Raw genomic sequence first — 115,343 nt, 5'->3', positions numbered from 1 at the left:
ATCAGCAGATATTTCTTGTGCTGCTTCGACATGAGTAACAGCATCTACAGGAATAAACTCTTCAAGCAGGAAATCATCCGAGCTGCTGCTTGTCGCCGGTGCTTCTACGCTACTCTCGATTTCATCAAAACCAAACAGGCCTTTGTCGTCATTTGGATCAAAAACGATCTGATCACTAGACTGTACTTCCTCAATCGCTGTCTGAATTACTCCCTGTTGAACAGGCTCAGGTGCATGATCATTAGTGGACTTTTCTTCATGGAGAAAATCATCTGAAGATGGTTCAGGCATTGATGGCGTATAAGCTTCCTCATCCGTCTCATCGTCCAGAGAGAAATCATCAAACACTGGTTCCGCTTCAAATGTTTTTGCTGTGACTGTTTCAGACTGCAATTGTGTCTGAACGGGCTGTTGTAGACGTGTAGGAGAAGCTGCTATTGGTTGAGTTGCGGCTTCATGAACGACTGGAACCTCGCTTGGCTGTAAGGGTCGGAATGCCAATAAGCGTAGCACCGTCATCTCAAAACCTTGTTCCTGAGTCACAGCCAACTGTAAATCAGCGCGTCCCTTACAAGCAACTTGATAATACAGTTGTAAATCCTGAGCCGAAATCAGACCGGATAATTGCATGATCTTTTGATTGATTTCAGCACTATATTTCAGACTTAAATCAGGCAGATATTGTAATAAAGCCAGTTCATGCAAAGTCGAAATTAACTGATCTAAAACCAGTGACACATCCAAAGCCTGCTGACGGAATTGCAGCAACAACTGACTGACCTGTGCTTTCTGGTTCTGGTGAATCGCCAGAATCAGATCATAAATAATGGTCCGGTCAATCAAGCCCAGCATGTCTTTGACATCCTGATGCTGAATCGCACCCTGACCATAGGCAATCGCCTGATCGGTCAGAGACAAGGCATCACGCAAAGAACCTTGAGCAGATTCGGCAATTTGCCAGATGGCATCCTGATCCGACTGAATACTTTCTTGGCCTAAAATCTGGGCCAGATGCTCGGTAATTTCATCAACAGCCAATGGGCGCAAAGTAAACTGCAAACAGCGTGAAATTACGGTAATTGGCAGCTTTTGTGGGTCGGTCGTAGCAAACAGGAACTTGACGTGCGCAGGTGGCTCTTCCAGAGTCTTTAATAAAGCATTGAAAGAATGCGTGGACAGCATGTGCACTTCATCAATCAGGTAAACTTTAAAACGACCTTGAGTCGGTGCATAAGGCACATTGTCGAGCAGCTCGCGAGTATCTTCAACCTTGGTGCGTGAGGCCGCATCGATTTCGATCAAATCGATAAAGCGTCCTTCGTTGACGGCGCTACAAGTCGCACAGACTTCACACGGTGTCGAGGTGATACCGGTCTCACAGTTCAAGCACTTCGCCAAAATACGTGCAATCGTGGTTTTTCCGACACCACGCGTTCCTGTAAACAAATAGGCATGGTGCAAACGGCCACGTTCGAGCGCGCTGGTTAAAGCACGTGAAACATGGTTTTGCCCCACCAATTCATTAAAATTACGAGGACGGTATTTTCGCGCAAGTACTTGATACATGTATGCTCCTTTTTACAGGTCTAAGCATACTGTTTTTTTAGTAAATAGTGAAATGAATGCCGGTTTATAAACAATAAAAATCCCTTGATCAAAATCATTGAAAAAGGGATATAAAACATATATTTTCTTAAAATCAGACCGATTCAAACAGGATAAAGTCACTTTGCATCTGGTAGCGTTTGCCTGTTTGATCTTCACGAATTTCCAGAACCTGCTTTTTCAGATCCACATAAACCAGATTGCGGGTATCGACATTCAGCAGTTCAATCTTTTGTTGCGTATCATCCTGAAAACGAATCGGCCCAGTAATGGTTTCAATCGGGTTATGCCCACTCAAGCTTTCACGTGATAACGTAAAAGTCCGATCATCATGCAAGCTCAAAGCAACAGCCATACCCGGACAATCGTCACAACTTGAAAAACATCCCATACAGGGTGTGGTGCCCTGATAATTCCCGACCCAGGCAGGAATCTGAGCTTTAGCCTCAATAGCAGTATTTGCCGTCGATTGGTTTTGATCCTGGCAGCCAAACAAGGCACTGCTTGCGACCAGAGGAATCATCAGCACTTTTTTCATCACTTCATACCACAGACTGGGAGTCACGCCAAAATAACATATTTTAAGGACTTTACTAAACTCCCCAATCAGGGATATTTAGCGCCAACCTTTACGTCCAGTCAGGACGGCATCAGCACAGCGTAAGGTTTCCTGTGTCAAACCCCACAGACGATAATCTCCGGTCAATGAACCTGTCGGGAAATTATGGGTATAGGCAAAACTTAAATTGCGCTCAGGGTCACACCAGGCTCCCGAACCATTAAAGCCCATATGACCAAAACCTTGCGAAGCTTTACCTAAAGTAAGCACCCGATGATAACCCAATCGCCAGTGCATCGGCAAAGGCATGACTCGATCGCGTTTTTTGCATTGAATCTGACTGAGACGCTGAAAAACTTCAGGCGAGATCAATTGCTGTCCTTGCCATTCGCCGCGGTTGGCCAGCATGGCATAAATTTTTGCCAGACTCTCTGCGGTAAATACTCCATTGGCGGATGGAATGATTGCTTGCAGGCCTTGCTCACTAAAGAAACTGAAATTCCTCATTCCTTTGGGAATCATCGCATCCTGAAAATCCTGCGGATCTTGTCCACTCCAAATCAAAGCCCGCTCCATCAGATTCGGTTTTCTTGATCCTGTTTTTTTCGCAGGCTGCGATTGAGACTTGGCTGCTTTAGCTTTAAAAATCGGCAGTGCTACCCGAGCTAATTCATTGGTCGGCACACTGAAATAAGCACCATTCAACATCAAAGGCTGAACCAGATATGCCTGCATCAGTTCAGTTAAAGTTTTAGCTGTCGCTTTTTCTAATGCACCACCGACCTGCCAGCCAAAGGTCAGCGGTTGATAGGCCGCATCTGTTGCAACTTGAAAACGTGGTTCAGCCGCGGCAATTCGGTCTAGCATCTGCGGCCAGTCGGCCATTTCAGTGGCGTCGGCAATGATATTACGGATATCAAACAATCCGCTTTGATGACTCAGCATATGCGCCAGAGTAATATTTTCTTTACCGTTTTGCGCAAATTCAGGCCAATATTCTGCAACAGGCTGGTCATAATCAACCAGGCCCTGACTGGCCAGAATATGTGCCAGTGTCGCCAGCACACCTTTGCCCGTCGAATAACACAGCGACATGGTATCGGTTTGCCAAGCCTCAGATTCCGATTTTTTCCCGGTATAAATATCGACGACTTTTTGTCCCTGAAAATAGACAACAAGTGCCGCACCACCCTGCTCTGTGCGAGCATGCTGTAGGCGACTAAACTGACGGGCAAGGTCACGGAAATTTTCATTTACCGTTCCTTGGTAATGGGCTGTATCCGCAAATAAATAATCTTTGAGTGGCTGCATCATTCTATCCATAGAATATTGATTTCTTAAAAACAAAAAAGCCTAAATCAGGTTCAGGCTTTTATCGTACTTTAAATTGCGGTCACAGTTCCTGTGACATGCGGCTTCTGATTTTTGCTATTACGAATCAGGATTTCCGTATCATTAGCTGCTTTCGCGGTTAAGAATTGCACTTTGGAAGGCAGATATAAGGGCAGTTTAAACCAGACATCTGCTTCATAGGCATCGGGCAATGCCAGGCTGGACAAAGCTTTAGCCTTGGTCCACATACCATGCGCAATCGCCTGTTTAAATCCGAATGCCTTAGCCATTAGGGCATGAATATGAATCAGGTTAAAGTCGCCGGATGTCATGGCATAACGGCGACCCGTATTTTCTAGAATTTCCCATTCAGCATTCAGCTCATAATCGGGTGTCTTGTTTTCGACGATTTTGGCTGCAGCTTTGCCTTTACTCTTTTGACGGGACAGATAAGTGGTCAAGGCTTCCACCACCACTTCATCACCGACTTTTACTGTGGTGATGAAATCAAACTGTACACCTTTATCATGCGGCTGCAATTCACCAAACTTGCAAGACAATGTGAGAGATTCATTGACTCCGATTTTACGATACTGTTTGACCTGATTGCGGATATGCACCAGACCGAGAACCGGAAAAGGAAAAGCTTCAGCCGTCATCATATGCATTTGCAGGCTTTGTGAAAGAACTGTTAGATAAATGGCTGGAATATAGCCATTATTTTTAAAACCACAAACTTCATTATAGGCTTTCAGATGCTTTTGATCGACCTTGAATGAATCCACCACATATTCAACTTGCGGTAGAACTTTTTCAGCTTTTGGCTTTTTTAAAATCAAGCCCTGAATCACTTTTGGATAGGCTAAATAAGGTTTTGGAAGTTGACTAAAATGGCGAGTATTCATACTGAACCTTTGGAATATTTATCTTTATGACGTCCTTCTTTTTAAAAGAAGGAAGAATATCTTTTTAAATAAATCCCTCCCAACCTCCCTTTAACAAAGGGAGGAGTAGTCCCCTCTTTTGCAAAGAGGGATTTAGGGGGATTCTAAATTAAGCCCCTAACAGGCTCTGACCACACACACGCACCACATTGCCATTCAAACCTGAAGAGGCAGTCGAGGCAAACATCGCAATCGCTTCTGCCACATCAACAGGATGACCACCCTGACTCATGGAATTCATACGGCGTCCAGCTTCACGGATGGCAAATGGAATTGCTGCTGTCATTTGCGTTTCAATAAAACCCGGTGCCACAGCATTAATGGTTATACCATTTTTTAATGTCGGTGCTGTGAATTTCACCACACCAATCACACCTGCTTTAGAGGCTGCATAGTTGGTTTGACCCAGATTACCTGCAATACCTGAAATAGAAGATACACAGATAATACGGCCATTTGCATTTAGACCATCGTTGCAGAGCAAGTAATCATTGACGCGTTCAATTGCTGACAGGTTGATGTTAATGACCAGATCCCAAAGCTCAGGCTTCATATTGGCCAAAGTCTTGTCGCGGGTAATCCCGGCATTATGCACGATAATATCCAGACCACCCTGCGCCGCTGCCGCCTGTTTGATTTTCTCACCCGCATCGGCTGCAGTAATGTCAATCGCTAGTGTAGAGCCGCCAATTTCACCAGCGACACGATCCAGATCCGCCTGCTGTTGTGGGACATCCAGACAAATCACATGTGCGCCATCACGTGCCAGCACATGAGCAATCGCCTCACCAATACCACGGCTTGCTCCAGTTACTACTGCCGTTTTTCCTGCCAGTGGCTTACTCCAGTCCAAGTCTACTTGTGCTGCTGCCGATACACGAATAACCTGACCAGACACATAGGCAGAGCGTGGAGAAATTGCAAAACGTAGCACAGACTCAAGATTGGCTTCGGCACCTGCATCGACATAAATCAGGTTGGCTGCAATACCCTTTTTAAATTCTTTGCCCACAGATTTGACAAAACCTTCGAGCGCACGTTGTGCAATGGCCTGACTCACAGATTTTGCAGATTCAGGTGTTGTGCCGATCACGACCACACGACCAGAACTTTGAATCTGACGCGCAATCGGATTAAAGAATTCATAAAGTGATTTCAACTGCTCTGAATTTTCAATACCAGAAGCATCAAAAATAACCACTTTAAACTTGGATTCTTTATCGCCAGTATTAAATGCATTCAGGTTCAGACCCGATTTCGCCGCTGCCTGTTGCAGTTCCGCATTATTGCCTGCATAGCTATTGGCATGAATATTTGCCAGCACCTGAGCAATAGAACCGGTCAATACACTCGCAGGTGCAGCACCGAATAACACAGCGCCTTTTACCACTGGCGTTGCAGACTCGAAACGGTCTAGGGAAATTGGGGATGGCAGGCCCAGATTTTTAATGACAAATTTACCAATAGGAGACTTTGCGAAATTTTGGTACTGATCAGTCATGTTTATTATCTCTCATACAAATTAATTTTTGATCGATCTAAAGTTATCCTTTAACTTCAATATAATGCCAGATACTTATATTGCAATAGATCTACCAGATTCTACCCAATCATACTTGAGATATCTGGCAGATGACTTGACCTGAGCGCAGTCTGCAATGTCATTGTAGTCAATACAGCATATACTCATCTATGCTAATGTAAGCCACAAGAAGACGATCAATTTGCTTGGAAAAGCCTTATGAGCAAAACAACTCAAGAAAATCCAGCAGTCGAGAATTCCGCATCTCCAGCTGTGTCAAAATCATCAACGCGTGCTAAGCGTAGCACTAAAAACACGGATACAGCCGCTGCTGCAGCTAAAAGTCCGGCTAAAACTCCGCGTACCCGTCGTACAGCGAGCAGTAGCAGTCAGACGACATCAACTCAAACAGATTCAGTTTCAAAAACACAGCCTTCTGTTCAACAGGATAATAATATGAGCCAAAACACAGTTCGCCGCGTTGCTATTCTTGGTGGCAACCGTATTCCATTTGCACGTTCGAATGGTGCCTATTTTACTGCCTCTAACTCGGACATGCTGACCGCAGCATTAAATGGTCTGGTAGAGCGCTTTAATCTGCAAGGTCAACGTGTCGGTGAAGTGGTTGCAGGTGCTGTCCTGAAGCATAGCCGTGACTTTAACCTGACTCGTGAATGTGTTCTGGATACGGCACTGGCACCAGAAACCCCAGCTTATGATATCCAGCAGGCGTGTGGTACGGGTTTACAAGCTGCATTTTTAGTGGCAAACAAGATTGCACTGGGCCAAATTGAAGTAGGAATCGCCGGTGGTGTAGATACCACCTCTGATGCGCCCATTGCATTGGGTGACGGCTTGCGTAAAGCGCTGCTTGAATTGAACATTGCCAAAACTGCCAAAGACCGTTTAAAAGCCTTGACCAAAATTAATGTCAAAGAATTGATGGACGCACCTAAAAATGGTGAGCCACGTACTGGCTTGTCTATGGGTGATCATCAGGCGATTACCACACTGGAATGGGGTATTTCCCGTGAAGCGCAAGATGAACTTGCTGCATCTTCACACCAGAAAATGGCAGCAGCTTATGAAGAAGGTTTCTTTGATGATCTGATCACGCCATTCCTGGATTTAGAGCGTGACAATAACCTGCGTGCTGATTCTTCAGTCGAGAAACTAGCGAAGCTTAAACCTGCGTTTGGTAAGGGCGATGCGCGTACCATGACTGCGGGTAACTCTACCCCACTGACAGATGGTGCTTCTTGCGTTCTGCTAGCGTCTGAAGAATGGGCAAAAGCCAATGGTCATGAAGTTTTGGCTTATCTGACTTTTCAGGAAACTGCAGCAGTTGATTTCGTCGAGAAGAAAGAAGGTTTATTGATGGCACCTGCTTATGCTGTTCCTCGCATGCTGGAACGTGCGGGCCTAAAACTTCAGGACTTCGACTATTATGAAATTCATGAAGCATTTGCTTCTCAAGTGCTGTCTACTTTAAAGGCATGGGAAGATCCAGCATTCTGTAAAGAGCGTTTAGGTCTGGATGCGCCACTCGGTTCAATTGACCGTGCAAAACTGAACGTGAAAGGCTCATCACTTGCAGCCGGTCATCCCTTTGCAGCAACTGGTGGTCGTATTATTGCGACGGCAGCCAAACTGATTGCTCAAAAAGGTTCAGGTCGTGTACTGGTATCGATCTGTGCTGCCGGTGGTCAGGGTGTTACAGCGATTATTGAAAAATAAGCTGCTACCTTGATTCAAAAAAGCTCCTCGATTGAGGAGCTTTTTTATACCTTTTACCTACTGTATTGGCATTGGATTATTTTTAAAGTATTCGTCAATTTTATTCCAAGGTGCTGTTGATGCTACACCCCTCACAATGTTTTGATTAACCCCCTGGCACAGCGCTGCATCGGGAGTGAGGTGGAATGCGTTAACATTTGGATCCATATAAGGCAGTGAACCAGGACGGCGCTGGAAGTAGAAGTTCAACCAATCCACCATCGGCTCGAAGCCATGTGATGACATCGCCCATGCGCTATTATGTCCCCCCCAATGATGTCCGAATTCATGCGCAATAATACGAAAACCTGATAAACGATAGTGACCATAGAATAGCCAAGTATCGACACCCAGCACGGTACCGCCACCAAGACCACCACCCATATTGGTAATACCAAGATTAATCTCGTTACGATTTAAAATCTCTTTGTAGATACGAACATAGTCTTCAGGCATATAAATACCGTTTGGCCCATCGACTTGACCTGCATTACCAAAGAAATCATGGCCCATCACTGCTTTATGATTAAACCAGAGGTTTTCAAATTCAGGGGTACTGAGCATGTATGCTAAGTTCGTCATCATGATGACCCATTCACGCGCATAGACAGGCGTTACTCGACACCATTTGCCTGGTTCGTCATATTTACCAAAATAGATTTTCCATTTTGCCTGAATTTTATTGAGCTTTTTCACATGCTCGTCTGTTTCAGAAGTCACATGTAAATCGAAAATATCACTTGGTATCAGCGTGGTCTGACTTAAACCTGCCAACTGAATTGAACCACTGCCATCTGCAAGCGGGAAGCGGGATTGATCATTCAATTTAATATTAAATTTTGCAGTGGAAAATGGCGTAAGCTCATCTAAATCTGCAAGTATAACCCAATCATCTGAATGACGGATTTTGGCGCGAATTTGTAAATTTCGAACAGGAACAGCGCTATAACTTTTAAGCGTTAAAGCGTTGCTACTCAGCTCTGCCGATAAAATCCGATTCATATACACATGACGTTCAGCACTATTGGTCAGCGCCTCCCAAGATTCACCATCTTGCAATACAAGTGTTTGATTTTGTGCTTTAGATTCAGTCAACAATAATGCAGAACTCAGCTGTTTGGTCTTATTTTGCTGTAATGTGACCATTGGCAAGAGCTTAACCCTTTGATTAGACAAATGAATCAACTGTTGGCCATACACCGCAACATCAGCTGCTCTTTCGATATGACTGCTTTCAGCTTGCCCTTTCAGGATATATTTTTTGAATTGGTCGATATTGTGCTTTGGCAGAATTGATTTTAAGCCAAATTCCTGAGTAGGATATGTTGCTATCGAACCATCATTCCTTGCGGTATACACAGTACCGTCATCATGACGGTGTAAAAGGGTCGCAAGATTTGACTCTGTCAAAATAGGTGCAATGTGAGTGTCATTTTCACGAATTTGGTTAATGTCATGCACATAAGTTTTACCGTTTGGATGGCTGGTATACAGATGATCTCGCATGACTTCCATACGTGCATTACAGTTACGACCACAATCAGGAAGACTGAGCCGAGCAAACTTTTTCGCTTTTAAATGGTTCTGTGCAATAGCATCGCTTTGACGCCAGACATTAATACGACCTTCCATATCGGGGACATAGATATAGCGGTCATCTGCGGTAACAGCATTACTGTGAACTAAAGCATGGTTCACTGTATCGCCCCACCAAACGCCAGTTCCTAGCGCCATCACAAAGCTCGGTTGAGGCTGTGAAATATCTAGAATATCGACACGGTTAGAACCATAACTGGCCACATATAAGCGTTCTGCATGGATTTCGATATCTGCAAGACTGTCCCATTTTTTTGCTAAGCCTTCAATTTTTAATGGGTCAATTGCACTCAGCGCACGTTTTTGTTTTAAATCATAACGTAAAATTTTTGATTCTGATTGGCTATTGGCGATATACAATACATCATCAGTTCGTACCAGGGCTGTAGGATTCCATGTACTTAAACCGAAATCTTGAGCAGTAAGTTCCGAACCCACATCCAAGACTTTAAATTCTGAAATTTTGGTAAATTGAGCATTATTTCCTGTTGATGGATTAGAGCCAACCGTACCTGACCCAGGCTTAGATGCATGGCTGTCATTCTCACCACCACCGCCGCCACAAGCAGTCATGAGTAAGGCAATGCTTAAACTCAACAAGCTATATTTTAACTTCATAATTCCCCTTAGATGCAAATGCATAAAAACTTCTGCTCTTATAAAGGGGTTTAAGATGAATACAAAGTCGAATAAGTGTGCTATGTGTCAAAGAAATACTGCTGTTTACTAGATTCCCCACATAAAGCACAAGTAACATTAGCTGTGCTTTATTTTTTTCTATGCTTTTCTTATTATATTTTTCGATGCTCAGGCTGATATCCAAGCATTTCTTCTATCGAATCATAACACCACTGAAAAATGAAGGTATATACCAGAATACACAAGGTCAGGCTAAAATCGAGCACAATCGCCTGCCATAGTCCCATGTTCATCGCATAGGCCACCATTGGAATGGTGGCGAGCATTAAACCACCTTCAAAGCCAATCGCATGTAAAATACGCACTCGAATCGTTCGTTTCAGTTGACGTTTCGCTTCAAATTTTTCGAAATAATGATTAAACAGCATATTCCAGATGACAGAGGTCACGGCCATCACAATTCCCAGTGCACCTGTGACTTCTAGCGGCATATTAAAAATAAGACTCAAAGCTATCGCAATGATCACCAACAGGATGACTTCATAGCTAAGCGCATGCACAAGTCGTCTTTTGGAAATCAACATTTTCATTACTCGGTTTTTTATCAATAATCGCGTATATTATGTTCTTTAAACTGATTAATCGAGTTAGAATATTTCAATAAAATTGATAGATAAGATTACATGAATATTAATCAGGAACAACTCACTGTATTTAAAACTGTGATGGAAACCGGTTCATTCTCTGCAGCTGCACGAAAATTGGGAAAAGTTCCCTCTGCCATTAGCATGTCAATTGCGAATTTAGAAATTGATCTGAATCTGCAACTGTTCCAGCGTATTGGGCGTGAACCTGTGCCAACGGAGCAGGCACAGACACTGTATGAAAGAACAGAACAGCTGTTAATCGAAATGAATCAGTGGAAACAGCATGCGCTTGCCCTAAGTTCAGGCCTGGAGTCTGAACTGAATATCGTCATCGTTTCTGAATTACTGCATACGCGCTGGACTGATTATGTCGTTCTGGTGGAACAGCAATTTCCCGAGCTTCAGATTAATGTCTTTGGTGCACCTCAGGAAGATGCGCAACAGATGCTCTTGGATGGTAGCGCACAACTGGCATTAATGTTTGAGCGGGAACAACTCGATGCACGTGAACAGTTTGTGGAATTAAAGCGTGAAGTCTTGATTCCTGTCGCAGCCAAGCAGCATGTACTGAGTCAATACGATCAGGTCAGCTTTGAACAAATTCTAAATAGCCGTCAAATTGTGGTGGCGAGCCGTGACCGTAATATTAAACCTGAATTATTATATTCCCGTCATTACTGGCGCACTGACAATCATCATTCTGCCTGTAGCATGATTCAACAGGGTTTGGGTTGGGGTGTTCTCCCGCAGGAAATGCTAAAAAAACAGCCGAATTTACAGCAAAATCTGCAAGTGCTGAATCTGCTCGATTTCACCCCAAAGTTTGAATATTTTATCGATCTGGTCTGGAGTCGGGAAAGCAACTTGGGCACAGCTGCTCATTTTTTGATTAATCATCTGCGAAATCAGCGTAAAAGTAGCAAATAATCACAGAAACACCACTTCAGTCTACTTGGTAAATACAGGGTTTATGATATAAAAGTATGCATAAGCAATAACCATAGAACTAGATCGTAATGACATTAACCGCATTAGACCAATTAAAAAACTTGACCACAATTGTGGCGGATAGCAGTGACTTGAGCGCAATTGAAAAATTTCGTCCTCTGGATGCAACCACCAATCCATCACTGATTACAGCAGCGGCCAGTCAAGTTGAGAACAAGGCCCTGATTGAAGCGGCCTATCAGCAGGCGCAGCAGGAAGGCTATGCGGATGATGCCCTAATTGAACGTACCATTGATATTTTGACCGTCAAATTCGGCGTTGAAATCTTGAAATTAATTGAAGGGCGTGTTTCGACTGAAGTCGATGCGTCCCTGTCTTTTGATACTGCTGCCACCATCGCAAAAGCCAAAGAGTTACTGGCACTATATGCGCAGTATGGGATTGACTCCGACCGCATCCTGATCAAGATTGCATCAACCTGGGAAGGCATTCAGGCCGCAAGAACCTTAGAAGAAGAAGGCATTCATACCAACCTGACCCTGTTATTTGGCCAGCATCAGGCCCATGCCTGCGCTGATGCCAAAGTTACTTTAATTTCACCTTTTGTTGGCCGGATTCTGGACTGGTACAAGAAGGCTGAAGGTGTGGATGCTTATCCAATCGAAAAAGATCCTGGCGTGTTATCGGTTAAAAGTATTTATGAGTTTTATAAAGCCCATGGCATTCAAACCGAAATTATGGGCGCCAGCTTCCGCAGTATCGATCAGGTCTTGGGCTTGAGCGGTTGTGACCTTCTTACCGTTGCACCAAATCTACTGGCAGAACTGAACCATGATCAACGTGAAGTTCAGCCGCAACTTTCAGCGACAGCTATTACTGTGCAGGGTGAACTGAGTCCGATCAGTCAGGCAGCATTTCTGGAACAGCTGAAGCAGGATCAAATGGCCAGTGAACTGTTACAAGGCGGTATTCAGGGTTTCATCAAAGCGCGTGAGCAACTGGCTGCGCTATTAGGTCAAACCTTTCTCAATCCCGTTGAAAGCTAAGCTAAAATCTTAGAAATTTTACCAGCCGATGTTGCTATAATGCCGCATCGGCTTTTTCTTGTGCGAATTCTTCGTGTTTGGTATTACAGATCTCAGTACCTTTATCATTGGTACCACCTTAATTGTGCTCTTGCCCGGCCCCAATTCCCTTTATGTCATGTCCATTGCCTCACGTTTTGGTATCAAGACAGGTTATTTAGGTGCTCTGGGAGTGTATACCGGTGACATGATTCTGATTGTATGTACTGCTTTGGGGGCTGCATCTTTATTGCATGCTTTTCCAATCCTGTTTATTACTTTGAAGATTATCGGCGCCATCTACCTGAGTTATCTGGGGATGAAGCTATTAAGTGCCGCCTATAAAACCATTCGTCCAACAGAAAAAGTGACCATTCCGCAGATGAATGCGGCTGATGCTAAAGCTTCGTCTATTCAGCCATTTCGTACTGCATTGACCATCAGTATTTTAAATCCAAAAGCGATTCTGTTTTACCTGTCATTTTTTGTGCAATTTGTCGATCCTCGCTATCCTTATCCGGCATTGACTTTCATTCTGTTGGCTTTGATCTTGCAATTGATTAGCATGACCTATCTGTCCATTCTGATTTTCTCAGGGGTAAAACTGGCCTCCTATTTCAACCAGCATTACAAACTGACAGCCAGTTGTGTGGCCATAGTCGGCATTTTATTCTGTGGTTTTGGGATGAAGCTAGCCAGCTCTACCTTATAAAAGCTTGAAACAGATATTGTCTAAATACGTGAAAAGCGTATGATTTAAACGCTTTTTAAAATTGTGTCATGGACGATGCCAAAACTATTACAAGATCTGTCTCTTACTGCGGTCATTGCCGGCCTGATTACCTGCCTGATTGGCATTAGTGTTTCTGCTGTACTGGTGATTGAAGCTGCACAAAGCTTAGGCGCCAATGCGGCACAAATCAGTTCCTGGTTATGGGCACTGGGAATCGGCATAGGTATCTCTGGTGTGTGGCTGTCCTGGAAATATCAGTATCCTGTTTCTACTGCCTGGTCAACGGCGGGACTAGCTTTGATCATTGCGTCTGCGGGTCATTACAGCCTCGGTGAAGCGATTGGTGCGTTTCTGATTTGTGGACTGTTGACTGCTGCGCTGGGATTCTTAGGAATTTTTGAGCGTATTTTTCATTTTATTCCACAAAGTTTAACCAGTGCCATGCTGGCTGGAGTATTGCTAAAATTTGGTATTTCAGTATTTGGTAGCCTGCAACAGTCCTGGAAATTTGTACTCAGTGTCCTGGCCATTTATCTGATCTCAAAAAAAATCAGCACACGCTATAGCATCGTGATTACCGTATTTACCGCAATTGCGCTCTGCCCTTTCTTTATCGATTTTACAATCCCGAGTTTAAACTGGAGTATGGCCCAGCCGGTCTGGATCCAACCTGAATTTAGTCTACAAGCTGTTCTAGGGCTGGCTTTACCACTGTTGGTGATCAATCTGGCTTCGCAATATCTACCCGGACTGGCAGTAATTAAAAGCTATGGCTATCCACCCAAGGTAAACGGTATTTTAGGCTGGACCGGTATAAGTCAGGCGATACTGGCACCTTTTGGCTGCTTTAGTGTCAATCTTGCTGCGATCAGTGCGGCAGTGAGTCTGGATACTCAAGCTCATCCCGACCCACAGAAACGCTATATTGCAGGCATGAGTTGTGGGCTGTTTTATATTTTGATGGGACTATTTGCAGCGACCTTGACCAGTGTCCTGATGGCATTTCCAGCAATCCTGATTACCATTCTGGCCGGAATTGCCTTATTCGGCACCATTGGGCATAACATCGCGCTGGCTTTTCAGCAAAGCCATGAACGTGAAGCGGCTCTGATGACCTTTTTATTCAGTGCATCCAATATTCAGTTTTTCGGGATTGGTTCAGCCTTTTGGGGCTTACTACTGGGATTAATGGTTTATTTTCTATTTAAGCTCAAGCCTCAAGTCACTTAAAATTGATGACTGATCATTAGAATAAAATGACAAATAAGGGCAGCGATCATGTCTGCCTTTTATGAATGTCCTGCGGTCTGGGAAAAAAGGTTGATGACGAGTACACCGGAAATAATCAGTGCAATGCCAATAAGTGCAGGCACATCGAGCGTCTGCTTGAAAAGTACATAGCCCACAATTGCAGTCAGAACAATTCCCACACCGGCCCAGATGGCATAAGCGATTCCCAATGGAATGACTTTAATCACTTGGGACAATAAATAAAATGCAATACAGAATAAAACCACGACTGCCAAAGACGGCCATAATTTGCTAAAGCCTTCAGATTTTACTAAAAATGTAGAGCCTGTGACTTCGGCGACAATCGCCAGTGCCAGTAACAGGTAGGCCCACGATACAGGATTCATTTTTCCATCTCCAAAATTTCAGTATTCATGCTTTGAATAACAAGCCAATTAAAATAGAAAATTAAACTTTAAATAATGCTTATTTTACAATGAATGCTGGTGCAGAAAATCAAGGGTGCGAATAAAGGTTTGCTGACTCTCTTTTTTGCCCATAAAAAACTGGTATTCATGAATCAGCCAGGCCTTAGATTCCGGATAAAATACCTCGGTCACTGCAATATTCCGGGCCTTGAGTGTCTCTACAAAAGGTAAGGATTGAGTATCGGTCAAAAAATCTTTATTACCGCCACTGATGAACACCGGCGGATAAGCATTTGAAATATGCTGGATCGGGGAAATCTGCTTTAAAAATTCGACATCATCTTTCTGGTCGCCCGTATAAGCCTGTACCAGATTATAAACGCCCCATTCGACCATTTTGATTTCATCCGGTGCTTTTTGCACAAAGGCCTGTAGATCGTAAATACCACAATGCAAAATCAAGCCTTTGAGCTGCATTGGCTGAATATTTGGACTGAAATTGGATTGTTGTGAAAACTCTGGATTGGTCAACAACGCGGCATAATGACTGGCCAGATTGGCACCGGCAGAATCTCCGGCTAAATACAGTTGTGCTGCATCAATGTGATAGTTCTCGGCATGCGTGTTGATAAATGCCAATGCCTGATTAATTTGCTGAAGTTGACTCGGATAAGTCACCTGCGGCGCAAACTGATATTGTACAGAAATCACGTTATAGCCTTGCGCCGCCAATAGCTTAAAATAGCCGCGGGCATGTGCCTTGGAACCTGAAATCCAGCCACCGCCATGAATCCAGACAATGGTCGGTCTCGGGCCTAGATTCTGAATATTTTGCGGTTGATACAGATCGAAGCTTAAATCTTGTAGCGGCTGGTACACAATATTGTTTTGTACCCGAACAGTTTTAGGGGCATAACGATCCATCACTTTTTGTTGTAGGCCCGTAGTCATATTGAAGGCACTGGCAATTAGCCTGCTATTTTGTACGGTATTCTGACAGCCCGCTAACATCATCGAGCTGACCAGCACAAGATTTACCGCGATATATCTCACAATTTCAATTTCCCTATATTGATAAAAATCAAGCGCAGGCAGTTTAACTGAAATGCTCAAAAACCAAAAACTTAATCCAGTTCGTTCTGGCAGCAGAGGTGAAAATCCCCAGTTTTTTGCTCGGATTTATTTGCCCATTTCTTTACAGTTTTATGTGAATAATAGTTGTAATTTAATGAGTTTTTTCATTTTTTTAGGTTTTGCAATTGCACCTGTAGAGTCACTGTGCTATCAATGAATCAGAAGCGAACAATAAACATTTGGAGTAAAAAAATCATGGCCTATCAGCATATTTTAGTTCCGGTAGACGGCTCAGAAATTTCTTTTTCCGCAGTACGACATGCTGCAAAAATTGCCAAAGCATTTGGTGGCCAGCTTTCCCTGATCAGCCTGATTGCAGAAGATCCTTTTACTGAAGCTGATTTCTATTACAGCTCATCTATCATGAAGGAATATTTTGTACAGGCGCATGCCAATGCCAAAAATGCCCTGAAAGAAGCCACTGCGATTGCAGCGACTGAAGGTATTGAAGCTCAGTCACGGATCGTCACAGGTCTGGTCAATGCCGAACACATTGCCAAAACTGCTGATGAAGTAAAAGCAGATCTGATTGTTATGGGTTCTCATGGCCGTAAAGGCTTCCAGAAAATGATTCTGGGCAGCTTTGCACAGGATGTTTTAGGTGCCAGTGAAATTCCGGTTCTGATCGTGAAAAAATAATCAAAGCTTTGCGCATCTTCAAGGTGCGCATTACCCGGTTTTCTATATTTGATTTCAAACCAAACCGTACGTTATGGAGATTCACCCACCTAACCCCTATTCTCCTTACTGCAATAATAAATATCAGGAAGCACCATGAATAATTATGATCATCTTCTCGTAGCACTCGATGAGTCCTCGATTTCCTATGCTGCCGCAGAACATGCCCTCGAACTGGCCAAAGTATTTCATAGCCATGTCACCTTACTCAGTGTCATTGCGGTTGACCCTTTTAAGGGCGTAGATTTTTATAAAGTTGCTCCAGCAGTCACAGATTACTTTATGCATGCAGAACAAAATGCGCTTGATCGCTTAAATGACCTGAAACAGAGCTTTGTTCGTGAAGGCATACAGGTCACGACAAAAATCCTGCATGGTATGGCACCTTCAGAAGGAATCTTACAGGCTGCAAATGAATCACCGACTGATGTCATTATTATGGGTTCACATGGCCGTAAAGGTTTGCAAAAACTCATGCTGGGCAGTGTGGCGCAAAATGTGCTGGCACTTTCTGATATTCCAGTACTGGTGGTCAGACAATAACAGGTATTGATGAAAGCCTGAGCTGAGCAGGCTTTTAGCGAAGCTTTTGATTCAGCTCACTCAAGAAGATTTCTGCATCAAGCTGGCTTTGAAATACTTTCTTGTATTCCCCGACCTGCTGAATGGAATGCGGCGTATATTGAATGGAGATTTCAAGTAAGCCATTTTCAGGATTCTTGCTGACATGTACGGCAATAATATGCTGGCTATTTAAATAAAAACCATCTTCAATTTTCACTAACATATCTTGGACAACCTCTAGTAAGCGAATCTGTAGATCCCTTTACCTAGCTTACAGCTTAATAAATAAATACTCTTTTCCGTATAATCATACTGTAACACCCTTTGGTACTTACCTAAGCCTTTAGAGAAATTCAACTGTATTTAAAGCCAGCGTTTGAAATAAACAGGAAATAAAAAACCGGATCAGGTCGATCCGGTTTTTTATGAATATTGATGTTATACGCTGAGCATACTATTGAGTGTCTCAGACACGTTTTTAGATTTAACCAGTGGTTTTAAGGTTTCAAGCTGTGCTTTCACTTCACTGCGTTGCGGTTCTGCCAAGGTATACCAGCGTGACAATACCTGTAGCAAACGTGAGCCTACAATCGGGTTTTTCTCGTCCAGATATTTCGCCAGACCAATAAAATGCTGTACGCCAAAGCTCCAGGCATTCACCGGGTTGGCATTCAAACCACCACTGACTGCACGAATACGGTTAGGCACCGCCAGATCATAATCTGGATGCTGGGTCAGATACGCAATGGTTTCGTCCGTTGCTTTTGGATGGGCTGCCTGAACCATAAACCATTGGTCTAAAGACAAGGCTTCATCTTCAAAGCGGCTGTAGAAATCGGCTAGAGCTTCTTGTGCTTGTGGTGCATCATTCCAGACCAAGACTTTCAGTGCACCCAAACGTTCAGACATATTCCCCGTGTGATATTGCTCATAGGCTAAATCAAAGGCAAATGCATCTCCCTGACGAGCCATCATCGTGAGCATGATATTTCTTAAAGCACGCACACCCATCGCTTGCGAGAATTCAGATTGCAGATCAGGATCCAGATTGAGATAAGTTTCTTTCGCTGTTTCACCAAAGGCACGTGCCAAAGTATGCAGCAAAGCCTCACGCTTTTCCTGAATCATGACCGGATTATAATCCTGATCAATACGGCTACCTAAATAACCTTCCGACGGTACATCAAACAAACGTGATGCCAACAGCGGATCTTTCTCAATCACATCCGGCAAGGTATTAAGCATGGCCTCGATATAAATTTCTGCAGGCTGATCATCCAGCAAGATACGCTCGAGTAAAGTTTGAGTTGCTTGCCACTGGTTAAAACCATTCGTTTCATATTGCAACAGGAAGGCCAATTCTTGTTCTGAATAGTCAAAGTCCAGATTGACTGGCGCAGAAAAATTACGCAACAAGGACACCACCGGTTTGCTGCTTATGCCGCTAAATTCAATCGTGGCTTGTTCCTGATCAAACAGATACACCCCATCTTTCACGCCATTTTCAAAGAGTGCTTCAGAGTTCAACTTTAACTGCTCACCGGTTTCGGCATCAAACAGCGCCAAAGCCACTGGAATAGGTACCGCTTTCAGATTCGGATATTTGGCATGGGTTTTCAGGCTTTGCTTCAAGCTAAGACGATAAGTTTGCATTTCAATATCATATTCGGCTTTTACTTCAAGTTTCGGTGTACCCGGCTGGTTATACCAGGTCAGGAAGTTGGATAGATCCACCCCTGAACCTGCGGTGAGCGCGGCCACCCAGTCTTCCACCGTTACCGCCTGACCATCATGACGGCGGAAATACTCATCGGTACCTTGGCGGAATTTTTCCTTGCCCAGCAAGGTCGCCATCATGCGGTTAATTTCCGCCCCTTTTTCATACACGGTTGCGGTATAGAAGTTGTTAATTTCGACAAAATGATCCGGGCGTGGTGGATGGGATAGCGGGCCAGAATCTTCCGGGAACTGATGTGCCTTCAGAACCGCCACATCATCAATACGCTGTACCGCAGCCGACTGTAAATCTTCTGAGAAAGACTGGTCACGGAACACGGTCAAGCCTTCTTTCAAGCAGAGCTGGAACCAGTCACGGCAGGTAATCCGGTTACCAGTCCAGTTATGAAAATATTCATGGGCAATCACCGACTGTACCCGCATGATCGCAGCATCAGTGGTAAATTCTTCATCGGCGAGCACACATGAGGTATTGAAGATATTCAGCCCTTTGTTTTCCATGGCACCCATATTAAATGCACTGGTCGCCACGATCATGTAATTGTCGAGGTCATATGGCAGGCCATAATGCTCTTCATCCCAACGCATGGAATGTTTTAGCGCTTCCATGGCAATCTTGCATTTTGGAATATCTTTTTCTTCTGCATAGATTTCCAGTGCCACATTGCGGCCTTCTGACGTAACATAGGAATCTTTCATCACCGCCAGATCACCAATGACACAGGCAAAGAGATAACTTGGCTTTTTGGTCGGGTCCTGCCACACGGCATAGTGACGATTTTCATCCACTTCACCGGTTTCTAGCAGGTTACCATTTGCGAGCAAGACCGGATATTTCTTGTCTGCCTCTACACGTGTGGTAAAGACCGACAACACATCAGGACGGTCTGGATAGAAAGTAATTTTACGGAACCCTTCTGGCTCATTTTGGGTTACAAACAGATCTGAACTGGCCTGATACAGACCTTCCAGCATAGTATTGCTTTCCGGATGAATTTTCACCACGATTTCAAGCAATACCTGATCAGGTGCATTGGCAATCAGCAGTTGCTCAGCATCCAGACTGTAGTCACTGGCATTGAGTATTTGACCATTTAACTGAATCGATTGCAGTTCCAGATCTCGTCCGAGCAAGACCAGATCGCCAGCAGTCTGACGCTGCATCTCCAGCTTGCTGCTGACCAGACTGTGGTCACTGTAGACTTGAATATTCAGGTCGATGGAATCAACAACAAAGGAAGGTTTTTGATAGTCTTTTAAATAAATGGTTTGATCCGCTTCGATCACCGGGTTTGCCGCAATATTCATGTCCTGTCCTAATCTTTTATCGTGTTCGACATTGTTCATGTCAAAATCATACGCCAAGTTTGAAACGCTGTCTGTGCATTTGTATTGTTAGATCTAATATGGGCATTTCGTGCACCACTTTCAATGCATTCTGCCTAATTGAGCAGCACCCGGCTCTACATAAGAAATATCTATGCCATAAAAATAGTCAGGATCATAATTTCTTACATTTTAATAAATTACTGATTTAAAAATATATAATTTTATTTGCAGAGTACCGCATAAATGCTGATTAAAAAATGAGCACACTTCTTGCTACAGTTAAACTGTGTTTTTCCACACTTCCAATGAAAGAATAATGATAACGATGATGAGGTGAGCCATGTATTTAAAACAGCATGTTGTACGGATCGAAAATATCAAAACTTTGCAGACCCTGGATCAGGCCAATATTGACCATAAAGTCATTGCACTGTTGATGAGCTGTGAAGGTATTCCTCTTCAGGCACATGAAGTGACTGCCATTCTCAACAGCTACGATGCCCTCGGTACCAAGAAAGTTCCATCTAAAAAAGTTCAGGCCTTAATTCATGCCAAACATCGCGGACAACAAGACGAAACCTTACCATGCCCAGTCTAAAACCCGTCATTTCATGTTTTTAAGATCAGAGCTACTTCGGTAGCTCTTTTCATGTGCGCGTATATTTTTTGCTGACGTAAAATAGCATCAGTCAACTACATTTGCTTCGCATCAGCGGTGTATAATCAAATGCCCGTCCATTCTAAAGTTGCTCGCGCCCATGGTATTCAGTGTTCTGCAAAAACAGCTTGATGAAAGCACCCACTGCCCGCTATGTAAGGCATCGATGTATTGGATTGAGGCGGAACAGTATGATCAGGAGATGAGTTACCATGAATGCAGCCATTGCCAGCATCAGCTTCATCCGGATCAAAAAAATAATTGTTATTGCGCACAGTGTCTGGCCCAGCGTAAACGCATGCTCAAGGAAGTCCGTTTACAGGAAAATCGTCTCTATCATAAAAAACAGGACCGGCCGGTTCCTGAGCTCAATCAGCTCAGTTTTATCAATAAACTGTTTTTACTTTCGATTTTAGATGAACAAGTACAGGAATATAGCCAGCACCGCGAATATATCGACTGGCATCATATTCGCTATTTTTCCATCAGTCCGAACTATCTGTTTCAACATGGTCTGATCAAAAATATGCTCAGAGAACAGATTTTAATTCCCAAAGATGTGCAACAGGAAAATCAGCACTATTATATTAATGTACGTCTGGATGGCTATTCTGAACCGAGCCTGTTCAGCATTACCCAGCAACTACGCAACTGGTTTTATCAGAACCTGAGTCAAGGTGTGCCCTTTAAAAGTGCAGATGAAGTCAAAGATGCCCTGTATTGTCTGCTATATGAGGAGATCATTCAGTTTGCGCAATTTTACTGTCGTAGCTGGAATGTGCAGATTGCCGGAAATCAGAGCTTTCAGACCTTTTGCTATCGCCTTTTAGATGTCTTGGCAGTGGGACAGATTTATTATCTGGTACAGACCGCACTGGAATATCTATATAAGCAAAAAGCGCTTAAGCCACGCAATGAAAATTTTATTAATACCAATCTGCTGAAAAAAACCTTACAACAGTATCGGGAACGTTCTGTCACGGAAAAATGGGAAACCTCTACCCTGCCACGCCCGCCACAACTGGCCTTCAGCAAGATGAGTGAAATCCTGTTTTATCGCTTCCTGGGTTATGATGAGAATATTTTCTTTCAGCCGGTCTGGCGCTCATGGCATAAAATTGAACCGCGCCTGAAATTTTATTCGCAGAAACGTTGTATGCACTGCGGTTCACAGGAGCTTTCGGTGGATTATGATGCCAGTGACTATGTCAGCCTGTTCTGCCGTAGCTGTAAGCATCAGGACCATTATTTTACCCGCTGAGCGAAGATACGACTTAGATTCCTTTTTGACAGATGATCATTATGAATACTTCTACGCAAGCACTACAGCACACGCTTCTGGATCAAATCTGCGAGGCATGGTTAAAGTTACAGCAACATCAGCCATTGGTGCATATCATGACCAATGCCGTGGCCAGTAATTATGTGGCCAATGTGGTGCTGGCTGCCAATGCTTCCCCCGCCATGATCGATAATCCTTTTGAGGCCGAAAGCTTTGCCAAAATTGCAGCTGCGATCAATCTCAACCTGGGTACGCCGACCACCGAACAAGTACAGGCCATGCATATTGCTGCAGAAACGGCACATCGTCTGAAAAAACCATGGGTACTGGATCCGGTTGGTTATGGAACGGTACTGCATTGGCGCTCGAATACGGTAGATCAGTTGCTCAATTCCCATCCGACAATTTTACGGGGCAATGCCTCTGAAATTGGTGCTTTGGCCGGAAAGCGGATCGAATCCAAAGGTGTGGACAGCACCATCAATAGTGCCGATGTTTATTTACAGGCACAAAGCTTATTGGCGCATTGTGACTGTGTCGCGATTTCCGGTGAATCTGATTACATCATTTCCAGAGATTATCCGGTAATACAGGTATCAGGCGGATCATATTTACAACCGCGCGTCACGGCCACCGGTTGTGCACTTGGTGCACTGATTGCAGCCTATAGTGCTGTAAGTTCTCCCGCAATCGCGGCACTCGTTGCACATGTGCATTTTGCAATTGCAGGTCAACGGGCTTTTGAACGTGCGCCACAGCTTGGCAGTTTTAATGTGGCTTTTTTGGATGAAGTCCATCAACTTAATACTGAAAGCATTCGACAATACGCCAACTTTCAAATTTTGCCGGGAGCAGTTTAGTTTGCTAGCAGCTTTAAGGGGTGTTTGCAGATTGGTATAGACCTGACACCCCACTTTTAGCTGTACATCGCTCACATTTTCTACTAATTTCTGAAGAGATAGGTTGTTTCTGAATCCTACGCTGAAACTATTTTGAGCATGATCGGTGGTTAACTGAGCAGACTTCATATAACTTAATGTAATTTATCTACCGATTTTCACCAAACAGATCAAACTTTTGTTTGATCTGTTTTTGCATGATCCAACTGAAATCATGTGAATTATAATTTAATTATTCAGCAGGATTTGAATGTTACTTTTAAGCTTTAATTAACAGGCTCTATTGATCAATATCCAGTATGTGATTCTGCTTATGCTGCATTACGAACCTGACTATTAGACTTAAAACTCTAGTGCAATATCAAGCCATTCAGCTCAATATCCAACTTGAGTGATAGTCTGCATCGAATGATAAAAAATCTGTCTGAACAATGACCTCACTTTGTTTTAATAAGGACAATTGAGAAAAGATGCATTAAAAAAAAGTCAGCTGCCACTAGAGCAACTGACCTTCAAGATTTGAACAAAGCAAGTGTTTAAGCCGCGTAATGAATACTAACTGATTTGATACGATTGCTTTCAATTTCAGTGACTTTGAACTGTACACCTTGATAATCCAATTCAGTACCGACTTCGACCACACTGTTGGTTTTATCCAGAATCAGACCCGCAACACTGATATAACCAGCATCTTCATCAATCAGATCAATCATGCCGAGTTCAAGCTCAAGCTGATACAGATCCAGCATACCTGAAGCGATCCAGTGGGAATCGTCAATTCTGACCAAATCAAGTTGTTCGTCTGCATCCGGGAACTCACCGGCAATGGCTTCAAATACATCTAGTGGTGAGATCAAACCCTGTACATTACCAAACTCGTCGCTCACCAAGACCAAAGAGCCTTTAGAGGTACGCAAAGTATTGATCGCATCAATAACTTTCATCTTTTCAAAGATATAAATTGGACGATGGCGTTTGATCAGGGCTTTTAACTCTTCTGGTTCTTCCAGCACATCCAGTAATTCCTTGGCACGTACGATGCTAATCACCTTATCCAGGCTGCCACGACATACCGGAAACAGGCTGTGGGGAACAGATAGAATTCTTTCACGGATCTGTTCCGGGCTATCCTCTAGATCGACCCATGAAATCTGACTGCGCGGTGTCATGATCGAAGCGACTGAACGCTCTGCAAGGGTCAATACCCCGCCAATCATGTAACGTTCTTCATCTGCAAAGGCTTCTTGAGCTTCATTTTTGTCAGTATCAGTGGTTTCCAGCTTGCCGCCCATTAACTTCAAAATAGAATCAGCCGTACGATGACGCAAAGGAATCTTAGATTCATGCTTTGCTGCATTACGCTGGCCGAACTGGTTGAACGCTTCGATCAAGATCGCGACACCAATACCTGAATAGATATAGCCTTTTGGAATATGGAAACCAAAACCTTCTGCAATCAGACTGATACCAATCAAAAGCAGGAAGCTTAGACACAGAATCACCACAGTTGGATGACGGTTTACAAAACTGGTCAATGGTTTCGATGCCAGTAGCATTACACCCATCGCAACAATCATTGCAGCCATCATGACGTAAATATTGTCGACCATCCCAATTGCAGTAATCACTGAATCTAAAGAGAATACAGCATCTAAAACAACAATTTGGGCAACAACAGCAGTGAAACTTGCATAAACCACCTTAGTGGTCAATTTGACTTCAGGCTTACCTTCTATCTTTTCATGTAACTCTGTGACGGCCTTATACACCAAGAACAAGCCACCAAATAACAAGATCAAGTCCCGACCGGAGAAGGTCCAGTCAAACAGGGTGATCAACGGCTGAGTCAAAGTGACCAGCCAAGCAATGGCAAACAACAGGCCCAGACGCATCAATAATGCGAGTGAAAGACCGATGACACGAGCTTTATCACGTTGTTCAGGAGGAAGTTTTTCAGCCAGAATGGCAATAAAGACTAGGTTATCAATACCTAAAACGATTTCAAGAATAATAAGAGTAATTAAACCTACCCAAATTCCGGGATCTAATAAAAATTCCATTAGAGAACTACCCCGTTCGAGTAAGCTAGAAATAGAGATGGAAGATCAACGCACGGCGAGGGATCCATTAAATTTAACCTATGTAACTTAAGACCATTCCATTATGCATAAACTGAGTATTTTGTAATGTATTAATTTATAAAAAAATTACATGATTATGATTTTCCTTAGACTTTTTTCATTAATCAGTGTGTATAAAACGCATTAAACTTAATTTTTTCTTCACAAATTATTTTACTTTAATTAAAAATATGCAGTAATTACCATTCATTAGCTCAACCACTTTTAAAGTGAACTAAAAATTCAGCCATCAAATATATACCGATTAAAAAAGCAATCAGTTAAAATAGGGCTTGAATTTTTTGATGGGGAAATTCCTCCGCATAACTGCATAGATCCATCAGCAAAATTGTCTGGTTGATTAAAATCAGAGTGATTGCATTTTGGCCGATAAGCGAATCATGCTGTCGAATGACAAACCATTGCGGAAAATGATTCCGCCTCAGAAATATACAATTAAGTATTAATTTTACACAAAATATTATTGCCTTTCATCCGATTTAAAATGGCCATTCTCTGTCCTGAATCAGCGCATATGCAGAACTGCTCGACTTCTGGGGCTATTAAGAAAAACTAAAAAGTGCAATCTCTTTAACATTTTTAAAATAAAGGTTGAAACATGCATAAACTTTTTCATAAAATGGACGGGCCCTAGAAAAATAAATACAAGGAACATTTCATGACTAAGAAATATGCAAAATTTTTACCGTGTACGGAAGAATTTAATTTAGAAAACTTTCCCTATTATTGGGTTACTCAGGTTCATGCTCAATATGTACTTAATGTCGATCACGCACTTAAAAAATATGGTGTAGACAATTCGCGCCGCCGTATCCTTCTTGCCTTAAAATCCAAACCGCATGCGAGTGTATCCGACTTATCAGAGATGGTCGTATCTAAAATGTCGACCACCACTAAAATCGTTTATCGCTTAAAAGATGAAGGTCTGGTTGAGACTTATTCATGTGAAGATGATGCACGAATTACCCGGGTATTTTTGACCGAAAAAGGCATGCAAATGACACATAAGATCAATGATCTGACCAATATAGTACTAGAGCAGTCATTTGAAGGCTTGACGCCTTTGCAAATTGAAAAAACCATGGAAAGTTTACGTCATATTTTTAAAAATCTGGCTCGTTAAAAGTCCTACTTTTTATTTTTAAATAGACGCTGGCGAATTGGCATACTTTCAATAATAAATAATTCACCGGAGCTTTCTAAGAATCAAAAAAGTTCAGTTGTGGGCTGGCTTTTTTGATTTTTTCTTTGGGAACATGTGAACATTCAAACTCTTCTTCCGGAAAGCCGTGTACAAAACTCCGAATATCCGGATGACTCAGTGTCAGCCATTCTTGTAGTCGCTCATGCGGAATTACGATCACCGAACGTTTGATGTTTCCAGGCTCATGAAATTCTTTCATCATCGGATGGTCAATGGCATCCATGGTGATCATGCTGGCAGATCGTACAATTTCCCCTTGTACTCGTGTAATCTCATATACTGCCGCAATAAAAGTCGCCTGACCATCTTGACATCTTACACCCCAACGCTGTGGTTTATTGTCAAAATATTTGGACTCATAAAACTCGGCAACAGGAATGACCCCAAAATGACATTTGGCAGTGGCTTCAGCAAAGGTTGGCTTTTGCAATAAAGTTTCATTTCTGGCGTTATAGGTCTTGGTAGCTATACTTTTATCTTCTGCCCATTTTGGAATCAGGCCAAAATTTACCGACCGCCATTCCAGTCCTTGAGCTGAATGAAATAACAGCGGTGTAGCATAATTGGGATAGACCTCTTCCGGATATTCAAAGGGAATTTCGGGCAACCCCAGATTATGCAATTGTTCTAAGCTTAAAGGTTTAAAGTTGGCACACATGGCGGATTAATGTAAATCATTCGACCACTCGATTATAACCTGATGTCTGAGCCAAACCTGTAATATTGATATAGATTTGAGTATCATGAATTCGGTATGGTCAACCAGTGTGTCCGGGTAAACTCCTCAAAAATCCAGCGACCATTAAAACGTCCGAGTCCTGAGTTTTTCTCGCCGCCAAAGGGTGCATTCGACTGATCTGCAACACTGATCCCGTTAATATGGGTCATGCCAATATCCAGTTGTGCCGCAAAAGTGCTGCCGCGTTCGATATTTGATGTACAGACTGCACTGGACAAACCGAACTCTGTTGCATTGGCCAGATTTAAAGCATGGGCCTCATCACGTGCTTTTAAGATCGGTAAAATCGGACCGAAGCTTTCTTGTTGTGCTAAATCAGAATCGGCTGTGACGTTAATGAAAATATGCGGATAGACCAGATTTCCTTCAATTCCGCCCTCATATACCAGCTGTGCGCCCTGCTCGCTGCCTGTCTGAATGATCTGTTGATGCTTTTTGACCTGACTCCGATTAATGATCGGCCCGATGATGGTATCTTCCAGATTCGGATCGCCCACTGGAATCATTTTGACTCGATCCAGAAGCTTATCCACATAAGCATCATGAATAGATGCATCGATAACAACCCGATTGGTGCTCATGCAAATTTGTCCCTGATGCATAAAACGCCCCATCAAGGTCAGTTCAACCGCCAGATCAAGGTCGGCATCATCCAGAATCACCAAGGGTGCATTGCCGCCCAGTTCCAGTGCCAAACGTTTGATTCTGGAACTGGCCAGAGCTTTACTGCCGACACTTTTCCCCACTTCAGTCGAGCCGGTAAATGAAATCATTTTTGGCACTGAATGCTCGACAAAATAATCCCCGATTTCACTGCCAGCACCGGCAATAATATTCAATGCACCCGGAGGCAAACCGGCTTCTTCAAATAATTTCCCGATTAATGTACCGCCAGTCACCGGCGTATCACTGGCTGGTTTCAAGACAACCGTATTGCCACAGGCAATCGCTGTCGCCACTGAACGCAAGGACAGATGAAATGGAAAGTTCCATGGGCTAATGACTGCAATCACGCCTAAAGGTTTACGCAAGACCAAACTTTTCCGTACTGGATCTTTGCTTTCGAGCTGTTCAGTTTTCAGCTGATCTGGAAATGCCAGACTTTCGTGAATAATCCCCAAGGCAGCATCTACCTCAAGGCCGGCTTTAATGCGCGTACTGCCTGATTCAATAATCAGCCAGTCAATGATTTCTGCACGGCGCTGCTGAATAATATTAATTAAATTTTGCAATACTGTTTTACGGACTTCAATGGAATTCAAAACACCCTGTTGAAAAGCCTGTTCTGCTGCCGTATACGCACTGTCTACATCGACAGAGCTGGCAGCTGCAAGACTCATAATTTCGGTTTGGGTAAAAGGATTGATATTTTTTATGATTTTGGTTGAAGTTCCATGTTGCCACTGACCATGAATAAACTGCTGGTCTAAGTCCTGATATACCGTCATCATTTTATTGTTCCTCGCAAGCTTTGCTCCACTTTAAGAGTTCAACTGAAAAATTTCTAGTCAGAAAGACAGCCGCTTACCATTAGACAATAAAAAAGCCTCCGAAGAGGCTTTTTTAAGTTAGACGGGATTAGTCACCTGTATAACCTTTTAACTTTAAACGTGCTGCATGTAAAAGTGGCTCGGTATAACCTGATGGCTGTTCACCACCTTTAAAGATCAGGTCAGACGCTGCCTGGAATGCAATATTGTTGGCAAAGTCTGCAGACATTGGCGTATACAACGGATCATTGGCATTTTGCTGATCTACAATTTTCGCCATACGCTGCATCACTTCTTCTACTTGCTCACGGCTTACCACACCATGACGCAACCAGTTCGCCACGTGCTGTGAAGAAATACGTAGAGTCGCACGGTCTTCCATTAACCCGACATCGTTGATATCGAGTACTTTAGAACAACCTACACCTAAGTCTACCCAGCGAACCACATAACCCAAGATCCCCTGACAGTTATTTTCAAGTTCTTTGGTTTTCTCTTCTTCAGACCAGTTAGTGTCTGTTGCTAATGGTGGCGTTAACAAGTCATCTAGTGACAAGGCTTCAGTTGCCAATAACTCTTGCTGACGATCCGCAACATTAATCTGATGATAGTGAATCGCGTGAATTACCGCACCTGTTGGTGATGGCACCCATGCACAGCTCGCACCTGCTTCCGGATGTTCAGTTTTGGTTTTATACATGTCGAGCAACATATCTGGTTTTGGCCACATGCCTTTACCGATTTGCGCTTTGCCACGTAAACCTGCTTGCAGACCGATCATCACATTACGGTTTTCATAAGCCGGGAACCAGATCTGACCTTTGACTTCGCCTTTACGTACGAATGGGCCTGCTTCCATAAAGGTATGGATTTCGTCACCGGTACGGTCCATGAAGCCTGTATTGATGAAAATAGTACGGTCTTTGGCTTGTGCAATACAGTTCTTCAGGTTTACAGAAGTACGGCGCTCTTCATCCATAATCCCGATTTTTAAAGTTTTTGCAGGCAAACCCAGTACCTGTTCCGCACGTTCAAACAATTCAACGGCAAATGCCACTTCTTCAGGACCATGCATTTTTGGTTTAACGATATACATTGAACCTTGACGCGAGTTCTTAATGGTATTTTCACCTTTGATGTCGGCAAAAGACAACAAAGGTGTAATCAAGGCATCCATGATGCCCTCAAAAATCTCTGCACCATCGACCAAAATGGCAGGGTTTGTCATCAAATGACCGACATTACGCAGCAACATCAATGAACGACCATGAACCTTGGTTTCACCACCTTCCACATTTTTGAAAGTACGGTCTGCATTCAGTGTACGGGTAACTGTTTTACCATTCTTCTGAATGGACTCTTCTAAAGTGCCTTTCATCAGACCTAACCAGTTACGGTAGCCTTCCACTTTTTCTTCAGCATCAACCGCTGCAATCGAGTCTTCCAAATCCTGAATGGTGGTAACCGCAGCTTCAAGAACTACGTCTTTTACGCCAGCGGCATCAGTCTGGCCAATCGGGCTCGTTGCATCAATTTGCACAATAACGTGCAGACCGTTATTTTTAAATACGATTTCAGTCGGTGCTGACGCTTCGCCATTGAAGCCAACAAATTTAGCGCTATCCGCAACAGTCGTTGTAGAACCATCTTTTAATTTTACAACCAGTGCGTTGCGATCAACTGCATATTGAGTTGCGTCTGCGTGCGAACCTTGTGCCAATGGGAAAGTTTCGTCAAGGAAGTTTTTCGCAAATGCGACAACTTTCTCACCACGTTTCGGGTTATAGCCTTTGCCTTTTTCCGCGCCATCTTCTTCAGAGATCACGTCGAAACCATAAAGTGCATCGTAGAGAGAACCCCAACGTGCGTTGGCTGCGTTGAGGCAGTAACGTGCATTACGTACCGGTACCACCAGCTGTGGGCCGGCCAATACGGCAATTTCTTCGTCTACATTTTCAGTGCTGATTTGAAAATCTTCTACTTCTGGTAACAAGTAGCCAATTTCAGTCAAGAAAGCTTTGTAAGCTTGTAATTCAAATGTGTTATTGCGGTGCCATTCATCGATTTTCGCTTGAATGTCATCACGCTTAGCCAAAAGTGCTTTATTTTTAGGGCTAAGATCAACAACGACTTGTTCAAAGTTTTTCCAGTAAGTTTCACTATCCAAACCAGAACCTGGTAGTGCTTCATTTTCGATAAAATCGTAAAGTTCTTTAGCAATCGCTAACTTGCCTTTTTGAATACGTGCAGTCATTGTCTTTCCTGATATTGCTACTTTTTATACAAGAGATTCTAGTATACCGATTAAAATCTAGCTGAATAGTATTATCAAATTGCTAAATACTGAGCATTTTTCATAATATGAGTACCCTCATAAACATATCAGACGTCGCTCAGCCGCATTGAGATATCATTCTGCTAAATACCCTAATGACAGTGTATAAAGTTTTCGAAATGTAGAAATTAGACTTAAGTTCAGATTTTCGAGTAAAAATTATGCATTCTAGTTATACACGATCATATTTAGATCAAGATTAAGCCATGTTTGGCCCTAGTTGTCGATCAATTACCTGCTTATTTTTATAAAAAAGCGCCAGTCAATGACCAGCGCTTTTATTCTGCTTCCTACTCACTCGAGATAGTTTTCTGAATCTGACGATGTTCAGAATTCAGATATTCATCCGACTGCATTTCCAGTAAACGTGAACGCGTCCGTTCAATTTCAAAGACCAGTTTTTCACCTTGGTAAATATCAATAATATTGTCTTCCGAGGTCAATAACAGTTTGACACCACGGTCATAGAACTCATCGACCAGATAAATAAAACGGCGCGTCCCATCATTGAGGAAATCGGTCAGGTGCGGCACATTACTGACTAAAACCGTATTATAAATATTGGCAATTTCAATAAAGTCAGCCGGGCTACGTGGTTTTAGACACAGCTCAGAAAACTCGCACCACAATACATCTTCGGTATGTGACACAGTTTCCACAATACGGTTATTGATGATAATCGGCTCTTCAGAGCAGGTTTGCGTCTGAGTCAAAGCGCTGAAACGTTGCGCAATCCAGTTTTTATGATCATGGGTTAATGGGAATTTGAATAACTGCGCCTGTTTTAATACGCGTAAACGGTAATCGACGCCGGCATCGACGTTTAACACCACACAGTTTTTCTTGACCAGTTCAATCGTCGGCAGGAAACGGTCACGATGAATCCCGTTTTTATACAGGCCATCTGGGGCAATGTTCGAAGTTGCAACCAAAGTAATCCCGCGTTCAAATAGTTTCTGGAACAGATCACTCAGAATCATGGCATCGGTGACATTGGATACAAAGAACTCATCGAAACAGATAATCACCGCGTCTTTATAAATCTGATCCGCGACCAGATCCAGCGGATTACGCTGCCCAGAGAGCTTATTTAATTCACGATGCACATGCTGCATAAAGTGGTGAAAATGCATCCGGGTTTTACGGCGAAATGGAATCGAATCATAAAACTGATCCATTAACCAGGTTTTGCCACGACCCACACCACCCCACATATACACGCCATTGGGAGAAGTCTGACGGCGAAAACGGCGAAAGGCTTTTTTCGAGGCCTTAAAACGCTGAATCAATTCCAGCCAGACACGATTCAGTTCATGTACTGCCATTGCCTGTGCATCATCAGGCATAAACTGTCCCGAAGATATTGCTTGTGCATAACGTTCTGCAGGAGAAATCGGACTAAAGGCGGTGCTGTGCTGTGAATTAAAATCGGACATAGAGTTTCGTACTATTTGGGATCAATTTAATTATAGCGGAGTTTAATCAACACACTATAACACTTTGGCATAAACAAGCTTAGGCTATTTCACATATTGCCGAGGGCTTTGCCCAAACCAGCGTTTAAAGGCATGGTTAAAAGCAGCCGGCTCGGAATAGCCCAACAACTCTGCAATCATTTCAATTGAATACTGTTTATATTCAATCAATCGCAAAGCCTTATCTTTAATAATGTCTTCGCGAATTTGTTTATAACTGGTATCACACTGCTGTAACTGATGCCGCAAGGTTCGCTCCGGAATATTTAGCGCCTGCGCAGTTTCGGCCATGCTCGGCATCAAACCACTTTGTATTTCCAGATAATCCTGAACGCGCTGCACCACTGTCGGTGTCTGCTCATCCTGTTGCAAACGTTGCAATTCAGCAAAACACTTGGCTTCATACAGCGCAAAGGTCACCGTATCCGCAGACGGAATTTTAATATCCAGAACTGCTTCATCAAACCAGAATGCCGCACTTGGTGCATCGAACTGAACCTGTGTCCCATAATAATCATGATAGACCTTTAAGGTATTCGGCTCTTGCGGATGGGCAAATGGTAACTCGATCCGTAAATCAGGTTTGGACAGGCCCATCATTTTGTAGATATCACGGATAAACTTGAAAGTTCCCGAAATCTCCGCCTGTGCCAGCAACACACCCAGACCATCTTCCAGATTTTTCGGTCGATAACACAACGCGCTATGATGCTCGCTTTGTTGCAAACCCAATTGTCCTGTCAAATGCGTCAACTGTTGAAAGCGGATCACCTGATGCAGCGCATCACGTACCGTCGGACTGGTAACCAGTAACATCAACAACGGACCATAACCTGCCAATGCATAATGCTGGCCAATCAATAATCCCTGTTCAGCTTCGATTTCCTGCCCTACGACCTTAAGTACATCATGTTCCAGACTCGGATGAATAATCGAGCCAGGATCAAAGGCATCGACACGCAGTCCAATGTTTTGCAGCTTCTGATCGACGTCTATGCCCGCCTTGCGCATACCTTGAATCAAATACATCAGACTGAGAACAGAACGTTTCATAACCATACAAATACAATGTGATAGTCTTAGTTGTACTATAAAAATAAGTGTACTGCTATTGCCGTTTAGATCAATTTTAGGTCTAATCTTTTATCAGTGAATGATGATAATAATCTCTTATTAAAATAAGCAAGGAATGCAATGATGCTGGAAAATACAAGTGCCACCCGCTCGCCACCCTTTACCAAAGTCGCCATTATTGGCGCCGGTTTTGGCGGTATTGCCATGGCAATACGTTTACAGCAGCAAGGCATCCATGATTTTATTCTGCTGGAAAAAGGCCATGAATTTGGTGGAACCTGGCGAGACAACCAGTACCCTGGCGCAGCCTGTGATGTGCAGTCACATTTATATTCCCTCTCATTCGCTCCGAAAAGTAACTGGTCAAAACGCTATGCCGAAGCACCCGAGATATTTTCCTATATTCAGGATCTGGTAAACGATTATAAGCTGCGTGCGTTCTGCCGCTTAAATACTGAAGTCCTTTCAGCGCATTACCAGGCAGAGCGCTGTCTGTGGCAATTGCAGTTACAAGATCAAACTATCCTGGAAGCCCAATTTGTCATATTTGCTTCAGGGCCTTTACATATTCCCCAGATTCCACCTATCCCCGGTATTGAGAAGTTTCAAGGGAAAGTCTTTCATTCTGCACAATGGGATCATGCTTATGATTTAAATGGCAAAAATGTCGCATCGATTGGCACAGGTGGCAGCGCCATTCAATATGTTCCGGAAATTGCCCCACAATGCAAACAACTCTATGTCATGCAACGTACTGCAGCCTGGATCATTCCTCGCGATGAACGTGTCTATCACCCTCTCGAAAAGACACTATTTGAAAAATATGACTGGTTCCGAAAACTGCACCGTGCCCGCTTATATTGGTCAAATGAATCGCGGGTCATCCCCATCGTTAAACCCGGAATCATGAAATACACCCAGAAACTGGCAGAACTGTTCATCAAATACCAGATTAAAGATCCTGAGTTAGCTCAAAAACTCACTCCGGATTACATCATGGGTTGTAAACGAATTCTGGTTTCTAATAGCTATTTCCCGACTTTTAACCGCAGGAATGTAGAACTGGTGACTGAAAAGATTCAGGAACTCACTGAAAATAGCATCATTACCCAAGATGGTCAGGAACGGCCAATTGACTGTCTGATTTATGGCACCGGGTTCATTACCGATCCACGCATCTATATGAAGAATTTTCAATGTACTGGGCTGGATAATCTACAGCTCAATGACGTCTGGAAACAGGGGGCTGAAAGTTATTATGGAATTTGCATGAAAGGTTTCCCAAACCTATTTCAGTTACTGGGCCCAAATACCCTATTGGCACACAACTCTGTGATTTTTATGATTGAGGCACAAGTTGACTATATCTTACAGCTCATGCAGCGGGTCGATCAATCGCATAGCGATGCCATTATGGTCAAAGAGCAGGCGCAAGATACATTTAATCAGCAGGTGCAACATATGTTTGAACAGACCGTATGGCAATCTGGCTGTATCAGCTGGTATCAGCAGGAAGGTGGCAAGAATTTTGCCTTATGGCCGACTTATACCTGGAAATACTGGCTGAAAACCAAGAAACCCAATACCGCAGATTATCGATTATTCAATAAAGTTAGCTAAAAGCTTTTCACCATCTAGCATCAAGCGATGGCATAATTTAAAGATAATTTTTTCAATCTATTAAACTTATGCAATCGCTTTGGCTCATCTTTCAGCTTCTTCTCTGTTTGGCACTCGGTTTTGCTTTGGCGAAACGGATTCCAGTATCGCTGATTAAAATCTGTTTCAAGCTCTTACCTTATTTTAGCTATGTGTTACTGATTGCGATTGCCTTTGAATTCTCACAGCTTGTGGATGAATTACAGCATCCCCTACAGATTCTGAGTACATCCATCAGCATTGCCTTTCTGACATCACTCGGTGCTTTTGCTATTTGCTATTTGCTGTTCAAGTGGGCTGGTTTTCTTCCCAGTTCAGGCAGAGTATCCCTTGATCTGGTAATTAAATCCTTACTGAATATGAGTTATGCTTTTTTGGCACTCGCAGGCGGATACTTTTTACATGCTGGCTTGAGTCTGTTTGATCTGTCCTTACACATTAGCACTTGGCATTTGTTACTGGTATTTATGTTTTTCATTGGTCTAGATCTGGCTTATTCGCCACTGGATCGTTCTTGGTTAAATATCAAAATTCTTCTGGTTCCAATCGGTTGTATCTTCGGTTCATTATTCGCAGTTATGCTGTATTCATTCTGGAACACACAGATTGGCCTGAAAGATTTGATCATGCTGTCACAAGGCTATGGATTTTACTCAATGTCAGGCGTTGTCGTGACCGAGCTTCGAAATGCAGAACTCGGCAGCATTGCACTAATGAATGACCTGTTTAGAGAAATTTTTGCCATCTTACTGATGTATTGTATGGGCTGGAGATATCCAAGATCGGCCATTTCCGCAGCGGGTGCAACTGCAATGGATGTGACTTTACCGATGGTTAAGCAGGCATGCGGTCACGATTTTATTCCGCATGCTATGGTCAGTGGATTTATTTTGTCATTGTTAGCACCAGTCATGGTGAGTGTACTGGCAGCGATTTAATTGCTTTATTGCTTTCTCAATCTCCCTAAGTCTCTCTTTTCTAAAGAGAAACTTTCCTTCCTGACTAAGTTCTAAAGCAGGATTTTAAAACGAAGCACAAGCAAGAAAGGCTGACTAAAAACTTAAATCAATATCACTTAAGGCATCGCCTACTGTTTCAATAACATCCGAAGCAAGGCTGATGGCATCAGATGCCAAACTGACCACATCGATCCCCGTTGTCCAATCTGCTGAGCTTGCCTGCTGTTGTTGCTGTTCTTGTTGCCTAAGCTGTTCCGCCTGTTGAACATTTTGAATCACGTCATTCTGTTCTTTTTCTAATTGTGGTTCAGATGAAGTCATCATTTTTCCTTTTTATTTTATAACCATTTTTTCAATATATAAAAAAAGCCTTTCGACTGAAAAGCTTTTTGTCATTCAAACCATATTAAAGCGTTGCCAAAATATCTTTTAAAGTCTGACGCATATTCTTAGACTGGGTAATGGGACGGCCAATCACCAGATGAGTCGAGCCATCCAGCATCGCCTGTTTCGGTGTCACAATACGCTTCTGATCATCGGCATTTGAGCCTTCAGGACGAATACCGGGTGTTACCAAAGCAAAGTCTTGGCCTAATGTTTCACGTAACATTTTTGCTTCTTGAGCTGAACACACCACCCCATCCAGGCCACTGTTTTTGGTCAGTTGAGCTAGACGCTTGACATGCTCATTTGGCTCAATATCCAGACCAATATCGTTGAGGTCTTCACGACCCATTGAAGTCAGCACTGTCACAGCAATGAGTTGAGTTTTATAGTTGCCTGCTTGTAAACGCTCCACACAGGTTTCCATCATTTTTCGGCCACCAGATGCATGTACATTCACCATCCATACACCCAAATCAGCTGCCGCGCAGACTGCCTGTGCAGTCGTATTTGGAATATCATGAAATTTCAGATCCAGAAATACATCAAAACCTTTGTCTTGAAGTGCTCTGACAATGATTGGACCTTCATGGGTAAATAACTCTTTGCCCACTTTTAGTCGACACAAGGCAGGATCTAGCTGTTCTGCAATGGCTAAGGCATCAAATTGGCTTTTGGCATCTAGTGCAACAATGATACTCAAGAGATTATCCCTTCAAATAGGCAAAAAATAAGCCCATTATAATGGGCTTTGATTTTCATTGGTAATATCTAATACAGTTTTTTCATGCCGGGTATGGGCTGCTGCTTCAGCGGCCATTAACTTGGCTGTATTCAACTGTTCCTTACGCAGATGTTCAATGTCTTTACGTAATCGCTTGATTTCCCAATTGGTCTGGAAAACCCGGAAGATTTGAACGCCCAATAACAGGCCTAACACGACGCCTAGAGATAGGGTAAGGAGCAGCAATAATCCTAGACGCATTGCAGGAACTTGAGTAAATAACAAGTCCACGGACAATTCGGTACCATTTTGCAAAACCAAAGCCAATGAATAGCCAAACAGCACCAATAAAAGAACGACCAGAACGTAACGCATGAACACCCCGTAAATATTTACAATTATTTATTTGCAGATTCGTTTACAGCATCACGAAGGGCCTTACCTGGCTTAAAGTGCGGAACTGCTTTTGCAGCCACTTCTACAGATTTACCAGTTTTAGGGTTACGACCCACGCGTGGCTCACGATGATGCAATGCAAAACTACCAAATCCGCGAATCTCGATACGATTGTCAGATGATAAAGCTTCTATCATTTGATCAATCATAATTTTAACCGCTTCTTCCACTAAAGGCTCGGCCAAATGCGGATTTTTTAATGCAATGCGCTCTATTAAGTCAGACTTATTAAGTGCTTCAGTAGTCATCTGCGACCTCTTTAATTATCAAGCTACTTGGGATCTATTTCCTGATAATAACCTGTTTAAATACAAAACGGTAGCGCAATAATTAAATACTACGCTACCGTTTACAGTATTTGTATAAAAAGTATTAGTTAACTTACATTAACAATACAATTCAAACGTCTACTTAGTTGCCCATTTGAGCTTTGATCAGGTCACCAATCGTCTTAGGACCATTGTCTTGACCAGCAGCTGGCGCTGTTTTCAAGTTAGCAACTGCTTCTTTCTCTTCAGCTTCGTCTTTCGCTTTGATAGACAAGTTGATTGCGCGAGATTTACGATCAACGTTGATAATCTTCGCTTCTACTTCTTGACCAACTTCAAGGAACTTAGTTGCATCTTCAACGCGATCGCGGTTGATTTCAGATGCTTTCAGAGTCGCTTCAACTTCATCAGCTAACTTAACAGTCGCGCCTTTCGCATCAACTGCAGTTACAGTACCTTTAACCAACGCACCGCGTTCGTTAGCAGCAAGGAAGTCATTGAACGGATCGTTGTTCATTTGCTTGATGCCAAGGCTGATACGGTTACCTTCAGCGTCTACAGAAAGGATAACAGCTTCAACAGTGTCGCCTTTCTTGTAACGACGAATCGCTTCTTCGCCTTGTTCGTTCCAAGAAATATCAGACAAGTGAACTAGACCGTCGATACCGCCTGGTAAACCGATGAAGATACCAAAGTCAGTGATAGATTTGATCGTACCAGAAACTTTTTCGCCTTTGTCGTGGTCTTTAGCAAACTCTTCCCATGGGTTAGCACGAGTTTGTTTGATACCAAGAGAAATACGACGACGCTCTTCATCAACTTCAAGAACCATAACATCAACTTCATCACCGATCTGAACAACTTTAGATGGGTGGATGTTTTTGTTCGTGTGATCCATTTCTGAAACGTGTACTAAACCTTCAACGCCTTCAGCGATTTCAGCGAAACAACCGTAGTCAGTCAGGTTAGTTACGCGCGCTTTAACGATTGAACCTTTAGGGTAACGGTTCATGATCGCTAACCATGGATCTTCGCCAAGTTGTTTAAGACCTAGAGAAACACGGTTACGCTCGCGGTCGAACTTAAGTACTTTAACAGTAACTTCTTGACCCACTTCAACAACTTCTGAAGGATGCTTGATGCGTTTCCAAGCCATATCAGTGATGTGAAGAAGACCGTCAATACCGCCAAGGTCAACGAATGCGCCGTAGTCAGTAAGGTTTTTGATTGTACCAGTAACAGTTTGACCTTCTTCAAGCTGAGCAAGAAGAGCTTCACGGTCAGCTGAAGATTCAGCTTCCATAACAGCACGACGTGAAACAACAACGTTGTTACGTTTAGCGTCAAGTTTGATTACTTTAAATTCTAACTCTTTGCCTTCTAGGTGAGTCGTATCACGAATAGGACGAGTATCAACTAAAGAACCTGGAAGGAACGCACGTACTGGACCGATGTCAACAGTGAAACCGCCTTTAACTTTACCAGAGATAACACCAGTAACGATTTCGCCGTCTTCAAAGATTTTTTCAAGTTTAGTCCAAGTCTCAGCGCGTTTAGCTTTTTCGCGAGAAAGAACAGTTTGACCCATACCGTTGTCAAGCGCTTCAACAACTACGTCTACAGTGTCGCCAACTTGAACTTCAAGTTCGCGCTGTTCATTTAAGAACTCAGCACGGTCAACAACGCCTTCAGATTTAAGGCCAGTGTCAACAGTTACCCAATCAGAGTCAATGCTTACTACAACGCCCTGGATAACTGCACCCTTTTCAACGTTGAGGTTTAATTCACTTGCTTCAAAGAGGGCTGCAAAAGATTCGGTCATGATATTTCCGATAAAGTCAGCGGTCTTGGATCAGACAAGGCCGGTTTAATTAAGCATCTACATAGTCCATATAAAACTGATCAAGCTATGCGTTTGCTGATAAAATCAGGTTAATTGGCTAACTGCTGGTCCACATAAGTGGTCATCAACTGGAATACCTCATCAATGTTCAAATTTGAACTATCGATAATGTAAGCATCATCGGCAGGCTTGAGTGGAGCGACAGTGCGTTCCATATCTCGTTTATCACGCGCGATGATATTAGCTAAAATATCGTTTATTTTAACATCCAGCCCCATACCCTGCAACTGCTTTACACGTCTTTGCGCGCGCGATTCAGCCGATGCAGTCAAATATATTTTAGCCTGAGCTTGCGGGAAGATACTTGTAGCCATATCGCGGCCATCTGCCACCAAACCAGGTGCCTGTGCAAAAGCATGTTGACGTGAAACCATTGCCCTTCTAAGCTCAGGAATTGCAGCAACTTTTGAAGCAAATTCTCCGACGCGTTCAGTTCGAATAGTCTGGGAAACATCTTCGCCATCCAAGTACACCTGCACTCCGGTTTCGCTACTGACAAACTGGATATCCAGATTTGTTGCGATTTGTACGCATTCTGGCAACTTAATGTCCATTGAATCCAGTAAATCATGGTGATGCAATGACAAACCCAAAAGCCGGTAGAGCGCGCCAGAATCCAATAAGTGAAACTGATAATGTGCAGCCAGTTTTGCTGCCAACGTACCTTTGCCAGACCCACTTGGACCATCAATGGTAATAATTTGAACTGTCATTGCTTTCCCGTTGTTGTTTAAACAGATTTTGCGAGTTTCGTCAGGCCTAGTTTAATCGCTGCCTGTAACTGTGCAAGAATTAATTTACTCACAAAAGGCGCACGCGCCTGTAATTCAATCGTATAGGTGACCAGGGTTTTATCATCGGCCAGCGCTTCAAATTCGATAATCCCCAGATGATGCTTGATCAATGGATTTTTAATAATCTGATATTCAATACGAGCATTCGGCTCAAACAATGTAATCTGCTCTTTCAGCGGCTTGAGCGGCCCCACCCCCATAGCACGCACCGAACCTAGTCCATCCGGATGTTCCGCATCTGCAGAATCCTTGATTCGTTCAACCTGCATCGGCGCAAAGGCAATATTATAGGTGGCATGCTTAGACATTAAATCAAAGACTTCATCAATCGATGCCGGAAATTCTTTTTTTACTTGAATGCTATGCATTATTTTTCCTGAAATTATAGATTTGAAACTAAGGAATTTTAGCGATAAAGTAGATTTATTTCTGCGTATTTAATAATTTTTCTTGTAACCTGAGTTGCCGCTTCTGCTCACGACGCAACTTGAAAAATGCACTAAGCTGTTCGGAGCATTGCTGCTGCATGCAGCCTGCTTCAAAGGAAAATACATGATTATAATAGCCAGTTTCAAATAATTGACGTGCACTGACCAGTGAACCCGCTTTCGCTTCAAATGCGCCAAATACTACCCGTGAAACCCGTGAATGTACCAAAGCACCAACACACATGGTGCACGGCTCAAGGGTTACATACAGCACTGCATCGTCAGGTAGTCGATAATTCTGGATATTTTGACAGGCATCACGCAGCGCCACAATCTCGGCATGCGCGGTCGGATCATTTAAGGAAATCGGCGCATTAAAGCCCTGACCAATGATCTGATTCTGACTAACAATAATCGCACCCACCGGAATTTCGCCCTGTGCGGCAGCAAGTGCAGCCTGCGCATAGGCAAGCTGCATCCAGTATTCATCGCTCAATTGTGTTTCGGACATGTAAGACTTAAATCACACCATACTGTTTTAACAAGGCATTCCAGCTTTCAATATTGGTCACCGGAGGGTTTGCAGACAAAATACCTTTTAAGCTCATATTTGCACCCTTTTTCCATGCAGGAGAAAGGTCTTTATCCACCAGACGCGCGCGTACCCCCTCAACGAAATCATGATGACGGATTTTCCAGTCAGAAATCTGGGTTTCCAGTTCAAAAATTTCATTCCAGGAATGTACCTGTTTACCCCATTGCCAGAGCAACCAGGTCAATGCAGCTGTAGTTGGTGAACCTTTTTGCAGATTTTCACTGGCTTGACGCAACCAGTCACTGCGCGCATCACTCAGACCGATAATCGATTCATAATCATGCTCGAAGTTGACACCACGACAAACACTATGAATCACATCTAGAGAGTTTTGCAGTGGTCCTGGCCCTACCGGACGATGCATACTATTTAAAGTGTCATCAATGGCACGGAAGTCACCGGCAGGATAATGATCCCAGTCAATATTAATCACTTTATCTAAAACTGAATCACGCTGTGCATCACAAATATGTGTTGCCCAGCCAATCCCATAAGCACCTGCAGCGGTCATGATTGAACCGGTCAAGCCGGTAAATAAACCAATCGCGCCCCGATCGGCCAGGAAGCGAGTTGCACCCACATCGGGATATAAACCGATATTGATTTCAGGCATCGCCAAACGCGAATACGGCGTCACTAAACGGAAAGGTGCCGCCATAAACAGACCAAGGCCCCCACCCATCACATAACCTTCACCCCAGACCAAAACCGGTTTGGCATAATTATGCAATAACAGATCCAGCGCATATTCCTGTTCAAAAAACTTATTGGCAGCCGCCACTTCATCGTTAATGACCAGTTGACGTAATTTACGCACATCGCCGCCGGCACAGAATGCTTTCGGTGTGGTTGAATCTAACCAGATCGCTTTTACGCTGTCATCCGTATGAAAATCCTGAAATACTTCCAAAAGTGCAGAAGCAATCGATTCATCCAGAGCATGCAAAGACTTTGGACGATTTAAACGAACGATACGCCAGCCATTATGCGCTTCTTCAACGATCAAATCCGGATGATAAGTTTTAGTAAGGGGAGAATATGTCATGCGTCCAGCTGCCAATCTATAGGCTCAATGCCATGTTGTTTGAGATAGTTATTCGATTTTGAAAATACTTTACAACCAAAAAAACCACCACGGTTTGCGGCCAAAGGCGATGGATGTGCGGCCTTTAACACGAGATGCTTGTCCTGATTGATGCGCTGTCCTTTACGCTGTGCGTATGCGCCCCAAAGAATAAAGACAATATGTTCACGCTGCTCATTTAAAACATCAATGACGTGATCGGTGAATTCTTCCCAACCGCGCTTTTGATGCGAAGTCGGCTGACCTGCCTCTACAGTCAGTACTGCATTTAACAGAAGCACACCCTGCTCTGCCCAATGCGTCAAGTCACCATGCTTTGGTCGTTCAACCCCGACATCCGCATGTAACTCGTGAAAAATATTACGCAAAGATGGCGGCAATGCAACCCCTTTTTGCACCGAAAAGCTTAATCCATGCGCCTGATTCGGGCCATGATAAGGATCTTGCCCTAAAATGACCACTTTAACCCGATCGAGCGGCGTGGTATTCAAGGCATTAAAAATCAGATGATTAGGAGGATAAATTGTTTTATCTGCTTTTTTTTCTTCAATCAGAAAAGCTTTTAATTCGTCCATTTTCGGACTGAGTAAAAACTCACTCAATCCATATTTCCAGCTTTCATCCAACTGAACCTTATTCAGTTTGGCCAGTTGCTGTTCATTTAAAGACATTCTTCAATCCTAAATCTATGTCAATGGATTTAAAGTCACGCAGACTTTAAATCTGTACCTGTAAATCTACAGTCGGGTTATGAAATGCTGTGCCCTGTTTCAGCTTGTTCAACATGTCCGGATCGGTCCATTCAGCTTGCACCTGTTCAGAAAACTCAATTTGATCCAGACTCAGAATGCCCATCTGTTCATTTTGAATATCTTCTAAAAAGCTTTGTGCATAACCGGTATCGGTTTCATGCATAATCACAGAATAGACTTCGACATCACCTTCGCCATTTTGAGTCACGGTCGATGCCAGCACTTGTTGCGCCAGAAAGAAAAAGATACGTGAAAACTGCTCTGCCGATGGTGATACCGGTAACGACACCCATCGCGCACTGAAAGTTTTGCAAGCCTGAATATATTCTGGGTCGTCATTTTGCCAGAAACAGATCGCATGATCGAAAGAATCAAAGAAATCCTTAATCACACCTTTAAGCAGACCAAAGTCATAGACCATTTGCCCATGATCTAATTTCGAGGCTTTTAACAGTAGCTCGACTTTATAACTATGGCCATGGATCGAACGCTTACAGCGATCTGACGTGCAGTTACGCACAATATGAGCATTCTCAAACTTAAATAACTTACGAATTAACATATGCCGTAATGTCGTCAAAAAATAGGTGAATTGATTTTGATTATAAAGCAAAACTACAGCTTTGAGGATTAATTTTGCTGTTCAGCCTGATAGGGAAAAGGGATCAAGCTGCTGTTCAGATTTAGACTGACGATATAACTGAATAAGCCCTGACTAAAAGGGTGCCATACTGCGATAAGCCACATATACCTGTTTGTCCTGACGAACCAGATCACTACTGAACTGGCGCTTGCGTTCACTCAAGACCACTTCGATCTGAGCTTTAAAATAATTGGATTGCACTCCGAGCAGGCTATTAAACAGATTACGCTTAGCAGCATCGACTTGCGCAAACGGTTCGAGTGACCATAACTCAGACACATTAGAAAAGTGTTCCAAATTGGCCTGTCGCTGATCTAGCAATTGTTGTATTGCATTCACATCCAGTTTTTCATCCATACTGGCCAACAGAAAAGCAGATGCTGTATTAATATTGACCGGACTTTCCTGCATCGGTGCAGCACTCAGATAAGGTGCTATCCGTTTGTACTTATTTTCTTCAAAACCACGTACCAGCTTTAATTCCTCTACGTTATGAAATTTTGCATTCGGCGGTAAAGCGGCATTCGGTAAGCCTTGATAATAATTAGATTCGGCACCCATACCTCCACTCACCAGCTCGTTTTCATCCTGCCAGTCAATTACGGCTTCACTGAGCTGCGCTGGCAAGCCTGCACGTTTTAAAATCAGCTCGAACCATGCTTTGGCATTTTCATTGACGCTATCTTCAGCAGTGATCAGGCTATTTAAATTAAACTTGCCCGATTCATCCTGGATGATTCCGGAAACATAGCCGTCATCGACCGGAAAAGCCGGCATCGGCTGCGCCCAGGTTTCCTGTAGATGATCAACCTCTGCGGCATTTTCAGCATCATCCACCAGTAATTCAGAAAAAAAGGCTTCGGCACTTTTGGCATACATCAGCGACTGATTTTGCCGCATCAGATAGGCGGTACTTTCAGCAGTTGCAGCCTGACGCTGGGCAATCGTGGCTGCCAGAATAGTCGCCAATGCCACCATCACCAGAATGGTAATCAGTGCAATGCCCTGCTGCTGCTTCAGCCTCTGTTTATTCATTTTCATTTTTTATGATTCTTAGCCGGGTTGACCTGTATTCTGATTATCAAGCAAAAAGTCCGTATTTAATAAACTAAACAGCCACTCATAGCTGACGCCATTCACGGTTAAATTGATTTTAATGCCTTTGGGCAAGCGCTGTTTCTGCTCTAGCTGATTTAAATCCATAGAAGAATCAGGCCACTGTGTGAGTTCATTTGGATTCAGCACCACAACCTGAAATTGCTCAACGTCCGATAATAAAATACTGGATTCAGGTTGATCACGACCGGTCTGATTCAGGTTGCGATATTTCAGTCGATACAGTTTTTGTTCATCGGCCCGATACTGATATTCAATGCGTTCATCTGGCGAAATACCCTCCTCCAGAGGATCAGTCACGCCAGTTTTACTAAAATTAAAACGGCCATTTTGCAAAACCAGAGCCGGTTGAATATCACCATTGATATTGGCCGTTAAAGGGACTGCCTGTACCGTATCCCGTAAAATTTGCTGATAGGTTTCCTGTAGCTGACCTAGACGCTGTTCATGTACTGCATTTTGATCTTTGGTTTTGACAATATAATCAAAAACTTTCCAGCCCAAAGCAGACAGCACTGCAAAGATCGCAATCGCAACCAATAATTCGACCAGGGTAAATCCTTTAGGCTTCATGGCGTATTGTTCATGCGATGATTAAAGAACATTAAACTGCTGATCCCGGATGCACCTTGACCAGTCTCCTGATTGACCAGACTGACCTGTAGTTCAATACGCTGCACATTGGGACTGATGGTCGGTTCACTGCGCTTGTCAATTTGCCAGGTTTCGCCTTGCTGGGTCAGCTGTTTGGAGGCCGTACCATCCATCCATTGCTGATTGATTTCCATTTGAGCCACTTCGTTCAGGGCAACAAACTGTGCTTTGGTGCGCAGAATGGCATTCGAGGTTGACTGGGTATATTGCATTGCAACTTTGGTCAGCGTCATGGCTGCGGTGGCGAAAATTGCCAGTGCAACCATAACTTCCAACAAGGTAAAGCCTGAGCAGCGATGAGTGAAATACTGTTTCACCGCTGCGCAAGACCAAGAGCTCTGCTCGAAGTGCCCACAATGCAATCGATCAGCACTCGATTTAAATGGTTTGATCAGCCTGGAGCACACACTTTGCTTGAAAGATCTAGATTTCATTGATTTTGCCCAGATGATCCACCTCAATCGCAGAGCCGACTTCGCGATCTTCTAAAAAGAACTGAATCCGTACCGGCTTGACCTCACCATTCCCCAGCCAGATCAATTGCGGAGAATTCGCCTGCGTCAGATCACGATTTTGCGCACGGGCATAACGCTGTTGTTCTAGCCCCTGAATCCGAAAAGACACATGATCCGGCAGCTTACGTAATTTAAATTCTGTATAACTCTGCCATTTTTCATTTTGCAGGTTCTGTTCAGTCTGCGCTGCTGAACGATATTCTACAATCCCATAACGAAATGGCGAGACATCGGTCGCGGGTTGCATATCAAGCGCCAGTATTCTGGACTGGTCATTCGCCTCACGCATGACCCGCTGCAAGTCTAATAACAAAATCTCGCGTGCCTGCATGGCCTTACGCTGATCGACACCACTGGTATTCAGCAATACCAGTGAGGCCATGATTCCCATAATCACAATCACCACCATCAATTCGATGAGGGTAAAGCCACGAACTGCGCTGTGAGATGATCTGATCATACTAAGCTCTAACCTTAGGCAAACTGCTCGGCAGAATGCACCTGCTTTGGCAAAGCCAGTGCTTGATCGATATAGGCCACGCGCAAGGTATCGCGTGAACCCAGATAACGCTGATAAAAACTGGAATTGAGAATTGCAGCGGCGCCATGGGTCAGTGACCAGATCGACGCCAGATAGTCACGCACCGACATGCGGCTATGAATTGAAACCAGATAACTTTCCGTCATGCGGATAATCAGGCGTAAACGCTGTTTGCGTACCTGATACAGTTCACTGAATAGATGCTGAATTCCCACGCCAGTCGTCGACAGACGTTCTTCAATCTGATGGAACAGCACCGTACGTTCCGGATGATGTAAATGGTGCAACATAAAGAAGGCCAGATGTTCAGGAAAAGCTTTATCACTATCCTGAATCATTTCCAGCAACATGCGCTCATTACGGATAATCAGCAACATATACAGTTCATCTTTACTCTGAAAATGTTTATAGAGTGTCCCTTTGGCCAGATCAAGTTCAGCAGCAAGCGCATCTAGCGTCATTCCTGCTTCACCATTTTCCAGCAGGAGCTGCTCTGCGACTTGAAAAATCAAGGTTTCTCTTGCTCGAAACTGAGCCTGACGATCCATCTTCACCCTATAAACTCTCTTGTACTTTATATAACTTTATTTACTTTAAATTTAGAAGATTTTCAAAGTTCTGCTTTGTGATAGAAGCCATTTCTTCTAGCGACTTATCATATACATCACAAAGCGCTTTGGCTACATAAGGAACGTATTTAGGTTCGTTAGATTTGCCACGATATGGCATCGGCGCAAGATAAGGACTATCGGTTTCAATCAGTACACGATCCAGCGGAACCTGTTTGGCCACATCACGCAGATCCTGGGCATTTTTAAACGAGATAATCCCGGAAAATGAGACATAATAACCGCAGTCTAAAACCGCTTTGGCAGTTTCCCAATCTTCAGTAAAGCAATGCAAGATGCCATGCGTGGATTTTTCCGCACGGATAATATCCACGGTATCATGCTTGGCAGCACGGGTATGTACCACCACCGGTTTCTTAGTGATTTGCGAAGCATGGATATGACGGGCAAAGCAGGCTTTTTGTTCTTCGACAAAATCTGTACTGTGATAATAATCCAGACCGGTTTCACCGAGTGCCCAGACTTTTTCAGGCTGTGCCAGCTCGACCAGATATTCGGTCGTGGCACGCGCCATGGTCGCAGCATCTTCGCAAGGATGTACCCCGACGGTATAACCAACATCCGGGTGACGCGCGGCAATTTTCGCCAGCGCGATATGATCATCCAGATCGACCGAGATACTCATGAACCTGGATACACCCGCTTCACGGGCCTGTGCGAGTGCCTGATCCAGATCACCGTTATACGGCGTTAAATCCAGCATCGTTAAATGACAATGGGTATCTACAAACACAATGCGTTCCTACCACAGCTAAATGAACTACATAGTGTAACTTTTACGCCCTTCAGATTTAAGACCTGCAACCAGACGATCTGCTTCATTTTTGAAATAAACACCCTTTTCACCGCTTAACTGGATGCCAAAGCCTTGTGGCTTGATGCCATTCTGCTTTTGCGAGACCCAGATCACTTTACCGGTTAAAGGAATTTTCTGGGTCTGTTCAGGCAAAGTGGTCAATACAAAAACTTCTTCACCCAGCTTGACCGGCTGCTTGGACGGAATAAACAGTCCACCACCCCATACATAAGGCATATAGCTGGCAAACAGTGTTTCAATATCAGGAATATTGGCCTGAATAATACCGCCCATACGTGGTTGCATATGATTTCCCCTTAATTAAAGATTCATCAGCTTGATAAACAGCTCATCGATCACCAGATTGCTTTGAACATTCTGCTCGAGATATTGCTTGGAACGCTGAAAATCTTCATAAATTTTAAAAAGTGCTGCTAATGAATATTGTTCGGCAAGCACATTAAACTCAAGATCAATGTTTTTCACCGTTTGATTGAGCTTGACACAAATTAAATCGGACAACAAGTATTCAAACATGGGAGCAAATTCACCAAAGCTCAGGCTTTTGTTCCATTTGGTCGCAATTGCAAGCGGCATATTTTTTTGCATCACCAGTTTTTGCCAGTCTTGCAGGAATTCCTGACGCAGTGGCAGCCATGAACTTTGTGCAACCTCGAGTGCTTGTAAGGGCATCTGATTGGACAGGTTCATCAATAACTGTTGCTGGCTAGTGCCCGCATCTGGCAACTGTGCCTGAACATAATCACTAAATTGTTCTGCGGAAATCCGGTCTAAGGCAAAATGCTGCAAGCGACTCCGTATCGTTGCAGGCAATTTTAAATAATGATCTGCCAGCAAAATAATGACCGTATTGTCACCGGGTTCTTCCAGTGTTTTCAATAAAGCATTGGCAGAGGAGATATTTAAGGCTTCCGCAGGTTCAATTACAATCACTCGCCAGCCATCGACGGTCTGCTGCACAAAAGGCAACAGATCACGAATCTTTTCAATCTTGATTTTGGCATTCTGTTTTTTATTGTCTTCGTCGGTGCTGATATGCACATAATTGGGATGCGTATCAGCCTTGAGCCATTGGCAACTGCCACATTCGCCACATGCACCAGAAGACTGCCGATTCAGACACAAGACCCAAGCCAGAAACTGCTGGCTAAATGCCTCCTTGCCACAGCCTTTTTTGCCATAAAACAATAAACCATGCCCAAGCTTGGGAAAACGTCCGGTCAGCGTTTCCCAAACCTGTTGCTGCCATGGATAAATCTGTGCATTGACATCAAAAGGCATGTATTCAACTCTTCTTAAGCAAAATGAGAAAGATCCATTTGATTCAATCGATCCAGATCTTCTTGAGTATCCACACCCGGTGGCAAATTGGCTTCAGCCACGGCAATCGCAATACGGTGACCATTTTCCAGTACCCGCAATTGCTCTAGGGATTCCAGTTTTTCCAGACCCCCCATCTCCCAAGTGACATATTCTTGAAGCAGTTTTACACGGTAAGCATATAAACCTAAATGACGATAGGCCTGATTATGCAGTTTTGCTTCAGCCAGTTTCGCGCCATCACGGTCATAAGGAATGGTGGCACGGCTAAAATACAAAGCTTGATTATGTTTGGACATCACCACTTTAACAATGCTGTCACGCTTAAATTCGTCTAGTTGATGAATTGGCTCACATAGCGTCGACATCGAAGAATCCGGTTGATCTTCTAGAAGTTGTGCCACCTGTTTCACCAGTTGTGCCGGCAATAAAGGCTCATCACCCTGCACATTGACAATAATATCGTGACTGTCCCAGCCTTTGATCCGCGCTACTTCACTGAGGCGGTCTGTCCCAGAAGGATGATCCACCGAAGTAATCACCACATCAACACCTTCGGCACGACAAACCTCAGCAATACGCTGATCATCGGTCGCCACACACAAATCATCAAAACCTTGTACTTTTTTGGCTTGATCCACCACACGCAGAATCATGGGACGACCATGAATGTCCAGCAAGGGTTTACCCGGCAAACGTGAACTGGCAAAACGTGCAGGAATAACAATGTGTTTCATACTGAATAAGCCTTAAGAAATTTGAATACCGTATTGTTGTAACTGTTGCTGCAAGACCGTATAGCAGGCTGGCGATAATACTGCATCGACTGGCACCACCCAGATATCCTGCTTAAAATCGGGATATTGTTTCAGTAATGCCATAATCTTGACTGCGTCTTTTTCCGTGGTAATGATCGGATTGGCATCATCAAACTGTAGATCCTCAATGTCATAATCATGATGATCGGGAAATTCATGACATTGGAATTGTTCTATGCCCAGATTTTTCAGGGTCTGATAAAAGCGTTGCGGAAAACCGATTCCCACCACGGCATAAAAAGCCGACTGAGAATCGAAGATTTTATTGTTGTCTTGATTGAGTAGATAAGGCTGTGATGCAGCCAGATGCATATGCAGCTCAGAACTTGGGCTTGCCGAATGTTCAATTACCGTTCCTGTTTCCAAGCGTGTCACCGGTTCACGCAGATAGCCTTCCGGAAGCAGTTTTTGGTTGCCCAGACCGCGATTATTGTCCAGTACAATCCATTCAATCTGACGATTTAAAGCCCAGTGCTGCAAACCATCATCACAAATAATCAGATCCAACTGATGTCTTTGCAGTAACAGTTCAATACTTTTTTGCCGGTTTGGCCCTACGGCCATCGGCACGCCCGTCGCCTGTACAATCAAGGCAGGCTCATCACCGACGACCTCAGGCAAGGTATTAAAATCCACATAAGCCGGAAATGGACCTTTGCCGCCATAACCACGGCTAATCACCCCAACTTTTACACCTTGTTGAGTTAAATAATCAACCAGATGAATCAGCAAAGGGGTTTTACCACTACCACCGACAGTGATATTGCCAATCACCATGACCGGAACCGGAGCACTATAGCTTGTCTTGATCCCTTTCTGGTACAGCCAGCGATTGCTGACAAAACCTAAACGATACAAGCATGACAAAGGACGCAGCACCACCAGCCACTTTGCCTGTGCATTCCAAGCATCCTGAATGATTTGCGCCAATGCCATAACTTATTGTTCCTCAAAATTACGTTGATGCAGCTGATAATAAGCCCCATGCAATGCAATCAGTTCTGCATGAGTCCCTTGCTCGACAATACACCCCTGATCCATGACCACAATACGATCCGCATTTTCAATCGTCGATAAACGGTGTGCAATCACAATGGTTGTACGATCTTGCATGGCCTGATCAAAGGCACGCTGAATAAAGTATTCGGATTCATTATCCAGGGCACTGGTTGCTTCATCCAGAATCAGAATAGAGGCATTTTTCAAAATCGCACGTGCAATCGCGATGCGCTGACGCTGACCACCAGACAGATTTAAACCTTGAGCACCCAGTTGGGTATCATAACCTTTTGGCAGAGCCATAATAAAATCATGTGCATAAGCGGCTTTTGCTGCTGCAATAATGTCTTCATCAGTCGCACCTTCGAGCTGACCATAGGCAATATTTTCTCGCACAGTCCGATTAAACAGCACCACTTGCTGATTCACCATCGCAATCTGGGTACGCAAAGCAGTCAGCTCAAAGTCTTCAATCGGTTTCTGATCCAGTAGAAGCTGACCTGACGTTGTATCCTGATAACGTACTAGCAAATTCACCAGTGAGCTTTTACCGGCACCGGAACGCCCAACCAGAGCAACCGTTTCACCAGCTTTTACCTCTAAATTAAAATCACGAATGGCATGATGACCATCATCATAAAACAGGTTGACATCTTTAAACTGAATATTACCTTTTAAGCTATCGCTTAAAGTCCCGGTATTTTTTTCTTCGGGCATGTCCAGCAATTCAAATACCGAATGCGCTGCGGCCATACCCCGTTGAATTTTTTCATTGATATCGGTTAAAGCCTTGATTGGTCTTGCCAACATGCCCGCAGCCGTAATATAAGCCACAAATTCACCGGCAGAGGTATCGCCAAGGATCTGTGGACGCAAGGCAATAAACATGACAATACTGAGTGAAATAGACATGATCAGCTGAACCACAGGACTGTTCAACTGCTGCACAGCGACCATTTTCAAGCCACGACGCAAGTTTTCCAGCGAGTTCTGCTTAAAGCGTTCCTGCTCGTAACTTTGGCCGCCAAAACCCTTGACGATCAGGTTGGCATTGACCGTTTCCTGAACCACATGGTTGACATCCCCCATGGTATCTTGCACTTGCTGTGACAATTTACGCATCCGTCTAGCTGCCTTACTGATCACAAAGCCAATGACGGGTGCAAAAATCAGGATACACATGGTCAGACGCCAGTTGCTATATAACAGATAACCTAATAGTGCAATCGTAATCAAACCTTGTTGCAACAGGGTTCTTAACGCTTCTGTTGAGGCAGCGGTCAGCTGTTCCACGTTATACATGATCTTGGCAGTAATATGCCCGCTGGTATTGTCCAGATAATACTGAGACGGTAAACGCAGCAGTTTTGCAAAAACTTCCTGACGGATATTGAACACCAGATTACGGGAAATCACCGCAGTAAAATAACCCCCCATGAATAATCCCAGCCCACGAAAGAACATCAGGACAACCACTAAAAATGGGAAAAGTGAAGTGAAACTCTGGTCTTTGTCTTGAATGGCCTCAATGATATATTCCAGTAATTTAGCCACAGAGACTTCTGTAGCCGCATTAATAGAAAAACCGAGCAGGACAAGCAATCCGATGCCCCAAAAGGGTTTTAAATAACTTAAAAGGCGAAGATAGACCTTAAAATCGTGCTTCACTAATAACCTCGGGTGGGTACTTTGGTACTGATATTAATATTGACAAAGCCGAGCTGCCCGGCCACATCCATAACGCGAATCACGTCCTGATGGCTGGCTTTCGCGTCAGCGGCAATGACGAACATTAAATCACGGCGTTCATTAGAAATCTGTTTAATTGCAGTATTTAAATCTGCGACTTCTTTACTGGCCAAGGATTGACCATTGACTGCATAATGACCATTGGCATCTACAATCACTTCAACTTTCTGATCATAACTTTTAGGCGGAACACCCTGCGCATCTGGTAAGGTCAAGTTCATACGGCTCATTTGGCTAAATGTTGTCGATAACAGTAAAAAGACCAGAATAAACAGCAAACAATCAATCATAGGGGTCAGATTAATATGCACATCTTCTACTTGGTTGCGTTTGAATTTCATCATCCGCCTCCTAGCTGGCTTTTTGCATATCTTGGTCTATATCTGCAATATTGCGATAAAAAAGATCCGCATGAAACAAGGTCGCCTGCTGTTCAAGCTCCGCCACATATTCCTGAACCAGTCGCTGGAAGTAACGATGGGCAAAAAGTGCCGGAATCGCAATCAGCATCCCGGCTGCTGTGGTAATCAAGGCTTTGGAAATACCTGGCATCATCAATACCGGATCACTCCCAGTCCCCACATCGATCATCAGAAAAGATTCGATAATCCCAAGCACAGTCCCCAACAAACCCAGCAATGGCGCCACAGCACTTAAGGTTCCCAGAAAGTTAATATTCTTTTCCAGATAACCAATTTCCTGCGATGCCATCACTTCCATTTGTGCACGGGCATACTGTTCGCCCTGCGGCTTGCTGGCATAGCCTGCTGCAAATACCCGGCCTAAAGTACTGTGCTTCAATTCTGTACTTTGTTGAATTTTTTGCATGACTTGTGATGCATTTTGCACTGGACTCATCAGAAGTGTAGACGGAAGTACCGCTTTCCTCTTCAGGCGAATCAGGCGCTCGATCGAAATCGCCAACATAAAGATAGAACACAAGACCAGTGGCAGCATGAGCCAGCCACCCGCTTTAACCAATTCCCACATCTAATTTATTCCCCAATAAAAAAAATATATAAATTATTCATCTTCTAAAATAGAAAGAATGCCATCCAGCTCTTCTAAAGAATGATAACTAATGACTAATTTTCCTTTACCTTGTTTGTTATAGTCAATTTTCACATCAGCACTGAAACGCTCTGAAAGGCGCTGGGTCAATTGCTGAATATCCGGTGCAAGCGCTTGTTTTACTTTTTCTTGTTTAGGTGCATTAAAATCACGGACTAACTGCTCGGTTTGACGAACAGACAAGCTTTTTTCAATCACGATATCAGCGACTTTGAGCTGGTCTTTTGCCTTCAGTGTTAGAATCGCACGCGCATGCCCCATATCCAGCAGGCCTTGCTGCATAAAGTCTTTCACTTCTTCAGCCAGACTGAGCAGGCGAAGTAAGTTACTGACCGTAGTACGTGCCTTGCCGACTGTGTCTGCAATTTCCTGATGGCTTAGGCCAAATTCTTCATGGAAACGCTGTAAGGCCAGCGCCTGATCAATCGGATTCAGATCTTGACGCTGGATGTTTTCAATCAGCGCCAGTGCAATGGCAACCTGATCATTCAGATCCCGTACAATCGCAGGAATTTCGGTTAAACCCGCCAGCTGTGCAGCACGCCAGCGACGCTCACCTGCAATAATTTCATACGGATAGCGTTCATCGTCAACCGGACGGATCACGATGGGCTGCATGATGCCATGCTTTTCAATCGATGCTGCCAGTTCCTGCAAATCCTGCTCATTGATATAACGGCGCGGTTGATATTCACCACGCTTGAGCAAGTTCACATCAATCTGTTTTAGCTGACCATGATCAATGCCTTGGGCTTCCATCTGTAATTTTTCTTTTTGAATTGAGCCTAGCAAGGCATCCAAGCCACGACCTTTAGCGAGTCCACGTTTCTTGACGGTCATGCTTTACTTCCTTTTTTCACTTTGCTTTTCTTTAATACTTCAGCTGCCAGATTTAAGTAAGCAACTGCACCCTTTGAGCTTTTTTCAAAATAAATTACCGGTAAACCGTGTGCTGGCGCTTCAGCCAGACGAATATTGCGTGGAATCACGGTGTCATACAGTTTTTTACCGAAATATTGTTCTAATTCTTCAGAGACATCACGGGTCAAGGCATTACGCGCATCATACATGGTACGTAATACACCAACAATTTGCAGGTCTGGATTCAATGCTTGCTGAATCCGATCGATGGTCTGGGTCAAATCAGCCAGACCTTCCAGTGCATAATATTCACACTGCATCGGAATCAGCACCCCATCAACCGCTGCCAAAGCATTCACTGTAATCAGGCTCAGACTTGGCGCACAATCGACAATAATATAATCAAATGACTTTTCGACTTCTTGCAATGCATCACGCAGGATGAATTCACGTCCTTCTTGATCTGCAATTGCCAGCTCAACCCCAGCCAGATCACGGTTGGCACCCAGAACCTTATAACCGACGTCTGCCTTGGCGATCGCCGTTTCAATCGGCACTTCACCCAGCAATACATCGGTGACCGAATAGAGCAAGTCATTCTTTTGAATGCCCGACCCCATGGTTGCATTGCCTTGCGAATCCATATCGACCAGCAAAACGCGCTTTTTTAACACAGCTAAAGATGCTGCCAAATTTACTGCGGTTGTGGTTTTACCAACACCACCTTTTTGGTTTGCAATCGCAATAATTTGTGCCATGTTGCCCCCAATCCCTTTAAAATTCTTAAATACGTTTTAATAGCAGTAAATGACGCTGTTCGTCTAAGCGCGGAACTTTAAGTTCAATAATCTCACAACTAAATTCATTTTTTAAAGCAGCGACTTCATCTTCAGGAATTAAGCCTTTCATCGAGGCAATAATGGTCTGTTCATGCATATACGGTTTAGAGGCATCCACAAAGTCAGTCAGAGATGCAAATGCACGACTGGTAATCACATCAAATTGACCCAGCTCGTTAATGCTGTCTTCATTTTCTACACGCGTTTGCACCGCAATGACATTTTTAAGTTTCAGATCGGCAATAAACTGCTTCAGGAAACGAATTTTTTTACCATTTGAATCGAGTAATACACATTCACGCTCAGGCTGACATAAAGCAATGATCATACCTGGCATACCGCCACCCGTACCGATATCGAGCAGACGACCCGCTGGCAGATCTTTTAGAATGCTGAGACTGTCCAGCAGATGCTTGACCAGCATTTCTTTCGGATCACGGATTGCAGTTAAATTATATGCTTTGTTCCACAGCACCAAAGCGTCCTGATACTTGAGTAATAAATTCAAAGCTTCTTCAGATAGCTCTAAACCCAAAGCTTGGCTACCCTGCTTTAGTTCTTGAAAAAACATGTGCATAAACAATCTACGCTCGAAAAAGTTAGGTGGAAGTATACCGTTTTCTATATCTTGTCATAGTAGGCAGTGCTTAGTGAATATTCACTTAAACAGACTTAGCTTCACGGATTGCCAAATCCAGTGCCGTTAAACGTTCAGGCGTACCGACATCTACCCAAATACCTGCCAGTTTAGAGGCAACCACTTGATGATTCAGCATCGCTGCCTTCAATAAAGGTGCCAAAGGACGCTTTCCAGCCTCTAAGCCTTCAAACATTTTTGGACTGATGACGGATACACCGCTAAAAGTCAGGTTTTCACCCTCGACCTGCTGATCAAAGGTATAAGCCTTCCCTTCTGCAAGGGTGAAATCACCCTCTGGATGTTGCTGCGGATTTTCGACCAAGACCAGATGTGCCAAATTATCGTTCAGATCAACATCTAATAAAGGTGCAAAATCCATTGTGGTCCAGACATCACCATTTAATAGGATAAAAGGCTGATTACCCAAAAGCGGCAAGGCATGAATGATCCCGCCTGCCGTTTCCAGACCTTCACCTTCATGTGACCACAGAATTTTTACGCCAAACTGTGAGCCATCGCCCAGGGCTTGTGCCAGTTTTTCACCGAGCCATGCAGTATTGATCACGATTTCAGTCACGCCAATCGCAGTCAGTTTCTCAATATGCCAGACAATCAGCGGCTTGCCACCGACTTCAAGCAAAGGCTTTGGGGTATGCAGCGTTAAAGGCCGCATACGATTACCGAGGCCTGCGGCTAAAATCATCGCTTTCATTTAGGCAGCCACCTCATATGAACCATATTTTGCTTCAAAAGCCGGCATCACTTTTTCATGCATAAACTGCATAAAAGGCTGCAATTCTGGATAAGGTTTAGATTCTTCTAATAAATACCACATCACCCGTGGTAAATCTTTTAAATAACCGGACTTACCATCACGTTCAAACAGACGCACAAAAATACCCAGAATTTTGATATGACGTTGAATCGCCATCATATCGGCATCTTTCTTGAACTGCTCAAAATCACGGTCTTCTTTGGCTGAGGCTGGCAATAAATTATAAAAGGCTTCAAACCAGCGATAGACACGATCAGCATTCCATTGCACATAAGCATCACGGGTAATCGAGATCAGATCGTAGGTATCCGCACCAATCACCGCATCCTGAAAATCAATCACACCGAGTTCGGTTTCATTGTCAATTTTCATCAGATTACGGCTATGAAAATCACGATGCACAATCACTTGTGGCTGCGCCAGCGCTGCATTGGCCAGAATCGCAAAACTACGTTTGATCAAGGCACTTTCTGATTCAGTCGGCTGGATCTTTAAGGCTGGCAACATCCAGTCAGTCAGCAGCTGCATTTCCGAGATCAGTTTTTCATAAGAGTATTCCGGAAAATGTCCTTCTCCAGCAATTGATTGCAGTTGAATCAGCTGCTTAAAGCTTTGCTCATAATAAGCATCCACCGTCTCTTCATTCAGCAGATTGGAAAGCAGGACATCGCCAAAATCTTCGAGCAGCAAAAAACCATTTTCCAGATCTTTGGCGACAATATGCGGAACACGCACGCCATGCGCATCAAAAAATTCATCAATCGTCACAAAAGGCACACAATCTTCTTTTTCTGGTGGTGCATCCATCAGCATAAATGTTTTATTATTCAGTTTGATTCGTGCATAACGACGGAAGCTGGCATCACCTGCTAAAAAATGAGTTTCAAATTGATCTGAACCGAGTACAGAGGCAATCCAAGATTGTATCAATTGTTCGCGTTGTGTATTCATTTGCAATTAATTCTAATACAGGCTGAGTTTTTAAAGTGCTAAGTGTAGCTACTTATCAACTTTTTCTCTATGATGCGACAATAATTAATTGCGATAAAAGCATGATTGGTTAATGAGACAAATGAAGCATCACTTTAAAATCAACCCTCTAGCGACTGCGATCTTAACCCTTTTATGTGGCAGCTCAGCCTCAAGCTATGCTGCATCAACTGTCTCATCCGATGTAAATGCAGAACAACTCAAACAGCGCATTAATGAGACCTATCCAGGTGAAGCCTTCTTTTCACAATACTATGTCGATAAATCCTCGGCTGAAGCGCAGCAACGCCAGGGACAGTATTTAAGTTCGGCTTATTGTGAAGGTGCCTGGGTTACCCCGATCGCCCCAGATGCAGCGACTATTGCGCCAGACCAAGCCACCTCAACCATTACCGCCGATTATGGACATTACAATCCGGCAGGCGACTCCTATCTGGAAGGCAATGTGGTTATTGATCAGCAAGGTCGTCAAGTCCGTGCCGAACGAGTGACCATTGATCAGACCCAGACCTATGCCAAAGCAGCAGGTCAGGTACAGTTAGCACAAGGCGGTCTGATCTCACAAAGTGATGATATTAATTATAATTTAAAAACCCAACAGGGCGATTTAAACAACAGTTTCTATATTGCAGAGCAGCAACATGCCCACGGTCGTGCAGAAAAGATTGCCAAAACATCGACTGATACCATAGAACTGGAAAATGCCACTTACTCTACCTGCCCGCCTGAGCAAAAGCCGACCTGGAAAATACAGGCAGAAAAGATCAAGCTGAATCAGGAAACCGGACGTGGTGAAACCCGCAATACCAAACTGTATGTCAAAGACGTTCCGGTATTGGCAATCCCTTATTTCAACTTCCCGATTGATGACCGCCGTACTACCGGCATTCTGACGCCAACTTTTGGTTTTACCAATGATGGCGGACTTGAACTCGGTGTTCCTGTTTATCTGAATTTGGCCCCACAGTATGATGCTACCCTCACTCCGCGCTATATTGGTGATCGTGGTGCCATGCTAGATGGCGAGTTCCGTTATCTGACAGAAAATTATGGTGAAGGTCGCATCTGGGGTGGCTATCTACCTTCGGATGAAAGTTATGATAATGAGGATCGTAAAAGCTTACATTACTTGCATAATTGGCAGATCAACGATCAGTTCTCGACCAATCTGGAATATAATTACGCCTCAGACAAAGATTACTTTGCCGACCTGGACAATAACCCGAACTCAAAAACTGACTTGAACCTGCGCCGCGCCTGGGAAGTCAATTATAAAAATGGTATTCCCGGCTTAAAGGCACAATTCAAAGTCGAAGATTTCCAGACACTCGATCCCACTGTACTGGATGAAGATCGTCCTTATGCACGTTTGCCGCAGCTTTTAGTCAATTATAAAACTGGCAATCCACTCGGATTACAGCTTGAGTTTAATAACGATACTGCTTATTTCCAGAAGGACCTGAGAAATTTTGCTGATATCCCTCAAAATGATGACAAGATTTATCAACCAAGTGGCACCCGCATCTATAACGACTTTTCGGTGCGTTATAATCACTATAACCCGTGGTCGTTTTTTATTCCGGAAGCATCTGTACGCAACATCAATACCTTCTATGATGAGAAAACCCGAGACCGTGGTGGTTCTAGTGAAAGCCAGTCCATTGTGGTGCCACAATTCACGCTGGACACCGGCTTAATTTTCGAAAAAGAAGGCACCTATTTACAGACCTTAACGCCTCGTCTGTTCTATGCCTATTCACCTTATGAAAACCAGCAGAATCAACCTAACTTTGACTCAGTCGTCGCTTCGATTAATTATGATCAGCTTTTCAGTGCACGTCGCTTCTATGGCAACGACCGCCTGGAAGACAACAACTTTGCCTCTTTAGGCCTGAGTTATAGCCTGTTTAATGAAGAAGGTCTGGAACGCCTACGTGCGAGTGTCGGTCAAAGTTTCTTCTTTGAAGATCGCCGTGTCACACTGGAACAGGATGCAGACAAATATGACCGTGAAAGCCATACAGGGCCTGTCATTCAGCTCACCAGTCAGCTATCGAATAATGTCCATGTCAATTTAAACTCCAGCTGGATGTCGAATGGTCAAAATGCGCAGCGTGATGTGCAGGTTTATTATACTGGCGATCAGGGCAATCTATACAACGTCGGCTATTTCTATCGTAAAGACATTCCGAACCGTCAAGACCGTTATGATCATATCGTCGGCTCCTTTATTCAGCCGCTTGCCAACAACTGGCGTCTGGTAGGACATGCGCAGTTTGACCTCGACAATAGTGTCGCACGAGAATATTTACTTGGGGTCAACTATGAGTCATGCTGTTGGGGAGTTTCTGTATATGGTCGTTCATATTACAATGACTTAGACGACGTTAATGATTCAAACGTCAAAGCCAAACGCGCCATTATGGCCGAGGTCAGCCTGAAAGGCTTAGGTGGGTTAAGCAGCAAACTCACCTCATTACTAGAAAATCGCATTCTAGGTTTTAACAATATCAATCAAACTTGGACAGAACGTTAATGAAGACAAAACAGTTAAAACAAATTTTTAAAGCGACTGCACTTGCGCTATGCCTTTCTTCAGCGATGACGACGTTTGCTGTTGCCCAACCTAAAGATGAAGTTGTAGCTGTGGTCGACAATAGTATCATTCTGCGTAGTGATCTGGCTCAAGGTGTGGCCGAGATTTCTCATCAGCTGCAAAAGCAAAATCAGACAGTTCCACCCCAACAATTTCTTGAGCAACAAGCCTTAGAGCAGCTCATTATTCGTCAGGCACAACTTGAACAAGTTAAACGCTACAATATTCGTCCCGATGAAAAATCCCTGAATGACGCAGTACTGAAAGTTGCCCGTGATTCGGGCTCAACCAGTCTGGAAGCTTTCCAGCAAAAACTGGATGCCATGGCGCCCAATACCTATGCTTCTTTACGCAACCGTATTGCGGAAGATTTAGCGCTGAATCGTTTACGTCAACAAGTCGTGACTTCACGGATTCAAATCACAGACCAGGATGTTAAAAACTTCCTAAATACCCCGCAAGGTCAGGCTTTACTCGGCAGTCAGGTACATGTGCTGCATTTACGTGTAAGCGGCGAAAATGCTGAACAGATTGCTACACAGGTAAAGCAAGAGCTGAATAACAGCAATGATATTCAGGCGATCAGCAAAAAATACAGCACTAGCGGCATTAAAGTCGAAGCTGCTGACATGGGCGTGAGAAGCCTGTCAGAAATTCCGGCAGAACTGGCTGCACGTGTCACGACCCTACAGCCAGGTCAAACCTCTGAACTCATTCCGGTTGCTGATGGGGTACATGTACTCAAGCTACTAGAACGTAAAGGTGGCGAACAAAAAGCCCTGGTTCCTCAATACTTGACCCGTCACATCCTGATTCAACCCTCTGAAGTAGTCAGTCCGGAAAATGCCAAACAGATGATTGACAGTTTATATAGCCGCCTGCAACAAGGCGAAGATTTTACTGTTTTAGCTTCAACCTTCTCCAATGATACCGGTTCAGCACGTGATGGTGGCAGTCTTGGCTGGGTAAGCCCTGGGGTAATGGTGCCTGAGTTTGAACAGCAAATGAAAAGCACCCCAGTGGGGCAGTTCAGTAAACCGTTTCAATCCCAGTTTGGCTGGCATATCCTGCAAGTCAGCGAAACACGTCAACAGGATATGACAGAGGAATATCAAGAACGTATGGCCCGTCAATTACTTGGTGAACGTCAGTTTGATGCCGAGCTGGACAGCTGGTTACGTGAAACACGTAGCAATGCCTATGTAGAAATCAAAGATCCACAACTGGATCCTAAACGTAATCGTTAAGCCCAGATCCATTTTAAAAAGCCAGCGCTAGATTGCTGGCTTTTTAATTTTTATCCATGCAAAACTTACAGGCATAAAAAAACCTCTCGATGAGAGGTTTTTTTAATTTTCAGACTCGATTAACGATTATTTTCGTCGTCTTGAGTATCTTCAAATTTAGTATCGTTGTCAAAGCCAGCGCCTTGACCACCAAAGCCACCTTGACCACCGAAGCCAGCACCTTGACCGCCACCGAAGCCGCCTTGACCACCAAAGCCACCACCTTGACCACCAAAGCCAGCGCCTTGACCGCCACCGAAGCCACCTTGACCACCAAAGCCAGCACCTTGACCGCCACCGAAGCCACCTTGACCACCGAAGCCAGCGCCTTGACCGCCACCGAAACCACCGGTAGCACCTTGACCGCCAAAGCCAGCACCTTGTGGACCAGCAGGCGCACCAGCAGGACGAGGATTACGTGCAGGCACTACAGTTGAAATTGCATGCTTATAAACCATTTGGCTTACTGTATTTTTTAATAAAACCACGTATTGGTCGAAAGACTCGATATGACCTTGTAATTTAATACCGTTTACCAGGAAGATAGATACTGGGATACGTTCCTTACGGAGAGAATTCAAGAATGGATCTTGTAAAGTTTGACCTTTAGACATGTTATAACTCCAAAAAAAAATTAAAAATCAGCGCAAAAACTATCTCTATTTTTCAATTAAAAATTATAAAAAAGATAGTCCCTAAATTTTGCTTTATCCGTGACAGTTTCGCAAGTCTTGTTGAGCCTGCTGTAGCGTAAAATATGTTGTAAATTTATGCTTTTCTTGCAAAGACCTCAGCCACGTATATTGACGTTTTGCAAGTTGTCGTGTCGCAAATAAAGCTTTATCCTCCATTTCCTGTTGCTTTTCCTTGGTTTTGTCAGCATTTTTTAAGAATTCTATAGCTTGACGGTAACCTACCGAACGCATAGAAGGTAGATTTTCATTAAAATCGTATTTTTCAATTAAACTAACAACTTCATTTAAAAAACCGTTTTTCCACATCATTTGCAGACGTTGTTCAATACGCCCGTGTAATTCTAACCGATCTGGCATAAGTGCATAGTTATAAAAACTGTAACGATATGGTAAGTTTTTAGGTTGCTCTGCCTGTAGTTTTGTAATCGGCTCACCGGTCAGTTTAAACACTTCTAAGGCACGAATAATACGCTGCTTGTCACTAACCTTGAATTTCTCCGCAGCAACGGGATCTACGGCACTTAATTCTGCATAAACAGCCTCCCAACCTTCTCGCTCGCCTTTGGCTTCAATTTCAGCACGAATCGTATAGTCGGCACTGGGCAGATTATCTGACAACCCCTCAAGTAAGGCTTTAAAATACAGCATGGTTCCGCCCACCAATATCGGTGTTTTACCACGTGCATGAATATCATCAATTAACCGGCAAGCATCTTCAACAAAGTTTGCCGCAGAATAGACTTCGAGTGGACTGATAATATCGATCAGATGGTGCGGATAGCGCGCCAGTTCCTCTTTAGAAGGCTTGGCTGTACCAATATCCATTTCCCGATAAACCAGCGCAGAATCGACCGAAATCAGCTCGAATTTTCCATGCTCATACAGTTCACATGCCAAAGCGGTTTTACCACTTGCAGTTGGCCCCATTAAATTGATGACCGGCAATTGATTGGACATGTAAAACTACTCTCCTCGAGCAAAAAGTTTGTCTAGTTGATTCAATGGAAAAGCGCGCCAAGTCGGACGGCCATGATTACATTGACTGGCAAATTCAGTGTGTTCCATCTGACGCAATAAAGCATTCATTTCAGACAGGCTTAAAATGCGATGCGCACGTACTGCACCATGACAGGCCATACCTGCCAGAATCTGGTCACGTTTCTGCAATAGACCCTGTACCTGATCATTCGGATCCAGATCATTTAACAGCTCGGGAATCAGTGCATCAAAATCTGCTTTGTGCAAAATGGCAGGTACGCCACGCACAATCACCTGTTCATCACCATACTGGTCAATTTCAAGCCCCAAACGCATTAACTGCCCTTTGAGTTCTTCGACCCGCATCGCCTGCATTCGAGTGATGTTGACCACTTTGGGAATCAGCAATTGCTGTGATGTCCAGAATTCAGGTTTATCCCAAGCCGATTTCATTTGCTGCAAGACGATCCGCTCATGGGCAGCATGCATATCCACAATGATCAGCCCTTCGGTATTTTGTGCCAGAATATAAATCCCATGTAACTGGGCAATCGCAATCCCGAGTGGATGTTCATCGACTTTGGCCTGTATATGACTTTGCAAGGCTTGCTCTGCAACTTGTGGCTCATAGGCAGAGGCTTGATCACGCAGCGGTGCCAGATAGCTTTGCAGGGCATTATTCAGCTGCTGCGAGCCTGCATAAGACGCATTATAGTCTCGCGCATAATGTACCGTTTGTGGCCGCGAAGATTCAAAGTCGGTCAGTACATCCGATGCCTCATTTTCATCTTTAGCAGCTACAGGTAGGTTAGAGGATAATTGCTGCTGCGCATGCGCAGTCTGGTGCAGGCTAAACTGTTCCTGATAACGCGGTTGCGGTACAAGTGCAACAGGTTCATCATCAACTTTCATCGCAGTTGCTAAATCAGCAGTTGCCGTCTGGAATTGTGCCAGAGTTTCTTTGGCATAATGCCGTACAAACTCATGTACTTCACGCTGATTCAGAAAGCGAATTTCATGCTTAGTGGGATGGACATTGACATCAACATTTTCAGGATCAACTTCTAAAAACAGCAAATAAGCCGCATGTTGATGGCCATGCAAAATGCCATCATAAGCCATCCGCAAGGCATGAGAAATGGTTTTGTCTTTGACAATCCGGCCATTGACATAGACATATTGCAAGTCGGCCTGTGCACGCGCATCTGAGGGATGACCAAGCCAGCCTGATAAACGCATGTTTATACTGTCAGCATCGATCCAATAAGCATTTTCAGTGAACTGACGACCCAATAACTGCTGTACCCGCTGGAAACGTAAAGCACCGCTGTCCGCCACGGGTAAATTCAGCTTGATGCTTTCATTATGTTCCAGCACAAACCGGATATCAAAATGCGTCAGTGCCATACGGCGTACAATTTCTTCAATGTGGCCAAATTCAGTGCCCGGTTTCTTTAAGAATTTACGCCGCGCAGGCACATTAAAAAATAAATCCTGAACCCGGATATGCGTCCCTTTCGAAGCCGCGACCGCTTGAATCTGCTGATGATCAAAAGCCGTACCGTTTACTTCTACCTGATAACCAATGCCATCCTCATTTTGACTGCTGATCATGGTCAGGCGTGAGACTGCTGCAATCGATGCCAGCGCTTCTCCACGAAAGCCTAAACTGCTGATCGCATACAGCTCATCGGCACTCTGGATTTTGCTGGTGGCATGACGCATGACGGCCAATGCCAGATCTTCAGCATGAATACCACGGCCGTTATCCATAATTTCAATTAAGGTACTGCCACCCTGTTCCACCCGGATGATCAGCTCGGTCGCACCCGCATCAATCGAGTTTTCCAGTAATTCCTTGACCACGGATGCCGGACGTTCAATCACCTCACCTGCAGCAATCTGGTTGGCCAGCGCAGGATCAAGGGCACGGATACGGCGTAGGCTTAAATCATTCGACATGTGAAAATTGACGCTCCAAAGCCTCTCGCAAAGCAAGATTAGAGGAAATCAGGCTTGCAGTACGGGTCAGTTCATCTTCAGATTTTAAAATTTCAATAATCAGGTCAGCTTGCGGAATTTCATCGCCACCTTTGGAGGGCCATTCAAATAAAAATAGCGCATTCGGAGTTTCCAGATAATCCCGGATTCCCATCAATTCGAGTTCATAGGGGTCATTCAGACGGTACAGGTCAAAGTGAAAAATATCCTGCCCATTGATCTGATACGGTTCGACCAGCGTATAAGTCGGACTTTTCACCGAACCTTGATGACCCAGCTGTTGCAAATAATAGCGCGTTAAAGTCGTTTTTCCTGCCCCCAAATCACCGATCAGATATACGACTCCCGCAGGGAAATTTTCGGCCAGAACCTTGGCCAGTTTCTGGGTATCGTCTTCATGATTTAAAGTGACATTAAATGAATAAGGCATATTACTCACGACATGATGCAAAAGAATAAATATGATAGCATCGCCACGCTTTAAAAGCCTATTCACCTGTGTGAGAAACTGTATTTTTTCACCATTTCTGTTTCTGAGAGGTTGATCTGCCTGCCATGCATCCGACTGTTGAGTTTAATCCGCCCATGTTAAATGGGGTCAGTGCCAGTAAAGTGTTCTTGCAGGATAGTCTAGATGCACCCCCGACAGTTTTTGCTTATTTATGCACGCAATTTGCGCATATCGCAGCAGATGAATGGCAAGCCCGTTTCGCCAAAGGTCTGGTCTATGATGCGCAGGGCCATCAATTAAGCACAGAAAGTCCATTTCAGGCCAATAGTCATTGTTTCTATTATCGCTTTCTGGCACATGAAGTGCATGTTCCTTTTCAACATCAGATTTTATTTGAAAATGAGCATTTCATGGTGATCGATAAACCGCACTTTCTGACCATGAGTCCGACCGGGCAATATGTACAGGAAACCTTGCTGGTTCGTCTTAAAAAACAGACGGGTAATGAGCATCTGACTCCTATCCACCGGTTAGATAGGGAAACGGCAGGTGTGGTGCTGATTTCCAAATGTGTAGAATCACGTGGCCTGTATCAGCAGATGTTCGCCACACGTCAGGTTCAGAAGACCTATCACGCCATTGCAGCATACAAGGCTGATCTGACTTTGCCACTCATCACACGACTAAGAATGCAAAAAGGCCAACCCTTCTATACCATGCAAGTGATCGAGGGTGAACCAAATAGCGAAACGGCGATTGACCTGCTGGAACATGATACCGAATGGGCCAAATACGAGCTGAAACCGCATAGCGGCAAACAGCATCAATTACGGGTACATCTGAATCATCTGGGCATTCCAATTCGGCATGATCCGTTTTATCCGCAAGTCGCGCACAAGCCCGATGATGACTTTTCCACACCTTTGAGTTTGCTGGCCAAACACATTCAATTCATCGATCCAATCACGCAACAGACGATGGATTTTAGCTCCAGACTTGAATTGACACTGTAAATCGCTTGTCATTACAGATTATTTTCTAAAATCGGTCGCTTTAGGATTGAATTTCAAAAGTAATTGATTAGAATAAATGCGAAAAGTTAAGTAATTTAAAGCTTTGAAAATATTATGAGAAAAACTGAGGTTTATCAGGTTCGCTTGGACTCGCAAGAAAAGAAGCAAGCCTTTGCAGTATTTAAGCAATTGGGGATTACGCCGGCTCAGGCCGTACGTCTTTTTTTCAAACAGGTGGTACTGACCAAATCGATTCCCTTCTCGATTGAAAACCAGAATATCAATCTGGAACAGCTGATCCGCCTGCGCAAACTTAAACAGAGTGAAGCTAAAAACGAGCACGCGGTTGGTGCAAGTCCGGCGTTGAATGGACTGGATGATCAGGAAATCCAGCTCGATGATGATCATCTGGATTTATTTGAAGAACTGAATGCCATTTTGGGCGAAAGCGACAAAATTTAACATTGTCGCATTTCCGAACAATTTCTAAAGCCTGCCACTGACAAATTTCGCTATGCTTGATGCTGATAATGAATAAAAAATTAGCATGGAGGATGCAATGCTCGTACGACGCGCTCAATCAGCAGACCTGAATCAGCTTGCGATATTATTCGATGAATATCGACAATTTTATGGCACCTCTTCTAACCCCGAACTCTCCTACCAATTTTTAAAACAACGTTTTGAAGATGGACAGACCGTCATTTTCATTAATACCAAAGATGATACTTTTACCGGCTTTATTATCCTGTATCTGGGTTTTTCTTCGGTGGCCTGCTCGACCTATTATATTCTGGATGATGTCTATATCACCCCGATATTTCGGCGTCAGGGTGCAGCCAGACAACTGATTGATACTGCAATTTTATTTGCCAAACATGAACAGGCCTTAAGAATTACCCTGGAAACCCAAAAGAACAATTACCAATCGCATGAATTGTATGAATCTATGGGATTTATTAAGGATAATGAGTTTCAGACCTATCATTGTTTCCTGAGATAAAATCTGATCGTTCAAATAAACTTGAGAAGAATAACTCAATTATTCTTCTGAACGGAATTTTGCCAAAGCCACCTGTTCTGCATTTAAATAGATCCATTCTCCTTCAGCCAGCTCAGGCAGAGCCAAAGCACCAATTTGAGCACGATGCAATTGCTCGACTTTATTTCCGACGGCTGCCAGCATGCGTTTCACCTGATGATATACCCCTTGATGAATGCTCATTTGCAGACGGCTTTCAGACAGACGTATCACTTCAGTGGCTGCAAAAATACCTTTTTCATTGCGTAGCTCAACGCCTTGTTCCAGTTGCTGTAGCTGAGCATCAGTGACTGGATCTGCCGTTTGCATTTGATAAACTTTGGCCACATGTTTTTTCGGATGTGTTAACGCTTGCAGAAACTGGCCATCATCAGTCAACAATAACAGTCCGGTGGTGTCCTGATCCAGACGACCCACGCATTGAATGCCACGATTCAGCAGCATCTCATCAAACAGATCAAACACACTAAAATGATGCGTGGCCTGATGCGAACACTCATAGTCCTGCGGTTTGTTTAAAGCGATATAGACTTTCTCTCGATAGCGATGGGCCTTGCCATAGACCTCGAAGTCTAAATCATTCAAATCCAGTTTATGTTTAGGATGATCAATCACTTCATTCTGGATAGAAACAGCACCATTTTTAATCAATTGCTGACAATGCTTGCGGGAACCGAAACCTTGTGACTGCAACATTTTTTCCAATAGCATCTGCTTAAACCTGTATCGCGTGAAGAGTTGTGCATTCTATCCTGAAACACACCTAAATTGATTGCTTCGCTTATTTTCTTCGTATCACCAGCTGAAACGCTCTACAATGGTGGCATTTTCCATGTTTCCTCTCCCGCCCATGTCACAACTCGATTTAAATTTGATGGTTCTTTTGGTATTACTGGCCTGTGGTATATTCAGTCACAATAGTGCTGTCACCATCGCTGCAGCGGTACTGATTGTTCTTAAAATTACCCCGCTACACGACCTGTTGCCTTATGTACAACAACATGGTTTGAATATTGGAATTATTATTTTAACCATCGGGGTATTGGCACCGATTGCGAGTGGCAAAATTGCCGGAGAAAGTATTCTCAAGTCATTTCTCAGCTGGAAATCTTTACTGGCCATTGCCATTGGTGTTTTTGTGGCTTGGCTCGGTGGCCGCGGTGTGAAACTGATGTCGAATCAACCGGATATTGTCGCGGGCTTATTGATTGGTACTGTAGCAGGTGTGGCGGTGTTACGCGGCGTACCTGTTGGGCCGCTGATTGCAGCCGGGATTTTATCCTTATTGATTGGTACGCAATAATATTCAGATCACCCGTATGCAAAGATTTCTCAAAAATACATCACATGACCTATAATATGCAGATCACCTATTGATTACCTTGCACCAAGCTTTAAAGCAGTGTTTCAAGCTTGCTCAGGATATGTCAGCAGATCAACGGAAGATTCATCTTGGTTATAAGCTTTCCAAGCTAAAATAAAGGCAATACAAAAAAATAGAATGATCTTTAACAAGCTGTGACCTGATAAAAATTTGAAATTTACTGCATGACAAATCCGAGCCTAATCTTTTAAGGCATAAACCAAACTTTCTATCATCTCGCCGTTTTCCAAATATACTTTAACCGGAATCCGTTGATATTCATCACCTTCAAACGCATCCAGCTCTTCCCAATATTGGGGAAGATGCTCAGATATAAATACATAACCCTGAACAGTCTCGCCCGAATCACTGAGCTGAATGGCCGGGCTACCAAATTCAGCCCCCCAGCCACGCTGTTGCAAATGCCCACGGATATAAGCGGCTTTCCAGCTTCCCCCAATCCGCTCCATGACATGGGCATTGGGTTGCTGGGGACGAAGCGTGCCGTATACGAATAAACTATGCATCTTAAAAGTTCTGAAGGATCATTTCGGGGATTACTCTACAAATAACAGTGCCAGACGGACTTGGTCATAGGCCATTTTAGGCGTGGTGAGTTCTACAATCGGGCGCAACTTAATCGAGCCATCATCATTAAAATGCTCAGCACTTTGACGTTTGGTTAAGCGTTTATAAATTTTACGCACCTGCTCCACCACTTCCTCACCCGGATGAGCCACCGAAATATCCAGTCCCTGCTCTTTGTGTAAACGGCCTAGATGATTAATGATTGTCGCTGGCGTCAGACCACGTTCAGTCGCGATATCCGCAACTTCATAGCCTTCTTCAAACAGTGCTCGGGTTTCATCCAGTGTGGCAGTGGCATAACTCTGCTTCGTGCCACTCTTGGAAATTTTCTTTTCATTGCGCTGGATTTCTGCTTCATTCAATGTGCCACCGCAGTGACGAATAAAGGCTTTATGCTGCGCAGTCAAATCGACATTTTCAAAATTCGCTTCGGCTTCATCAGAAAGTTCCTGAAAACGACGATCAGCTTTAATCGCTAAACTGTCAAGTTCCAAAGCCTGCTCATTAAAGCCTTTTAAACGTAAGCCATTTAAGCTTTTCAACCGTGACAGCGCCACATAACCTTGACCTTTCTCGAAAGTATGACTCAGATCAATTTCTGCTGCTTCCAAGGTCATCCCTTGAGATTTATGAATGGTAATCGCCCAGGCCAAGCGTAAAGGAATTTGCTGGAAACTGGCAATAGTCTTACCAGCTTCATTGTCTACCGACCAGGTTTCCGGCTCCACCACCAAGGTCGTGCCATCGGTCAGTTTTACTTTGGGCAGCACACCATATTCATCGTCTTCTTCAAAACTGATCACTTCACCCAGACTGCCGTTGATATAGCCCATATCAAAGTTATTTTTTACAAACATGACTTTGGCATGCTTTTTCAAGGTTAAGGCTTCTGGTGCACGTACTGAAGATTTTAAAGTTTCAATCAGCTTTTCATTGCCATCACACTGGGCATCAAACTGGCGCGGATCATTGTCAATTTCATTCAGATGTTTAAAGTTAAGACTATCCACATCCATATTATGGGTATACAGACGCGTATAGGTATCGCCGATTTCTTGATGTCGGGTTGCCTGTAAAGCCGTGCGATGTTCATGGCTAATCGCCTGCGCACGGATCGCATTCAGGATGTCATTCAGATAATCATTGCCCTGACGATGCTGCTCGGTCAGATAACAGACCCGAAACTTGGCTTCTACCCAGGCTTCCGACATAAAGCAGAATTTATCGCGATTACGCTCGTCATTCTTACCGACTGGCGGCAACTGGAAAAAATCCCCGGCCACAATTACCTGAATACCGCCAAAGGCTTCATCACTGTCCTTAAAATATTTCAGCACCTGATTGACCAGATTCAGCTGCTTGGCATGCAGCATGGAAATTTCATCAATAATCAGAACTTGGGCATTTTCCAGATGTTCTTTTAAGTATTTACGCTCTTTCATGCGCTTTAAGTCATCTTCGGACAAAAAGTCTTTAATCCCAATGCCGGCCCAGGTGTGAATGGTCATACCATTCATATGCGTGGCTGCAATACCGGTCGATGCCGTAATCGCGACGGCGACTTTACGCGCTTTTAAATAATTAATATATTGATTCAGCGTATAGGTTTTTCCTGCACCCGCAGAACCGGTTAAAAAGACATTTTCTCCTGCTTTGAGTAACTTAAGGGCAGTTTCCTGTTTCATAAGAGCAATACCGTGAAAGAACGGCTATAGCCTAACGATTTTTGGCAGAAAAGTTAAGCGTCATGGCGGAAAACCACTTAATCTTGCACTTAAGCCTGCAAGTTGAGCCAGTTGATAAAATGCATCGCGATATTGCTATATTCAGCTTCTGCCTTTTGATTGTTCGGATATTCCAACTGATCGAAGATCACTTGCCCATTGACGATTCGACAGCCCAGAATTAAAGGTAAACGCACATCCGGATGCGACATGCGAAAGGCCACATATTGCCCTTCAATAATCTGCTGGGCATAACTGGCAGCCAGACAGTTCCTGAAAACCTTGGATTCTTCCAGAATACGATCCAGATTTTTAAGCTCCTCAAAACGCCAGTTGAAATATAATAAAAATGAGGCCTGCGTCAAAGGTGACCAAGTTACGAGCGCAAACTCTTTTTTCAGCTTGGCCATCATTTCCTGCTTCTGAATCTGATCATGCCAGATCACGGCCTGAGCGAATAATCCACTCCAGCTGAGGTTTTTCGGAATCTCGTTATGACTGGAAAAATATTCCACCAGATAGTCACGCACATAACTGTCAAATACAGACTCACGCACATGTCCACTGTGTAAATAAAACAGCTGTCTAAATTCGACAAAAGGAATCCGATAGCGCTGCAACACATGATAGAAATCCCGATTCTGCTGGCTTTGAGGCTGAATATAGGTCAAGACTTCTTCTGGAAGATGTGTGGTAATTTTATATAGATGCTGCATATATGCCTGCATCACCCGGCTCAGTTGCAAATAGACTTTCTTGGTGATCTGATCATCCATTTTGACCACGTTACGCAGCAGTTCTATCCATTCGTCCAGATACAGAATCGAGGGAGTGATGGCAATCCGCTGATCATCCATCGATTGGCGTGTACCTTTTAAGACCACCGCCTGATTATGCTGATGTTGAAACCAGTCATGCTGGATTGCATATTCATGCATGCTATGAATAAACAGTCGCGCTGAGACATATTGAAAATATTGTAAGGTCGCCAGAATAATCTGCGGATGAATATGATGGCTGTCTACAAAACTTAAGGCCGTCACTGCCACCCGCACGCTGCTGTGCTGAATATTGCTACTGATCCAGTCCACCACTTCGGCTGGTTGCCTGAAAATCCAGTTCACTGCACGATGACAGTCAAATAGTGGTAATCGGGCCACCTTTTTTTGCCATAAATAGAGATGATTTTCCAGAAAATTTTGTTTGGCTAATAAGTCATCACGATGCCAGACCTCACGATTCATCAAACGGACAAAACCGAGCAGGTGGCTCTGCTCCTCGGCATGCCGATATAGCAAACAGATATCATCAGTATGATCATTCAATTCATGTAAATTAAAACGCTCTTCAAAAGACAAGGACATAATCCGAAACGTCGCCGGATGCAAAAACTGTGCGGCACTAAAACAGAATTCATCCAGAGTATCCATTAAGGACTGGATGGACAGGAACTCATCCTGTTGTAGAAATGCCAAAGAAAAAGCCTGTTGCAAGCTTTCAAGAATTTGCGGGGGAATATCCTGTTCGTCCAGAACAACGTTTTGCATGACTGGTGTTGTATACAACCCGGCCTCTATTAAATGATGATCAATAATCTCAGCCTGAACCACCGACATCTGTTGCAGGAATGCCAATACCCGTGCTGGGCCATTTACCGCCTCATAGACCTGGTTCAGAATCAGTTTGCGTAATTGCTTGGCTTTGTCACGTAAATACAGCGAATGCTGCGGTTTCAAGTCCCCAGTCAGGAAATAGATATCCTGTAAAAAAAATTCCTCTAGCGCTTCTGCTTTGTATTGCTGAAAATAAAAATGACTCTCGACCAAAACGGGTGCAGTTCCGGAGTCCAGTGTATATGCAGTATAAAACTGGATATAGAACAACCCGTCCAGCAATTCAATCCGGTATTGACCCTGCTGAATTTTTAATAGATTTTGTGCAGTCAGATGACCAATCATCGCCATCTGATCCAGATAAAGCTGGTTCAACTCCGGAGAAATCCGCAAACATTGTTGTGCCAGCAATTTTAACGGCGCTACCCAATCACCCTGTTCCATATACGCACCTATTTATTTTATTTTTATATTGAATCATGTTGAGCCCTCGATCATCGATCAGTGACTATTTGACCATACATTATGGCAGTACTCGCACAATAAAACAGCACTGCAGGATGACTTCTAAATATAGCGCATCTCAATATGTCACAACTTGGATTTACAACGAGGATTCGGTTGCCTGCTGGTCTTGCTGACGCTGCACAGTGAGCGCTGCCAACCCCGTATAAATATGCTGTTGCAAGCTATGCCGAAACTCAACCAGCTCTTCTTGCGTCTGCACCTGAGCAATCGATAGTCGTGGCATAAACTGAAAATAAAAGGGCAAGCGTTTTGGCAACAGGTGTTTGGGCAGAGAAGGAATCACATCGCCCTGACGTAGTAATTTATTGAGTTGTGGTATTTTAAGTAGTGTTTGAAAATACTTATGCTGGATAATCTTATTGGCATTAAAGCCAATCTCATAGACCTCATCCGCACCGAGAGCGGCAAAAGGGACAAGATCATAGTTGAATTCTTGCGCCAGCTTTAAAAAGCCGTAACGCTGCTTCCAGATCAGCTGATACTGCTCACCCTGACGTTTGAGCACTTCACGACCGCCACCCGGAAAGACCAGAATGGAATAGCCTTGCTGCATTGCAGCACGCACATAGGCTTGTGTTCCATCAATGGCACCAAACTTTTTCACGGCTTCACGCCACAGCGGCACATAAAAATGGCTATGATCTGCAATACTGACCACAGCCACCTTATGTTCGTTGTAGAGGTAATCAATCAGCATCGGCGCATCAAAGATGCCATACATGGAATGATTACCGACATACATTGCAGGTCGACTGGCATCCATATACTCAGCCCCTAAAAATGTCGGGGTAAAATATAACTTGGAGAAGGCACTTAAACGCCTGATCCACTGCCCGTCATGCTTGGCCTGCAATCTGTCTACTCTCTATTTATTGCGGATCATGCCACACGTTTTTGAACCAGAATCGAACCCACTGAATAACCAGCACCGAATGAACAAAGTACGCCGTATTCACCATCTTCCACTTCATGGGCAGTGCGGTGTAATGCAATGATCACGCCTGCAGAAGAAGTATTGGCAAACTCGTTCAGAATCATCGGCACCAGACCAGGTTTGGCATTTTCTTTGCCAACCACCAGTTTCAGGATCAGTTCATTCATACTGGCATTGGCTTGATGGAGCCAGAAGCGTTTCACGCCAGTCGGTGCAATCTGATTCTTCTCCAGTTGCGCTGTAATCATTTTCGCAACCAGTGGGCAGACTTCTTTAAAGACCTTACGGCCATCCTGACGGAAACGCTTGTCATCAATGTCGGCATTTTCAGAGGTATTCAAGAAACCAAAGTTATTGCGGATGTTATTCGAGAACTGGGTGAACAACTCGGAATCCAGAATTTCAAAACCGGTTTTGCTTTCAGTGTTTTCAATAATTGAAGCGGTTGCCACATCACCAAAAATAAAGTGACAGTCACGTGAACGAAAATCGGTATGTGCAGAGGTAATTTCCACATTAACCAATAACACACGACGCGCACCAGCCTTAATCGCATCATAGGCCTGTTTCAGACCAAATGTTGCTGCCGAGCAGGCCACATTCATGTCATAGGCATAGCCTTTAATGCCTAGAGCGGTTTGAATCTCGATGGCAACGGCAGGATAAGCACGTTGCAAATTCGAGCATGACAAAATCACGATATCAATATCTTCAGCAGTCACGCCTGCATTTTCCATCGCCTGCTTGGCTGCGATTACACCCCATTCTGCTTGCAGTGAAATTTCATCATCTGCACGTTCAGGTAAATTCGGACGTAAACGTTTCGGATCTAGAATACCGCTTTTTTCCGCAACATAACGGCGTTGGACACCAGATGCCTTTTCAATAAATTCTGCACTAGAACCACGACGCGCTTCAATTTCGCCTGCAGCGATTTTGTCCGCATTTTCGTGATTAAACAGTTCCACATAAGCATTTAAACTTTCAACTAATTCTTCATTGGTGATGACATTTTCCGGATGGAACAAGCCAGTACCCGTAATGCGGATGCCCATGTAAAACTCCTTCTCTGAATTACCTATATCTTAACTGATTCCAAGACGATCCCATACTTTTTGCAAGCGAGTTGGAGACACGGGTGCTTTTGTTTTCATCGGTTGTGAAAACAATGAGATTCTTAACTCCTCGACCATGAAGTACAATTCTTTCAGACGAGGGTCATCTTTAAACTTGAACAATTTTTCCATCCATTGATCAATTTGGTCAATGGCGGAATTGTCCCTTTGTAGATTATTGGGCAAGCGGTCTAAACGCAAGATCAAGGCTTTCAAATAACGTGGAAATTCGATCCATACATCGGATGGTTTACGATATACAAAGTCAGAAAGACTCATTAAATCAAGTTGATCTTCAATATCATTGATATTTTTCTCAAACACAGAATGGTCTAAAACCAATAATTTCCGGCGGATTTCCTGCCACTGGATATAAATATCTGTAATCTCTTTCAGAGTAACTTGCCCATGACTTAAGAAAGATTTTTTTACATCTTCAACCAGTTTTTGGAACTCTTGCGCATTGACAGGTAGCTCATTCATGGACACTTGCAGTGTGGCATAAACTAACATTTGTTCTAGTTGGGCCTTGTCACCGAGTGGCGAATAAGCCAGTGCCAAAGGTTTGGAGATCTGTTTTTTTAACTGGCGAATCAGGTCTCCCAGTTGCATATGCACCAGTCGGATCACCCCTTCACGATGTTTTTTGATCGCTTCCGCCTGATCGTTAAAGGTCTGAATCACCACGCCCGACTCATCTTTTTGCTCCAGTGCAGCAAAGGCTTTGGTCGGCACCAGCGCCTGATACTGCTTGACCACGACACCCGTGACTTTTTGTGAGGCTTCAAACACAAAACTTTCCGGGAAGGTTTTAAATTCACCTTTCAGCTGCTTGACCGGACTATGGGTTTCAGCCCGGCAACGTGCTTTCAGCTCTGACAAATCACGACCCTGTTCAATGACACGACCTTTTTCATCAGTGACTTTAATAAACGGTAACAGATACTGTTCGACCCGGTCAAAGCTGAAATCTTTCTCAGTGATTTGATCGCCACGTAACTGGAACGCCAGGAAACCAAAGATATGTTTCTGCAGATCCTGTACATCGACTTTTGCCATGAGTTTTCGTGCAGTATCTGGAATTGGCACCAGATTACGGCGCTTGTCCTTCGGCAAGCCTTTTAGCAATGCTTCAATCAGGTCCAGACGCCAGCCTGGAATTCCCCAGGACCAGATTGATTCATCTACCTGAGCCAAGGCTTGCAGTGGAATTTTAACTGTCGCGCCATCTTCATCATGACTCGGGTCAAAGCGATAGGTCGCTGCCAGACGAAGTTCACCATTACGTAAATAGTCAGGAAATTGCTGTGTGGTTGGACGGTCATTCAGCCATAATGCATCATCATCAACAAATAAATAACGTGGCTGCTGAGGCTCAACCGTAGCCCGCCAATCTTCAAAAGTACGGCGGCTGGCCACTTCAGCTGGCACTTTAGATGCATAGAACTGGTAAATGGTTTCTTCGTCTACCACCAGATCACGACGACGCAATTTATCCTCAACCCGTTCGACTTCTTCCAGTTTAAGCAAGTTATGCTTTAAAAATGGCGGACTAATACCGAGATGACCCGTAGTTAAAGCATCGCGTAAGAAAATTTCATGCGCCGCAGCCTGATCGACTTTTTCATAATTGATTGCTCGTTTTGGCTCAATGATCAGACCAAATAATGAAATCTGGTCATAAGCGTTCACCACACCGGCTTTTTTCGACCAGTGCGGTTCAAAATAATGATGCTTGAGCAGATCGCGGGCGGCTAGCAGTATCCATTCCGGTTCAATCTTGGCCAGAGTGCGTAAATACACTTGCGAGGTTTCCACCATCTCAAAAGCCATGACCCACGGCGTATTGCTCTTATGCAAAGTCGATGCCGGGAAAATCCGGGCTTTCTGCTGACGTACCGCCATAAACACATTACGTTCATCGGTCTTGTTGGCAATAAACGACAATAAGCCGGTGAGTAATGCACGATGCAGATTTTCATAACTGGCAGCTTTGTCATTAAATGACAGTTTTAGACCTTGAGCCAAGTCCACCAGTTGTTCATGGGTTTTTTTCCATTCACGTAAACGCAGCCAGCTCAAGAAATGATTCCGCGCAAATGTACGGCGTTTATTCTCACTCATACTTTCGCGATTGCCGTGCAATGTTTCCCAGAGTTTTATATAGAACAAAAAGTCAGAATCAGCTTCACGGAACAAGGCATGTTTCTGGTCGGCCTGCATTTGTTTGTCTGCAGGACGTTCACGCGGATCTTGCACCGCGAGCGCCGCAACAATAATCAAGACTTCGTTTAAAACACCAAAATGTGCGCCACCCAAAATCATACGGGCCAGACGTGGGTCAATCGGCATTTTTGCCATTTGCTGACCGATTTTGGTTAATCCACTGCTTTGAAGTCTCCCTTTCTCAAAGGGAGATTTAGAAGGATTTGCTTGATCATCTTCAGTTTTAGGAGAATTTTTCTCGGCCATTGCCCCCAACTCAATCAGCAACTTACGGCCATCATTCACCAGACGGTGATCCGGTGGTTCGATAAAATCAAAGTCCTCCAGCGAGCCTAAACCCAGACTCTGCATCTGCAAAATCACCGATGCCAGATTGGTACGCTTGATTTCAGGTTCAGTAAATTCCGGACGGCTCAGAAAGTCGTCTTCCGAATACAGGCGGATACAAACACCGGGCGCAATACGACCACAACGACCTTTACGCTGATTGGCTGCAGCCTGAGAAACGGCTTCAATCGGCAGGCGCTGCACCCGTGAACGATAGTTATAACGTGAAATACGCGCAAAACCACTATCAATTACATAACGAATATTCGGTACAGTCAACGCTGTTTCCGCGACGTTGGTGGCAATAATAATACGTCGCCCACCACCGGAAGGATTAAAGATTTTTTGCTGCTCTGCCAAGGCTAAACGGGCAAATAAGGTTAAGACTTCAGTATGCCGTGGTCCATGCTTGATCAGGGTTTCCTGTAGCTCGCGAATTTCCTGTTCTGTACTGGCAAAAATCAGGATATCGGCATGTTCGGGATGGCCTTTTTCTTGTGCATCCTGAAAACATTCTTCTACCGCTTTAACCACAGCACGCGGCAAGTTTTCTTCGAAGTCATCAAATTCATCATCATCGCTGCCGCCAATGCTCATTTCCGAGATCGGGCGATAACGCAGTTCAACCGGGAAACTACGGCCTTCTACTTCAAAAATGGGTGCACCATTAAAGTAATTACTAAAACGGTTTACATCCAGTGTGGCAGACGTAATGATGACTTTCAGGTCTGGACGACGCGGCAGTAACTGCTTCAGATAGCCCATAATGAAGTCGATATTCAGCGAACGTTCATGTGCTTCATCAATAATAATGGTGTCATATTTGCTTAGGTAGCGGTCATGCGTCAGTTCGGCAAGCAGAATACCGTCAGTCATCAAGCGTACAATTGAATCTTGGGAACCCTGTTCAGTAAAACGCACTTTAAAGGAAATTGATTCCCCGAGTTTTTCGCCAACTTCTTCAGCAATACGCTGTGATACGCTTCGAGCCGCCAGTCGGCGTGGCTGGGTATGTCCAATCAGACCAGTCAGGCCGCGTCCAGCCAGCATGGCAATTTGCGGTAATTGTGTGGTTTTACCAGAACCGGTTTCGCCAGCCACAATAATGACCTGATGCTTTTGAATCGCGGCTATCAGCTTGTCAGCGTATTGGGTAACGGGCAAATCTTGATTCAGCTTGATGTCTGGAAGACGTTCCAGCCGCTGCCGCACTTTCAGATTGGATTTTTCAAATAGTTCCTGATACTGCTTGGCATTGGCATCTTTCCCCTTCTTCAGTCGATTTAAACGGTGACGGTCACGCGCCATTATCCATTGATCTACATTTAAATGACTCTGCACAGAGAAAACACCCACATCAAAAAACCGGAAAAGTTTATTTTACTTGGTTCATTAGCTTTCAGATAGTCGTAGTTCTGTTAAGTGCCGGACAAATTGGCTTTACTCGTCTCATTTCCCTTAATTCGGCGTAGTAAATCGAGCAAATTACCCCGCTACTCTCACCTGTCCACATGATTAAGTTTAAGCATAAACCTAATTTTTAAATTGATATCGAGAGTATTTTGAGGAAAACAGGATTTTTTCCTGATTTGCCCTTGAATTTTTCAGTTTCAGCATCATGTTTGTTAGCACGAGGAAAAAGAGATAATTTTGTCATGAAGCCATCATCTTGATGCTGCTCAATGAACAAAGCTATTTTGTGAAAATGGAGAATTTTTACATGATTCGGTTTTTCCGATTTTTGTAATGTAAAAATACCATTTCACCAATAAAGTAAATTTCTATAAGCTAATTGAAATTCAAAACAAACCTCAATCATGGAGACAATGATGAGCTTAATTAATACTGAAGTTAAACCATTTAAAGCAACTGCATTCCAAAATGGCCAATTTATTGAAGTAACTGAAGCTGACCTTAAAGGCAAATGGTCTGTAGTATTCTTCTACCCAGCTGACTTCACTTTCGTTTGCCCAACTGAACTGGGTGACCTTGCTGACAACTACGCTGAATTCCAAAAATTAGGCGTTGAAATCTACTCAGTTTCTACTGACACACATTTCACACACAAAGCTTGGCACGATTCTTCAGAAGAAATCAAAAAAATCCAGTATGTAATGGTTGGTGATGCAAACTGGACGCTTGCTAAAAACTTTGACGTATTAATCGAAGCTGACGGCCTTGCTGATCGTGGTACTTTCGTCATCGATCCAGAAGGTAAAATCCAAATCGTTGAAATCAACGCTGGTGGTATCGGTCGTGATGCTCAAGAACTTCTTCGTAAAGTTAAAGCAGCTCAGTATGTACATGCTCACCCAGGCGAAGTTTGCCCAGCTAAATGGAAAGAAGGCGATGCAACTCTTGCTCCTTCAATCGACCTAGTGGGTAAAATCTAATTTTAATTAGATTAAACTGACTCAAAAAAACCACGCTCTTTAGCGTGGTTTTTTATAACTTTTGATTTGATTTATTTATTTTAGAAGTAATGTTTACACGCAGATTGAGTGTGTGTATTTATCCCGAAATTGCTTGAATCGTCTATTTCTTTGCGATCTATCAAACTGCGCTGAATAAGTTTTAATTTCTCGCTGCAGCTATTTTCTTACAATCCTCTGCCCATTCTTACAATATAGCTATACATCTACAGCACGGCATGGCATAAGTTCAAATGATAAGAAAATAAATATTCAGTGGAGGAACGCATATGCAAAAACTGCTTACAGTGATTTCATGGAAATATAATCCCTCAAGCCGCCACCTGAAAATCGTTTATAGTAATGGCCATACGGAACTCTATCATCCTGTACCCGAATTTATTTATGACAACCTGCTCAGACGTGAAGATAAAGCTGCTTTCGTACATAAATATCTTGAATATAATTTACATTTCAATAAAGTCTGTATGGATTAAAACTAATGCGATTCACGATATCCGACCATCAGCAGACCCGCACCGATCGGTACAGTGCTGATGATAAAACGCTGATCTTGCTGAATCAGATGAATAAACTCTTCCACTTCTGCTGCATGTGAAATGACATTATCCACCACAAGCATCCCACATTTTGGCTTGAGTAATCGAGCCAAATGCTTCCAATAGCCTAGATAGGCATCGCGCTCAGCATCCATTAAAATAAAATCAAACTGTTGCTGTGAAGCTTCTAGATATTGCTGCGCATCCATCACTTGAAAATCAATAAGATGTTCAAAACCCAATGTATTTGCATAGTGTTTCGCTTGAGTGACACGTGCTTTATCTATTTCCAGTGTGGTTATCACTGCTTGGGTATGCTGAGCAGCTTCAGCTAGCCATAAAGTCGAATAGCCTGTGGATGTACCAATTTCCAAAATATCTTTGGCTTGCTGGGCACGAATCAACGTGGATAAAAATCGACCTGATTCTGGTTCTATATTGCGATATCGTTGCAGTCGATCTGTCTGCTTGAGATCATGCATATGAAATTTTTCATATAATTCATGCATGAATTTTTCAAATTCATCTGGATTTAGCATAGCCCCTCCCTGAGCCTTTTAGCTTAAAGCGCCTGAATTAATTTAAAGCGTTCCACTTCACGATCATCGTTGGTGGTAATGGTTTCAGTGAACATTGTTAAAGGGCGCACCCAAATCGAATAATCCCCATAGAGACATTGATAAACCACCAGCTTTTCTTCAGTTTCACTGTGCGTGGCGACATGTAATACCTGATAAAGCTGCCCTTTATAATGCTGATAAATTCCGCGCTGTAATTCCATGATTCAGCCCTCCTGTTATAGATGCCTAATACTAACTGAATTAAGCAAATATCAAGTTAAATTACTTGAAAATTCTTATTCTAACGCCATATAAAAATCTGAAATTAATGATGCATTTTTCAATAAATTAGTAATTCCGATCGATATTATAAAAACAAACTGTTTTACCTATTTTGATTTATGCACTAATATCGCTTTATCAAATAAATATTTATTCCTTTGGAGACGTTAGCCATGTTAGACCAAAATACTTCAGCCCAATTAAAAACACTACTCGAACGTCTGGAAAGCCCGATTGAACTGGTTGCGACTTTAAATGATTCCGACAAATCTGCAAAAATCAAAGAACTGGTTGAGGAAGTGGCTGCATTATCTGATTTAGTCACTGCACGCTTTGACGGTACAAACCAACGTGCTCCAAGCTTTGGTATTGCCAAAGCAGGTGAAGAGCCACGGGTCTACTTTGCAGGTCTGCCAATGGGGCATGAATTCACCTCACTGATTCTGGCTTTACTGCAAAGCTCTGGTTATGCACCGAAAGTATCTGCTGAAGTTTTAGAGTCGATTAAAGGCTTAGGGATCAAATCTGATTTTGATGTATTTGTATCACTCAGCTGCCATAACTGTCCGGATGTGGTTCAAGCCTTAAACCTGATTGCAATTTACAACCCGGGCACAACAGCCACCATGATTGATGGGGCATTCTTCCAGGATGAAGTGGAAGAACGCAAAATCATGGCGGTGCCGATGGTGTTCCAGGACAACCAGCATATCGGTCAAGGTCGTATGACTTTGGAAGAAATCGTGGCAAAACTGGACACCAACTCTGCAGCAAAAGAGGCTGAAAAGCTCAATGCTAAAGATGCCTTTGATGTACTGGTGATTGGTGGTGGCCCTGCGGGCAATACCTCTGCCATCTATGCTGCACGTAAAGGCATTAAAACAGGTATCGTGGCTGAACGCATGGGTGGTCAGGTCATGGACACCATGGACATCGAAAACTATACATCGATTCAAAAAACTCAAGGTCCCAAGTTTGCTGCTGAAATGGAAGCACATGTACGTGAATACGGTGTTGACATCATGAACCTGCAACGTGTCTCTAACATCAAAGGTGCAGATGAAACAACGAATGGTCTGGTAGAAGTGACTTTAGAGAATGGTGCCAAACTGGAATCGAAAACAGTCATCCTGTCTACAGGTGCACGCTGGAGAGAAATGAACGTTCCGGGTGAGCAGGAATACAAAACCCGTGGTGTGGCCTACTGCCCACACTGTGATGGTCCATTGTTCAAAGGCAAACGTGTTGCGGTAATCGGTGGGGGTAACTCTGGTGTAGAAGCTGCGATTGACCTTGCAGGGATTGTAGAGCATGTGACTTTGGTTGAGTTTGATAGCAAACTGCGTGCGGATCAGGTATTGCAAGACAAATTAACAAGCTTGCCAAACACCACGGTGATTAAAAATGCTTTGTCGACTGAAGTGGTGGGTGACGGTTCACAAGTGACTGCACTGAAATACAAAGACCGTACGACTGACCAAGAGCACACCGTTGAACTTGCAGGAATCTTCGTACAGATTGGTTTGTTGCCGAATACCGATTTCTTAAAAGCAACAGCGGTAGAACTTTCAAATCGTGGCGAGATCCTGATTAATGAGCGTAACGAGACCAATGTGAAAGGTGTATTTGCGGCGGGTGACTGTACTACTGTTCCTTATAAGCAGATCATCATTGCCACAGGTGAAGGCGCGAAAGCATCACTGTCTGCATTTGATTATATCATCCGTTCAGGTCAGTAATCCTTAACAAAACCCTAATAAAGCCCGCTTGAAGCGGGCTTTATTTTTCAATAACTACCGGTTTAGATTCAGTATATTTTATAAGCACTGCGTCCATTCATCTTCTTGCTAATCTTGTCATAAGCATGTCATTAATTTTGATTCTGTATAGATGGTCTGTAACTGTCGATAATCTCGTATTGCAAGCCTGTGAAAGCTCTCATATGATAGGGTGATAAATCATCTTTCATGATCGAAGAATAAAAAAGGATAACATCCTGGGAGAAGAACAATGCACTACCAATATCAATGTGCCTGCTGCGAAAAAGTAGTGGAATCTACAGAAAAATCATGTCCAGATTGCGGTTCGCATCATATTCGCAGTCCTTTTGGCTTCTGGATTTTGTGTCTAGTGGCCTGTCTTGCTACAGCGATCGTATTTAAAGTGGTGCACGTCTATGTGCAATCACAACAACAAGAAGTTCCCGTACAACACTCTATACTCGATGTTTTACAAGAAGAAAATAAAGGCCTTCGTTAATTTTATTCAGCTCTGATTGAGAGACCTGTTCCGAAAAACAGGTCTTTTTTTATGGTGTTTTAATACCAGTATCGCTATGCAGAAAAACAGCTTCATAGCTGCCAGATTTGATTTACAATAGCAATTCTTGGAATGAGAGATATGCAATGGTTCAGTTAATTAAAAAAGGTGGATTACGCGAGCGTGCCAACCGTAGCCGCAGCTATCAGGGTTCTGAAAATACCGAAACCAGCTTAAGACCCAATCGCTATCAAACAGCGGTTAAAACACAAGAAAATTTAGTGTCTTCTTCACTTATATCCACCGAATCCACTTTGGATGATCATCCAGTTAATTCATCAAAATAAGCGCGTCATACCATAACCATAACGCAAAGAGTAAAAATAGCCCGCCTGAAACGATATCAATATAACTCCCTGAACGCTGATACAGAGCTTTAATTTTCGGCTGTGAAATCAGCAACATGAGTAAAGCGAAAGTGATAAAAGTCTGCAAGGGAATAATCACCGCGAGTTGTGCTTTCAGATATTCCGAGGCTGACGAACTCAGTGCCAGTGAAAATACGCTGCTAAAATAGATCAGCGTTTTAGGATTAGAGAGGTTGGTCCATAGACCCAACATAAAGTAATTTTTGGGTTGTGCCAGTTCATTGGAATCATCTTCGGGCTGATGTTTATTCTTAAAACTGTGCACACCACCCTTGAGCATTGCCCAGCCCATTTTTGCCAGGAATATTCCACCGAGCAGCATCAAGACCTGCTGGACCCATGGAAACTGCTCGATTAAAACGGTAAATCCGGCCAGTGTCAGTACCACCCACACGACAATACCGGCCGAAATACCTGCAATAATTTTCAGGGCATTTTGGCGTGTGGTAGATGCAGCACTTTTGGCGATCAGTAGAATATCAGGGCCAGGACTTAGTTGAGCAACAAAATGCAGAAGGCAGATGGTAAAAAGCAGAGACATTAAAATAGCGTTAAATTATAAAAAATGATTATAACGTTTGTTCAAACTAATGAGAATATTCCAATAAAAAACCGAATCATCAGATTCGGCTTAAATATAACCTTTTGAACTTTGCAGATGGATATCTTATTTTGGATTGATATCTTTCATTTCAATTTTTTTCGCTTCAGGCTTCACTTCACGCGCTTCACCATCAATGATGGTTGAATCACCACGACCTGCTTGCTGGTTTTGCATATCCTGCATTTGACGCATCATCTCGGCAAAGGGGTTCTGGCCTTGCGCACCCCCCATATCGCCCATCATGCCACCCATCATTTTTTCCATCATGGCCTGCTGACGTTTCATCATCGCCTTCATCATGGCAGCTTTAAATACCTGCTGCACGGCTGGAATCAGCATTAATACCGCCAGTACATCGCTAATTAAGCCAGGAAGAAGCAGGAAGAAGCCTGCTAAAATTTTAGGTAAATTTCCTGTTAATGCAGGATCTGCATTCATCTGCCCCATTTGCATTTGCTGCATCTGTGGCATCACACCGGCCGAATATTTACGGATCAGGTTCATACCAATAAAAAATGCAGCCACAAACCAGAAAAATACGTACCACATGCTCCCGACGAGGTCACCCACGCCAATCCAGACAAATACTTCTAGGATTAAGCCTGCAAGGATAATAAGAAATAATTTCATGAAAATTAATCTAATCTCAGTAAAATAAATAATAGGATGATGTAATCAACTGCTTCATCAGGATCAAGCTTTTTTGATACGCTTATGTAACAATATGGGCATTATTCTATTTTTAAAGTGCAGGCATGTCATTAATTATTGGGATTGACCCCGGTTCTCGTTTAACTGGTTACGGAATTATCGAAAAAGACGGCTCCAAACTGACTTTTGTCGATGCCGGTACGATCCGCACCGAAACCACGGAAATGCCTGAACGTTTAAAACGAATTTTTGCCGGTGTAGAGCGGATTGTAAAATTTTATGGCCCAACAGAAGCCGCAGTAGAACAGGTCTTTATGGCACAAAATCCGGATTCTGCCTTGAAACTGGGTCAGGCCCGTGGTGCTGCTGTTGCCGCGCTGGTCAATCTGGATTTAAAAGTTGCTGAATATACGGCGCGCCAGATCAAGCAGTCTGTAGTGGGTTATGGCGCTGCTGATAAAGAGCAGGTACAGATGATGGTGATGAATATTTTAAAACTCAGCATCAAACCGCAACAGGATGCCGCCGATGCACTGGCGGCTGCCATTTGTCATGCACATGCCTCAGGTAGTATGAGTAAAATGGCGGTACTCAATGCTTTGGGCGGCATGGCACGTGGCCGCAGTCGGGTCAGCAGCCGTCGTCGTTAATGTTTAGCGCAGTATTTTAAAGCCTTGAATACCTAAGTCGGATTGCAGATGCTCTGGAATAATTGCTTGTCCGATTGCAGAAGCAGGCCCTTTGCCAACTTCGTGCAATCATTTCCTGAAGCGGTGAATCTGCGCCAACAATAACAGCCTCCACTTCGCCACTACTTAAATTTTTCACCTAGCCTTTTAAATCGAGTGCCACAGCCTGCTCAGCAAACCAGTAGCGCTAACCCACACCTTGCACTTGGCCTGAAATATTCATTTTGATGACTGGCACACTATTCTCCTTAGCGATTCACCACCTGATAAATTGCATGTTTCATGTCCTGCGCCTGCAAACCACGTTCGCCGTTTTTGGCCAGTTCATCCCCTGCCAGTGCATGCAGCGTCACAATTTCATGCAAATGAATCGATTGAGCAAATTGTGCCTTTAGACTGGCAATCATCCCGGCCAGCACATCCCCCATGCCGCCTGTTCCCATACCCGCATTCCCGGCAGTGCAAATATATAGCTGTTGTTCCAGAATCAGACTGCCTGAACCTTTTAGCACCCATTGCCCGCCATACTTCTGCCTTAAGGCATGAATCGCTTGAATCCGATCTGTTTCAATGTCCAAGGTTTTACAATCAAGTAAAGTTGCCGCTTCACCCGGATGCGGTGTAGTGTAAGTTTTAGAATTTAATTGTTGCGGCTGTTTGGCTAAAAACCACAATGCATCTGCATCTAAAACAATGTCTAAGTCTGAATTTCGAATTAAATCAAACCATGCCTGATATTGCTCTTTTGCCCATTGATCACGTCCCAAGCCCATACCAAAACAGACTGCATCGACCTGCTGAATTAAGGCTGTGCGCTGCTCTATGTTGAGAGCATTAATATCACGCAGCATAATATTCGGCGCACGAGACAAAATGGCGGTATGGTGTTTCGCATCACAGACAATGGTGACCTTACCTGCTCCGGCAGCAAATGCCGCTTCTGCTGCCATAATCACTGCTCCGCCCATTTCAGCATGCCCCCCCACCACCAGCACATGACCATAACTGCCTTTATGACCAAAGGCTTCACGTTTCGGTAATTTAATCTGCTGTGAGGAAAGTTTGGCAACTGGTTGCAGTTCGGCATCAACTGGAATGGCAGAAATCAGTTCAACCTTAGCGGCATATTCCTTAGCTTGTCCGGTAAACAGTCCTGCCTTTAAGCCCAAAACCGTATACGTAAAATCCGCTTTAACCGCAATAGGCAAAGGCTGACCGGTATTGGCATGCAGTCCACTCGGTATATCAACCGCGATTTTGAGACCTTTCTGGTCATTGATCAATTGGATGATGGATTGCCAGTTCGCATCCAGCTCACGATTTAAACCAATGCCAAATAAGGCATCGATATAAGCGTCATATTCATGCTTAAACTGAAAATGCGGCCCTACTTCCAATCCAGCATCCAGCGCTTCTTGCCAAGCTTTGGCCAAGTCCACTGATTGACCTTTTTCAGCCGCATAAATATCTACATCGAAACCGGCCTGTTTTAAATATTTTGCAATCAGATAACCATCACCAGCATTATTGCCCTGACCACAACACACCGCTATTTTCTGTATATTTTTTTCTTTAAATAGCACACTCAGACGCTGTGTGACTGACCAAGCCACCTGCTGCATCAAACCATAGGAACTATTTTGCTGCTGAAACCAACGCTGCTCCCATGCTTGAATACTTTGGCTATGATAAACAGGGCTATGGTAAACTTGTTGCTGCATTTTTTATTCCCTGTCTTTGGTTTATGACAATTCCCGATTCTTACGCACAAATTCAAGTCTATCAACAAGATCCAGCCGAGCTAAAAGCCTGGATTAAAGCGCAGGCGCTAGAATTGGGGTTTTCTGATTGTGTCATTGCCAAACCAGATGCTCAAGCAGAATTAGCGCGCTTACAGGAATATCTGGATCGTGGCTATCATGGCGACATGAAATTTCTGGAAGATAATCTGGAAAAACGTGCCAATCCTGCCTTACTTGTCCCCGGCACGCGCAGCATTATCTGCGTGCGTATGGATTATCTGGTCGAGACTCCAAAGCCACGTTACGTTCCGTATGCACCCAATTCCGCGATTATTGCGCGTTATGCCCGTGGCCGGGATTATCACAAGATCATGCGCGGTCGGCTCAAAACCTTGGCGACAAAAATCCGGGAAAAAGTTGGCGATTTTGAATCACGCCCTTTTGCCGATTCTGCACCCATTTTTGAAAAATCACTGGCTGAAAGTGCTGGCATGGGCTGGACAGGTAAACATACCCTGCTGATTCATAAAAAGTCTGGTTCTTTCTTTGTGCTTGGAGAGCTATTTACTTCTCTGGACCTCCCTTTTGATGCGCCTGCCAGTAAACATTGTGGTTCCTGTACGGCCTGTATCGACATCTGTCCAACTCAGGCCATTGTCGAGCCCTATATGCTGGATGCACGGCGATGTATTGCTTACTTAACCATCGAGTATAAAGGCATTATTCCAGAAGATTTGCGCCGCGGAATTGGTAACCGGGTTTTTGGTTGTGACGATTGCCAGCTAATTTGTCCTTGGAACAGTTTTGCCCAAATCACCCCGGTAGAAGATTTTCATCCACGACATGGTCTGGATCAGGTCAGCTTGCTAGATTTATGGCAATGGGATGAAACCACCTTCTTAAGTGCGACCGAAGGCAGTCCAATGCGTCGTACAGGTTATCAAAGCTTCATGCGCAATATCGCAATTGGTCTGGGCAATGCACCTTTTGATGAAAAGATTGTTTACGCTTTACAACATCAACGGGCATTACATGACGAAATTGTGCAGGTGCATATTGATTGGGCGATTCAGGAACAGTTGACCAAAACAGCATAAATTTTCAATTTATTACTTCGGCTCACTCGATCTCTTATAAGGCTTACACAATATTTGATCACTTTATGTCATAAAGAAAGAGATGAAAAAATGACGAGAGGGACTGAAGATGCAAGAGCAAGATAAAAAACAGCAACAGCACGAACAGCTAGATCAGCTTAAACAGCAGAAGCAACAACAGCAGCAGCCCCAACATGGGCCAATCGATTCTCCTAAGAACAATCAGCATGAGCAGGATGAACGAGTGCTGAACAAGCAGCATCGTGACGATCTGCAAAATCAGAATATTCATGGGGGTCATCGTGAATAAAAAATTTCAGGATTAAATATAATGACAAAGTCCACCCCGTGTGGGCTTTGTTCGTTATAGAAGGTCATATTTTGCTAGTGAGGCAGACACACATTTTTATTAAGATGAGGTGAATGATAAATAAGCACAAACAAGGACAGATATATGAACACGAGTAATGCAGTACGCAATGATTGGTCACGTGAAGAAATACAGGCACTGTATCAGCAGCCTTTAATGGATTTATTGTTTCAGGCGCAACAGGTTCATCGTGAGCACTTCACTGCCAATACAGTTCAGGTCAGCACCCTCCTCTCGATCAAAACAGGCAAATGCCCTGAAGACTGCAAATACTGTTCACAATCTGCGCATTATGATTCCAAGCTAGAAGCTGAAAAACGTATCGCGGTCGATAAAGTCATTCAGGAGGCTAAACAGGCACTGGCTTCTGGAAGCTCTCGTTTCTGTATGGGCGCTGCATGGCGTAACCCGCATGAGCGCGATATGCCTTATGTTCTGGAAATGGTGCAGGAAGTTAAAGCACTCGGTCTGGAAACCTGTATGACACTGGGCATGTTGAATGCATCCCAAGCAGAACGTTTGAAAGATGCCGGTCTGGATTACTACAACCACAATCTGGATACTTCTCGTGAATATTATTCACATATTATCAGTACCCGAAGCTTTGATGACCGTCTCGATACTTTGGATTATGTGCGTCAAGCCGGTTTAAAAGTATGTAGTGGCGGTATTGTCGGACTGGGCGAAAGCCGTAATGACCGGATTGGTTTATTATATGAACTTGCCACGCTGGTCATTCACCCTGAATCTGTCCCGATCAATATGCTGGTTCCAATTGAAGGCACACCAATGGCAGATGTAGAAAAACTGGATGTTATTGAATGGATTCGTACCATTGCAGTGGCGCGCCTCTTGATGCCAAAAAGCTACATCCGCCTCTCTGCGGGCCGTGAATCGTTAACCGATTCAGATCAGGCTCTGGCATTTATGGCCGGTGCCAATTCCATTTTCTCGGGTGAAAAACTTTTGACCACCCCAAATACTGCCCAAGGTCGTGACCAAAAGCTATTTGAGAAATTAGGTCTGGTTGCAGAGCAGCCTAAACCAAGTGTACGTGCATTGGCGACCGATGCGATGGCAGGCTAAGCAATATAGGAGTGAATTAAGTCGCTGAAAAGTTATGTGCAGTAATCAGTATGCCATAGCGGGCATTCAGATAATCTCCAACTCTGATTTGATCCATTCCATTGGCATGATGCACCACCAACTCCTGAGTGATTGCATCATAGCTAAAAGACTCATAACTGTCTTGATGCAGACTAAGCCAATGCAGCGTATCTGCCAGATTGCTGTCTACGATATAGGTATCTGCATGAAAATTTTTGCTCATATGCCCGATCATCAGCTTGGAATTTCACTCTAATTTTAACGGAAATTAGCCAAGTATAAGCATAAAAAAAGTGAGCCCTCGCTCACTTTTTTTTGTAAAACATCAGTCCTTATTGATCCCACACTTACGACACTCCCTGTGTTCCCCGATTTCCTGCATTTGCTCGTACTCATAGATATGCAAGCAAAATAATTTTCTTAATAGCTGAAGCATCTTGAAACTCCTGTTTAATCATTTTTTTAATACGCTTCTTAAGATATTCCTTCCTGAAACATCATGATTTCTGACTAAAAAATCATCTCTTATTTATTAGCATAATTTTCTCAGTTGTAAAATGCATTTCATCTACTTTTCATCTTATTTCCTGATATTTTTTGAAGTGCATCACAGTCCATTCATAAATATAAACTTTTTTCCTGAAGTAAAATTCTTCTAGATAAAAAATCCTTAAAAATGACTCATAGAATTCATCTATTGAAGCCAGACCTCTTTTTTATAAGTTGATTCAAATATTGCCTAATTTTTATTTAAGTGTAATAGTTAAATTATCGTCAATGGTAAAATCATAAGCATTACGACAATACGAAATTAGTTTTTCAAATCGATTGAATATCTGTTCATTTAATTGTTTTTATTGAAAAAATCCTTTCCACTCCGAAGCAGGTATGTCTTTGAATAGACGATAACAAAATACTGGCAATATATGCTTTTCTATCGACTGATACTCTTTCTTATAAGTTTTATCAGTTCATACAGCTTGCTTTGTCTTCATCCATTTAATCAGTAAATTACCAAACAATAGGTTCTCTTTTTGTTGAGCTTCCAATAATTTCTCATTTTTAGTTTTTAAAATGAGTTCACCATTTTGATACTTAATGGCCATTGAACATGCTTCTCTGACTGAGATTACTGGATAAGTCCCAAGCTATGTCCATTTACCAAGTGTATTCTTAAACCGCAACTGCCATGATTTTTACCTGTTACAACGACTTTTAAATACAAACCCATAATATCCGAAACCCTATACTCTAATTCTTTAGGTTTTAACACTGCAAATTGGGTATCTGTGAGCAATTTAGATTTCGCCATAAAATTATGATTTTCCTAGATTAAACTAGGCTCCTGTATCCTGAGTTATATTTTAAATTTATGATACAAACAAGGATACGAATAGGGTGTTTTTATACGAGTATACCTGAGTATTCTTAAGACATAAAAAAATCCTTAACTCTATTAGAATTAAGGGTTTAGATCTTATATAAAGCTATATAAGTATAAAACTTGGTGGGCCCAGACAGACTTGAACTGTCGACCAACGGATTATGAGTCCGTTTACATGGCAATTAAAAATCAACAAGTAACAGATATAAAATCAATACTATCATATATTTATATAATTTTAAAATTTTAAAATTTTATTATTCACTCTTTTTGTTGATTAATATATATTGATTTTGCTTACTACTTGCTTACCATACGCTTACTAGAATGAAGTTAACAAAACCTGCTATTGATAAAATTGATTGCTCAGACAAAAATAAACCAACTTTTTTTTGGGATGAGAAAACCCCAGGATTCGGTGTTAAAGTTACACCTAAAAATAATAAAAGCTACATCTTCCAAGGCCGTATTGGTCTTCAAAACCGTCGTATAAAAATTGGTGACGTTGATGTATGGAAATTAGATGACGCTCGTAAATATGCACAAGAATTGGCGATTATGTGCCACAAAGGGATTGACCCATTAATCGAGCGTAAGAAAGCTTTAGCTGATAATAAAGAACTGCTAAAACAAGAAAAGCGTAAAACTATTAAATTTAAAGATGTATGGTTTGAATATTTAAAAGCAAGACAACCTAATTGGCGACCAAGAAGCTATCAGGATCATATCGAATTATCTAGAGGTGGTTACGATCCTGAAAAAAATAGTATTTATACTAATCAACCCATTTATCAACTGTTTGAGTACAAGCTTTCTGAATTAACTGCAGATGTGTTTTGTGATTGGCTTGATCAAAATGACTATCGTCCTACAACATCAGCTAAAGCATATCGACTCACACGCGCTTTTCTGAATTGGTGCGAGGAACATGAAGACTATGAAAACTTAATACCTCCAAAATCATATAACGCCAAGAAGGTTAAAGATAAAGTCCCTTCCTCCAAAGCAAAAAATGATTGTTTGATGAAACAGCACCTAAAACCATGGTTTGAAGAGGTAAATAAGTTAACTAGTAGAAAAATTGCGATTTTTTTGATATGTAGTTTAATCACTGGTTGCAGAAAGAATGAGCTACTTTCATTAAAATGGACAGATGTCGATTTTCGTTGGAAAACAGCAAAAGTCAGAGATAAAATTGAAGATGAAGGTCGCCTAATCCCTCTAACTGCATATGTTGAAAGCTTATTATTAGAACTAAAGAAAAATTCTGATTCTAAATTCATATTTAGTAGTAAGGGCGCTGAATGTGGCCATATTGTTAATCCTTACGATAGCTTAGAGAAAATATGTAAAAAACTAAATATTGAACTTACTCCCCATGGATTGAGGAGATCATATAAAACGTTAGCTATTTGGGCAAAAATCAATGAAGGATCTTTAGCACAGATATCAGGTCATAAACCTAGTGCATTAGTTGAAAGGCACTACATCGTACGACCTATGGATATGCTACAAGAAACACTACAAGAATATGAGGATTGGATTTTGCAACAAGTACGAAATGGCATTAATTGAGCCTGTAAATTATTTTGTGTAAGTTCCATTTTTTATAAATAATCTTTTAATGGATCATCGAACTGAATCGTAAACCAATTCATTGCTAAACGCCAATTTTGGATTCGAGTTTATTACTTATGTTACTATATCAGGGGCGATACAAGAATTAAGGTAACCTTATTAAAATAGCGAATACGAAATTACTAGCTGGTGCTTTTATGGCCCTAACTTTAACTATGCTTAGTGAACCGTACCGGGTTTGTCGGAGAGTCAATATTCTGAGAGACTATCCCGATGACAAAATTAAAATATACCCCTGAAATTAGAGAAAAAGCGGTTCAATTATTGATTGAATCCGGCTTTGTTGCATAAATTTTTTAAAGATAGAGCTTTACTAAGTTGTTCAAATTTAAGTGACAACTTGGGTGTGAGTGATCCTAGCCAAACCATTTCCATTAAAAGGCTTTGGTCACACTCATGCCAACGCTAAAGTTTCGACCATCGACGGGTTCAAAGAAGCGACTATTGCCGTCATTCACAATCACTGAGCCAACATAGTTACGGTCAAACAGGTTATCGACTCGGGCATAGCTGTTTACTTTCCAGTCACGGTTTACCCATAAATAGCCGACATTTGCAGCCACAACGGTATAACTTGGTGCAGTATCTGAGTTGATATCATCGACATAAATTTTATCCATATAGCGTGCTTCTAAGCCTGCTTGGAAGCCCTGTTTAGGTTGCCATGCAATACGGGTAAATGCTTGATTTTTAGCAATTCCGGGAATATATGTCCCTTTTTCAATCAAAGGCTTGGTGGTGGTTGCTGCAATATCGGCATCAAAAGTGGCGTCCAAATAACTATAGCTTGCACTAAGTTTTAGATCCTGCCAAAGCTGGTGTTGCCAAGCCAGCTCAGCGCCTTGTCGTAAGGTTTGCTCTGCATTACGAAATGTATTGCGTCCCGCATTGGCATCATCAGGCACGATGTCATTTTTAGTAACAGTATTGAAAACTGCCAATGTAAACATTCCAAATGCGTTTTGGGATTTTAACCCCAGCTCATAGGTATCACTGCTTGCAGGTTTTAAATCGAAATTAATTCCCGATGTGGCCAATGTCGGATAAGCCATTTCGGTAAAGGTTGGAGTTTCAAAGCCTTTACCATAACTGGCATAAGCATAAAGTTCAGGTAAAATTTCCCAGCCTAAAGCCACGGAAGGCAATAATTTTTGATAATCCGTTGAACCACTGTCATCACCATTGCCAGCTACAATGTAATGATCATCTGACTCATAATGTACATTGCTATAGCGTAAACCTGTATCAAGATGCCACGTGGGTAAGAACTGCCATGAGGCTTGTACATATGGATCTAAATTCCACAAGGTATTATTTTCATTACGGCGTAAATCACCTTTCACGCCATAGCGACCAGTATCATCATAGTTTTCATAACCTTTCCGGTCTTCGACCATCCGGTCTAAAGCCACACCTGCAACTAAAGTTGTATTCGGTAAAACTTCTTTCCCTGTCCAACGGAAGTCCGCACCATAATAATCTCGGTCAAAGTCAATTACGCCACCTGCATGGCGAGGATTAAGTTGTGAAGAGTTTGGTATACATTCCCCTGTAACTTTATTTATCCCACATTTAGGAATTGACTGATATTGTACGACCTGTCGGTTGCCCAAATAGAACATGCTATATAGCTCTTGCTGATCATTCAGCGGCTTAGTCCACGTCAGTCCTGTTTGGGTTTGTTCAATTTCTTTACGGACATTATAGGTATTTTTGCTGTCATTGACTTGTTTTGGATTGGCTTTCCACTGCTCATGCTTTAGACCTTGTGGGTCGTCGGCATCAATATCGACACGGTTCATCACCCAGTTGATTTTACTGCCATCCTCTAAGTTCCATGTCAGTTTGGCATTATTCAGTACTTTTTGCGCTGCACTATGGTCTCGAAAACCATCGGTATCAAAATAAGAGGAACTAATCACATAAGCGGGTTGATTGGCCTGTTCAGAACCCCCTTGTAATTTGATATTGGCTTGTTGCTTATGGTGGCTGCCTGCATTGAGTCCCACTTGGATTGAGTCTTTCCCTTGTCCTTCTTTGGTCTCAGCCAAGATGGTTCCACCTGATGAGTTACCATATAAAGATGAAAATGGCCCTGTCAGCACTTCGATGTGATCCAAACTATTGAGGTCAATATTGGAACTTTGCCCTTGACCATCAGGCATGGTCGCAGGAATACCATCGACATACATCCGAATGCCACGCACGCCAAAAGTCGAACGAGCGCCAAAGCCACGCATCGAAATCTGCAAGTCTTGCGCATAGTTTTCACGGTTATTAATTTGTAAGCCTGCAACCCCTTGTAATACTTCAGATAGATTCACATTGACATTGTTTTGTACTGTAGCCGCTTGGACTTTTTGAATGGATGCAGAAGTCGATAACAACTCGCTATCGATATGTACCGCTTGGACGGTGATGACAGGAAGTTGATATTCTGTCGTTTCTGCATAAGCATGCATAGATTGTAGAATAACCGCAGTCAATAAGGCTTGTTTAAAAGGCGCAGGTATCAAATAAGTTAATCGCACAATATTTCCTTGCTTGTTATTACCATAAAAATAGGAAGCCTATCATCTCGACAGGCTTCCCATACAATAAAACGTTTTAATCGGCTAAGCTATACGCAACCACATAATCACCATGATCAGGCGACTGACGTGCCCCACCCGCGGAAATGACCACATATTGCTTGCCTGTTTTTGGAGAAATGTAGCTCATCGGTGTCCCTTGGCTACCTACGGGTAAACGCGCTTTCCATAACTCTTCACCATTAGATGAATTGAAGGCGCGCAAGTAGAAGTCTTGTGTTGCAGCAAAGAACACTAAACCACCTTGAGTCGCCATTGGGCCACCAATGGTTGGCATACCAATCGGTGCTTTTAAGCCCATTTTAATGCCCATTGGACCAGTATCTTCAACCGTACCTAAAGGCACCTGCCAAGCCACTTGACGGGTTTTCATATCAATCGCAGTCATAGTTCCGAATGGTGGTTTTTGGCATGGAATGCCCAATACCGACATAAAGCGGTTTTTATTCACTTTATACGGTGTACCTTTCATTGGCACTGCGCCCATACCTGTGTTGACCTTCTCTCCACCACTGGCTTCAAGTTTTAAATCTTCAGGCGTTTGTTTAATCAGCTGAATCCACAGACCTAAGCGCATGTCGTTGACAAACATATAACGATGCGTTGGGTCAAATGCGATACTGCCCCAGTTCATCCCACCCAACGAACCCGGAAAACTCAAAGATATATCAGAACCCGGTGCTGTAAATAGACCATCATAACGCATGGATTTAAAGTTAATGCGACACATCAACTGGTCAAATGGCGTTGCGCCCCACATGTCCGATTCAGTCAAAGTCTGATTGCCAATTTGTGGCATTTCAACTGAACGTGGCTGAGTTGCACTGTATTGCTCATCAGGAATATCTGCAGCTTTGACAGGTTGTTCAACCACTTTAGTTAAAGGCTTGCCTGTCACACGGTCGAGTACAAAGAACTGACCAGACTTGGTGCCAATGACGACAGCAGGTTTGGTTTGCCCATTTTGCATTGGAAAATCGACCAAGCTTGGCTGCATGGGTAAATCGAAGTCCCAAAGATCATTGTGAACGGTTTGATAAACCCACTTTTCTTTACCTGTGGTTGCATCCAAAGCCAAAACAGAAGAATTGTACTTATGATCTACAGGTTGACGGTTTCCGCCCCAAACATCGACTGAGGAACTGCCCATCGGTAAGAACACCGTGTTCATTTGCGGGTCGTAGGACATTGCCGCCCAAGAGTTAGCTGAACTACGTTTATAGATTTCACCCGGTTTTAGGACATAGTTTGGATTTGGGTTACGTGGATCAAAAGCCCAGCGTAGCTGCCCAGTAATCACATCATAAGCACGAATCACGCCACCTGGCATATCCGCTGCAAAGTTATCAGCAATACGACTCCCGACAATGATGCTAGTTCCCGCAATGGTTGGCGCCGAGGTCACTTCAAAACGAGGCGCTTGCGTGCCCGCACCTAGACCTTCCAGTAAGTTCACCGTTCCATCGACACCAAAGTCTTTACAGCGTTCGCCTGTATCGGCATTGACTGCAATTAAACGACCGTCAGGTGTATTGGTATAAACACGACGTGGACATGCGGTATTGTTTGCCACCGCTGTCACCGCACTTGCACCGGCTAAAGTCGGTTGTACCAAGGCTTGAGTCGAGTCAAAGTAACCCACACCACGGCAACGCTCCCAAGCATCCGCTTTAGAGTTCACTTCAGCTTTCCAGATTTGTTTACCTGTGTCAGCATCTAAAGCAATAATGTTGTTATGCGGTGTACATAAAAAGACTTTATCACCGACCTGTAAAGGCGTGAGCTGGTCTTCTGCGCCATTACCCGTACCTGTAGTCATATCGCCTGTTTGAAAGCGCCATGCTTCCTTTAACTTAGATACATTATTTCGGTTGATCTGATCCAACGCAGCAAAACGACTTCCACCGGCATCATTACCATAGTGCGACCAATTCACTTGTTGAGTTTGAGCTGTTACAGGCACTAGGGGTAGTTCTTCACCACTGGCTTTTACCGTTGGATGTGGAATAAACATGCCATACAAACCACCGAGCATACCTAACACTGTCAAACCACCTAAGGCATAAGCGGGTGCTGAAGATGCAATTTGAAATTGGTACTTACGAATAGCTGGTAAGGTAAAACACAGTGCGGCAAATAAACCCGCAGGGAACATTAAACGTGAATGGAGTGCCCAAAAATCCCAACCTGCATCAAACAGTGCCCAAACCAAGGTTCCAAGAAAAACCAGTGCAAAAATCCAGACACCCAATGCTTTTTTTCTAAAAATAAATATTGCGGAAATAGTGGTCAATAAACCTGCAATCAGGAAGTACCAAGAACCACCTAGACTAATCAGTTTTCCACCACCGATTAAATAAAATAAGCCAGTCAGCAATAAAGCTAAGCCTAATATAAAGCACCATATTTTAAATATGGGTTGAGATTGCGATTCGGACATACTTTTTACTCCAAATGCTGTGTTTTAAATGATCTCGCCTACTTTGTTTTGAGCATCATTCACACCACATCCAAACTTTGAGCATCCACAATTAACTTGCTTCAACAATGAAAAAAGAGTGTTTAGGGGCTGTTGATATTTCATAAATGGCTTGCGTTGTAGGCTAAAATTGAGCAGGCAAGGCATGGAACGATGACAATAGTGGGACTATTTTCAAGTTTCATAACGATGCCTGTGAAGATTTTAGCCACACCCTTTTAGGACTAGAGTATTTTTTGATGCTACGTTGTTGCGAACCACTTATTTAGAATGACTAAATTGCGTATTTCGCGCCTAGTATCATCTAAAAAATACTCGTTGTCGCAAGCATAGATGAAGTGTCAACAGCCCCTGGCTCAGCAATAGTATTGCTTACATTTTAAACACTCTTTCACTTTAAAAACGATTAAAAATTCACCTTAACGCTAAGACCCGCCACCCAAGCATCATCCACTTCTTTCACGCCAGAGGGTTGATAGATATATTGTAGGTTGGGTCTGAGCATCACCACAGGTGACCACTGATAGGTATAGTTCAACTCAACATTGAGCTCATCATGTTGAATTGGGACATAATCACTCGCAACTGCATCGTAACTGTAATAACCACGACCTTCATTGGTGGCGATTTGCTTGTCCGTCGCACGATCATTCACGACATAATTGGCTAAACCAAAACCGATGGAGTCATTAGGGCGACTATCGAAAGGACCTTTGTACCAAAGCGCCAGTTGTTGTGTACTTTCTACAAATGTTGTGGCCTTATCGTTCACTACGCCATTAAAACTGATATATAAACCACGCTTCGGATCAGCTCCGTGTTGAGTCAGTTGTTGTTGAGCATTCAACCAAAAACTATATTTGCCATCGTGGATTTCTCCTGATGTGCCCACATCTTTAGCTTCTGCTGTGGAATACAGTGCACCGAGTTTATATTCGCCCGGTAAACTATTAAATGTGGCAAGTTTTGGTTTCCATACCAGTTCAACTGGAATAGTCGCCCCTTCGACATTGTCCATATCGAGGTTAAAGCCATCACTGTCTGAGTCTGTTTTGACATTGTCTGGGTTGACTTCATAGACCCCAACACCAAGTGACCAGTCTGATGCAAATTGGTATTTAACATTGGTGCCCCATAAGCTGACAGGCCAGTTATACCAAATCGAACCGATGGACTTACCTAACTGTCCACCACACAAAAGTAAGTTCTGAAACTCACATTGCGAGCTGTTAAAGTCATCCGACATGCCCATACGTCCAATCTTAAATTGGACACGGTTGTCGTCAAATCCTGTTTTGATCCATGCTTGGGTCAAACGCCAAATTTTGCCACGACCATAAATTTCTTGGCTGTTGCCCAAGGTGCTGGCACGAGGGTCTTTAATGCGTTCAAGCGTTAAGGCATTACCATCACGTTTGGTAATCATCAAGCCTGCTGTGGTATTTTCCCAACCTGCAATTTTATTCAAATCAAAATTAGCACCTAAGGTTAGCTGCCCTGCATTTTCCAAGGTATTGTCATCGTTATAACCACCATCCAGATTGGTTGCCGCCTGACTCATAATTGCCGCAGTAAATTTATAGCCTTGATCTTCCAGTTGCTTCCGCTCACCGTTCCAATCCCCAAATAACCATTGACGATCAGCCGAATAAAATTCATTTGCAGAAGCCAGTTGGCAAGTTAAAAGTGCCAAAGATAATGTGCCAAGTTTTAATAGTTGTTGCATACCAAACATCCTTTTTTGTGAGGAAAGCTCAACTAAAGTGAGCTTTCCATGCGGTTTTTATTATTTAATGCGAACGGCTGGGCTGAGTTCAGAAGTTGCACCCAAATGGTCGGTTACATTCGCTGTCGCACTTGCAGCACCACTCAGTGCTTTCCAAGAGGCTTGACCTTGACCTTGTGCATTGGTTGTGAGTACTTGAGCCCCTAAGTACTGTTCAGCTTCTTGACTATTCGCTTGACGATTGGCAAAGAATTCAACTTGGTAGCGTTGATTTGGTTGCCCTTGAACTGTCGCGGTAATTTGTCCTTTGCTATAGCTTAAACGCGGTGCTTGGATGTTTTGGTTTGGCATCGCATTACAGCCTTGCTCATTTGGCTGTGTGCAAGTTTTTTGAAGTTTTGCATCTTCAATCACCACACCACCACCACGAGAACCGACAAAACCTGCATGTTCAAGCGCAGGCACAGCAAATACAATGGCACCTAGACGTTGGTTTGGTACACATGAACCGCCTGCTTCACAACGCTTAATATCTTTACCATTGTCCCAAATTAAATTTTTGGTCAGCGTGGTACGTGCATTGGCATCTTTTTCAGAACGTACTGCAATCCCAATGCGGTTACCATGCACTTTGTTGCTGTCAAAGATGTTGCCATCACCCGTTAAGTTAAAGCCAATCGAGTTATTGGTCAGCTCGTTATAGGCAACGTAGTTACGTTTACCCCAGTTAATTTGCAAACCATCAGAATAGTTTTCAAACTTGTTGCCCACTACTGCGTTGTCATTGCCCCAAAGAATTTCAATACCCTGAGATGGTTCTGGGTTAGCTTTGGTTGAAGTGAACAGGTTATTCGCAACTAGGTTAAATGCCGCACCACGCGTCAGCTCTAGACCATCGCCATTGTCTACAAACAAGTTATTTAAGACCTTGTTGTTATTGGTGGTGGTTGAAGTTGGATTACCTTTACCATCATCACCTGTCAGCATCACACCTGAACCACCGTAGTTATTACTGATGCGGTTATGCTGAATTAGGTTGTTGCTCGAACGGTTAATCAGGATACCGATACAGAAACGGTGGATATCGAGACCTTTTAAAGTCACGCCATTGACATCTTGCAGCACCAGACCCGGCAACGTCATGGTACGGACGTTGGTGCCATACTGCTCTGGGTTTGCGCCTGGGCAGGCTTTAGCACCTTCGCCTTTAATATAGTTTGAACCATCAATTGCAATAAACTCGCCTGTTTTGTCCCATTGCGTCCCAATGATCTTTACTGAAGATTTGATCGGCGGTAAAGGCTGATTCAGTTTAATTGCATAGGGGGCTTTACCCACAGCTTGGATTTGAATTTCATTTTCTTGCGCTGCATTGGCATTCGATTGTTCAATTGCCCAGCGTAATGAACCTTTCGCACTATCGTCCTGATAGCGGTCAACAATATAAGTTTCTGCACTGGCAAAACCTGAAGCCACTAAACCCAATGCCAAAGTCGTTAAACGTAAAGTTGATGATTGCATCTTTAAATCCTTTTATGTCTGGAAGTCTTAAGGTGTAGGCTGAACAGTTTTAAGGAACTGTTTAAGTTGAGTCACATCAATTTGACCCGGTGCTGAAGCCTCACCAATCATGCCAAAACTTAGGCTACTACCCATGTTGGCAGTAGCGACACGCGAGATCGTGCCCAATTGCCCCATCGACATGGTCAGTAATGGTTTTTGACTTTTTTGGCTCACAGCAAGCGTTGCATTCATTAAGGTCATGACATCTTGTTTAGATTTCGGCATTACCGCAATTTTCAAAATATCTGCGCCCATTTGGTCTTGTTTCAGCAAACGGTTTTCAATTTCTTGTTGTTCTGGGGTCTTATTAAAATCGTGATTCGACATGATCACCAACACATGTTGATCATGCGCTAATTTGGTCAATTTTGCCACGCTGCCTGCATCACGGAACATCTCGATATCCAGCAATTGCATGAAAGGTGCTTTGAGGTATTCACGATAAATTTTTTCATAGTCTTGATCAGTTACCGTCATTTTACCGCCTTCATTATGGGTACGAATGGTGGCAATCATCGGTTTATCTTTCAAAATCTGATTGAGTTGATGACCAAGTGCGATCACTTTTTTCGTGTCAGCAGAAAATTCCAATAAGTCGATACGAAACTCAGCCAAATCGACATCAGGATTGCTGGCAATCACTTGCGCTTGGGCCATGGCTTGCTCTGCTGTCTTTGCGGTAATCGGCACAATAGTTTTGACAGGTAAGTCACCAATATTGAGGTTTTTCACTATATAGTGTTGTGTCGTAGGAGCAACTTCCGCTGCAAATGCTGGCATTGCGGCGATAACAGCACTGCTTAAGCAGAGTTGCATTGCTAATTTTTTAATTTTCATCATTACATTTCCTTGTATTTTCAAACTATTGTCTGACTTTTATCGTCATCCGCAAGCATACGTGGGATGAATGAAATAGGTCATACCATCACCACGTATAAACTTTTATCTATCGAGCCAGTGCAAAGTGTTCTGCACTGAACTGAATCAACTTAGATATCTAGAAAAACTGTTTCGTTTTCGCCTTGTATACGAATGTCAAAGCGATAAACCACTTCACCGTCGCGCTGTTCACGTTTTGCAATGAGCGTCTGACGACGCGGTGCCCACTCAATGCCTTTCAGCACTGGGTCTTGCGCATTGGCTTCTGCTTCATCTTCAAAATACACACGGGTATTCAAGCCAATGTTAATTCCGCGAGCAAAGATGATCAGCGCAATATGCGGTGCCTGAGTTGTGCCTTTACGGCCCGGAACCGCACCCGGTTTAATGGTATTAAAACTCCAAAAACCAGTTTCGAAGTCTGCGCCTGTACGCCCCCAACCGAGGAAGTTTGGATCCACCACTTTGCCTTGAATATCGGCCGCACTTGGATAGATGCCGTTGGCATCTGCCTGCCAAATCTCGATTAAAACATCACGTAATGGTAAACCTAAGCCGTCAAACACCTGACCTTCTAAGCGAATACGTTCGCCTAAAGTGTTTTCTTTAACTAACTGGTTATTAAAGTTATTTTCAAACACTTCGATGTTGGCTTGTTGTGGCAACAAACCAATGTGTACGTATGGTCCACCTGTTTGAGATGGCGTTTCATGCAATTCTTGAAAGTTCCAATGGTTCATATTGTTCTCCCTGAATTAAGTCAAATCATTTTCGAAATAAGTCGCACGACGACCACGTAAAGTGATGTCAAAGCGGTAACAACGGCTGTCTGCTTCAATAAAGTTGCTCTTGTCTTCCAAGGCAATCAATGCACGACGTTGTTCTTCCGAAGGAATGGTTTTAATAATTGGACACGAATCAATCAGCGTATCGCCTTCAAAATAGAACTGTGAAATAAGACGCTGCGCCCAACCATCGGCAAGTAAAGAGAAATGAATATGTGCAGGACGCCATTCATTAATACGGTTACGCCAAGGGTACGGGCCTGGCTTAATGGTACGGAACACAAAATAACCATTGGCATCGGTCATCATGCGACCACAACCACCAAAGTTCGGGTCCATCGCACCAATAAACTGGTCATTTGGATGGCGATAACGACCTGAAGCATTGGCTTGCCACACTTCGAGCAAAGCATTTTTAACTGGGCGCCCAAACTGATCACGCACATAACCATGCACAATAATGCGCTCGCCGACTGGCAAACCTTCTTTGGCATAGTTCAAAATCAAATCGTTATCTTTAGGCCCAAACTGTTCCGCACTAAACTGTGGTGAAGTCACTTCAGTTAAAGTTTCTGCAATCGAAATCAACGCATTTTTGGGCGAGCGTAATACACTGGTTTTATAGCCGGGTGCATATGCTGGCGGATGATCTTCGGTATTGCGTTGTGCATAAGCACCTAAAATAAGTTGCGACATGTGACGTCCCTCTTAATCTTGTTCCATTACTCTTGATTTGTTGGTTCTTGGCTAAGCTGCTGTTCGCTCAACTTTTGCGGGGCAATGCCCAAATCTGCAAAAACTTCTTCTGCCATGTGCATGGCTGCATTGGCTGCAGGTAAACCGGCATACAATGAACAGTGCAAAATCAATTCTTTTAAGTCGTTCTTGGTCACACCATTGTTAAAACAAGCACGTAAATGCATACGCAATTCGTCTTCACGGCCCAATGCCAATAACACGGCAATGGTGACTAAGCTACGGGTGTGGCGCGGCATGCCTGGTCTAGACCAGACTTCGCCCCATGCAAAACGGCTAATAAAGTTTTGGAAGTCGGCATTGAAATCATTCAAGTTCTCAAGTGAACGACCGACATGCTTTTCACCCAGCACTTCGGTGCGTACGGTGATTCCTTGTTCATAACGTTGTTCATCATTCATGGGAGAAACCTCAATTAGGTCGCATCGGTATGTGCAACCAGTGATTTAACAAAAATAGCGACTGCTGCTGCTGTTGCTGGAATTAACAGCAGACTTAAAATAGCTGTAAACGACCAGTCATTGCCGAGTAATACCGCACCGATCCAAGCACCAAATACCGCACCAAAACGTCCAATCCCAGACATCCACGCCACACCTGTTGCACGGCATTGGGTTGGATAAAAACGAGCACTGAGTGCTGGCATTGCCGACTGCGCACCATTAATTGCAACACCTGCGCAAAGCACTAAAATGGCAAGTAAGGTTGGATTTGCTAAGCTCTGACCAACGGCAAAGGCAAAGATCCCAGCGACAAAGTAAAAGCCTGCAATAATGCGGTTCGGGTTGAAACGGTCCATTGCCCAGCCAATAAATAAAGCACTGAGGACACCACCAAACTGGAATAAACCACCGATAAATGCAGCACGTTCCATCGTTGCGCCAGTTTCACGCATTAAGGTTGGTAACCAACTGGTGAGTAGATAAATCATCACCAAACCCATAAAATAGGTCAGCCACAATAAAACCGTGCCTTTGACATATTTCTGAGAGAACAGCATGCCAAACACACCTTTCTTCTCTCCACCTTCCGTTTTTTCTTCAGGTACATGAAACTCAGTAACACCATGTACTTGCGTCGGTGCAATACGCGTTAGAATTTTGCGAACTTTTTCGGGGTCACGACCTTTCACAATCAAGAAACGATAAGATTCAGGTAAGAAGAAAATCACCAAGATCATCAAAATCAGTGGCGACCAACCGCCCAGTAAAAATAAGCTGTGCCAACCAAAGGTTGGGATCAACCAACTGCTGATGAAACCACCTGTTGCCATACCCAAGTTGTAACCACAGAACATACAGGTCACGAGTAGCGAGCGAGAGCGCTGCGGGCAATATTCAGAAAATAGTGTGGTTGCATTCGGCATCGCAGCACCCAAACCAATACCGGTTAAAAAGCGAAGGACCACCAAGGTATTTAAGTCCGCTGCATAGGCTGATGCCAAAGTAAAGCCACCAAAAATCAGCATCGAAACACTTAAAACAATCTTTCGCCCAAAGCGGTCAGCGGTTGGGCCAGACACCAAAGCACCAATAATCATGCCGCCTAAAGCAGCACTCATCACAGGACCGAGTTGCGAGCGGTCTATCCCCCAGTCTTGTGCCAAGGCTGGAGCAATAAAACCCATTGCCGCAGTATCAATACCATCAACAAAAACAATGAGAAAACATACAATTGCGATCAACCACTGATATTTGCTAATCGGTGCATCATTAATCAGTGCTTGTGCGTCTATACTCGTTTTTTGAGTAGCGTATTCCTGAGACGCCATACCTGCCTCCTTGGGCTGAAAGTCCTTTTAAAAATCCTTAAACTATTGAAGCGATCCAATGAACTGACTGAGGGTTTGGGTAAACAGCTCAGGTTGCTCAATATTGGAAAGATGCGATGTATCAATCACCGCTAATTCACACTTTTGAATCTGTTGTTGCATAAAGACGCCATCTGCCACTGTAGTAACTGGGTCAAATGCGCCTGCAATCACTAAAGTTGGAATCTGAATCTGTTGAATTTGAGTAGATAGATCTGCTTGCGCGAGCGCTCGGCAAGATTCTGCATAACCCAGTGCTGGTGTAGTCGCTAAAGATTGAATAGTGCGCTGCGCCAAAGCATCGTGTTGATAATCAAACTGCTCACTAAACCAGCGTGTATGCGTAGTCGCGACCAAGTCTGCTAAGCCATTGGCCGTTACCGCATCTGCACGGGCATTCCAACCTTCCGCAGTCCAAATTTTAGCTGCCGAGTTCGCCACAGTTATGCTATGAAAGCGATCTGCATGATGAATACCAAGCCACAAAGCGGTCATGCCGCCCATTGAAATCCCGCAGAAATGCGCTTTTTCAATGTTTAAGCCGTTCAGAATATCAATCACATCTTCTGCGAGATTTTGTATAGTGGTCTGCTCAATTACATCGCTTTGACCGTGACCACGGGTGTCATAAGTCACTACTTTGAACTGTTGTTCGAAGGCAGCAACTTGTGGCTGCCACATGCCTTTATCTGTACCCAATGAATTTGAAAATACAATTACAGGTGCATCTTCTTGTCCGTTCACTTGTACAGCCAAGTGTTTATCTTGACGATTGGTCATTGTGATATTCACATTGCCTCTCCCTTTGCTTCCTGCAAAACCGCATCAATCTGGTCTTGAATATTGCCTAGATAGGACGCTGGTTCAAAAATTACTGAAATCTGAGCTGCACTAAAATAGGCTGTGACTTGATCAAGTTCGCAGATAACCTCTTTTAAGTGAACGCCTTTTTCCACGGCTGTTTTACATGCAGCTTCCACCAGATGATGGGCCTGTAAACGCCCCATATGCGCTGCCAAAGCCATCATGACGGCTTCCGCCATGATCAAGCCTTGTGTACATTCCAAGTTGCGTTGCATGTTCTCAGCATTAACTTTCATGCCTTGTAAAACGTCCAAAGTCCGCTCCAAAGCGCCTGCGCAAAGCTGGAAAATTTCAGGCAATGCCAGCCATTCTGCATGCCATCCACCTAAACTACGCTCATGCTCTTGCACCATGCTCTGGTACAAACTCGACATCAACACAGGCACACGATTGGCCGCCGCCAAAACGGATGCCGCAGCGACAGGATTACGTTTATGCGGCATGGTCGATGACCCTCCACGCCCTTTTGCTGTGGGTTCAAAGATTTCAGCAATCTCTGTTTGCATCATCAACGACCAGTCACGCGCCATTTTCCCTAAACTGCCGGTCACCATGGCTAAAACACTCGCAATCTCAACAATACGATCCCGCTCACCATGCCAGGTACAGGCTGGTACAGAAAGCTGCAACTGGGCTGCATAAGCATGAACCACTGCTGTGCCTTGTGCCTGCAATGAAGCCAGTGAACCGACCGCACCGCCTAATTGCACAGTAAAAACACGTGCTTTCATCGCTTCAATACGGGCCAAATCACGATGAAATGCCGAAGCCCAGCGTGCCAATTTATGCCCCAAAGTAATTGGTAAACCTTGCTGCAACCAGGTGCGTCCAATCATCACTTGTGAGCGATACTGTTCAGCTTGGGTCAATGCAGTGCGATAACATTGATAAATTAAAGCTTCAACATGCGTCATTGCAGCACGACATTGCAAAATACAGGCAGTGTCTAAAATGTCTTGACTGGTTGCGCCCCAATGCACATAACGCGCAGCATCTTCATTACTTTGTTTCACAATCGCAGTGAATTGCTTCACAAAAGGAATCGCGATATTGCCCGCCAAGCCTGTAGCAACAGCTAAAGCATCAAAGTCAATCTGATCAATTGCAGTTGCTGCGATGTTTGAAATTGCTGTTGCCGAAGATTCTGGAATGACACCGACCTGAGTCTGCGCTTGTGCCAAGGCAACTTCAGCCTCAATCATGTATGACACCAACGCGCGATCACTGAAAATTTCAGTCACCTCGTTTTGGTAAAATAAGCTGGCATATAACTGGCTCATGATCGCTATCCTTAACTCTGCTTTAAACGCGCTGAATAATCATTGCAATGCCTTGACCGACACCAATACACATTGAACACAGGGCATAAGTACCACCGGTTTGTTCTAATTGGTTTAAAGCTGTGGTGACTAAACGCGCACCCGATGCACCGAGTGGATGACCAATCGCAATCGCACCACCATTTGGATTCACTTGGGTCGTATCGTCTGCAAGACCAAGATCACGGGTAACGGCCAGTGCTTGTGCCGCAAAGGCTTCATTCAACTCAATCACATCCATCTGCTCAATCATGAGATCAGCTTGTTTGAGTAGCTTTTTGATGGCAGGTGCTGGCGCAAAGCCCATGATACGAGGTTCAACCCCCACAGCCGCAGAGGCAATAATCTTGGCACGTGGTTTTAGCTGGTATTGTTCTACTGCTGCTTCTGAAGCAATCAGTACAGCAGCTGCACCGTCATTGATGCCGGATGCATTCCCCGCAGTGACAGTGCCTTCTGCTGTCACAACAGGCTTGAGTTTGGCTAAACCTTCTAATGTAGTTGATGCACGTGGATGTTCATCCGTGTCGATCACAATCGGATCGCCCTTACGCTGTGTAATATTCACAGGGATGATTTCATGTGTAAAAAAGCCCTGAGCTTGCGCGGTTGCGGTTCGCTGTTGACTCGCTAAGGCAAACTGATCTTGATCTGCGCGATCAATGTTAAATTGTTGTGCCACGTTCTCTGCAGTTTGTGGCATGGTGTCTACACCATACATCGCTTTGAGCTTAGGATTAATAAAGCGCCAGCCCATGGTGGTATCTTCAATCTTCTGGCTACGTCCATAAGCTGTTTCCGATTTGCCCAGGACAAAGGGTGCACGAGACATACTTTCGACGCCACCTGCAATGATTAAATCCGCTTCGCCGGCTTTAATCGCACGCGCTGCCATTGCAATCGCATCTAAAGATGAGCCACATAAGCGATTCACAGTCGTGGCTGGAACTTCGACAGGTAAGCCTGCAAGCAGTGCAGACATACGACTCACATTACGGTTGTCTTCACCCGCTTGGTTGGCGCAGCCATAGATCACATCATCGACTTGTGTCCAATCAACACTTGGATTACGTTGCATTAAGGCTTGAATTGGAACTGCACCCAAATCATCGGCACGGATTGGAGCGAGTCCACCTGCATAACGGCCGAATGGGGTACGGATGGCATCGATAATATATGCAGTTTTCATATTTAATTTTCCCTTTATCTAAAATCCCCCCTAACCTCTCTTTTTCAAAGAGGGGTTAGGGGGGATTTATTATCCTTATGTCGCATCCACTAATAGTGCACCCGTCATTGCCTGCAATTCTGCAAAGCTTAAACCGTCGACTTTCTCTACCACTTTCAAGCCTTCAGCAGTGACATCAATCACGCATAGGTCGGTATAAATACGATCGACACACTTCAAACCTGTTGCGGGATAGCTTAGTTCAGCTACGATCTTCGGTTCACCTTGTTTAGTCATATGGTCGGTGGTGATAAAGACTTTCTTAGCACCGACGGCTAAGTCCATTGCACCACCAACAGCAGGAATCGCATCAGGTGCACCAGTATGCCAATTAGCCAAGTCACCATTAGCTGCCACTTGAAAGGCGCCAAGGACTGCAATATCCAAGTGACCACCACGCATCATTGCAAAAGAATCGCCATGGTGGAAAAAAGCACCGCCTTCGAGCATGGTCACATATTCTTTACCCGCATTAATCAACTCAGGGTCTTCTTGACCTTTTTCAGGTGGTGGACCAAAAGCCAATAAACCATTTTCAGAATGTAAGAAAACGTCTTTGTCTGAAGGAAGGTAGCTGGCAATTTTGGTCGGTAAACCAATACCGAGATTGACATATGCACCATCGGGAATATCTTGTGCCACACGTTCTGCAATTTGGTTACGGCTGAGTTTTTGATAGCTCATGATGTTCTCCCGATTACACAGCAACAGGTTCAGGTTGAACCTGTACCACGTGTTGAACAAAAATACCTGCGGTGATGATGTGTTCAGGGTCTAAAGCCCCTAATTCCACCACTTCAGAAACTTGGGCAATGGTCACGTTTGCTGCCATCGCCATAATCGGGCCAAAGTTACGTGCAGATTTATGATAAATCAAATTGCCCCAACGATCGCCTTGTTGCGCTTTAATCAAAGCAAAGTCTGCTTTAATTGGATATTCCAAAACATAATCTTTACCGTCGATGTGACGGGTTTCTTTGCCTTCAGCCAATAAGGTGCCATAGCCGGTTGGGGTGAACACTGCACCTAGGCCCATACCAGCTGCTTGAATACGACAAGCCAAGTTGCCTTGTGGAACCAGCTCTAACTCAATTTTGCCTGCACGATAGAGTTCATCGAAGACCCAAGAGTCGGACTGACGCGGGAATGAACAGATGACTTTTTTCACGGCACCGGCTTTGAGTAGCTTAGCTAAACCATAGTCACCATTACCAGCATTATTGCTAACGATAGTAAGGTCTTTGATACCGAGTTGAATTAAGCCATCGATCAATTCCGCAGGCTGTCCTGCGGTACCAAAACCACCAATCATGATGGTTGAGCCGTCGGTGATTTGGGAGAGCACTTCCGCGAGGGATGCCGCGCTTTTATCTATCATTAGATAACTCCATTGTGCATCATGCAAATTTGAAAAGACGCGGAAAACTAACTTATACTGGAAGATGATTCAGCTAAAACCACATTCCCTAGTTTTTTAGTTCGATTTCCTTATCTGTTCATTTTTTATAATTTTTCCGCTTTGGGATAGACAGTGACCACAGGTTTTGTTCGATCATCGAACAAAAAATCTATAGATCGAACAAAACCTGATTATTTCACTCTGATTTCACGTTATAGTAAAAATAATGAATTAATAAAAATCGAAAAAGGAAACATGATGGAAGAAGCAGCCGAGACAAAAGAAAAGCGTCTTCAACACAAAGACAATAAAAAAACTATTCGACATGAAGATTTTGTCGCAGGTATTAGTAAAGGTATGGCTATTCTCGACAGCTTTGGTACTGACCGACATCGTTTAAATATCACTATGGCGGCGGAACGCACAGGCATGACTCGTGCTGCAGCACGACGCCATTTACTTACCCTTGAATATTTAGGCTATTTAGAATCTGATGGTCATTATTTTTATTTAACCCCTAAAGTTCTAAAGTTTTCAGGATCTTACTTGGGGGGTGCACATCTTCCTAAAATTTCTCAGCCTTTGCTAAACCTGCTCACCAATCAAACCTCACTCATTTTTTCAGTTATGGTTCTCGATGGCTATGAAGCCATTACCATTGCACGCAGTGCCGCGCACCAGCAAACGGATCGTGTCAATCCTTATGGCCTGCATTTAGGAAATCGCTTACCTGCACATGCAACATCGGCGGGCAAAATTTTACTGGCCTATCTCGATGATCAGGAACAATGTGAATGGCTGAATCAGTATCCACTACAACGCCTAACCAAATACACCCATTATAACAATGAAACGTTTCTTGCCTTATTGCACGAAATTCGAGAGCAAGGTTGGTGCTATTCATGTGAGGAACATGAATTGGGCGTACATGCCCTTGCCGTTCCGATTTATGGACAACAGTTAAAAGTGGTTGCCGCCTTAAATATTGTTTCCCCTACCATGCGCACAACCAAAGAGTATTTGATTCAACACATACTGCCGTTACTACAAGAAACCGCACGCGAACTACGTAATATTTTATAATTTATCAAGGCTTTGTTTCACAAAGATTTAAAGATTATAGCTAGCCGAATTTACTCAGGAATAAGTGACAATTTGGGTATGAAATCGGCCTAATTTTTTAGGGGGATTACCCAATGATATAACCAAACTCTAGCCAATTTGACTGACACAGAGTTTTGAACACTCTCTTGCAGTTATCAGACTCATCGTATTTATTAGTTCTAATCATTTACAAGTATTTGAAAATTTGGATGCAATTTTTTCCAATGTTCTCTTAGTTTTTCTTTATGAGCAGAATCGATTGGTAAATCTTGTAATAGCGTTGGCCATACTGACCGTGCTTTATCGGTGATCTCACGAAGTTGTTTGTCTATAACACGCCATGGAACACCGATTTTTTCCGCCCATTGTTTTGATCCTAGACAAAATAATGGACAGCACGTCCCTCTAAAGATAACGTAACTTTAATCTTTGGAGATTCAAGAAATGGCTAAACGTTTTAGTCCCGAATTTAAACAGCAAGCGATTGATTATGCACTTTCAAACTCCCACGAAGCTATAGCTGCAATCGCCCAGAAATTAGGTGTGGGTTATTCAACATTAGATAAATGGATTCGTGAAACCAATCCGGCAGGTTCAAGCAAACGTCAACTTTCACCAGAACAACAGCGGATCGTGGAATTAGAGAAAGAAGTCAAACAGCTCAAGGAAGCCAATGACATCTTAAAAAAAGCGCATGTGTACTTTCTAACAGATCATGCCAAGAAAAGTACACGGTAATTCAAGATCTAGATATGAATGAAGTCACCGTATCTTCTGCCTGTAAATACCTAGGTGTCAGCACTTCAGGCTATTATGCCTGGCGAAAACGTCAAGCCAATACGGCACAGAAATATAATGACTTAAAAGCCGTATATTGGCAGCATCATGCACGATTGGGTGCACCTTCATTAGTACATGACATGCATGATTTAGGTTACAACATGAGCGAACGTACTATTGGAAGGATGCTAAAAAAGCTTGGTTTACGTAGCAGGATTGCACGTAAATACAAGCATACGACTGATTCAACCCATCGTTTGCCTACAGCACCCAACTTGTTGGATCGCCAATTTACAGTTACTCAGCCTAATAAAGTCTGGACAACAGACATTACCTATATCCGCACTAAAGAAGGTTGGTTGTATTTATGTGTGATGCTAGATTTATTTAGCCGTCGTATCGTGGGGTGGCAAACCAGCCATCGAATAGACCGCCAGTTGGTGTGTGATACGTTTAACTATGCAATGGCTCGTCAGGGTTATCCAACTGGTGTTATGGTTCATTCGGACCAAGGCTCACAGTACTGTAGTCGTGATTTTAGAGCGCTGTTACTGAAAAATGATTGTACTCAGAGTATGTCTAGACGTGGAAACTGTTGGGATAATGCAGTGACTGAAAGCTTCTTTCATACATTAAAAGGTCATGTGGTACATGGCAGTGTGTTTTCGACTCGAAAAGAAGCGAATGCTGTCTTGTTTGACTATATTGAAATTTATTACAATCGAGTCAGAAGACATTCTGCAAACGGCTGGTTAAGTCCAGAAGCCTTTGAACAGAAATATTGAACCGTACCGGGTTTGTCGGAGACTTTTTTATGAGACTGTAAATTAAATTGTGTAATTGCCTGAATTTGCTATGTTCATATTCACAACGGAGTCAGGCAACATGATGAACGAACAAAAACTAAAAGACCTTGCAGCAGAATTTGCTAAAGGAATCAAAACAGAAGACGATCTCAATCAATTCACCCGATTGTTGACTAAACTCACTGTTGAAACGGCTCTCAATGCCGAACTTACCGAACATCTCGGACATGAAAAGAATGCTCGTAA

General features: G+C 43.5%; 109 protein-coding genes and 3 pseudogenes (1 of these 112 running past the window's edge). 33 read left to right on the top strand and 79 right to left on the bottom strand.

The window, feature by feature from the left end:
* From dnaX to CWI32_RS10945, 5 genes are all read right to left on the bottom strand, one after another.
* On the bottom strand, window positions 1-1,566 hold the 5' portion of the coding sequence (gene dnaX, locus CWI32_RS10965) for a DNA polymerase III subunit gamma/tau (RefSeq protein WP_100535293.1). The gene continues 552 nt to the left of window position 1, outside the view; 1,566 of the gene's 2,118 nt are visible here — the first part of the coding sequence; it begins with the start codon at window positions 1,564-1,566; its stop codon lies off the left edge, out of view.
* Window positions 1,567-1,699: 133 nt separating this feature from the next.
* Complete coding sequence (locus CWI32_RS10960; RefSeq protein WP_034608473.1) at window positions 1,700-2,143, bottom strand: copper resistance protein NlpE N-terminal domain-containing protein; 444 nt, start codon at window positions 2,141-2,143, stop codon at window positions 1,700-1,702.
* 78 nt (window positions 2,144-2,221) lie between these two features.
* Window positions 2,222-3,475: a serine hydrolase domain-containing protein gene (locus tag CWI32_RS10955; RefSeq protein WP_005097266.1), complete on the bottom strand. Its 1,254-nt coding sequence runs from the start codon at window positions 3,473-3,475 to the stop codon at window positions 2,222-2,224.
* A 71-nt stretch (window positions 3,476-3,546) separates the two neighbouring features.
* Window positions 3,547-4,401: a MaoC family dehydratase gene (locus CWI32_RS10950; RefSeq protein WP_100535292.1), complete on the bottom strand. Its 855-nt coding sequence runs from the start codon at window positions 4,399-4,401 to the stop codon at window positions 3,547-3,549.
* Between the two features lie 148 nt (window positions 4,402-4,549).
* Window positions 4,550-5,941, bottom strand: a complete 1,392-nt coding sequence (locus CWI32_RS10945) for a 3-oxoacyl-ACP reductase (RefSeq protein WP_005097268.1) — start codon at window positions 5,939-5,941, stop codon at window positions 4,550-4,552.
* 240 nt (window positions 5,942-6,181) lie between these two features.
* Here CWI32_RS10945 and CWI32_RS10940 point away from each other — a divergent pair, with 240 nt between their 5' ends.
* Window positions 6,182-7,699 carry an acetyl-CoA C-acetyltransferase gene (locus tag CWI32_RS10940; RefSeq protein ID WP_100535291.1) on the top strand — a complete coding sequence of 506 codons (1,518 nt, stop codon included), beginning with the start codon at window positions 6,182-6,184 and terminating at the stop codon, window positions 7,697-7,699.
* Window positions 7,700-7,756: 57 nt separating this feature from the next.
* Here CWI32_RS10940 and CWI32_RS10935 read toward each other — a convergent pair whose 3' ends face one another.
* Window positions 7,757-9,952, bottom strand: a complete 2,196-nt coding sequence (locus CWI32_RS10935) for a beta-propeller fold lactonase family protein (RefSeq protein ID WP_100535290.1) — start codon at window positions 9,950-9,952, stop codon at window positions 7,757-7,759.
* 173 nt (window positions 9,953-10,125) lie between these two features.
* On the bottom strand, window positions 10,126-10,557 hold the full coding sequence (aceI, locus tag CWI32_RS10930; protein ID WP_005170461.1) for a chlorhexidine efflux PACE transporter AceI: 432 nt from the start codon (window positions 10,555-10,557) through the stop codon (window positions 10,126-10,128).
* A gap of 99 nt (window positions 10,558-10,656) precedes the next feature.
* Here aceI and aceR point away from each other — a divergent pair, with 99 nt between their 5' ends.
* The 4 genes from aceR to CWI32_RS10910 all read left to right on the top strand — a co-directional run bounded on the left by aceR (window position 10,657) and on the right by CWI32_RS10910 (window position 14,595).
* A complete protein-coding gene (aceR, locus tag CWI32_RS10925) occupies window positions 10,657-11,547 on the top strand; it encodes an HTH-type transcriptional regulator AceR (protein WP_005170459.1) in 891 nt (296 codons plus the stop codon).
* A gap of 89 nt (window positions 11,548-11,636) precedes the next feature.
* Window positions 11,637-12,614, top strand: coding sequence for a transaldolase (tal, locus tag CWI32_RS10920; protein WP_100535289.1), 978 nt, complete (start codon window positions 11,637-11,639; stop codon window positions 12,612-12,614).
* 73 nt (window positions 12,615-12,687) lie between these two features.
* Entirely contained in the window at window positions 12,688-13,344 is a 657-nt protein-coding gene (gene leuE, locus CWI32_RS10915) for a leucine efflux protein LeuE (protein ID WP_100535288.1), read from the top strand.
* Between the two features lie 75 nt (window positions 13,345-13,419).
* Window positions 13,420-14,595 (top strand): benzoate/H(+) symporter BenE family transporter, encoded by a 1,176-nt coding sequence (locus CWI32_RS10910; RefSeq protein WP_074383234.1) that lies wholly within the window; start codon window positions 13,420-13,422, stop codon window positions 14,593-14,595.
* Between the two features lie 59 nt (window positions 14,596-14,654).
* On the opposite strand, the gene CWI32_RS10905 is transcribed toward CWI32_RS10910, so the two are convergent.
* Window positions 14,655-15,002 (bottom strand): SMR family transporter, encoded by a 348-nt coding sequence (locus tag CWI32_RS10905; RefSeq protein ID WP_005097280.1) that lies wholly within the window; start codon window positions 15,000-15,002, stop codon window positions 14,655-14,657.
* 84 nt (window positions 15,003-15,086) lie between these two features.
* Complete coding sequence (locus tag CWI32_RS10900) at window positions 15,087-16,037, bottom strand: alpha/beta hydrolase (RefSeq protein WP_218949424.1); 951 nt, start codon at window positions 16,035-16,037, stop codon at window positions 15,087-15,089.
* Window positions 16,038-16,352: 315 nt separating this feature from the next.
* Here CWI32_RS10900 and CWI32_RS10890 point away from each other — a divergent pair, with 315 nt between their 5' ends.
* Together CWI32_RS10890 and CWI32_RS10885 are read left to right on the top strand one after the other, a co-directional pair.
* Complete coding sequence (locus CWI32_RS10890; RefSeq protein ID WP_005170452.1) at window positions 16,353-16,796, top strand: universal stress protein; 444 nt, start codon at window positions 16,353-16,355, stop codon at window positions 16,794-16,796.
* Window positions 16,797-16,931: 135 nt separating this feature from the next.
* On the top strand, window positions 16,932-17,378 hold the full coding sequence (locus CWI32_RS10885) for a universal stress protein (protein WP_005097283.1): 447 nt from the start codon (window positions 16,932-16,934) through the stop codon (window positions 17,376-17,378).
* Window positions 17,379-17,412: 34 nt separating this feature from the next.
* On the opposite strand, the gene CWI32_RS10880 is transcribed toward CWI32_RS10885, so the two are convergent.
* Together CWI32_RS10880 and pepN are read right to left on the bottom strand one after the other, a co-directional pair.
* Window positions 17,413-17,622 (bottom strand): hypothetical protein, encoded by a 210-nt coding sequence (locus CWI32_RS10880; RefSeq protein WP_004278836.1) that lies wholly within the window; start codon window positions 17,620-17,622, stop codon window positions 17,413-17,415.
* A 215-nt stretch (window positions 17,623-17,837) separates the two neighbouring features.
* On the bottom strand, window positions 17,838-20,444 hold the full coding sequence (gene pepN / locus CWI32_RS10875) for an aminopeptidase N (protein ID WP_100535287.1): 2,607 nt from the start codon (window positions 20,442-20,444) through the stop codon (window positions 17,838-17,840).
* Between the two features lie 361 nt (window positions 20,445-20,805).
* Here pepN and CWI32_RS10870 point away from each other — a divergent pair, with 361 nt between their 5' ends.
* From CWI32_RS10870 to thiM, 3 genes are all read left to right on the top strand, one after another.
* Window positions 20,806-21,063 carry a hypothetical protein gene (locus CWI32_RS10870; RefSeq protein WP_100535286.1) on the top strand — a complete coding sequence of 86 codons (258 nt, stop codon included), beginning with the start codon at window positions 20,806-20,808 and terminating at the stop codon, window positions 21,061-21,063.
* Between the two features lie 160 nt (window positions 21,064-21,223).
* Entirely contained in the window at window positions 21,224-22,384 is a 1,161-nt protein-coding gene (locus CWI32_RS10865; protein WP_035337723.1) for a hypothetical protein, read from the top strand.
* Window positions 22,385-22,416: 32 nt separating this feature from the next.
* Window positions 22,417-23,265: a hydroxyethylthiazole kinase gene (gene thiM, locus CWI32_RS10860; protein WP_171304343.1), complete on the top strand. Its 849-nt coding sequence runs from the start codon at window positions 22,417-22,419 to the stop codon at window positions 23,263-23,265.
* A 575-nt stretch (window positions 23,266-23,840) separates the two neighbouring features.
* Here the strand turns inward: thiM and CWI32_RS10855 are convergent.
* Complete coding sequence (locus CWI32_RS10855; RefSeq protein WP_005097293.1) at window positions 23,841-25,364, bottom strand: TerC family protein; 1,524 nt, start codon at window positions 25,362-25,364, stop codon at window positions 23,841-23,843.
* Window positions 25,365-26,103: 739 nt separating this feature from the next.
* On the opposite strand from CWI32_RS10855, the gene CWI32_RS10850 reads away from it, so the two are divergent.
* Complete coding sequence (locus CWI32_RS10850; RefSeq protein WP_005097294.1) at window positions 26,104-26,568, top strand: MarR family winged helix-turn-helix transcriptional regulator; 465 nt, start codon at window positions 26,104-26,106, stop codon at window positions 26,566-26,568.
* Window positions 26,569-26,644: 76 nt separating this feature from the next.
* On the opposite strand, the gene CWI32_RS10845 is transcribed toward CWI32_RS10850, so the two are convergent.
* The 5 genes from CWI32_RS10845 to CWI32_RS10825 all read right to left on the bottom strand — a co-directional run bounded on the left by CWI32_RS10845 (window position 26,645) and on the right by CWI32_RS10825 (window position 33,741).
* Window positions 26,645-27,307: an SOS response-associated peptidase family protein gene (locus CWI32_RS10845; protein WP_100535285.1), complete on the bottom strand. Its 663-nt coding sequence runs from the start codon at window positions 27,305-27,307 to the stop codon at window positions 26,645-26,647.
* Between the two features lie 83 nt (window positions 27,308-27,390).
* Complete coding sequence (locus tag CWI32_RS10840) at window positions 27,391-28,839, bottom strand: aldehyde dehydrogenase family protein (protein ID WP_081273087.1); 1,449 nt, start codon at window positions 28,837-28,839, stop codon at window positions 27,391-27,393.
* 127 nt (window positions 28,840-28,966) lie between these two features.
* Window positions 28,967-31,132, bottom strand: coding sequence for a malate synthase G (locus tag CWI32_RS10835; protein ID WP_074383243.1), 2,166 nt, complete (start codon window positions 31,130-31,132; stop codon window positions 28,967-28,969).
* 371 nt (window positions 31,133-31,503) lie between these two features.
* Entirely contained in the window at window positions 31,504-32,649 is a 1,146-nt protein-coding gene (gene zapE / locus CWI32_RS10830) for a cell division protein ZapE (RefSeq protein ID WP_005097301.1), read from the bottom strand.
* Window positions 32,650-32,733: 84 nt separating this feature from the next.
* Window positions 32,734-33,741, bottom strand: a complete 1,008-nt coding sequence (locus CWI32_RS10825; RefSeq protein WP_005097302.1) for an AraC family transcriptional regulator — start codon at window positions 33,739-33,741, stop codon at window positions 32,734-32,736.
* A 141-nt stretch (window positions 33,742-33,882) separates the two neighbouring features.
* Here CWI32_RS10825 and CWI32_RS10820 point away from each other — a divergent pair, with 141 nt between their 5' ends.
* Both CWI32_RS10820 and CWI32_RS10815 read left to right on the top strand, forming a co-directional pair.
* Complete coding sequence (locus CWI32_RS10820; RefSeq protein WP_378266984.1) at window positions 33,883-35,382, top strand: flavin-containing monooxygenase; 1,500 nt, start codon at window positions 33,883-33,885, stop codon at window positions 35,380-35,382.
* Between the two features lie 68 nt (window positions 35,383-35,450).
* Entirely contained in the window at window positions 35,451-36,359 is a 909-nt protein-coding gene (locus CWI32_RS10815) for a LysO family transporter (protein WP_100535284.1), read from the top strand.
* 114 nt (window positions 36,360-36,473) lie between these two features.
* Here the strand turns inward: CWI32_RS10815 and CWI32_RS10810 are convergent, their stop codons facing one another.
* From CWI32_RS10810 to CWI32_RS10670, 29 genes are all read right to left on the bottom strand, one after another.
* The gene (locus CWI32_RS10810) at window positions 36,474-36,701 is read right to left on the bottom strand and encodes a hypothetical protein (RefSeq protein WP_074383246.1); all 228 of its coding nucleotides are present in this window, start codon (window positions 36,699-36,701) and stop codon (window positions 36,474-36,476) included.
* Window positions 36,702-36,786: 85 nt separating this feature from the next.
* Window positions 36,787-37,467 carry an orotidine-5'-phosphate decarboxylase gene (gene pyrF / locus CWI32_RS10805; protein WP_100535283.1) on the bottom strand — a complete coding sequence of 227 codons (681 nt, stop codon included), beginning with the start codon at window positions 37,465-37,467 and terminating at the stop codon, window positions 36,787-36,789.
* A 36-nt stretch (window positions 37,468-37,503) separates the two neighbouring features.
* Entirely contained in the window at window positions 37,504-37,863 is a 360-nt protein-coding gene (locus CWI32_RS10800) for a lipopolysaccharide assembly protein LapA domain-containing protein (protein WP_074383247.1), read from the bottom strand.
* A 23-nt stretch (window positions 37,864-37,886) separates the two neighbouring features.
* Window positions 37,887-38,192 (bottom strand): integration host factor subunit beta, encoded by a 306-nt coding sequence (locus CWI32_RS10795; protein ID WP_005097312.1) that lies wholly within the window; start codon window positions 38,190-38,192, stop codon window positions 37,887-37,889.
* Between the two features lie 163 nt (window positions 38,193-38,355).
* On the bottom strand, window positions 38,356-40,035 hold the full coding sequence (gene rpsA / locus CWI32_RS10790) for a 30S ribosomal protein S1 (RefSeq protein ID WP_005097313.1): 1,680 nt from the start codon (window positions 40,033-40,035) through the stop codon (window positions 38,356-38,358).
* Window positions 40,036-40,145: 110 nt separating this feature from the next.
* Complete coding sequence (gene cmk / locus CWI32_RS10785) at window positions 40,146-40,829, bottom strand: (d)CMP kinase (RefSeq protein ID WP_100535282.1); 684 nt, start codon at window positions 40,827-40,829, stop codon at window positions 40,146-40,148.
* Between the two features lie 17 nt (window positions 40,830-40,846).
* On the bottom strand, window positions 40,847-41,278 hold the full coding sequence (locus tag CWI32_RS10780) for an SRPBCC family protein (RefSeq protein ID WP_005097315.1): 432 nt from the start codon (window positions 41,276-41,278) through the stop codon (window positions 40,847-40,849).
* A 55-nt stretch (window positions 41,279-41,333) separates the two neighbouring features.
* Window positions 41,334-41,849 carry a tRNA adenosine(34) deaminase TadA gene (tadA, locus tag CWI32_RS10775; RefSeq protein ID WP_005097317.1) on the bottom strand — a complete coding sequence of 172 codons (516 nt, stop codon included), beginning with the start codon at window positions 41,847-41,849 and terminating at the stop codon, window positions 41,334-41,336.
* A 7-nt stretch (window positions 41,850-41,856) separates the two neighbouring features.
* Window positions 41,857-42,978, bottom strand: a complete 1,122-nt coding sequence (locus CWI32_RS10770; RefSeq protein ID WP_100535281.1) for an enoyl-CoA hydratase/isomerase family protein — start codon at window positions 42,976-42,978, stop codon at window positions 41,857-41,859.
* Window positions 42,975-43,688 (bottom strand): uracil-DNA glycosylase, encoded by a 714-nt coding sequence (gene ung, locus CWI32_RS10765; RefSeq protein WP_074383250.1) that lies wholly within the window; start codon window positions 43,686-43,688, stop codon window positions 42,975-42,977. Before ung ends, CWI32_RS10770 begins: the two co-directional genes overlap by 4 nt.
* A gap of 46 nt (window positions 43,689-43,734) precedes the next feature.
* Window positions 43,735-44,331: a 6-pyruvoyl trahydropterin synthase family protein gene (locus CWI32_RS10760; protein ID WP_005097321.1), complete on the bottom strand. Its 597-nt coding sequence runs from the start codon at window positions 44,329-44,331 to the stop codon at window positions 43,735-43,737.
* A 153-nt stretch (window positions 44,332-44,484) separates the two neighbouring features.
* Window positions 44,485-45,453 (bottom strand): type II secretion system minor pseudopilin GspK, encoded by a 969-nt coding sequence (gene gspK / locus CWI32_RS10755; RefSeq protein WP_100535280.1) that lies wholly within the window; start codon window positions 45,451-45,453, stop codon window positions 44,485-44,487.
* 12 nt (window positions 45,454-45,465) lie between these two features.
* Entirely contained in the window at window positions 45,466-46,101 is a 636-nt protein-coding gene (gene gspJ / locus CWI32_RS10750; RefSeq protein ID WP_100535279.1) for a type II secretion system minor pseudopilin GspJ, read from the bottom strand.
* Window positions 46,098-46,544 carry a type II secretion system minor pseudopilin GspI gene (gene gspI, locus CWI32_RS10745; RefSeq protein WP_100535326.1) on the bottom strand — a complete coding sequence of 149 codons (447 nt, stop codon included), beginning with the start codon at window positions 46,542-46,544 and terminating at the stop codon, window positions 46,098-46,100. Before gspI ends, gspJ begins: the two co-directional genes overlap by 4 nt.
* Before the next feature lie 61 nt (window positions 46,545-46,605).
* Complete coding sequence (locus CWI32_RS10740) at window positions 46,606-47,157, bottom strand: type II secretion system protein (protein ID WP_100535278.1); 552 nt, start codon at window positions 47,155-47,157, stop codon at window positions 46,606-46,608.
* Window positions 47,158-47,171: 14 nt separating this feature from the next.
* Window positions 47,172-47,786: a TetR/AcrR family transcriptional regulator gene (locus tag CWI32_RS10735; protein ID WP_004645466.1), complete on the bottom strand. Its 615-nt coding sequence runs from the start codon at window positions 47,784-47,786 to the stop codon at window positions 47,172-47,174.
* Between the two features lie 40 nt (window positions 47,787-47,826).
* A complete protein-coding gene (locus CWI32_RS10730) occupies window positions 47,827-48,600 on the bottom strand; it encodes a TatD family hydrolase (protein WP_100535277.1) in 774 nt (257 codons plus the stop codon).
* Window positions 48,601-48,627: 27 nt separating this feature from the next.
* Complete coding sequence (locus CWI32_RS10725) at window positions 48,628-48,969, bottom strand: PilZ domain-containing protein (protein ID WP_005170399.1); 342 nt, start codon at window positions 48,967-48,969, stop codon at window positions 48,628-48,630.
* Window positions 48,970-48,984: 15 nt separating this feature from the next.
* On the bottom strand, window positions 48,985-49,965 hold the full coding sequence (locus CWI32_RS10720) for a DNA polymerase III delta subunit-related protein (protein WP_100535276.1): 981 nt from the start codon (window positions 49,963-49,965) through the stop codon (window positions 48,985-48,987).
* Window positions 49,966-49,979: 14 nt separating this feature from the next.
* Window positions 49,980-50,741: a 3-deoxy-manno-octulosonate cytidylyltransferase gene (gene kdsB / locus CWI32_RS10715; protein WP_100329622.1), complete on the bottom strand. Its 762-nt coding sequence runs from the start codon at window positions 50,739-50,741 to the stop codon at window positions 49,980-49,982.
* A 12-nt stretch (window positions 50,742-50,753) separates the two neighbouring features.
* Window positions 50,754-51,758 (bottom strand): tetraacyldisaccharide 4'-kinase, encoded by a 1,005-nt coding sequence (gene lpxK, locus CWI32_RS10710; protein ID WP_100329623.1) that lies wholly within the window; start codon window positions 51,756-51,758, stop codon window positions 50,754-50,756.
* A 3-nt stretch (window positions 51,759-51,761) separates the two neighbouring features.
* Window positions 51,762-53,489, bottom strand: a complete 1,728-nt coding sequence (msbA, locus tag CWI32_RS10705; RefSeq protein ID WP_005097331.1) for a lipid A export permease/ATP-binding protein MsbA — start codon at window positions 53,487-53,489, stop codon at window positions 51,762-51,764.
* Window positions 53,489-53,911 (bottom strand): ExbD/TolR family protein, encoded by a 423-nt coding sequence (locus tag CWI32_RS10700; RefSeq protein ID WP_004278885.1) that lies wholly within the window; start codon window positions 53,909-53,911, stop codon window positions 53,489-53,491. Before CWI32_RS10700 ends, msbA begins: the two co-directional genes overlap by 1 nt.
* Window positions 53,912-53,921: 10 nt before the next feature.
* Entirely contained in the window at window positions 53,922-54,560 is a 639-nt protein-coding gene (locus CWI32_RS10695; RefSeq protein WP_005097334.1) for a MotA/TolQ/ExbB proton channel family protein, read from the bottom strand.
* A gap of 33 nt (window positions 54,561-54,593) precedes the next feature.
* On the bottom strand, window positions 54,594-55,481 hold the full coding sequence (locus tag CWI32_RS10690) for a ParB/RepB/Spo0J family partition protein (RefSeq protein ID WP_100535275.1): 888 nt from the start codon (window positions 55,479-55,481) through the stop codon (window positions 54,594-54,596).
* Entirely contained in the window at window positions 55,478-56,260 is a 783-nt protein-coding gene (locus CWI32_RS10685; RefSeq protein ID WP_074383256.1) for a ParA family protein, read from the bottom strand. Before CWI32_RS10685 ends, CWI32_RS10690 begins: the two co-directional genes overlap by 4 nt.
* A gap of 25 nt (window positions 56,261-56,285) precedes the next feature.
* Complete coding sequence (gene rsmG / locus CWI32_RS10680) at window positions 56,286-56,918, bottom strand: 16S rRNA (guanine(527)-N(7))-methyltransferase RsmG (protein WP_005170375.1); 633 nt, start codon at window positions 56,916-56,918, stop codon at window positions 56,286-56,288.
* Window positions 56,919-57,003: 85 nt separating this feature from the next.
* Window positions 57,004-57,693: an N-acetylmuramate alpha-1-phosphate uridylyltransferase MurU gene (gene murU / locus CWI32_RS10675; protein ID WP_100535274.1), complete on the bottom strand. Its 690-nt coding sequence runs from the start codon at window positions 57,691-57,693 to the stop codon at window positions 57,004-57,006.
* Window positions 57,694-58,707, bottom strand: a complete 1,014-nt coding sequence (locus CWI32_RS10670) for an aminoglycoside phosphotransferase family protein (RefSeq protein ID WP_005170371.1) — start codon at window positions 58,705-58,707, stop codon at window positions 57,694-57,696. It lies immediately after the preceding gene.
* A gap of 121 nt (window positions 58,708-58,828) precedes the next feature.
* Between CWI32_RS10670 and CWI32_RS10665 the strand changes: the two genes are divergently transcribed.
* Both CWI32_RS10665 and CWI32_RS10660 read left to right on the top strand, forming a co-directional pair.
* Window positions 58,829-61,282 (top strand): LPS-assembly protein LptD, encoded by a 2,454-nt coding sequence (locus CWI32_RS10665; protein WP_100535273.1) that lies wholly within the window; start codon window positions 58,829-58,831, stop codon window positions 61,280-61,282.
* Complete coding sequence (locus CWI32_RS10660; RefSeq protein ID WP_005170365.1) at window positions 61,282-62,589, top strand: peptidylprolyl isomerase; 1,308 nt, start codon at window positions 61,282-61,284, stop codon at window positions 62,587-62,589. The genes CWI32_RS10665 and CWI32_RS10660 overlap by 1 nt, the downstream gene beginning before the upstream one ends.
* A 119-nt stretch (window positions 62,590-62,708) precedes the next feature.
* Here the strand turns inward: CWI32_RS10660 and hfq are convergent, their stop codons facing one another.
* From hfq to tsaE, 4 genes are all read right to left on the bottom strand, one after another.
* Entirely contained in the window at window positions 62,709-63,242 is a 534-nt protein-coding gene (gene hfq / locus CWI32_RS10655) for an RNA chaperone Hfq (RefSeq protein ID WP_074383259.1), read from the bottom strand.
* A gap of 93 nt (window positions 63,243-63,335) precedes the next feature.
* Window positions 63,336-64,280 carry a tRNA (adenosine(37)-N6)-dimethylallyltransferase MiaA gene (gene miaA / locus CWI32_RS10650; RefSeq protein ID WP_100535272.1) on the bottom strand — a complete coding sequence of 315 codons (945 nt, stop codon included), beginning with the start codon at window positions 64,278-64,280 and terminating at the stop codon, window positions 63,336-63,338.
* Window positions 64,281-64,286: 6 nt separating this feature from the next.
* Window positions 64,287-66,263, bottom strand: coding sequence for a DNA mismatch repair endonuclease MutL (gene mutL / locus CWI32_RS10645; protein WP_100535271.1), 1,977 nt, complete (start codon window positions 66,261-66,263; stop codon window positions 64,287-64,289).
* Complete coding sequence (gene tsaE / locus CWI32_RS10640; RefSeq protein ID WP_005097351.1) at window positions 66,253-66,732, bottom strand: tRNA (adenosine(37)-N6)-threonylcarbamoyltransferase complex ATPase subunit type 1 TsaE; 480 nt, start codon at window positions 66,730-66,732, stop codon at window positions 66,253-66,255. The genes mutL and tsaE overlap by 11 nt, the downstream gene beginning before the upstream one ends.
* A 125-nt stretch (window positions 66,733-66,857) precedes the next feature.
* Here tsaE and CWI32_RS10635 point away from each other — a divergent pair, with 125 nt between their 5' ends.
* The 3 genes from CWI32_RS10635 (at window position 66,858) to CWI32_RS10625 (ending at window position 68,769) form a co-directional block, all read left to right on the top strand.
* The gene (locus CWI32_RS10635; RefSeq protein WP_100535270.1) at window positions 66,858-67,766 is read left to right on the top strand and encodes a pseudouridine synthase; all 909 of its coding nucleotides are present in this window, start codon (window positions 66,858-66,860) and stop codon (window positions 67,764-67,766) included.
* A gap of 114 nt (window positions 67,767-67,880) precedes the next feature.
* Window positions 67,881-68,228 (top strand): type II toxin-antitoxin system RelB/DinJ family antitoxin, encoded by a 348-nt coding sequence (locus tag CWI32_RS10630; RefSeq protein ID WP_100535269.1) that lies wholly within the window; start codon window positions 67,881-67,883, stop codon window positions 68,226-68,228.
* Between the two features lie 97 nt (window positions 68,229-68,325).
* Window positions 68,326-68,769, top strand: coding sequence for a GNAT family N-acetyltransferase (locus tag CWI32_RS10625; RefSeq protein ID WP_005097355.1), 444 nt, complete (start codon window positions 68,326-68,328; stop codon window positions 68,767-68,769).
* Window positions 68,770-68,808: 39 nt separating this feature from the next.
* On the opposite strand, the gene CWI32_RS10620 is transcribed toward CWI32_RS10625, so the two are convergent.
* Window positions 68,809-69,519 (bottom strand): pseudouridine synthase, encoded by a 711-nt coding sequence (locus tag CWI32_RS10620; protein WP_005097357.1) that lies wholly within the window; start codon window positions 69,517-69,519, stop codon window positions 68,809-68,811.
* A 139-nt stretch (window positions 69,520-69,658) separates the two neighbouring features.
* On the opposite strand from CWI32_RS10620, the gene CWI32_RS10615 reads away from it, so the two are divergent.
* Window positions 69,659-70,111 carry a DUF441 domain-containing protein gene (locus CWI32_RS10615; RefSeq protein ID WP_005097358.1) on the top strand — a complete coding sequence of 151 codons (453 nt, stop codon included), beginning with the start codon at window positions 69,659-69,661 and terminating at the stop codon, window positions 70,109-70,111.
* A 260-nt stretch (window positions 70,112-70,371) separates the two neighbouring features.
* On the opposite strand, the gene CWI32_RS10610 is transcribed toward CWI32_RS10615, so the two are convergent.
* The 6 genes from CWI32_RS10610 to hrpA form a co-directional block, all read right to left on the bottom strand.
* A complete protein-coding gene (locus tag CWI32_RS10610) occupies window positions 70,372-70,698 on the bottom strand; it encodes a gamma-glutamylcyclotransferase family protein (RefSeq protein ID WP_100535268.1) in 327 nt (108 codons plus the stop codon).
* A gap of 30 nt (window positions 70,699-70,728) precedes the next feature.
* On the bottom strand, window positions 70,729-72,444 hold the full coding sequence (locus CWI32_RS10605; RefSeq protein WP_005097360.1) for an AAA family ATPase: 1,716 nt from the start codon (window positions 72,442-72,444) through the stop codon (window positions 70,729-70,731).
* Between the two features lie 89 nt (window positions 72,445-72,533).
* A complete protein-coding gene (locus tag CWI32_RS10600; RefSeq protein ID WP_100535267.1) occupies window positions 72,534-74,540 on the bottom strand; it encodes a hypothetical protein in 2,007 nt (668 codons plus the stop codon).
* A gap of 160 nt (window positions 74,541-74,700) precedes the next feature.
* Entirely contained in the window at window positions 74,701-75,477 is a 777-nt protein-coding gene (locus CWI32_RS10595) for a 1-acyl-sn-glycerol-3-phosphate acyltransferase (RefSeq protein ID WP_100355380.1), read from the bottom strand.
* 26 nt (window positions 75,478-75,503) lie between these two features.
* On the bottom strand, window positions 75,504-76,613 hold the full coding sequence (locus tag CWI32_RS10590; protein ID WP_005170328.1) for a beta-ketoacyl-ACP synthase III: 1,110 nt from the start codon (window positions 76,611-76,613) through the stop codon (window positions 75,504-75,506).
* 30 nt (window positions 76,614-76,643) lie between these two features.
* Window positions 76,644-80,567 carry an ATP-dependent RNA helicase HrpA gene (gene hrpA / locus CWI32_RS10585; RefSeq protein ID WP_167381280.1) on the bottom strand — a complete coding sequence of 1,308 codons (3,924 nt, stop codon included), beginning with the start codon at window positions 80,565-80,567 and terminating at the stop codon, window positions 76,644-76,646.
* A gap of 488 nt (window positions 80,568-81,055) precedes the next feature.
* Here hrpA and ahpC point away from each other — a divergent pair, with 488 nt between their 5' ends.
* The gene (ahpC, locus tag CWI32_RS10580; protein WP_005097370.1) at window positions 81,056-81,619 is read left to right on the top strand and encodes an alkyl hydroperoxide reductase subunit C; all 564 of its coding nucleotides are present in this window, start codon (window positions 81,056-81,058) and stop codon (window positions 81,617-81,619) included.
* 308 nt (window positions 81,620-81,927) lie between these two features.
* Entirely contained in the window at window positions 81,928-82,134 is a 207-nt protein-coding gene (locus tag CWI32_RS10575) for a KTSC domain-containing protein (protein WP_100329913.1), read from the top strand.
* Between the two features lie 2 nt (window positions 82,135-82,136).
* Here CWI32_RS10575 and CWI32_RS10570 read toward each other — a convergent pair whose 3' ends face one another.
* Complete coding sequence (locus tag CWI32_RS10570; RefSeq protein ID WP_100535266.1) at window positions 82,137-82,736, bottom strand: O-methyltransferase; 600 nt, start codon at window positions 82,734-82,736, stop codon at window positions 82,137-82,139.
* A gap of 23 nt (window positions 82,737-82,759) precedes the next feature.
* Window positions 82,760-82,978 carry a DUF1653 domain-containing protein gene (locus CWI32_RS10565; RefSeq protein ID WP_005097373.1) on the bottom strand — a complete coding sequence of 73 codons (219 nt, stop codon included), beginning with the start codon at window positions 82,976-82,978 and terminating at the stop codon, window positions 82,760-82,762.
* Window positions 82,979-83,212: 234 nt separating this feature from the next.
* Here CWI32_RS10565 and ahpF point away from each other — a divergent pair, with 234 nt between their 5' ends.
* The 3 genes from ahpF to CWI32_RS10550 all read left to right on the top strand — a co-directional run bounded on the left by ahpF (window position 83,213) and on the right by CWI32_RS10550 (window position 85,645).
* Complete coding sequence (gene ahpF, locus CWI32_RS10560) at window positions 83,213-84,778, top strand: alkyl hydroperoxide reductase subunit F (RefSeq protein ID WP_100355383.1); 1,566 nt, start codon at window positions 83,213-83,215, stop codon at window positions 84,776-84,778.
* A 271-nt stretch (window positions 84,779-85,049) separates the two neighbouring features.
* Entirely contained in the window at window positions 85,050-85,298 is a 249-nt protein-coding gene (locus tag CWI32_RS10555) for a hypothetical protein (protein ID WP_005097376.1), read from the top strand.
* A 146-nt stretch (window positions 85,299-85,444) separates the two neighbouring features.
* Window positions 85,445-85,645, top strand: a complete 201-nt coding sequence (locus CWI32_RS10550) for a hypothetical protein (protein WP_005097377.1) — start codon at window positions 85,445-85,447, stop codon at window positions 85,643-85,645.
* Here the strand turns inward: CWI32_RS10550 and CWI32_RS10545 are convergent.
* Both CWI32_RS10545 and CWI32_RS10540 read right to left on the bottom strand, forming a co-directional pair.
* Entirely contained in the window at window positions 85,629-86,267 is a 639-nt protein-coding gene (locus tag CWI32_RS10545) for a LysE family transporter (RefSeq protein WP_100535265.1), read from the bottom strand. The two genes, CWI32_RS10550 and CWI32_RS10545, sit on opposite strands and share 17 nt — an antisense overlap.
* Window positions 86,268-86,393: 126 nt before the next feature.
* Entirely contained in the window at window positions 86,394-86,960 is a 567-nt protein-coding gene (locus CWI32_RS10540) for an FxsA family protein (RefSeq protein ID WP_005170309.1), read from the bottom strand.
* A 125-nt stretch (window positions 86,961-87,085) separates the two neighbouring features.
* On the opposite strand from CWI32_RS10540, the gene ruvC reads away from it, so the two are divergent.
* Complete coding sequence (ruvC, locus tag CWI32_RS10535) at window positions 87,086-87,631, top strand: crossover junction endodeoxyribonuclease RuvC (protein WP_004278925.1); 546 nt, start codon at window positions 87,086-87,088, stop codon at window positions 87,629-87,631.
* Between the two features lie 287 nt (window positions 87,632-87,918).
* Here the strand turns inward: ruvC and CWI32_RS10525 are convergent, their stop codons facing one another.
* Window positions 87,919-89,391, bottom strand: a complete 1,473-nt coding sequence (locus CWI32_RS10525) for an NAD(P)H-hydrate dehydratase (protein WP_100535264.1) — start codon at window positions 89,389-89,391, stop codon at window positions 87,919-87,921.
* 23 nt (window positions 89,392-89,414) lie between these two features.
* Between CWI32_RS10525 and queG the strand changes: the two genes are divergently transcribed.
* The 3 genes from queG to bioB all read left to right on the top strand — a co-directional run bounded on the left by queG (window position 89,415) and on the right by bioB (window position 91,965).
* Window positions 89,415-90,509: a tRNA epoxyqueuosine(34) reductase QueG gene (gene queG, locus CWI32_RS10520; RefSeq protein ID WP_005170301.1), complete on the top strand. Its 1,095-nt coding sequence runs from the start codon at window positions 89,415-89,417 to the stop codon at window positions 90,507-90,509.
* 109 nt (window positions 90,510-90,618) lie between these two features.
* Window positions 90,619-90,819, top strand: a complete 201-nt coding sequence (locus CWI32_RS10515; RefSeq protein WP_005097383.1) for a hypothetical protein — start codon at window positions 90,619-90,621, stop codon at window positions 90,817-90,819.
* Between the two features lie 144 nt (window positions 90,820-90,963).
* Window positions 90,964-91,965: a biotin synthase BioB gene (bioB, locus tag CWI32_RS10510; RefSeq protein ID WP_100329905.1), complete on the top strand. Its 1,002-nt coding sequence runs from the start codon at window positions 90,964-90,966 to the stop codon at window positions 91,963-91,965.
* Window positions 91,966-91,981: 16 nt separating this feature from the next.
* Here the strand turns inward: bioB and CWI32_RS10505 are convergent, their stop codons facing one another.
* Together CWI32_RS10505 and CWI32_RS10500 are read right to left on the bottom strand one after the other, a co-directional pair.
* Complete coding sequence (locus CWI32_RS10505) at window positions 91,982-92,209, bottom strand: hypothetical protein (protein ID WP_074383544.1); 228 nt, start codon at window positions 92,207-92,209, stop codon at window positions 91,982-91,984.
* Window positions 92,210-93,115: 906 nt separating this feature from the next.
* On the bottom strand, window positions 93,116-93,298 hold the full coding sequence (locus tag CWI32_RS10500; protein ID WP_074383277.1) for an Arm DNA-binding domain-containing protein: 183 nt from the start codon (window positions 93,296-93,298) through the stop codon (window positions 93,116-93,118).
* A 399-nt stretch (window positions 93,299-93,697) separates the two neighbouring features.
* Between CWI32_RS10500 and CWI32_RS10490 the strand changes: the two genes are divergently transcribed.
* Entirely contained in the window at window positions 93,698-94,945 is a 1,248-nt protein-coding gene (locus CWI32_RS10490) for a tyrosine-type recombinase/integrase (protein WP_100535263.1), read from the top strand.
* A 161-nt stretch (window positions 94,946-95,106) separates the two neighbouring features.
* Window positions 95,107-95,172 (top strand): annotated as a pseudogene (locus tag CWI32_RS15570) (PPC domain-containing protein); the annotation flags it as partial.
* 210 nt (window positions 95,173-95,382) lie between these two features.
* Here CWI32_RS15570 and CWI32_RS10485 read toward each other — a convergent pair.
* From CWI32_RS10485 to CWI32_RS10420, 14 genes are all read right to left on the bottom strand, one after another.
* Window positions 95,383-97,539 (bottom strand): TonB-dependent receptor, encoded by a 2,157-nt coding sequence (locus CWI32_RS10485; protein WP_252146107.1) that lies wholly within the window; start codon window positions 97,537-97,539, stop codon window positions 95,383-95,385.
* Window positions 97,540-97,615: 76 nt separating this feature from the next.
* A complete protein-coding gene (locus CWI32_RS10480) occupies window positions 97,616-100,039 on the bottom strand; it encodes a glucose/quinate/shikimate family membrane-bound PQQ-dependent dehydrogenase (RefSeq protein ID WP_100535262.1) in 2,424 nt (807 codons plus the stop codon).
* A gap of 445 nt (window positions 100,040-100,484) precedes the next feature.
* Window positions 100,485-101,804, bottom strand: coding sequence for a carbohydrate porin (locus CWI32_RS10475; protein WP_100535261.1), 1,320 nt, complete (start codon window positions 101,802-101,804; stop codon window positions 100,485-100,487).
* Window positions 101,805-101,864: 60 nt separating this feature from the next.
* Window positions 101,865-103,325 (bottom strand): right-handed parallel beta-helix repeat-containing protein, encoded by a 1,461-nt coding sequence (locus tag CWI32_RS10470; protein WP_100535260.1) that lies wholly within the window; start codon window positions 103,323-103,325, stop codon window positions 101,865-101,867.
* A gap of 27 nt (window positions 103,326-103,352) precedes the next feature.
* Window positions 103,353-104,207 (bottom strand): type I 3-dehydroquinate dehydratase, encoded by an 855-nt coding sequence (gene aroD / locus CWI32_RS10465; protein ID WP_100535259.1) that lies wholly within the window; start codon window positions 104,205-104,207, stop codon window positions 103,353-103,355.
* A 149-nt stretch (window positions 104,208-104,356) separates the two neighbouring features.
* Complete coding sequence (pcaG, locus tag CWI32_RS10460; RefSeq protein ID WP_100535258.1) at window positions 104,357-104,986, bottom strand: protocatechuate 3,4-dioxygenase subunit alpha; 630 nt, start codon at window positions 104,984-104,986, stop codon at window positions 104,357-104,359.
* Window positions 104,987-105,001: 15 nt separating this feature from the next.
* Window positions 105,002-105,727, bottom strand: a complete 726-nt coding sequence (gene pcaH, locus CWI32_RS10455; protein ID WP_062034296.1) for a protocatechuate 3,4-dioxygenase subunit beta — start codon at window positions 105,725-105,727, stop codon at window positions 105,002-105,004.
* Between the two features lie 26 nt (window positions 105,728-105,753).
* On the bottom strand, window positions 105,754-106,188 hold the full coding sequence (pcaC, locus tag CWI32_RS10450; protein WP_100535257.1) for a 4-carboxymuconolactone decarboxylase: 435 nt from the start codon (window positions 106,186-106,188) through the stop codon (window positions 105,754-105,756).
* 14 nt (window positions 106,189-106,202) lie between these two features.
* Window positions 106,203-107,558: a 4-hydroxybenzoate transporter PcaK gene (gene pcaK, locus CWI32_RS10445; RefSeq protein ID WP_100355949.1), complete on the bottom strand. Its 1,356-nt coding sequence runs from the start codon at window positions 107,556-107,558 to the stop codon at window positions 106,203-106,205.
* A 42-nt stretch (window positions 107,559-107,600) separates the two neighbouring features.
* Entirely contained in the window at window positions 107,601-108,377 is a 777-nt protein-coding gene (pcaD, locus tag CWI32_RS10440; protein ID WP_171304344.1) for a 3-oxoadipate enol-lactonase, read from the bottom strand.
* 8 nt (window positions 108,378-108,385) lie between these two features.
* Complete coding sequence (gene pcaB, locus CWI32_RS10435; protein ID WP_100535255.1) at window positions 108,386-109,741, bottom strand: 3-carboxy-cis,cis-muconate cycloisomerase; 1,356 nt, start codon at window positions 109,739-109,741, stop codon at window positions 108,386-108,388.
* Window positions 109,742-109,763: 22 nt separating this feature from the next.
* Window positions 109,764-110,969, bottom strand: coding sequence for a 3-oxoadipyl-CoA thiolase (pcaF, locus tag CWI32_RS10430; protein ID WP_100535254.1), 1,206 nt, complete (start codon window positions 110,967-110,969; stop codon window positions 109,764-109,766).
* A gap of 75 nt (window positions 110,970-111,044) precedes the next feature.
* Window positions 111,045-111,692 (bottom strand): 3-oxoacid CoA-transferase subunit B, encoded by a 648-nt coding sequence (locus CWI32_RS10425; RefSeq protein ID WP_100535253.1) that lies wholly within the window; start codon window positions 111,690-111,692, stop codon window positions 111,045-111,047.
* A gap of 13 nt (window positions 111,693-111,705) precedes the next feature.
* Window positions 111,706-112,386 carry a 3-oxoacid CoA-transferase subunit A gene (locus CWI32_RS10420; protein WP_100535252.1) on the bottom strand — a complete coding sequence of 227 codons (681 nt, stop codon included), beginning with the start codon at window positions 112,384-112,386 and terminating at the stop codon, window positions 111,706-111,708.
* 279 nt (window positions 112,387-112,665) lie between these two features.
* On the opposite strand from CWI32_RS10420, the gene pcaU reads away from it, so the two are divergent.
* Complete coding sequence (gene pcaU, locus CWI32_RS10415) at window positions 112,666-113,490, top strand: IclR family transcriptional regulator PcaU (protein ID WP_100535251.1); 825 nt, start codon at window positions 112,666-112,668, stop codon at window positions 113,488-113,490.
* A 200-nt stretch (window positions 113,491-113,690) separates the two neighbouring features.
* Here the strand turns inward: pcaU and CWI32_RS10410 are convergent.
* Window positions 113,691-113,882: pseudogene (locus CWI32_RS10410) on the bottom strand (type II toxin-antitoxin system HipA family toxin); the annotation flags it as partial.
* A 73-nt stretch (window positions 113,883-113,955) separates the two neighbouring features.
* Between CWI32_RS10410 and CWI32_RS10405 the strand changes: the two are divergent.
* A protein-coding gene (locus tag CWI32_RS10405; protein WP_100535250.1) for an IS3 family transposase occupies window positions 113,956-115,076 on the top strand; the annotation gives its coding sequence in 2 pieces (ribosomal slippage) (window positions 113,956-114,190 and window positions 114,190-115,076; 1,122 coding nt in all).
* A 103-nt stretch (window positions 115,077-115,179) separates the two neighbouring features.
* A pseudogene (locus CWI32_RS10400) lies at window positions 115,180-115,343 on the top strand (IS256 family transposase); the annotation flags it as partial.

Origin of the sequence: Acinetobacter pseudolwoffii (genome assembly GCF_002803605.1) — a bacterium.
In the GTDB taxonomy this organism is placed as follows: Bacteria; Pseudomonadota; Gammaproteobacteria; order Pseudomonadales; family Moraxellaceae; genus Acinetobacter; species Acinetobacter pseudolwoffii.
The sequence above is the reverse complement of the archived record's forward strand: the minus strand, read 5'-3'. Positions and strand labels throughout refer to the sequence as shown.

Coding starts and splice junctions, on each gene's coding strand:
- CWI32_RS10615 (WP_005097358.1), top strand. CDS start 69,659: ATGTCACAACTCGATTTAAATTTGATGGTTCTTTTGGTATTACTGGCC.
- rsmG (WP_005170375.1), bottom strand. CDS start 56,918: ATGCACATGTTTTTTCAAGAACTAAAGCAGGGTAGCCAAGCTTTGGGT.
- CWI32_RS10665 (WP_100535273.1), top strand. CDS start 58,829: ATGAAGCATCACTTTAAAATCAACCCTCTAGCGACTGCGATCTTAACC.
- aroD (WP_100535259.1), bottom strand. CDS start 104,207: ATGATGAAAATTAAAAAATTAGCAATGCAACTCTGCTTAAGCAGTGCT.
- CWI32_RS10845 (WP_100535285.1), bottom strand. CDS start 27,307: ATGTGTGCCAACTTTAAACCTTTAAGCTTAGAACAATTGCATAATCTG.
- pepN (WP_100535287.1), bottom strand. CDS start 20,444: ATGAATATTGCGGCAAACCCGGTGATCGAAGCGGATCAAACCATTTAT.
- tal (WP_100535289.1), top strand. CDS start 11,637: ATGACATTAACCGCATTAGACCAATTAAAAAACTTGACCACAATTGTG.
- CWI32_RS10505 (WP_074383544.1), bottom strand. CDS start 92,209: ATGAGCAAAAATTTTCATGCAGATACCTATATCGTAGACAGCAATCTG.
- pcaF (WP_100535254.1), bottom strand. CDS start 110,969: ATGAAAACTGCATATATTATCGATGCCATCCGTACCCCATTCGGCCGT.
- CWI32_RS10550 (WP_005097377.1), top strand. CDS start 85,445: ATGGTTCAGTTAATTAAAAAAGGTGGATTACGCGAGCGTGCCAACCGT.
- mutL (WP_100535271.1), bottom strand. CDS start 66,263: ATGTCGAATGATTTAAGCCTACGCCGTATCCGTGCCCTTGATCCTGCG.
- CWI32_RS10900 (WP_218949424.1), bottom strand. CDS start 16,037: ATGATGTTAGCGGGCTGTCAGAATACCGTACAAAATAGCAGGCTAATT.
- ung (WP_074383250.1), bottom strand. CDS start 43,688: ATGTCTTTAAATGAACAGCAACTGGCCAAACTGAATAAGGTTCAGTTG.
- CWI32_RS10670 (WP_005170371.1), bottom strand. CDS start 58,707: ATGAATACACAACGCGAACAATTGATACAATCTTGGATTGCCTCTGTA.
- CWI32_RS10610 (WP_100535268.1), bottom strand. CDS start 70,698: ATGCATAGTTTATTCGTATACGGCACGCTTCGTCCCCAGCAACCCAAT.
- CWI32_RS10525 (WP_100535264.1), bottom strand. CDS start 89,391: ATGCAGCAACAAGTTTACCATAGCCCTGTTTATCATAGCCAAAGTATT.
- pcaD (WP_171304344.1), bottom strand. CDS start 108,377: ATGACCAATCGTCAAGATAAACACTTGGCTGTACAAGTGAACGGACAA.
- tadA (WP_005097317.1), bottom strand. CDS start 41,849: ATGTCCGAAACACAATTGAGCGATGAATACTGGATGCAGCTTGCCTAT.
- ahpC (WP_005097370.1), top strand. CDS start 81,056: ATGAGCTTAATTAATACTGAAGTTAAACCATTTAAAGCAACTGCATTC.
- gspK (WP_100535280.1), bottom strand. CDS start 45,453: ATGAAAATGAATAAACAGAGGCTGAAGCAGCAGCAGGGCATTGCACTG.
- CWI32_RS10700 (WP_004278885.1), bottom strand. CDS start 53,911: ATGAAATTCAAACGCAACCAAGTAGAAGATGTGCATATTAATCTGACC.
- pcaH (WP_062034296.1), bottom strand. CDS start 105,727: ATGTCGCAACTTATTTTAGGTGCTTATGCACAACGCAATACCGAAGAT.
- kdsB (WP_100329622.1), bottom strand. CDS start 50,741: ATGAAACACATTGTTATTCCTGCACGTTTTGCCAGTTCACGTTTGCCG.
- CWI32_RS10620 (WP_005097357.1), bottom strand. CDS start 69,519: ATGCTATTGGAAAAAATGTTGCAGTCACAAGGTTTCGGTTCCCGCAAG.
- pcaK (WP_100355949.1), bottom strand. CDS start 107,558: ATGGCGTCTCAGGAATACGCTACTCAAAAAACGAGTATAGACGCACAA.
- hfq (WP_074383259.1), bottom strand. CDS start 63,242: ATGTCTAAAGGTCAAACTTTACAAGATCCATTCTTGAATTCTCTCCGT.
- CWI32_RS10955 (WP_005097266.1), bottom strand. CDS start 3,475: ATGCAGCCACTCAAAGATTATTTATTTGCGGATACAGCCCATTACCAA.
- CWI32_RS10835 (WP_074383243.1), bottom strand. CDS start 31,132: ATGACTGCACGTATTCAAAAAGGCAAGTTAGCGATTGCTAAAGAACTT.
- pcaG (WP_100535258.1), bottom strand. CDS start 104,986: ATGAACCATTGGAACTTTCAAGAATTGCATGAAACGCCATCTCAAACA.
- CWI32_RS10490 (WP_100535263.1), top strand. CDS start 93,698: ATGAAGTTAACAAAACCTGCTATTGATAAAATTGATTGCTCAGACAAA.
- gspJ (WP_100535279.1), bottom strand. CDS start 46,101: ATGAAGCCTAAAGGATTTACCCTGGTCGAATTATTGGTTGCGATTGCG.
- CWI32_RS10760 (WP_005097321.1), bottom strand. CDS start 44,331: ATGTTAATTCGTAAGTTATTTAAGTTTGAGAATGCTCATATTGTGCGT.
- CWI32_RS10630 (WP_100535269.1), top strand. CDS start 67,881: ATGAGAAAAACTGAGGTTTATCAGGTTCGCTTGGACTCGCAAGAAAAG.
- CWI32_RS10720 (WP_100535276.1), bottom strand. CDS start 49,965: ATGCCTTTTGATGTCAATGCACAGATTTATCCATGGCAGCAACAGGTT.
- CWI32_RS10695 (WP_005097334.1), bottom strand. CDS start 54,560: ATGTGGGAATTGGTTAAAGCGGGTGGCTGGCTCATGCTGCCACTGGTC.
- queG (WP_005170301.1), top strand. CDS start 89,415: ATGACAATTCCCGATTCTTACGCACAAATTCAAGTCTATCAACAAGAT.
- CWI32_RS10935 (WP_100535290.1), bottom strand. CDS start 9,952: ATGAAGTTAAAATATAGCTTGTTGAGTTTAAGCATTGCCTTACTCATG.
- lpxK (WP_100329623.1), bottom strand. CDS start 51,758: ATGGCATTGGCGCAAATCATTCAGGATGCTTGGAATGCACAGGCAAAG.
- CWI32_RS10905 (WP_005097280.1), bottom strand. CDS start 15,002: ATGAATCCTGTATCGTGGGCCTACCTGTTACTGGCACTGGCGATTGTC.
- CWI32_RS10690 (WP_100535275.1), bottom strand. CDS start 55,481: ATGACCGTCAAGAAACGTGGACTCGCTAAAGGTCGTGGCTTGGATGCC.
- CWI32_RS10820 (WP_378266984.1), top strand. CDS start 33,883: ATGATGCTGGAAAATACAAGTGCCACCCGCTCGCCACCCTTTACCAAA.
- CWI32_RS10475 (WP_100535261.1), bottom strand. CDS start 101,804: ATGCAACAACTATTAAAACTTGGCACATTATCTTTGGCACTTTTAACT.
- CWI32_RS10735 (WP_004645466.1), bottom strand. CDS start 47,786: ATGGATCGTCAGGCTCAGTTTCGAGCAAGAGAAACCTTGATTTTTCAA.
- CWI32_RS10960 (WP_034608473.1), bottom strand. CDS start 2,143: ATGAAAAAAGTGCTGATGATTCCTCTGGTCGCAAGCAGTGCCTTGTTT.
- zapE (WP_005097301.1), bottom strand. CDS start 32,649: ATGTCCGATTTTAATTCACAGCACAGCACCGCCTTTAGTCCGATTTCT.
- miaA (WP_100535272.1), bottom strand. CDS start 64,280: ATGTCCAATCAATTGCCGGTCATCAATTTAATGGGGCCAACTGCAAGT.
- CWI32_RS10910 (WP_074383234.1), top strand. CDS start 13,420: ATGCCAAAACTATTACAAGATCTGTCTCTTACTGCGGTCATTGCCGGC.
- CWI32_RS10800 (WP_074383247.1), bottom strand. CDS start 37,863: ATGCGTTACGTTCTGGTCGTTCTTTTATTGGTGCTGTTTGGCTATTCA.
- CWI32_RS10420 (WP_100535252.1), bottom strand. CDS start 112,386: ATGATAGATAAAAGCGCGGCATCCCTCGCGGAAGTGCTCTCCCAAATC.
- ahpF (WP_100355383.1), top strand. CDS start 83,213: ATGTTAGACCAAAATACTTCAGCCCAATTAAAAACACTACTCGAACGT.
- pcaU (WP_100535251.1), top strand. CDS start 112,666: ATGGAAGAAGCAGCCGAGACAAAAGAAAAGCGTCTTCAACACAAAGAC.
- CWI32_RS10810 (WP_074383246.1), bottom strand. CDS start 36,701: ATGACTTCATCTGAACCACAATTAGAAAAAGAACAGAATGACGTGATT.
- CWI32_RS10660 (WP_005170365.1), top strand. CDS start 61,282: ATGAAGACAAAACAGTTAAAACAAATTTTTAAAGCGACTGCACTTGCG.
- CWI32_RS10870 (WP_100535286.1), top strand. CDS start 20,806: ATGTATTTAAAACAGCATGTTGTACGGATCGAAAATATCAAAACTTTG.
- CWI32_RS10635 (WP_100535270.1), top strand. CDS start 66,858: ATGCATCCGACTGTTGAGTTTAATCCGCCCATGTTAAATGGGGTCAGT.
- aceI (WP_005170461.1), bottom strand. CDS start 10,557: ATGTTGATTTCCAAAAGACGACTTGTGCATGCGCTTAGCTATGAAGTC.
- CWI32_RS10770 (WP_100535281.1), bottom strand. CDS start 42,978: ATGACATATTCTCCCCTTACTAAAACTTATCATCCGGATTTGATCGTT.
- CWI32_RS10575 (WP_100329913.1), top strand. CDS start 81,928: ATGCAAAAACTGCTTACAGTGATTTCATGGAAATATAATCCCTCAAGC.
- CWI32_RS10565 (WP_005097373.1), bottom strand. CDS start 82,978: ATGGAATTACAGCGCGGAATTTATCAGCATTATAAAGGGCAGCTTTAT.
- pcaB (WP_100535255.1), bottom strand. CDS start 109,741: ATGAGCCAGTTATATGCCAGCTTATTTTACCAAAACGAGGTGACTGAA.
- CWI32_RS10600 (WP_100535267.1), bottom strand. CDS start 74,540: ATGGAACAGGGTGATTGGGTAGCGCCGTTAAAATTGCTGGCACAACAA.
- murU (WP_100535274.1), bottom strand. CDS start 57,693: ATGAAAGCGATGATTTTAGCCGCAGGCCTCGGTAATCGTATGCGGCCT.
- CWI32_RS10940 (WP_100535291.1), top strand. CDS start 6,182: ATGAGCAAAACAACTCAAGAAAATCCAGCAGTCGAGAATTCCGCATCT.
- CWI32_RS10740 (WP_100535278.1), bottom strand. CDS start 47,157: ATGATCAGATCATCTCACAGCGCAGTTCGTGGCTTTACCCTCATCGAA.
- CWI32_RS10850 (WP_005097294.1), top strand. CDS start 26,104: ATGACTAAGAAATATGCAAAATTTTTACCGTGTACGGAAGAATTTAAT.
- bioB (WP_100329905.1), top strand. CDS start 90,964: ATGAACACGAGTAATGCAGTACGCAATGATTGGTCACGTGAAGAAATA.
- CWI32_RS10795 (WP_005097312.1), bottom strand. CDS start 38,192: ATGACTACTGAAGCACTTAATAAGTCTGACTTAATAGAGCGCATTGCA.
- CWI32_RS10500 (WP_074383277.1), bottom strand. CDS start 93,298: ATGGCGAAATCTAAATTGCTCACAGATACCCAATTTGCAGTGTTAAAA.
- CWI32_RS10945 (WP_005097268.1), bottom strand. CDS start 5,941: ATGACTGATCAGTACCAAAATTTCGCAAAGTCTCCTATTGGTAAATTT.
- tsaE (WP_005097351.1), bottom strand. CDS start 66,732: ATGCCTTATTCATTTAATGTCACTTTAAATCATGAAGACGATACCCAG.
- CWI32_RS10480 (WP_100535262.1), bottom strand. CDS start 100,039: ATGTCCGAATCGCAATCTCAACCCATATTTAAAATATGGTGCTTTATA.
- CWI32_RS10865 (WP_035337723.1), top strand. CDS start 21,224: ATGGTATTCAGTGTTCTGCAAAAACAGCTTGATGAAAGCACCCACTGC.
- CWI32_RS10545 (WP_100535265.1), bottom strand. CDS start 86,267: ATGTCTCTGCTTTTTACCATCTGCCTTCTGCATTTTGTTGCTCAACTA.
- CWI32_RS10470 (WP_100535260.1), bottom strand. CDS start 103,325: ATGCAATCATCAACTTTACGTTTAACGACTTTGGCATTGGGTTTAGTG.
- CWI32_RS10425 (WP_100535253.1), bottom strand. CDS start 111,692: ATGAGCTATCAAAAACTCAGCCGTAACCAAATTGCAGAACGTGTGGCA.
- cmk (WP_100535282.1), bottom strand. CDS start 40,829: ATGACAGTTCAAATTATTACCATTGATGGTCCAAGTGGGTCTGGCAAA.
- CWI32_RS10840 (WP_081273087.1), bottom strand. CDS start 28,839: ATGATGACGGTATATCAGGACTTAGACCAGCAGTTTATTCATGGTCAG.
- CWI32_RS10725 (WP_005170399.1), bottom strand. CDS start 48,969: ATGCAACCACGTATGGGCGGTATTATTCAGGCCAATATTCCTGATATT.
- CWI32_RS10540 (WP_005170309.1), bottom strand. CDS start 86,960: ATGAAATTATTTCTTATTATCCTTGCAGGCTTAATCCTAGAAGTATTT.
- CWI32_RS10570 (WP_100535266.1), bottom strand. CDS start 82,736: ATGCTAAATCCAGATGAATTTGAAAAATTCATGCATGAATTATATGAA.
- pcaC (WP_100535257.1), bottom strand. CDS start 106,188: ATGAATGATGAACAACGTTATGAACAAGGAATCACCGTACGCACCGAA.
- CWI32_RS10555 (WP_005097376.1), top strand. CDS start 85,050: ATGCACTACCAATATCAATGTGCCTGCTGCGAAAAAGTAGTGGAATCT.
- ruvC (WP_004278925.1), top strand. CDS start 87,086: ATGTCATTAATTATTGGGATTGACCCCGGTTCTCGTTTAACTGGTTAC.
- CWI32_RS10605 (WP_005097360.1), bottom strand. CDS start 72,444: ATGAAACAGGAAACTGCCCTTAAGTTACTCAAAGCAGGAGAAAATGTC.
- CWI32_RS10815 (WP_100535284.1), top strand. CDS start 35,451: ATGCAATCGCTTTGGCTCATCTTTCAGCTTCTTCTCTGTTTGGCACTC.
- CWI32_RS10625 (WP_005097355.1), top strand. CDS start 68,326: ATGCTCGTACGACGCGCTCAATCAGCAGACCTGAATCAGCTTGCGATA.
- CWI32_RS10950 (WP_100535292.1), bottom strand. CDS start 4,401: ATGAATACTCGCCATTTTAGTCAACTTCCAAAACCTTATTTAGCCTAT.
- CWI32_RS10885 (WP_005097283.1), top strand. CDS start 16,932: ATGAATAATTATGATCATCTTCTCGTAGCACTCGATGAGTCCTCGATT.
- thiM (WP_171304343.1), top strand. CDS start 22,417: ATGATCATTATGAATACTTCTACGCAAGCACTACAGCACACGCTTCTG.
- rpsA (WP_005097313.1), bottom strand. CDS start 40,035: ATGACCGAATCTTTTGCAGCCCTCTTTGAAGCAAGTGAATTAAACCTC.
- CWI32_RS10590 (WP_005170328.1), bottom strand. CDS start 76,613: ATGGGCATCCGCATTACGGGTACTGGCTTGTTCCATCCGGAAAATGTC.
- CWI32_RS10515 (WP_005097383.1), top strand. CDS start 90,619: ATGCAAGAGCAAGATAAAAAACAGCAACAGCACGAACAGCTAGATCAG.
- CWI32_RS10685 (WP_074383256.1), bottom strand. CDS start 56,260: ATGGCACAAATTATTGCGATTGCAAACCAAAAAGGTGGTGTTGGTAAA.
- CWI32_RS10825 (WP_005097302.1), bottom strand. CDS start 33,741: ATGAAACGTTCTGTTCTCAGTCTGATGTATTTGATTCAAGGTATGCGC.
- aceR (WP_005170459.1), top strand. CDS start 10,657: ATGAATATTAATCAGGAACAACTCACTGTATTTAAAACTGTGATGGAA.
- CWI32_RS10890 (WP_005170452.1), top strand. CDS start 16,353: ATGGCCTATCAGCATATTTTAGTTCCGGTAGACGGCTCAGAAATTTCT.
- CWI32_RS10855 (WP_005097293.1), bottom strand. CDS start 25,364: ATGGAATTTTTATTAGATCCCGGAATTTGGGTAGGTTTAATTACTCTT.
- CWI32_RS10780 (WP_005097315.1), bottom strand. CDS start 41,278: ATGCATAGCATTCAAGTAAAAAAAGAATTTCCGGCATCGATTGATGAA.
- CWI32_RS10880 (WP_004278836.1), bottom strand. CDS start 17,622: ATGTTAGTGAAAATTGAAGATGGTTTTTATTTAAATAGCCAGCATATT.